Here is a 111,172-nt window from a genome sequence, read left to right as displayed (position 1 = left end):
AGACATTTCCAGGAAATTAGCCTCGCCGGCCGGCGGGGCTTTTTTGTGTCCGCGATTCTATGCCGCCGGTCCGGCGCCATAGGTTTTTGCAGTGAGCCGGTGATGCAGATCACATATTCCCCCGGACATGGCCCTTCCCCGATCAGCTCTGCTGCCCTAGGGTGTTTATTGTCAGAGTGACAATAAATATGGAGGACGACATGAACGCAGTACTGGATTGGATGAACTCCCCGGCAGCAACGCTGCTTGGAGCACCGGTCAGCTGGATCGAAGTCATCGGGTTCGTTACCGGTGCAGCCTGCGTCTACGGCGTTGCCCGGCAAAAGTCCTGGAACTGGCCGGTCGGCATCGTGAACAACGTGGCGTTCATTGTGCTGTTCTTCGGTGCCGGACTGTACGGGGAGACACTGCTGCAGGCTGTGTTCGCCGCTGTATCGGTCTACGGCTGGTACAACTGGGTGCGGGGCGCCAAAAGCACGGACGGAAAGGGTGACCTACCCATCCGTGACGGCCGCAGGGCTGAGATTGCCGGCGGCCTCGGCGCCGTGGTGCTGGCTACCGTGGGCATTGCCCAGATCCTCCTGCACGGCACTGATTCCCAGGTTCCCTGGCCGGACGCCTTCGTCCTGGCAGCTTCGCTGCTGGCTACCTTCTGGCAGGCCAAGAAGATCTTCCAGCACTGGTACGTGTGGATTGTGATCGACCTGGTCAGCATCCCGCTCTACTTCTCCCGCGGACTTAACCTCACCGCCATCCTCTACATCGGCTTTACCGCCCTCTGCGTCTACGGTCTCGCGGGCTGGACGCGTACCCGCAAGGCAGCGGAGACGAGCACCGGCATGGGGAAGGTCGCGGCATGAACCGCTTCGGGCAGGGAGTAGTCATCGGCAAGTTCTATCCGCCGCATGCAGGCCACCGTCACCTCATAGCCGCTGCCGCCGGGCAATGCACCGGTCTCGCCGTCGTTGTCCTGGCCAGCCGGTTCGAAAGCATCAGCATGGAGAACCGGGTGAAGTGGCTGGCGGCGGAGTTCGAGGGTTCAAACGTCACGGTCATCGGCATGCCCGATGACTGCCCCGTGGACTACGGCTCCCGGGCCATCTGGAAGGCGCACAACGAGGTGCTGCGCCTGGCCCTCAAGATGAAGGGCATCACGGCCGTAGACGCCGTGTTCAGTTCCGAGGATTACGGCCGGCAACTGGCAGGGGATTTCGGTGCGGCCCACGTGATGGTGGACCGGGAGCGGATGGACCATCCGGTCAGCGGAACCCTCTGCCGTGATGACCTCCGCGCTGCCTGGGCCGACGTCATCGGGCCTGCCCGGCAGGACCTGGCCGTGCGGATCATCGTGGTTGGCGCCGAGTCCACCGCGACCACCACCCTTGCCGCGGCCCTGACCGGGCACTATCGGAAGAGCTACCCGGATCTGGCCGACGTGCCGGAATACGGCCGCCAGTTCACGTACGACAAGTTCGCTGCGGCGCAGGCGGCGGACCCCGACGCCGTCCTCACCGACATGGTATGGACCGCCGCGGACTTCGCACACATCGGCGAGCGGCAGAACCAAATGGAAAACGATGCAGCCGACCGGTGTCCGCTGGTTATAGCCGACACGGATGTGATCACTACCGCGCTCTTCGAACGGGTATACATCGGCGAACAGAGCTACGGCTCCTACCTTGCCGTTGAGCGTATTCCACGCCGTGACCTCTACCTCATCACCGACCACGAGGGAGTGCCGTTCGAGGACGACGGCTGGCGTGAGGCAGAGCATCCGCGGGCTGAGATGACCGAATGGTTCAAGGAGGAACTCACCGCGGCAGGCGCGTCCTGGATCCTCGTTTCCGGCACCCGGGAAGAGCGCTTGGCCACGGCAACTGAGATCATTGACTTGATCATCGCCCGGCGGAACCACTTCACCTCCCCGCCCTGGGCAACCCGCACCGTACTGGCAGGACGCTGATGGACACTGAAGAAGAACGGTTCCTCAAGGACTACATCCCCCGGGAGTATCCCTCCGTTGCCCTGGCCGTGGACCTGGTGGTCTTCGCCGTCACCGGGGGTACCTTGAATGCCGCCTTCGTGCGCCGCGGCGCACATCCCTTCAAGGGCTCCCTGGCCTTGCCCGGCGGATTTGTTTCACCGGACGAGGACGCCTTGACCGCCGCCTGGCGGGAGCTTCAGGAGGAAACCGGGCTGGAGCTGGGGGCGCACCGCGCCCACGTTGAGCAGCTGGCTACCTTCAGCGCACCGGCGCGTGACCCCCGGATGCGGGTGGTTTCCGTTGCCCATCTGGCGCTGCTGGCAACCGACGGCCGGGCACTGCCGGACCTGGAGACCGGGAGCGACGCCGCATCGGCGCAATGGCTGCCCGTATACGACGTCCTGGCCCGGGAAAGCCTGGCCTTTGACCACCGGGAGATCCTTACCGCCGCGCTGGACCGCCTGGCGGGCAAGATCGAATACACGCTCACTGCCGCCAGGCTCCTGCCGGAGGAATTCACGCTCAACCAGCTCCGCCGCGCTTATCAGGCGGTATGGAACACGAATAAGCTCGACGCCGGGAACTTCACCCGGAAAATGACCGGCGCGCTGCAGGACACCGGCCGAAAAGTCACCCGGGGAAAGGGCGCCCCCGCGTCGGTGTTCACTGTCAAGGACGAGTACTTAAGTCCGCCGCTGATCCGCCCGGCAGCGTAGCCGCACGGCCGGCTGGGCGCAGGCGGTGCAGGACCCCGGCAACAATGAGTCCCTGCCCCGCGCAGTAGGTCAGCATCACCATGGCACTGGTCCAGCCGGGCATGGCATCGGGCATGAAAATCCGGAAGGACAAGATGGTGTCCGATGCCAGGAACAGCACGCCGCCGGCGGCCACCACCGGCCCGCAGCGCGACGCCGTTGCTGCGGTTCCGGCCAGGACAATCCCGTAAGCGGCCACTGCGAGGGACAGCGAACCGAGGACCGGCCACAGCACCACCAGCATCAGCACCCACCACAGCGGATACACCAGCGCCCAGCGCGGGAACCGGCGGCCGGCTGCGTACTGGGCCATGAGCCAGATGTAGCAAAGGTGAGCGATGCCAAAGGAGCCCAGCATGACCGGCAGCTCAGGTGTAAACGGGACGAAGGTGGCGGCGCCGTCGCCCAGCCAGGAAAACAGCAGCGCCCCGAACAGCAAGGCTGCGGGCAACAGGGCGGGGCGCGCAGCTTCGGCGGGGCGCGCAGTTTCGGCGGGGCGCGCAGTTTCGGCGGGGCGCGCAGTTTCGGCGGATGGCTCGCCGGTCTGCTGCTGCTCGGAGGTGCCGGCACTGCGCAAAGCCCATACTGCGGCGACCGCGAGCAGCGGCATCAGGGCCAGCTTGGTGGGGCCGGCGAGATCGTCGGCACCCGCGGCGCGGGCTCCGACATGGATCGCCGAGAGCACGGCAAACGGTACAAACCCCCACCACCGGGAGGGGGACAGGGCTCTCTTCTGATGTTCCGGCGCGGTGGGCACGGCACTCCTTCGGGTCGTCTGGGGCCCATGCTACGGGGTGTGCGCCGTCTTTTCCGGCAGGCCGGTGCGTTCTCTTACGGACCCAGCACCCGCTCCAGATAAGCGTTCCCGAAGACCCGGTCCGGGTCCAACTGGTCCCGGACGGCAAGGAAATCAGCAAAACGCGGATACCGCTCCGCCAGGGCAGATGCGTCCAGCGAATGCATCTTGCCCCAGTGCGGACGGCCCCCGTGGGCGAGCATCACTGCCTCCACTGCCGCGAAATACTCCCGGCAGTCCTCACGGTAATAGCGGTGCACTGCCAGGTAGGCGGTGTCCCGGCCGTAAGCCGTGGACAACCAGCGGTCATCCGCTGCCGCCCAGCGCACCTCCACTGGAAAGGAAATCCGCCACCGGTGCCGGTCAATTACCTGCCGCAGGGCATCGAATACCGCAGGCAGCCGGTCTGCGGGCACCGCATACTCCATTTCCCGGAACCGGACGGTGCGCCGCTGGGTAAAGACCCGGGGCGAGGCATCGGAGTACTCACGCCCGCCAAGGAGCCGTGCAGCGGTTTTATTCACGGCGGGTATCACTGCCGGCACCGCCACACCGGCAGCACAGGCGGCACGGAAAACGGTGTTGGAAAGCAGTGTTTCGTTGATCCAGCGGCCGGCGGGGCCCAGCGGCCTGCGCTGCGCGGTGCCCGGCAGCCGGGTGTTGGTTTTCGTAGCCGCGCGGTCCGTGTGGGGAAACCAGTAGAACTCGAAATGGTCCGCCGCCTTCACCCGGTCCGGCAGCCCCTGAAGTACCTCGGCCAGCGGCTCGGAGCGTTCCTCGGCATGCAGGACAAACGCGGGCACGCACTGCAGGGAGATGTCGGCGATGACGCCAAGTGCCCCCAGCCCGAGGGCAGCGGCGGGCAGCAGGGGATCGCCGTCGGCAAGGGTGAGCACGCCGCCGTCGGGCTGGATCAGCGTCAGCCCCGCCACTTGGGTGCTGAGACCGCCGAAACCGGCCCCCGTCCCGTGCGTACCCGTGGACACCGCACCGGCAATGGACTGCCGGTCAATGTCGCCCAGGTTCGGCATGGCCAGCCCGTAGGGCGCCAGCAGGTCCGGTATCCGGTGCAGCCGGGTGCCCGCGTGCAGCCGCACGCGCCCAGTTCCCGGCTCCACCCCGATCAGTCCCTGCAGGCGCTTCAGGTCCAGCAGGACTCCATCCGTGGCGGCAATAGCGGTAAAGCTGTGCCCTGCCCCCACTGCCTTGACCCGGCTACCCGCGGCTGCGGCCGCGGCGACCGACCGCTGCAGGGCGGCGGCGCTGTCCGGCTGCTCCATCCGCAGGGGAACGGCCGATACGCTGCGGCCCCAGTTCCGCCACGGGCGGGCAGTCTTTCCTCCGGAGATGCTCACAGGAACGCCTTTCCCTCGCCGCGGTAAGTAGGCAATTCGGCGACGATGCGCCTGGCTTCACCACGTGGTATCTCGTGACGTGTTCGGCGGGTTCGCCGCTTTTTGCGTGCCGGAACCAGACGCGGTCCCCGGCGCGCAGGGCGGCAGCGCCGGCTCCGCGCAGGGGAGTCTGGACTTCTCCGGCGCCTTCGCGGGGCAGCAGGCGCAGGCCCTGCGGCCACACCGGCTGCGGACTGCGGCCCGGCCCCGGCGGACCGGAGGCAATCCAGCCCCCGCCGAGGACCGTGGCGATCTGCGGTGCGGGGCGCCGTACGACGTCGAACGCATAGGCCGCCGCGGGAGCGGGAGTAAAGGCGCGGTAACCGTCAAAGAGACGGCCGGCGAACAGGCCGGATCCGGCGGTCATCTCGGTGACCACAGGGTCGGCACGGGTAGCCTCGAGCGAACCGGTGCCGCCGCCGTTGACGAATTCAAGATCCGCGACGCCGTGCAGCCCGGCCGTAATCCGGCCGCGGCGTTCGCGGAGCTCGGTCATGAACCGGGGCTGGATCCGGCGCATCATGGCATTCATGGGACCGGCACCCGGAACCGCGTCTCCGATCCCGGCTATTTGGGCTTCGTACATCATCAGCGCGCCAGCCGGAATCCGGGGCGGTCGGCAATACGGGCACCCATCCGCACTGCGTCGGCAGGGCGGTGCAGGGGAGAGCGGCGGGTGCCGATGAAGCCCAGGACCGGCGCACGCCATGAGGCGTCCGCATCCAAGCAGATCCGCAGTTCGGGACGCCGGGAGGGCGGGAGCACGGCGTCCACCAGGTCAAGCTGGGCCTCGTCGTCAACCATTAGCGTGACCCGGGAAGCAAGGAGTTCGTCCGCCAGCAGGCGTTCCAGCGCGGGGCGGTCGGTGCTCGGATAGCCCACCAATACATCATCACAGCGCTCGGCCAGCCATAAGGCTTCTGCCAGGGTGTAGGCGAAAACCCCGCGGAAACCCGGATGCTGCAGCAGCTCCTCCATGACTGAGCGGACCCGCAGCGACTTGCTGGCGACCCGCAGCGGTATCCCGGCGGCCCGCCGCAGCAGGTCCGCCGCATTCCAGCGCAGCGCCTCCAGGCCCAGAACCGCCACGGGCGCCGGCAGTGCCGCCGTCGCTCAGGAAAGGCCCGGCCAGTACTCCCCGGTGTCCAGCCATGGCTGCGGAAGGGCGGTGCCGTACGCCGTCGTCCCGTCCGGGCCGGCATGCGGGACCAGCCGCAGTCCGGCGTCCCGAGGCCCGCCGTCGACGTGCTCTGCCATGGTGTGCTCCTTTGTTTGGCAACACCATAGGCGGGATTCCGCAGCCGGAGAGCCTAGGCGCGCAGGCGAACGACAGTCAACCGCGGCCACGGTAACGGTACGGTCACAGACAAACACCAGCCTTCCGGGTTAGGCTAGTCACATCTGTAGAGCGAATCCGCTCGTTAGGGCGGCTGGGAAGTCGTAGAGACCACCAGAAGGCCGCATGAGCACAACCGCACCCTCCACCGCATCCTCCGCCGCAGTTCCGGCTGGGACCCCGGGGGAAAAGAAGCCCCGCCGCAACATCACCAGCACCTACTCCGGACTCCTCAAAGCGGTCCGTGACGAGGGGCTGCTGAAACGCCGGCGGTCCTTCTACATCAGCACCTTCATTTTCCTGTGCGCCGGCCTGGTGGCTGCTGCGACAGGCTCCTTCTTCATCGGGGAAAGCTGGTTCCAGCTGCTTATCGCGGCCGCGCTGGGCATCCTCCTGACCCAGCTGGCCTTCATTGCGCACGAGGCCTCGCACCGCCAGGTCTTCGAATCAGGACCCGCGAATGACCGTGCCGGAAAGTTCGTAGCGAACGCCGTCGTCGGCATCAGCTACCAGTGGTGGATGAACAAGCACAGCCGGCACCACGCCAACCCCAACACGGTGGGCAAGGACCCGGACATTGATATGGACACCATCTCCTTCCTGCCGGAACAGGCGGCACGCCAAAAGGGGTTCATGGCGTGGTTCGCCCGCCGCCAGGGCTGGCTGTTCTTCCCCCTGCTGATGCTCGAGGGCATCAATCTGCACGCGACCTCCATCAAGCACCTCTTTGCAAACAAGGAGGTCAAGGGCCGTATCTCCGAACTGGTGATGGTGTTCACGCGCCTGGGCCTGTACTTGGCTGCCGTGTTCTTCTTCCTGCCGGTGGGAATGGCCTTCGCCTTTATCGGCGTACAGCTTGCGGTGTTCGGCGTCTACATGGGCGCATCCTTTGCGCCGAACCACAAGGGCATGCCGATCCTCCCGAGGGACTCCAAAGTCGACTTCCTGGGCCGTCAGGTACTGACCTCCCGCAATATCGTGGGCCGCGGGATGAACACCCTGATGGGCGGACTGAACTACCAAGTGGAACACCACCTGTTCCCGAGCATGCCCCGGCCGCACCTGGCCCGGGCCAGCCAACTGGTGAAAGAACACTGCGCCAAGCATTCCATTCCCTACACAGAGACCACCCTGGTGCAGTCCTACGCCATAGTGGTTCGGTACCTCAACGAAGTGGGCCTCTCCGCCCGGGACCCGTTCGATTGCCCGATGCGGTCCAAGTACCGCATCTAGCCGGGCCGCAGCGAATAGCCGCGTTCAAAGCTTCTGACAGACTGGGAACATGACAAAAAACCCCGCAGCCCGCCCGGCGGACACAACGCAGGTGGCACACCTCGGCATGCGCATGGAGGATTCCATCCATGCCTGGCGCGATGAACGCGCCCGCAAACGGGGCGACGTGCAGACCGTCCTGCCGTTCACCGGCTACGGCTCCACCGAATGGGTACGGGTCCTGGGCCGGGTCATCCTGGCCAAGCCCGGTTACTTTGACGGTGCAGAAAAGTCGATGGCGTCCAAGGCGATCGCCGACGGCATCCGCGGCTGGCGGAACTTCATGAGCCCGCCCGTCAACAAGGCGACGGTCACCGTCATTGTGGGCGGCCAGAAGCATGTGGTCACCGCAGACCGCGGGGGAGTGGTGGATGCCATCCTTCCGGCGGATCTTGCGCCCGGCTGGACCACCGTCCTGCTTCGTTCCGAAGACGGCGAAGAAACCACGGCACCGATCTACGTGGTGGACCCTGCCGCTGAGCTGGGCGTGGTCTCCGACATTGACGACACCATCATGGTCACTGCCCTGCCCCGTCCAATGCTGGCGGCGTGGAACACCTTTGTCCTCGACGAGCATGCCCGCACGCCCACCCCCGGAATGGCCGTGATGATGGACCGGCTGGCCAGGGAAAACCCCGTGGGCCCGGTGCTTTATCTTTCGACCGGTGCCTGGAACGTGGCCGCCACCCTGACGCGGTTCATCACCCGCAACCTGTATCCGGCCGGTCCGCTGCTGCTCACCGACTGGGGCCCCACCACTGACCGCTGGTTCCGCAGCGGGCAGGCGCACAAACGCACCCAGCTGGAGCGGCTGGCGCAGGAATTCCCGGACATCAAGTGGCTGCTGATCGGCGATAACGGCCAGCACGACGAAGAGATCTATGCAGACTTCGCCCAGCGCCACCCGGAGAACGTCCGGGCCATCGCGATCCGCCAGCTCTCGGCAGGCGAAGCGGTGCTCGCCGGCGGCCGGACCGGCAAGCCGGGGGAAACCCCGGTGGAGGTGCCGTGGATCTATGCTCCGGACGGCGCCGGGATGTCCCGGCAGCTAGCCGAACTGGGCCTGCTGCCCGACGCAGGCTAGGGAAGCAGATTGCTTGGGCGTCTTCCCTCGCAACTGCCCCTTGGCTTTGGCGACGGCCATACCCTCGCAGGTCCTCATGCCAATGAGATCGGCCCCAAATTCAGCGACCATGCCGAGGACGTAGAAGAAAAGGCGCCCAACGGGATCCGTGGGACCGTAGACGCTGGGAGCCAGGCTCAGCGATACGCCCTTGCGTGTGCCACTCTGGATATGAAGCTTTGCTGGAGTGCATAAGTGCACGGTGAGTGACCGGCCTACTCGTGGGGTGCCCTAGTTCAGCCTGATCCGGTCCAACGTGAAAATGCAGGACTGCGGTCACTGACCATCGAGGAGTGTTTCGATAAACGCCTTGTCGATATCGTGCAGCCGGGTCAGCGTGGGACTCAGCGTTGAATTCGGCTCTGTAAGCTGCCAGCGGTCGTCGACGTCATCGTCAGTGATGATTGCCTCAACATGAACGTCCAGGACATTCATGTGAAGGCCGTGCAGAACAGTCTGCAGCTGCTTGGCGCCCTTGCCTCCGCCCCGGGTGCCATACGTGAAAACGCTGGCCGGTTTGTCCCACCACTCGACATACAGATAGTCCAGAGCATTCTTTAGGGCTGCAGGGTAGCCCCAGTTATATTGCGGAAAGACGAACAGGAACCCGTCCAAACCGGTTATCCGTCGGCTCCACTGGTGGGTGTGTTCGTGCTGGTACTGCTGCAGGGCGGGCTTCAACGGTTCATCAAGAAGAGGAAGGCCGACCTCAGCAAGGTCAAGCAGCTCATACTGAAGCGGACTTCCGTCTTGCAGCGAGTCTCGAACCCAGGATGCGACAACACCGCAGATCCGGTTCGGTCGTGTGCTGCCGACCACCACGGCGATCCGGCTGACTTGTTCCATTAGTGACCCATCTCAGAATCCGCGCCCGCCTTGTCAATGACACTTCAACCGTACGTTCGCGCAAAAGAGGACGCACGGCCCGCAGCGCGGTTCCCCTGTTCATCCGGCCAATCTGGGCGCTTACAACACGACCGCAGTCCCAGACACATGAAGGGCAGCAGAGAAGGTTTGCCCGTCCGCCTGCACGGGGTGGCGGGGTTGTTAGCCGAGTTCGACGAGCATATCGGCGTCGTCGTAGGAGCCTGTTGGTGTTTTCGTTCGTGCCGCGTTGGCAGGACCAGCGCTGCGGACTCCAGGACTCCGCCTCTGAGGGTTTGGCCCGGGCTCGCGGGGCCGTTAAAAGATGGATGCGGGAATAACACCACGTGGTTCCCGCTTGCTTTACAGTCCTCCGCGATCACGAAGGAAATCTATGGGGCGCGGTGCGTCTCTTCGAGTGTGCGTTTGCCCGGGCGCAGTGCGCTAGCCCGAACCGGGGCCTGTACGAGGATCTGTTTCGGCTCATGGACGCAATGCGTGCTGTCCCTGCCCCGTTCGGGCAAGTCAGGCGTCGTCCGTCTCCGCGGTGATGATCCGCAGGATGCGGCGCAGGTCCATGGCCAGCGCCGCTGTCGAGTCCACTGGGCTATCGGCTGAGGCAGTGGTGTTGACCAGGCGTACCAGGTCCACCAGAGCCTCCGTTGCCGCCGAGTGCTCCTCGCTCTGCGGATCCCAGACCTCCACCGCCTCGCCGCACGCATTCACGGCGTCGGCCAAAGGCGCGATCAGGGATGCCGGGACGGCGACATGCTCCGGGTTGCGCCAGATCGCGTCGGTGAGCACTTCGGTCATGTCCTTCACATGCCTGGTGGCACGTTCCATGGCCCGCAGGGCACGGTAGTCAGCGCTGATGTCACGCCGGTATTTGCGGCGGCGGATATTCCCGTGCCTGCTGTTGTCGGCGAGCTCCACGGCCTCACGGACCTCCCGGGTCAGGGCATCGAGCTCGTTTTCCCGCTGGGCCCAGTCATCATGTTCGGGCGGCCAGGTTTCCTCCAGCGCCCGGCCCATGTCCCGAAGCTGGCGCGCCAGCGATTTTCTTAGGGTCACCAGCCCGTTAACGGCGCCGTTCAGGTGCAGCGGCGGGAAAATCAGGGCGTTGACCGCCAGTCCAACCACCACCCCCACCAGCATCTGCACGCCGTAGCCGAAGGAGTACCCGTCGGGATCATCACCGCCCAGGACCAGGACAAACAGTGCGGCCATCGGCACGTATTCGCGCCCGGAGGCACCGAGGAACGACAATCCGCCAAGGAGCACGCCGATGCCGACAATCACGGAGATGGTCCACACGTTCGGTGTGCCGATCAATAGGGCTCCGAGTGCCAGGAGCATTCCGGTCACCAGACCCGCCAGCGTCTCCATGCCGGTGCGGAATGACCCGGACACGGTGGGGTACATGCTGATGATGGCGCCGAGGGGCGCGTAGTACGGGTACTGCGAAGCTACCCCTGGGACGTGGGGGGCAATAGTCCAGGCAATGCCGACAGCGAGCGTCGCCTTGAAGGCAAGCTGGAAGCGGGTGTAGCGCAGGACTCCGGTCACACGGTTGGTAACGGCAGTCAGTGACCGTTTGGGGAGGATTTTTTCACCGGTGGTCATTCCGCCAGTATTGCGCGGGCACGGCCCGGACGACGATTTTTCAGGCCTGCTGCGGCCCGGATGTGGGCATCGGCACAATGCTCCGCCGGCCCAGTATGTCCGCCAGCCGGTCCAGGAAAAGCCGGACCTGGACGTTCTGCTCGTGGATCAGCAGCGCGAAGATGCTGCGTGCAAGGCGGATTTCGGGAACGTCCAGCACCACCGTGCCGGCCGGCCGGTTCAGCATGGCCAGCTCCGGCACCAGCGCCGCGCCCAGGCCCGCGGCGGCCATGGCCAGGCTCGCGTTGAAGTCATCGCACCAGGCCGCCACCTGCGGGTGCAGGCTGCAGCTGGCAAAGAGCCGCTCGATCACCAGCGCATCCGGGGTGCCCGGGTGGTGCATGATCCACGGCATGCCGGCCAGCTGCTCCGCGGTGACCTCCGAACCGCTGCGGATGCCCCAGGATTCGGGCAGCACCACCCGGAAGTCGTCGTCGCCCAGCCAGCGCCGGCTGACGGTGGTGGGCCAGGCCAGCCCGCCCTGGCCCACCTGGTAAACCAGCGCGACGTCGAGGTCCCCGCCGCTGCGCAGCCCCTGGATGGTCTGTGCGGGTTCCGCCACGGACAGTTTCAGGTCGATGCCCAGGTTCTGCCATTCGGGCGAGGCCATCATCTCGGGCAGGGCGAACGTGGCCAGGCTGGGGAAGATACCCAAGCGCAGTTCGTGCCCCCGGGTGCTGCCGGTCCGTGCCGCGGCGGCAATGAGGGCGTCCATGTCCGTCAGCACCTTCACGGCATGGCGGGCCATAACGACGGCGGCTTCCGTGGGGGAGGCGGTCCGCGCCGAACGCTCGAAGAGCAGTGCGCCGGTGTCCTTTTCGAGAGCGGACATCTGCTGCGATACCGCAGATGCCGTGTATCCCAGCCGCAGAGCGGCGGCAGCGAAGGACCCGGTGCGGATGACCTCCAGCAGGGTCTTCAAATGGACCGGATTCACCATCTCAGCGTCCTCCTTCTCAGCCCGGCGGCGTCGACCACAATATCTAGTGTCCGGGGGTACTAGGCTCGACACGCCCACGGTACGCGACACGCATGAATCTTGCCTGTCTCGTCACACGCCCGGGCAGGTTCTGCACAGGCTGTGGAGAACCGGCTCCCGGGCGCGGAAATCCCCGGAATTACTGCGCTGTTCCCTGTGCAAAAACTGTGGACGGAGACCCTCTGTAATGACATACTTGTAATACATCATGTAGGGGTTCCCCCTCTGGGGGCGCACTAGATGTAGTGTCTGGGCATGTGACTGGATGTAGTATCTAGGAACAGACTTCGAGCTTCACCAAAGCTTCAACACAGCTTCACAGCAAGCTTTCGCAGAGCCTGCAAACACGCTTCAGTAAACAGACTTCACGCTTCACTAGGGGAGACCACGCCATGACCGTTACGGTTTACACCAAGCCCGCCTGCGTACAGTGCAACGCCACTTACCGTGCCTTGGACAAGAAAGGCATTGTGTACCAGAGCGTGGACATGTCGCAGGACCCCGAGGCCCTCGAGCGCGTCCGTGCCATGGGCTACATGCAGGCACCCGTTGTCGTCACCGAGCAGGACTCCTGGTCCGGCTTCCGGCCCGACAAGATCGAAGAGCTGGCCCAGGCGCAGGTTTCCTCCGTCGCCTAGGACTGCCCCCCGGGCAGGACAGGGGTGCGGTTTTCGCGCACCGCTTCCGGCCACGCACCACCCGCGCAGAACCGTCAGGAGCGCAGCAACCATGACACTGGGGATGGCAGACCAGGCCGGCTATCCGGCATCGGCATCCGCAGGGGAGAGGCAACCGGAAACGGATGCGTCCCTGATCTATTTCTCTTCGGCTTCCGGGTACACCCGCCGCTTTGTGCAAAAGCTCGGGATCCCTGCGGCCCAGCTCCCGCTCCACACCGGCCAGCCCACCCTGCTGGCCCGCCGTCCCTATGTGCTGCTGCTCCCCACTTACGGAGGAACCGCAGCCCAGCCCGGGGCCGCGGCAAAGGGTGCGGTTCCCAAACAGGTCATCAAGTTCTTGAACAACGAAGACAACCGGTCCCTGATTCGGGGCGTGATCGGGGCCGGCAACACCAACTTCGGGGACTCCTACTGCCTCGCGGCGGACATCATCGCCGTGAAGTGCAAGGTCCCTGTGCTGTATCGATTTGAACTCATGGGCACGTCCGAGGACGTTGCCAAGGTTAACGAAGGATTGGAAAAGTTTTGGACACATCAGTCGCAGAAGCCGGCATGACGGACTCCAAGGAGCTCCCGGAGGCTTATAAGGGGTTGGGCTATCACGAGCTCAACGCCATGCTGAACCTGTACGGCAAGAACGGCGAGATCCAGTTCGACGCCGACCGCGCTGCTGCGCGCCAGTACTTCCTTGAACACGTTAACAACAACACGGTGTTCTTCCATGACCTGGAAGAGAAGCTCGAATACCTGGTGAAGAACGACTACTACGAGCGGGAAACCCTCGACCAGTACTCCATGAACTTCATCAAGGACCTGTACCAGCGGGCCTACAAGAAGAAGTTCCGCTTCGAGACCTTCCTTGGCGCCTTCAAGTTCTACACCTCGTACACGCTGAAGACCTTCGACGGCAAGCGGTACCTGGAGCGCTACGAAGACCGCGTGTGCATGGTTGCCCTGCACCTGGCCCGCGGCGACGAGCAGCTGGCCATCCAGATGGTGGATGAAATCATCGAGGGCCGCTTCCAGCCGGCCACCCCCACCTTCCTCAACGCCGGCAAGGCCCAGCGCGGCGAGTTGGTCTCCTGCTTCCTGCTGCGCATCGAAGACAACATGGAGTCGATCGGCCGGTCCATCAACTCCGCACTCCAGCTCTCCAAGCGCGGCGGCGGCGTAGCCTTCGCACTGACCAACATCCGCGAGGTCGGCGCGCCGATCAAGCAGATCGAGAACCAGTCCTCCGGCGTCATCCCCGTAATGAAGCTCCTCGAAGACAGCTTCTCCTACGCGAACCAGCTCGGCGCCCGCCAGGGCGCCGGCGCCGTGTACCTGCACGCCCACCACCCGGACATCAACAAGTTCCTGGACACCAAGCGTGAAAACGCGGACGAGAAGATCCGCATCAAGACCCTCTCGCTCGGCGTCGTGGTTCCGGACATCACCTTCGACCTGGCCAAGCGCGACGAGGACATGTACCTGTTCTCCCCGTACGACGTCGAGAAGGTTTACGGCATGCCCTTCTCCGACATCTCGGTCACCGAGAAGTACTACGAGATGGTGGACGACGCCCGGATCAAGAAGACCAAGATCCGTGCCCGCGAGTTCTTCCAGACCCTCGCCGAGATCCAGTTCGAGTCCGGCTACCCGTACATCATGTTCGAAGACACGGTGAACCGGGCCAACCCGATCGACGGCAAGATCATCATGTCCAACCTGTGCTCCGAGATCCTCCAGGTCTCCCAGCCCACCACGTATAACGATGACCTCTCCTATGACGAGACCGGCAAGGACATTTCCTGCAACCTCGGCTCGCTGAACATTGCCAAGACCATGGATTCCCCCGACTTCGGCCGGACCATCGAAACGTCCATCCGCGCCCTGACCGCTGTGTCGGACATGAGCCACATCGGTTCCGTGCCGTCCATCGCCAAGGGCAATGACCAGTCGCACGCCATCGGCCTGGGCCAGATGAACCTGCACGGCTACCTGGCGCGCGAACGGGTCCACTACGGCTCTGAAGAGGGCATCGACTTCACGAACATCTACTTCTACACGGTGGTTTACCACGCCGTGCGGGCGTCGAACCTGCTGGCCATTGAAACCGGCCGCAAGTTCGCCGGCTTCGAGCGTTCCAAGTACGCCTCGGGGGAGTACTTCGACAAGTACGTCAACCAGGAATGGCTGCCGCAGACCGAGCGTGTGCGTGAACTGTTTGCGAACGTGCACATCCCCACCCAGGCCGACTGGGCGGCGCTGAAGGCGTCGGTGATGGAGCACGGCATCTACAACCAGAACCTGCAGGCTGTCCCGCCCACCGGCTCGATCTCCTACATCAACAACTCCACCTCCTCGATCCACCCGGTGGCCGCGAAGATTGAGATCCGCAAGGAAGGCAAGCTCGGGCGCGTCTACTACCCGGCTCCGTACCTGACCAACGACAACCTGGAGTACTACCAGGATGCGTACGAAATCGGCTACGAGAAGATCATCGACACCTACGCCGCTGCCACGCAGCACGTGGACCAGGGCCTGTCCCTGACGCTGTTCTTCAAGGACACTGCCACCACCCGTGACATCAACAAGGCGCAGATCTACGCCTGGCGCAAGGGCATCAAGACCATCTACTACATCCGCCTGCGCCAGCTCGCGCTGGAAGGCACCGAGGTTGAGGGCTGCGTTTCCTGCATGCTGTAAGGCTCTGCCCGCTGCACACCCTCCCCGGAACTTTGAAGACAAGGATTAATTCATGACCGAGAAGCTGAAGCTGATCGACCACGTGCAGGCGATCAACTGGAACCGCATCCAGGACGAAAAGGACGTAGAAGTCTGGAACCGCCTGGTCAACAACTTCTGGCTGCCGGAGAAGGTGCCGCTGTCCAACGACGTCCAGTCCTGGGCCACGCTCACACCCGAAGAGCAGCAGCTGACCATGCGCGTCTTCACGGGCCTGACCCTGCTGGACACCATGCAGGCCACCGTTGGTGCCGTCTCGCTGATCCCCGATGCGCTAACCCCGCACGAGGAAGCGGTCTACACGAACATTGCGTTCATGGAGTCCGTGCACGCCAAGAGCTACTCCTCGATTTTCTCCACCCTGGCTTCCACCAAGGAGATTGACGAGGCGTTCCGCTGGTCCACGGAGAACGAGAACCTGCAGCGGAAGGCGCAGATTGTCACCCAGTACTACCGCGGCGATGATCCCCTGAAGCGCAAGATCGCCTCCACCCTGCTGGAGTCCTTCCTGTTCTACTCCGGCTTCTACCTGCCGATGTACTGGTCCTCCCGGGCCAAGCTGACAAACACGGCCGACCTGATCCGCCTGATCATCCGCGATGAGGCAGTGCACGGCTACTACATCGGCTACAAGTTCCAGCGCGGACTGGAGACCCTGCCGGAGGAACGCCGCCAGGAGCTGAAGGACTACACGTACGAGCTGCTCTTTGAGCTGTACGAAAACGAAGTCCAGTACACGCACGACCTGTACGACGGCGTCGGCCTGGCCGAGGACGTCAAGAAGTTCCTGCACTACAACGCCAACAAGGCGCTGATGAACCTGGGCTACGAAGCCATGTTCCCGTCCACCCTGACGGACGTGAACCCGGCAATCCTCTCGGCCCTGTCCCCGAACGCGGACGAGAACCACGACTTCTTCTCCGGGTCCGGTTCCTCCTACGTGATCGGCAAGGCCGTGAACACGGAAGACGACGACTGGGACTTCTAGTTCCTTAGCTGAACCAGCACTGCCGCCGCGGCGGACCTACACGGTCCGTTGCGGCGGCTTTGGTTTAACGGCAGTGCAGCGCCGATTACGGATCCTGTTTTCCCCGTACGGCAATGTAGTGGATGCCTCGGGCCACGTCCTTGGGGAGAGCTGCCCATGCAGGGGGGATCAGGGGAGGCGGCCGGGGCGCAGCAGCGTGGGGTGCCCGGCCCGGGCTGGATCCAGCGGGACCGGACTGATCAGCACGGCGGGTCCGCGCTGCAGTACGCCGTTGGTCAGGGGCCGGCAGCGCAGGCCGCCGCGGCCGCGCATGGCCTTGTGCGCCCCGGGTGCCAGGACGGTGTCCATCCAGGCGCAGGGGTGGGCGTGCCGGCCTCCGTGGAATTCCACGCTGCCGCCGGCGGTCTGAAGAGTGAAATCCTGGCCGATGAGGGGCACCAGCTCCGCACCGCGCAGCACCACGTTGCGCCGTGTCAGCAGCGGATCGAAGGGCCCGGCCCCAAGGTCCGCAGCGATGGCCTCCAGCGACTCGGCGGCGAAGAACGTCACAGCGGCGTCCATGTGGGCGGCCTTGCCGAAAAACCGGTCTCCCACGATTCCCTTCCCGGCCACCACTTCCACCTGCCCGGCGTCGGAGGTGGCGACGTCGGCGGGCCCGTCCTTGGCGCGGCCGAAGTAGGCGTGGCTGCCGGAGACCAGCAGGTGCAGGATCTCGACGTCGTACTCGTAGGTCATGCCTCCACGCTAACCCGCCCCGGACACAGCCCTGGTACTAAGCTGTGCCTCCGGAGACCGGTCAGCCGAGGGAGAAAGCAATGTCCGATGCCGTGCGCACCTTTAAACTCCATGTGCCCGATGAAGCCCTGGCGGACCTTCGGGACAGGTGGGGCGTACACGGTGGCCGGAGCCGGAGGCAGCGGGTAAGTCCGTCGGGCACACCGGCTGGCCGCAAGGACTGCCGCTGGACTACGTCCGTGCGCTGGCGTCGGCGTGGCCGGACCACGACTGGCGGCAACTGGAGGACCGGCTCAACGCTCACGGGCAGTCACTGGCAGTCGTCGGAGGACTGGATATCCACTTTCTGCACATACGCTCGTCCCGTCCCGACGCCCGTCCGCTGGTGCTCACGCACGGATGGCCCGGATCACTGGTTGAGCCGCTGGAGGTGATGGATGTACTGGCAAACCCGCCGGACCCGGCCATGCCGGCGTTCCACGTCGTGGCGCCGTCGCTGCCCGGCTATGGTTTCGGCGGCAAGCCAGCGTCTTCGGGGTGGAACGTTGACCGGACAGCAGATGCCTGGGTGGAACTGATGAGCCGCCTGGGTTATTTCCGGTTCCTGGCTGCCGGGGGAGACTGGGGCGGCCGGGTAACCGCATCGCTGGGCCGGCGTTATCCGGACCTGGTTGCCGGGCTGCACACTTTTACCCCCTATGTGGTGGACCCGCCGGAACCGGATGGCTACGGACGGCTCAGTCCGCTGGAACGGCAGTGGGTGGCCGAACTGCAGGAGTTCCGCCGTACCGGCAGCGGCTACTCCCTCCAGCAATCCACCCGCCCGCAGGCCTTGGCTTACGCACTGACCGACTCCCCGGTGGGACAGCTGGCCTGGCTGCTCGACAAATTCTGGGCCTGGACGGATCACGGCGGCGACCCGGCAGCCGCCATCAGCCGGAACCGGATGCTGGATACCGTCAGCTTTTATTGGTTATCGGCAACGGCGGGGTCCTCGGCCAGGTTCTATTGGGAGAATTTTCCTCCGGACGATTCAGGGCCGGTCAACGTTCCCTCTGCCGTGACGGTTTTCCCTGCCGATATCGAAAAGATACCGCACCCCTGGGCGGCACACCGTTTCACCGACCTGCGGTCTTACCGGATGGCCGGACACGGCGGGCATTTCCCCATGCTCGAAGTGCCTGCCCTTTACGTGGAGGAGCTGCGGCACGGCTTCAGCCTGATATAGCGCCCGGGGGGAGGGGGGCGGCGTGCCGCTTCCGGCCCCTGCCCGTTCTGTTTCCCGGCCTTCCGGCCGCGCCGGGCTACTGGCCGGGAAACTCCGTTGTGTGCAGCCGGTCCGTGGGCAGCGGGAGGTCAACGGACCTCCGCAGGTCCGCTGACTTCGCAATGGCTCCTTCCGTGGTTGGGGCCACCTGCACCGAGCCGCGCCGCACTTCCTGGATGAGGACGGGCATCCGGCCGCCGTCGACGTCGAGCCACCAGTCCTCCGTGAACATCCGCAGGCCCAGTTCATCCAGCAAATTCTCTGCCTCGTCCAGTTCCATGGCTTCCCCGCACTGGCGGTGCAGCAGGTCGAACGGGACGAAGCCGCCGTCGTCGGCCAGATGGATGTATCCAACGTGCTCGCCGTCGTGCGAGCGGCGGTGGTCAAAGGTGTTCTCGGGAGGCAAGGGGCCGGTCATGGCAGGAAGCCTACAACCGAATCCGTCGCCGGGGCCTGTGTCGCGTCCGTGAAAGGATTCCTGCAGGCATTACGATGGCGGCGGATAAATACCCTAGTGAAAGCCCGAGCCGCATGCCTTTTGAAAATATGTCCGCATTGGCCGAAAACAACAATGACAACGGCGGATTGCTGGTTATCGGCGGAGCACTGATTGCCGCACTGCTGATTTTTGTGCTGACAAGGGTATTCAAGTCGAAAGGCACGCGACCCGGTGCGCCCGGGAAAACCGGGACACCCGGCGGAATTGCTGTGTCCGGAACGATTCCCGCACCTGGACCAAACGGTGCCCCGGTAATGCTCAAGACAGTCTCAACGGAGAATTCCGTCCTCACCGCAGAAGACGTTGTGCTCAAGCGGTTCCGGCCCACGAAATTCGTGGCCGGGTATGACCAGACCCAGGTGGATGTGTTCCTGGACCGGGCCGTCCAGGAACTCAGGCGGCTTGAAGGTGACCCCCTTCAGCTTCAGCAGCTCGGAGCTGCCGGGGTTGCCGGACCGCTGCTGACTCCGGAGCAGGTGGTGAATCAGAAGTTCGCCCCAACGCAGTTCCGTGAGGGCTATTCACAGAACGAGGTGGACGACTTCCTGGACAAGCTGGTGGTGCGTCTGCGGCAGGCGGGATAGGCGCGGGACACGCGGCCTAGGGCACCTCCCGGCCCGGGAAGCGGTCCCACAGGTTCATGGTGGTGCTCCAGCTGCGGATGGTCATGGACTTGTACAACGGGGAGGCCATGATCGCGCTTAGCCGGCTCTTGGTGCGCTCGGCACTGAGCCGCTGCGAGTAGATGACACCCTGGCCCGGCCACACCGTGTCCACGCCCTCCCGGGGGCGGAACACCGGCAGGGCCGTTTCCGCGTCTATGCCCATAAGGAAGATCGCGTCGGAGTGGTACGTGTCCGGCTGCTCCCCGAAGCTTTCCGGTTTTTGCTCGATGACGTCCTGCAGCTGGCCGCGGCTCAGGACCAGGACCCGGACCAGCTCATCGTCGAGGTCGAAATTCTCCACGAGGACGGCTTCAATCTCCGGGCCGATCCTCTGCGGTGGAGCATCGGAGCGCAGCAGGACGTTCCCGCTGGCAATGTACGTGGAGACGTCCTGGTATCCCCGGTCCGTCAGATGCTCACGCAGTGCCTTCATGGGCACCTTGTTGCGGCCGCCCACGTTGATGCCGCGCAGCAGGACCAAGTACGGCTCCACGGCCCGTCAGCCAGCCACGCGGCTGCGGGTACCGGTGTCGACGGCGGCCACCACGCCGCCGTCGACCAGCAGGTCCGTGCCGGTGATGAAACTGGAGTCGCTGCCCAGCAGGAACGCGGCGGCGTTGGCGATGTCCGCCGGTGTGCCCACCCGCTTGGTGCCCGAACCCTCAATCATCGCCCGCATCTGCGTGCCGGATTCCCCGGCCAGTTCCTGCTGGCCCATGGGCGTGGAAATCACCCCGGGGCTGATGCTGTTGACCCGGGCGCCGCGGGCACCCCAGCGCAGGCTGGCTGACTGCACCCGGACCTGGTTGGCGCGCTTGGCCACACTGTAGGCGGCTCCGGGATGGTCGATCCCGGCCACGTAGGGAATCAGCAGGAGGTCATCGGCCGGTACGGCGGCCAGGCTGGCCAGCACATCGGCGGGAATGCCGCCGCCGCCCAGGAAGGCGGCCATGCTGGCGATAACGACGCCGGCCCCGCCCGGGGCTATGACTTTTTCGAATTCCTCCAGCACCACGGCCACCCCGAACAGGTCCACCTTCCAGATGGCCTCAACCGGGGCCTGGACGGGGGAGAGGCCGGCGGTGTGCACCACACCGGTGACGTTGCCCAGCTCCCGTGCGGTGGCGGCCAGTGCCTGGACCGACTCGCGGGACGAGACATCCACCTGTGCGGATACGACGTCGTATCCGTCGCCGACGGCGCTGATCATCACGCTTTCGAGCAGGTCCTCGTTGAAGTCGGCCAGCAGCACCTTCTTTCCGGCGCCGACCCGCCGCAGCACGGCCTGTCCCATGCCGCCCATGCCGATGACTACCAGTACGTCCGCTGCCATGATGCTCCTCTGCCTGCAACCGCTGCTGTTGAGGGCGGGATCCCCCGTTGCCTAGCGTAGACCCTGTCCGTCCGCACCCCTAGGGCGTGCGTTCTGCCATGCCGGGATGGCTGGAGCAGGCACTGTGCACGTCTATGGAGCTCTTGTCCGTGCCGGCCTCGTAAACAATTGTGGTGCCGTCTGGATGGCTCAGCGTCTGGATGACGTAGCGTTCCCTATCAATCCGATCATCGAACTTGTTGGTCTCGGCGAAGCCCTGCGCTGAGAGGTGTTTAGCGGCGGCTGCGGTGGCGTCCTCCGGGCTGGGGACGCCGGGGCCGAAGATCAGGACGCTGAACCGGCGGCTGTTGTCATCACCGCAGGAGAGCGTGCCCCGGTAGCCGGTGGTGCGGGCAGGGTCAAAAACCACGCCGTTCTCGTAGGTCCAATCGCCGCCTTGGAGCCGGGCAAGCTCGTCCGTGAGGCCGAGCATCTGGTTGAGGAGATCCAGGGGAGCGGTCTGGGGTGCCGGACCGTCGGCCGGAGTGGAAATCATCGGTTTCTCCTGAGGAGTAGCGGCACAGGCCGACAGAGTCGGCACCGATAGGCACAGGACTAAAAGTCCGCACCGAGCGGTGAGGCGAGCATGGGGGACCCTTCGCAGCATCGGATCAGGGGATGGTTTCTGCCATGCCGGGATGGCTGGAGCAGGCACTGTGCACGTCTATGGAACTACGTTTGGTGCCTGCCTGGTACACCACGGAGTTGCCCTCGCTATCGGTGAGGGTCTGCATCAGGTACCGGTTGCCCTTGGCTGAGCTCTCGAACTTGTTGGTCTCGGTAAAGCCTTGCTCTGCAAAGTGCTCCGCCGCCGCCGTCGTTGCGTCCTCCGGGCTGGATACGCCGGGGCCGAAGATCAGGACGCTGAACCGGCGGCTGTTGTCGCCGCAGGACATCATGCCCCGGAACCCGGACGTGTCGGTAGGGTCGAAGAGCGTATCGTTCCCGTAGGTCCACTGGCCGCCGTGGAGTCGGGCAAGCTCATCAGTGAGGCCAAGCATCTGGTTGAGCAGATCCATGGGAGCGGCCTGGGGTGCCGGACCGCCGGACGGAGTGGAAATCATTGGTTTTTCCTGGGGTGTGGTCACGGCACATGCTGAAAGAGCCGGCAGCGAAAGGCACAGGACTAACAGCCCGCACCGAGCGGTTAAGTGCGCATGAGGGACCCTTCGCAGCATCGGATCAGGGTGTGCGTTCTGCCATACCGGGATGGCTGGAGCAGGCACTCTCGACGTCTATGGAGCTGTGTTTGGTGCCCGGATGATAGATCACCGACGTGCCGTCCGGGTGGGTAAGGGTCTGGACGAAGTAACGGTTGTCTTTGGCAGTGCTCTCGAAATTATTCGCCTCGCTGAAGCCTTGATCAGCAAAGTGCTCGGCTGCTGCCCTGGTGGCCGCCTCCGGGTCGGATACTCCCGGGCCGAAGATGTGGACAGTAAAATGCCTGCTGCTGTCGTCGCCGCAGGACAGTACGCCCCGGTACCCGGCGGTGCTGGCGGGGTCAAAAACCACGCCGTTCTCGTGGGTCCACTGGCCGCCGTGGAACCGGGCAAGCTCGTCCGTGAGCCCGAGCATCTGGCGGAGGAGATCCAAGGGAGCGGTCTGGGGTGCCGGACCACCGGTCGGGGTAGAAATCATTGGTTGCTCCTTGGGAGTAGCGGCACAGGCTGACAGCGCCATAAGGATGGCCACTAAGGCGGATGCCGCGGCAGTGCGGAAATGGCGGCTCAAGTTGGACCTTTCAGCAATTCTCACAGACGGGGCCCGTACAGCTGCGGATGCGTTAACTTGTGATGTTCAAGCGGTTCGAGGGGCATTGGGTCTATCACGTCTACCTGCTCGCCTAGCCCCAGGGAGATCCTGGCAAGGCTATCGAGGGCCTGCGTACCCTTGTCGAGATATCCTTGGCTGTCTTGCCGGTTATCCCGCCCGGTGTAAGCACTGTGCTCGTCGGTGGGCGCCAGCAGCTCGTTGCCGTCGGCACTGAAGACCTTCGCGCCAAAGAGCGGATTGGTCGCACCGAGCCGGCCGTCGCCCGTCAACTGGCTGCCCAAGATGCCCCCGCCAGCGACGTAGTCTCCGCGCGCCTGCGTGGCAAAGACTTGCGGGTTTCCGTTCTGATCGTGCGCCACCTGCATTCTGGTGGCATCACGGGTGACGTCAGTGTCCATGCCCGCAGAACCGTAGAGAACCACCGCGTCCACTTGGAAGTCGATTTTTGCAAGTCCGTCACCGGTTGTTGGCGTGCCATAGGAGTGTGCGGCGACGGTTAGGAAGGCATTGTCACCCAGAACGGTATGGATACCGGTTAGGTTGGCAGCAAGGCGTTCCCCGCCGGACCTCGCCAGGTCTGACTGCAGGACCTCAGCGGAAGAAGGAAAGAGGTCCGGGGTGGTGTAGTTCATCCACGCAATAACTGCGTGGCTTGACCCAGGATCCAAATCGTTCTGCGCGTCATAAATGCTCTGGGCAGCGTTGGTCCAGTCCGTCATCCGCTCGGTGGTGGCGTCCATGCCGGGAACATTCACGGTCACATAATCGGCCTCATCCACGTTGCCGATGGCAACCATTGCCAGCGGCGGTATGGCCAATGGGTCAAACGCGAGAAGGTAGCGCTGGCCGTTGGTTTTAGGCTGCGATACGCCGAGTGACTCAGCGATGTTCTTAAACGTGTTTTCCTGCTCCGGCGTCAGGCCGTCTTGCGCGGCAGCTGCCTGCAATGCCAACTGGTTGCCTTTAGCCCTGTCCGAATAGGGGACGCCCTCCAAATTGCCTGCCAACAGGGGTAAAGCGGCGATCACAATTTCCGGGTGCCTAAGGGACGCCCACAGGTCCTTATTTGCCGAAGGGTCCAGGCCCACCGGGGCGGCGACCAGTGCCCAGCCGGGATTGTCTGCTTTGAAAGCGGCAATCTCTTCGGGCGTCATGAGGTCCATGCTGCGCAAGAGCCGGGTCAGATCCCGCTGAGGGTCAGTGCTTCTGCCTTGGGTCAGCGTGTTGTAAACAGCGGTCGCTGCGTTAACCGCGGCATCAGGATCCGGTGGGCCGTAGGAGGCGAAGGTGCTTGTGGTGTTTCGGTGAAGGGCGTTGAGCGCGTTGACGCAGCGGTCATCGAGTGCCCTGTAGTCGTCTGCCAGGATGTTGGCCCGGTGCTGGAATAACGGCCGGTCGGTGTTCGGGTCGAACGCCAGCCCGTCGATTTGTCCGTAGCTCTCCAACTCGGCAACCAGCGCGGCCCTCCGGGCAACGATATCCAGGGCACCTTCTGCGAAGGACTTGAGTGCCTGGGCCGCCGACGCCGTGCTGTCCTGCAGCGCTTTGGCCGTGTCTTTCGGGTGTCCCAACAGGGTGCAGACCTGTTCCTGTTCAGGCGCTTTGTAATACTGGGCCATGCCTCCGGACCAGCCGCCATGGATATCCTCCACTCCGGCGGCAAAGGTGTCCCCGGCGCCGGCCAATCCAGATGCTGCGGCCATCACAGCCTCCGGATCGGGAAGCCCCTCGGTGCCGCTCAAATCCACGTCAAGAATCATTGTGCAACCAGCCGTCCCGGCTTGGCATGCTGAACCGCGCCCCGCATCGGCAGGCCCACGACTGCCCGCCGGGCCTGATCCGTCATGGTGTTGTCGGCTGAGACGTATTCGGCCATGGCAGCGTCCACACCGCCGACGGCGTTGCGGATGCGCGTCAGGGTTGCCTCGGAATCTCCAACCAACACTTCATCGGCATACCGGGTGAAGGCTGACAGGGTTTTGCTGGCACCAAGACTATTTTCCACCGCGTTAGCAGCTGCACGAATATCCGCAACGGAGATATCCGCCAACTGGCCCTGCACCACGCGGAGCGTGCCGCGGACGCCCGCAACATCTATGTCATATTCAATTGCGTCACTCATTCTGTCCCCCACAGAACTAAACGTTAAAAGCGCGCCGCAATGATTACCTCCGGCACACTCAGTGAGAATAGGGATATACCGCCCTGATGGCAAGAGGCCGCATTATTCGAGCCATGGAGATCCATACCCGCGGGATATCTACTGCTGGCGGCAATCAGCTCCCACGCGCATAATTCCGGTATGGCCGCCTCTGTAGAAATTCCCGTCCCGCCCTTGGTCCAAAGCCTTTGTCCGTTGCTGGCCGAAAACGTGGGGCCCGCTCCCTGGACCGGCCCGCGCTGGTGGTGGGCAGGGCCACTGGATGTTGAAGGGCTGGCACTGGGCTCCATGCAGATGCTGGCCACAGCAGTCGCCTCCTACTCGGAATCCACCGGGCGCCGGGACGGGATCGGCTTCACCTCCGACGGCGTCGCGGCGGCCTTTGCCTCGTTTGCGCATCTGCGGATCAACGACAAGCCGATCCAGGGGTTCGCGCCGCTGTCCGGGTTCCGCCGAACCGCTGACGGCTGGGTGCGCCTGCACGCCAACTATCCCCACCACGAGGCCGCCCTGCTCGCCGCCCTGGACGTGCAGGGCCCGGAGCAGGTGGACGATGCCGTACGGCAGCGTTCCTCGGCGGAGGTGGAGGAAGCCGTGACGGCCCGCGGCGGGCTGGCGACGGCGGTGCGGACGCCGGAGCAATGGGGTGCGTCCGCGGCCGGCCAGGCCGTGGCAGCTGAACCATGGCTACGGTTGGAGTTGCGCGATGCCCGTCCCGGATCCGCCCCGAAGCCTGCCGGCGACGGGTTGTTGTCGGGCCTCCGGGTGCTGGATCTGACCCGGGTCATCGCCGGCCCTTCCGGCAGCCGCATCCTGGGCGCCCTCGGTGCCGACGTGCTGCGCGTGGATCCTCCGGCGCTCCCGGAGTTGGAGGACCAGTACGTGGACACCGGGTTCGCCAAGCGCAGCGCGGTGGCCGACCTCGCCGACCCGGACGTCCAGCCGCGGCTGCGCGCCCTGCTCGCGGAGGCCGACGTCGTGCTCACCGCCTACCGCGGCGGCTCTTTGGCCCGGCTGGGCCTGGACCCGGTCTCGCTGCGGACGGACTATCCGCACCTGGCCGTAGTTTCCCTGGATGCCTGGGGCGACCGGTAGCCCGTGGACGGAGCGGCGTGGCTTCGACAGCATTGTGCAGGCGGCCACCGGCATTGCGCACCTATACAGCAGCACGGGGAACGACGGCGCGTGGCGGCCCGGCGCGCTGCCGGTCCAGGCGCTGGACTACGCCACCGGGCTGGGAATGTCCGCCGCCGCCGTCGCCCTGGTCGCGGGACGGCCGCGCGGCATTGCCGGTGCGGCGCACCTGTCTCTGGCCCGGACCGCCCAGGAACTGCTGCGCCTGCCCGGCCCGCCGCCCGGGACCAAAGCGTCGGCGCTGCCCGAACCGGCCCTGCGCCGCGGAGCCAGCTCATACGGTGAGTTGACCTATGTTCCGCCGCCGCTGCTGATCCGCGGTGTCCAGCTCGAGTATCCCTGGGTCCCGCCGCCCTACGGCAGCGCGGACCTGTCCTGGGACCAGCCGTTGCGTTAGTCCCGCGGCGGGCGCTGCCGCTGCTGCTTGGTGGCTGACCGCTGTTTCTTGGCATCCAGGCGCCGGTAATTCGAGCCCCGGGTGGGCTTGGTCTTGCGGCGCGTGGGCGGTGCGGGTGCCAAACCGTCTGCGACGAGGGCGGCGAGTTTGGCCAGGGCGGTCTCGCGGTTGCGCAGCTGCGAGCGCTGTTCCGACGCCGTCACGGTCAGTACGCCGGCAACCAGCCGGTTCTTCAGGCGCCGGAGCAGCATCCCGCGCTGCTCTTCTGTCAGCACCGCCGACTCGGCAACATTCCACCACAGCTCAACGCGGCTGTCCGAGGTATTAACGTGCTGGCCCCCGGGCCCGGAGGAACGGGAAAACCGCCAGTTAAGCTCCGCTGCGGGAATCGTCAGCGCGGGCGATACGACCAGGTCCATATAACCAGCGTCCCACGAAAGGACGACGCCGGGCTCACCGGAGTCAGTGGAACAGTCAGCGGAGGAAGGCGGCTGCACCGGCCATAAACGCCATTCCGGTGAGGGTCAGCGCCCAGAGCAGCTTCCGGGAGGGCTTCCGGCCCTTGCGGGTGAACAGGTAGACGGCCGCCGCTAAGCCGAACCCGGCTCCGGTGAGTGCCATGAGCACAAAGCCCGGCGGCGGAGGGGGGTTCTCCGTGCTGTCTATCTCAAGGACCCCCGTGAGCGAGAGGACAAAGAACGCAGCCCCCATGACGGTGCCGCCAATGAGGGGCGCCAGCAGCAGGGCTGGCCGCGTCTTGGGATCGCCCATGGACCGGTTGGCCCACTTTGTCCCGTAGAGCGCTTCCTGGCCGGAAAACATGGCCTCGGCGAGCGCCTCCCGCTTACGTATACCGACCAGGCACAGTACAACGAGAACCGGGCCGATGACGGCGCCGGGCCAGAAAACATCCATGCGAACCCCCGGGATGGCTATGAGACAAGTGACTACGAGACAGGTGATTGCGGGACAGACAATTGCAGGATAGAGCGTAAACCGGCGGGGGAGCGTGCGTCAGCGGCGGAGACTACCTGTTGCTGCCTGCGGTTCCGGGTATCCGCTCATAGTGCCCGAACCACCGGCAGTTCGCTCCACTCGGTGGTGTACCGCGGGGAGGAGTACTTGCGGGACATGGTCCACTCGGGTTTCGCCGTCGCCATCCCGGCCAGGCCCAGGCCGATGCTCGCAGCCCCGTATTTGTCCGTAACCCGGCCCAGCAGGTCACCCAGGTTGCGGCGCTCCTGGTCGGAGACGAACTCATCGAACAGCGGCTGTGCCCCGGCGGCCTCGAGCCCGCTGAGCATCACGCCGGCCTTGGTGTAGGAGACGCCTTCAATGACCTGGGCCTCCAGGGCACCTACCGCCGCCCGGCTCAGGATCACCGGATCCGCCGTCGGCGCCGGCAGCCGCACGGTGGCCGAGGGGAACGACGACGCGCGCTCGCTGAAGTGGGACGTGCCCGCATACGCAGTGAGCACGCGGGCCTGCTGGCCTTCCCGCGCCAGCCGGGCTGCGGCCTGCTGGGCGTAGATGCTCATAACCTGCCGCATCTCGGTATGTGTGGTGACGGGAGTGGAGAAGCTGCGGGAATAGATCAGCTGTTTGCGGTCGGCGCGCTCGTCGTCGAGCGGAATGCAGGAGGTGCCGTTGAGCTCCAGCACCGTGCGCTGCAGGATGACCGAGAACTTCCGCCGGATCATCGCCGGGTCCGCCGCCCGCAGATCCGCCACGGACTCGATGCCCAGCGCCGCCAGCCGGGTCCCCAGCCGCGATCCCACACCCCACAGCCCGGTCACCGGCACCCGGGACATGATGGTGTCCACCACCGCAGGGTCCATGGTGTCCAGATTGCAGACCCCCTGCAGGTGCCGGTTCTGCTTGGCGATCCGGTTGGCGAACTTCGCCAGGGTCTTGGTGCTGCCGATGCCTACGCAGACGGGCAGGCCGGTGTGCCGGGCGACGGCGGTGCGGATGGTCGCGCCCTGGGCGTTGAGTTCGGCCGGGGTGCCGGCCAGGCCCAGGAAGGACTCGTCAATGGAGTAGACCTCCTGCCACAGTGCATAGCGGCCCAGCAGTTCCATCACCCGTGAGCTGAGGTCCCCGTACAGCTCGTAGTTGCTGGAGCGCTGGATCAGGCCCACCTGCTGGGCGGACTCGGCTAGCTTGAACCACGGGGTGCCGGTCTTGATGCCCAGTGCCTTCGCCTCATCCGAGCGGGCCACTACGCAGCCGTCGTTGTTGGACAGCACCACTACGGGCACTCCGGCCAGCTTCGGGTCGAAGGCGCGCTCGCAGGAAACGTAGAAGCTGTTGACGTCCACCAGGGCAATCCGGGTGCCCGAGCCGGCAGGAGTTGGCCGGCCCGCCGCGGCTGGTAGATCAGACATGGTGCAGGCACCGGGTCACAACGCCCCACACCGAAAGCTCCGACGGCTCCGACACTTCAATATCGGGGTAACCCGGCGTTTCGGCCCGCAGGAGGATTTTGTCCCCGTCCAGCAGCAGGCGCCGCACGGCCAGTTCTCCGTTGACCACGGCCACCACGACGGCGCCGTCCCGCGGGGTGAGCGAGCGGTCCACGATCAATTCGTCGCCGTTGCAGATGCCGGTGCCGGCCATGGAGTCGCCCTCGACCCGCACCACATAGGTGGAGGTGGGATCGCGGATCAGGTGCCGGTTGAGGTCAATGCGGCCGTCGAAGTAGTCACGGGCCGGGCTCGGAAAGCCGGAGGCAGCGGCAGCGTCGGCCTCCGCCGGCGGGGCTGTCCTGCGGGAACGGTCTGCTGAAAACACCGCCATGCCTGCGCCCCTCTGAGGTGATCAACTAGAACAAACTTTCGAATCCCAGCCTAGCACCGCAGGAAGCCGCAATACCTACGGCCGAAGGGCAGGTGACGTATCCGACGGGCCGCGCGTCAGAAGAGGCGCCGGAGCCGCTATACGATTTAAGCCATGATCATTGAGCTGCAGATCCCGAAAAAGCTGGGACGGGAACTGGAGGAACTGGCCGAGGAACAGGGGGTTCCGGTGGAAACGCTCGTGGTCAACGGAGCGCGCCTGCTGCTGGAACACCGGTACCGCCGCAATATGCAGCCCGAGGTGCCCCAGCAGCAGCTCCCGCCTACTCCTTAAGCGGTACGCCCTTGGCATCCGTGCGGAACGACGCGGCATTGCAGAGGATCATGATGCCCTCGATGAAGCCCCACAGGCTGCCGAATCCGAAGGTGACGAGGGTTACGGCGATCTGCGCTACGCCAAGCCCGGTGTGGCCCAGGTAGAAACGGTGGATGCCCAGGCTGCCCAGGAAAATGCCCAGCAGGCCGGCCACCAGGCGTGACTTCCGCTCGTCGTAGCCCTGGGGGTACTGGCCCTGCGGGTACTGCTGTGCCTGCGGGTACTGTCCCTGGGGATACTGCTGTGCCTGCGGGTACTGTCCCTGGGGATACTGTTGGGCCTGCGGGTACTGGCCCTGCGGGTACTGTGCCTGCCCGTACTGTGCCTGCGGATACTGGCCCTGCGGGTAGCTTGAAGCCTGCCCGAACTGGTCCTGCCCGTTGCCCTGCTGGGCGTACGGCGGGTACTGCTGGGCGCTGGGCTCTCCGGCCGGGGCGGGAGTGGACTGCTGTCCGGATGCCTGGGGCTGCTGAGCCGGCTCCGGGGCACTCTGCGGGTAGCTGTACTGCCCGTCCGCTGCCGGTGCCCCCGTCTCGGCTCCCTGATCGTTACCGGGATACTGCTTATTTTCCGACATGCTGCCCTTTCAAAAAGTTCCCCCCAGACCTGTCCGAAGGATGACTGGAATCTTCCGTCACGACACCGGGTCCGGTGCTGTGACGATGGTCGCACTCTAACAGCCCGCTGCGGCGGAGACGGGGCGCCACACGCGCCGAACCCCGCAGTTACGCGAGCGCCCAGGCAGCCAAGCGGTCGCTGAGTTCCATCCAGCCGGGGTCCGGTTCCTGTTCCCGGGGGCGGGCGTCGTACCAGCGGACAATTTCGCGGGCCCCCTCGGAGAAGGGAATCTCCGCCCGGTAGCCGGGCACCAGGGACTTGATCTTGCTGTTGTCGAAGACGGCCGAATGGCTCTTGTCTCCCAGCAGCCCGGGTCCGCGGACCGGATCATGGGCGGCAATGGTCTCGGAGGCCACGTGCACCAGGACCGGTTCGGGAACCCCCGCTGCCGCCCCGAGCGTCCGGTATACGGCGTCCCAGGGGAGGAATTCGTCCGAGGTGACCGTGTAGCTTTCCCCCAGCGCGGCCGGTCGCCCAAGCAGTCCCACGAAGGCCAGGGCAAAGTCCCTGCTGTGCGTCAGGGTCCAGAGGGCCGTCCCGTCTCCGTGCACCAGCACCGGCAGTCCGGCCCGCATCCGGTGAATGTCGGTCCAGCGCCCCAGCAGCGGCACTTTGGTGGCGTCATAGGTATGCGACGGACGCACAATCGTGGCCGGGAAAGCTTCGCTGCGATAGGCCTGGACCAGCACGTCCTCGGCGGCGATCTTGTCCCGGGAATACTGCCAGAACGGATTGCGCAGCGGCGTGGATTCCAGCACCGGGAGCCGGGCCGGCGGCTTCTGGTAGGCCGAAGCGGAACTGATGAAGACGTACTGGCCGGTCCGCCCGCGGTACAGTTCCACGGCATCGCGCACATGCCCGGCGGTGAAAGACAGAAAGTCCGCCACGGCGTCGAACTCCCGGCTTCCCAGCGCCTGCCGGACCGCGGAAATGTCGCGGACGTCGGCCGGGAGCACCTCGACGCCGGCCGGGACCGGCCGCGCCGCGGAAACGCCGCGGTTCAGCACGCTCACCCGGTGCCCGAGGGCCGCGGCGCGGGTGACGGCGGCCGAACTGATCACGCCGGTACCGCCAATGAACAGCAGATTCAGTGCCACGGGATGGTTCACTTCCTGTCCGGATTTTCCTTGACTGGGGGAGGGTGCCGGGCTTAGGTGGAGGTGCCCGGCCCGCAACTGCACCCCAGCGTAGGGCAATTCAGCCCCGGGGACGGCATCAAGGAGAGGTACCACCATGACCGAGAGCCCGCGTTCGAGCGTTCCCGAGCTGACCCTGAGCAACTCAGTGCGGATTCCGCAGCTGGGATTCGGCGTATTCCAGGTTCCGCCGGAACAGACGCAGGAAATTGTGGAAGACGCCCTGGCTGCCGGGTACCGCCACATCGACACCGCGGCGGCCTACGGCAACGAGGCAGGGGTGGGGGCGGCCATCGCGGCTTCCGGCATCCCGCGTGCCGAGATCTTCGTAACCACCAAGCTGCGCAACGGGGACCAGGGCAGGGCGCGGGCTGCGTTCATGGACAGCCGGCGGGCCCTGAAGCTGGACACCGTGGATCTGTACCTGATCCACTGGCCGGTGCCCTCGCAGGGGATGTTCGTGCAGGCGTGGAAGGAGCTGGAAGGGCTCTACCGTGACGGCTACATGCGGGCGATCGGCGTCTCCAACTTCCTGCCCGAGCATCTGGACGCCCTGGCAGACCAGAGCCAGGTGCTGCCTGCCGTCAACCAGATTGAACTGCATCCGGGGTTCCGGCAGGCTGCGCTCGCCGCCGACACGGTTGCGCGCGGCATTGCGGTGGAAGCCTACAGCCCGCTGGGACAGGGTGCTGCCCTGGCGGATGCCGAGGTGGCGGCGCTCGCAGACAAATACGGCACGACGCCGGCGCAGGTGGTGCTCGCCTGGCACCTCGGCTCGGGGCGGATCGTCATCCCGAAATCGGCGAATCCCGGCCGGCTGCGGGAAAACCTGGCCGCAGTGGACCTGGACCTGACGCAGGAGGAACTGGACACGCTGGACGGACTGGATGCCGGCAGCCGGATCGGCGCGGACCCGGCCACCGCCTCGTTCAGCCAGCTCTAGGGCGCTGTGCCGCGTTCAAGGCAACCGGGTCACCCGTTCCGGTCCGGGGCCGTGCGCTCACCCAGGGCTTCCTTGCGGCTGTTGTTCTTCCGCCGGGTCACCGCCGAGGCCCAGACCCAGGTGGAGCGGCGCACCCCGGCATCCTCCCACAGCACCTGCACGGCCCTGGCGGACCAGCTGCAGGCCTCACCCTTGACCTGCTCCGCCGCTCCCGGAAAGCGGATCCAGGCCCACACGGGTACACCGGGCACTGACGTGGTGACCGGATTGTGCTCGAAGTCCAGCTCTTCCGGGGTCAGGCCGATCGGCTCCGCCCGCCGGGCATACCTTGCGGCGAGCCGCAGCACGGCATCTTGGTTCATGCTTTTAAAAATAGAACATACGTTCGAGTAGGGATAACCGGCGCCGCCCGGGAAACGGCGGCACGAATGGTGCACAATGGGTGCCATGTGTGGACGCTACGTAATGGCAAGGGCGACGTCGGACCTGGTCTCGGCCTTCGCCGTCGAACAGACAGTGGGCCCTGACGTACAGCCGTCCTGGAACGTGGCGCCCACCGACGACGTGCGCATTGTCACGGAGCGTTTCGCCAGCGAGGAGCCCGTGCGGCGGCTGGCCACCGCCAAGTGGGGCCTGGTGCCGGTCTGGGCGAAGGACCCGAAGATAGGCTCCCGGATGATCAACGCCCGCAGGGAAACCATTCTGGAAAAGCCGGCCTTCCGCAAGGCCGCGGTCAAGCGGCGGGCCCTGGTGCCGGCGGACGGCTATTACGAGTGGGAGAAGTCCGCCGAGGGGAAAATCCCCACCTACCTGTATTCGGAGAAGCGGGATCCGCTGGCTTTCGCCGGCCTCTACGAATTCTGGCCTGACCCGGCGCTGCCTGAAGACCATGAGCACAAGTGGCTGCTCAGCGTCACCATCATCACCACTAAAGCCGCCGATGCGCTGGGCCACATCCATGACCGCACACCCCTGATCATTCCGCCGGACCTGTACGCGGACTGGCTGGACCCGCGCCTGACCGAGGGCGCCGACGTCGCACAGCTGCTCGACGCCGTCCCCGAGCCGACTCTGACACCGCGCGTGGTGTCCACGGATGTGAACTCCGTGCGCAACGACGGACCGGCCCTGATCGAGCCCGCGAGCGCCTGAAAGGCGGGTGCGGCTTCGGCGGCGGGATTGCCAGCGAATGAAAGGCCTCGACATGCCGGTGCCTGCCGAGGCGTAGGGTGTGCGCATGGTGAAGATGACGCGGAGAAACCTGCTTATTGCCTCCGTCGGGGGAATCGCGGCTGCCGGTCTGGGCGCGTGTATGGCGCCGGCTTCCCCGCCACCTGCGTCAACTGCAGCCTCACCGTCCGGGACCGCATCCCCGGCGGGCCCGCCGGATTGGGAAGGCCTGCGTTCACGCCTGCAGGGACAACTGTCCATGCCGGGTGACGAAGCGTTTACATCGGCGCGGCAGGTGGAAAATCCGCGGTTTGACGGTGCGGAGCCGCTGGCGGTGCTTTCGGCGGCGTCGGCAGACGATGTGGCCGAGGGCGTCATGTTCGCCAATGCCTCCGGGGTGCCGCTGGCCCTGCGGTCCGGAGGACACAGTTATGCCGGTCATTCAAGCGGTGATTCAGCCCTCGTCATCGATGTGCGGGCGCTGTCGGCCATTAGCGTCGCCGCGGACGGGTCCGCAACCATCGGTGCGGGTGCCCGGCTTATCCAGGTGTATGAGGCCCTGGGGCAGCAGGGCCGTGCGCTGGCCGCCGGGTCCTGCGCAACGGTGGGGATAACGGGACTGACTCTCGGCGGCGGCGTGGGGGTCCTGACGCGGGCCTTCGGGTTGACATCAGATGCCTTACGGTCCGTTGAAATGGTCTCGGCCGAGGGTATGCGGATGACGGCGAGCGCCGATGAGAACCCGGACATCCTCTGGGCCTGCCGCGGCGGGGGCGGGCAGGTTGGCGTCCTCACGTCCCTGACCTTCGACACTGTTCCGGCACCGACAATTACCACCGCCTTCCTTGAATGGTCCTTCGCTGACGCGGTTCCCGTAATCCTCGCGTGGCAGGCGTGGGCGCCCGACGCCGACCCGCGGCTGTGGTCCACGCTGAAACTCCTCAGCGGTGGCCGCCATGCCGGCCCGGCCATCCAGCTGACGGCAACATGGATTGGCCCGTCGTCCGAGCTGGATGCGAATATGGCGGGGCTGCATCAGGGATCCGGCGTCCTGCCGACGGTGAACTCAGTCCAACCGGACCGGACGTACCAGGATGTGATGTTCTCCTTCGCAGGGTGTGCCGGTGGTGTGTCAGCCGAGCAATGCACCACAGGTGCCGGCGGTCTGTTGCAGCGGGAAGCGTTCAGTGCGACCTCCCATGTCCCCACCGACCTGCTCGACCGGAACGGTGCCGCTGCGCTGGTGGAGAGGTGCATGCTTGGCCAGCAGCTGGCCGGGGCGAGGGAGGTCTCAGTGTCCCTCGACGCGCTCGGTGGAGCCGTGCGGGACCTGCACGAGGAGACAGGGTTTGCCCACCGGGATGCCTACGCCACGGTGCAATACACTGCCACGTTCGAGGACTCAGCGGACCCGGCCCCCTATGACGTGTTCGTCCGGGAATCCCGGGCCGCGATGGAGCCGTGGTGGGGCACCGGGGCCTATGTCAACTATCTCGATCCCTCGATTACTGACCCCGGCGCCGCGTATTTCGGCAGCAACGCGGCCCGCCTCGCCGATATCCGTTCGTCAGCAGATCCGAGCGCCCGCTTCGCGCTGCCCGGGTTCGCAGCAGTGTAGCCGGACCGCGGCTACCAGGCGTAGTCCTCCGGCGCGGTGCGGTGGCCCGGGAAGATCCCGTCCAACCGGTCAAGGGCGTGCTGATCCAAAGTGACGTCCAGGGCAACCAGTGCTTCATCGAGCTGTTCCTGGGTGCGCGGGCCCACCAGCGGTGCGGTGACGGCCGGCTGGTGCAGCAGCCAGGCCAGGGCCAGCACACCGGGTGCAGTTTCCAGCTCCGCCGCGAAGTCTTCGTACTGCTGGATTTGGTCCCGGTGTTTTTCCAGCAGGTCCCGCACCCTGCCCTCGGCCCGCCGCCCGCCGCCGTCGGCCTCCTTCCGCAGGATCCCGCCGAGCAGGCCGCCCTGCAGGGGGGACCAAGGGAGCAGGCCCAGCCCGTACTGTTGTGCGGCGGGGATGACTTCCAGCTCCACTGACCGGTTAATCAGGTTGTAGATGGACTGTTCGCTGACCAGCCCGGTGAAGTTCCGCCGCCGGGCGTTCTCCTGGGCGCGGGCGATGTGCCACCCGGCGAAGTTGCTGCTGCCGTTGTAAATGATCTTGCCCTGCGCCACAGCCACTTCCATGGCCTGCCAGATCTCGTCCCAGGGCGTGTTCCGGTCAATGTGGTGGAACTGGTAGAGGTCAACGTAGTCCGTCTGCAGCCGCTTCAAACTGGCATCCAGGGCCCGTCGTATGTTCAGCGCCGAAAGGAACGTGTCATTGGGCCGCTCGCTCATGGACCCGTAGAGCTTGGTAGCGATGACCGTGTCCTCGCGCCGGCCGCCGCCCTTGGCGAACCAGCGGCCAATGATCTCCTCCGTCCACCCCTTGCGCTCCCAGCCGTAGACGTTGGCCGTGTCGAAGAAATTGATGCCGGTGTCACGGGCGGAGTCCATGATGGCGTGCGCGTCCGCCTCTTCGGTTTTGGGACCGAAGTTCATGGTGCCCAGGCACAGGCGGGAAACGGACAGGCCGGACCGGCCAAGATGGGTGTATTCCATCCGGCCATTGTGTCCCCGGACACGCGGCGGGACCAGACACGCCGGGGTGCTGATGTAGCCTGAAGGCCAAATAAGGACCGGCAGGGAGAAGCAAAGCACGTGGCTGAATCGTATTACCGCTCACTGGGCAACGGGGTCTATGAGGCCACCATCCACACGCAGGGCGCGTGGAACCCGCACGAGCAGCACATGGCACCCATCTCGGGCCTGCTGGCGCACTGCCTGGAGGAATTCCAGCCGCGGCCCGAGCTCCGGATGGCGCGCATCAGCTACGACATCCTGGGACTGATTCCGCGCACGACCTTCGAAGTGAAAACCACCGTCCTGCGGCCCGGACGTACCATTGAACTCCTGCAGGCCGAGATGGTTGCGGACGGGCGCACCGCGGTACGCGCCACCGCATGGCGGCTGGCCCGGGGAACCACGCCGGAAGTGGCCGCCGTCGAAGATGAGACCATGCCCGGCCCCGCAGAGGCAGGGTCCCGCGAAAGCCTGACGGCGTGGCCCGGGGCGTTCATCGAATCCCTGGAAATGCGGGCCCTGCCCGGCATTCGGCCCGGCCGCGGACGGGGCTGGCTGCGCACCCCGCACGAAATGGTGGAAGGCACTCCTACGTCGGACCTGGTGAAGATGATCGGCATGGCTGACACCGCCAACGGCATCTCCACCCGCGTGCCCCCGGGCGGGGACAGCTACATGTTCCCGAACGTGGACCTGCAGCTGCACCTGCACCGTGAACCGCGCGGCGAATGGCTGGGACTGGATACCCGGGTCACGTTTGGGGCGGACGGCATCGGACTGACCTCGGCGGTCCTGCATGACCTGCAGGGTCCGTTCGGGCGCAGCGAGCAGATCCTCACGGTCCGGCCCCTCGGCGGGGCCTAGGACGTGCAGCCCGCCCTGACGGTGGTCCGGCAGCAGCGGTCCCTCGGAGCTGCAGAGGACCTGGACTTCGCGCTGGCGATGCTCGATGCCGTCCGGCGCGGGGAGCTGGGCCCCACCCTGCGCATCTACCGCCCGGTTCCCACTGTGGCGCTGGGGCAGCGTGATGCCAAACTCCCCGGTTTCGCCGCCGCGGAGGCTGCTTCCCGCCGGCACGGATTCGCACCCCTGGTCCGCAAGGCCGGCGGCCGGGCTGCCGCCTACCACCGGGACTGCCTGATCCTGGACCATGTGGAGCCGGAGGCTGATGCCCTGTCCGGGTCCCGGAAACGCTTCGCCCGGTTCGCTGACCTCCTGGCCGGGGCGCTGGCCAAAACCGGGCTGACCGCCGGCGTCGGACCGATCCCGGGTGAGTATTGCCCGGGCGAGTTCAGCGTCTACGGCGAAGGAGCCCCGGGGGAGCGGATCAAGCTGGCCGGCACGGCCCAGCGCGTGGTTTCCGGGGCCTGGCTGTTTTCCACGGTGCTGGTGGTCGGCAACGGTACGCCGCTGCGCCGGGTGCTGACCGACTGCTATGCCGAGCTGGGGCTCGGGTGGGATCCCCGTACCGCGGGCGCGGCCGCCGACCTGGTCCCGCAGCTGACCACGGACCGGGTGGAGGACGCCGTGCGGGCCGCGTACGCAGGTTATGCCGCCCTGAATGAGGGCGATTTCACTGCCCTCACGGACCTGGCCGGGCGACACTAGGGGCTCGGTGCTTCCTGCGTCCGGCGCCCCCGGCTAAGGTGGATGACTGTCAGCAGGCTTATCGGCACATACGTTACGAAGGAATTCCATTGGGTTCAGACACCGTTGAAAATACTGCCCTCCGGCTGCGCGCGGTCCTCGAAATCCTCGCCGCGGAGGAGCCCTCCGCCGCCGGGAAGATCAGCCGGGGCAAGGTTCTCGGCGCCGCCCTGGCCCGGGTTCCGCTGACGGGCAGCGAGGCCGAAACCCTGGCCAGCGGCACCGCCCGCGGTGAACGGGCCCTGGTCAATGCCACCACCAAGCTGGTTAAAGCGGGCTGGATCCTCAAGGAAGCCCGCTCCGGCTGGAGCATTACCAACGCCGGCCGGCAGGCGCTGAAGGATTTCCCGGAGCCCGCCCACCTGGCCGCGGCCCTGAACGGTAAGCCCGTTCCTGCTGCCGCCGCCCCCGACCAGGCGTCGCCGGCGGAAGAAGTCGTGGAGGAAGTGGTGGAGGAAGCGCTGCGCGACGCCGTTTCCGTCCCGGAAGTTCCGGCCGAGCAGCACGGCGCGCATCCCGAATCCGTCCCCGAACCGTCCTTCCCGCAGCCGGAGTCCGTGGTCCTGGCCGGCGGCTTCTGGTCCGCCCTGGGCATCGATGACTGGGATCCGGCCGGAACGGACCTGCGCTTCGCCTTCGACCGGCACGATGAACTGTGGAAGCTCACGGTGGAACTGCCCGAGGGAACGTATGAGTACAAGGTTGCCCTCAACGGTTCCTGGGACGAGAACTATGGACACGACGCACACCGCGACGGCGGCAACATCGAAATGCAGCACGCCGGCGGACCGTTGACGTTCCTTTATGACCACGCGACCCACTCGGTCATCACCAAGCCCGAGGTCAGCGCCTAAGACCCGGGACGGGGTGCGCCGGCCGGGCCGGGTCCCTCAACCGGATCCACCAGGGTCCCGGCCGGCTCCCGGACCCACCAGACCCCCTCCGCGCGCAGTTCAGCCGGGGTGGAATAGCGGTACCGGTATACCTGGGCACGGATCCAGCGCGGCGGCACTCCGTTGAACGGGTCCCGCCGCAGCAGGCGCAGGGTCCGGCGGTCACCGGCGAGCAGCTTCCGCAGCAGCTCCGGGAACCAGGCACCGTAGGAGCCCAGGGCCAGAAACCACATCAGCCAGTCCAGCCGCAAATGGTAGGGCGCGAACTGGCGCGGCATCCGCCGCGGGTCCCCGGGTTTTCCCCGAAATCCGTACTCACGCCAGCGGGCACCGGGCCCCGGCGGGTCATTGGTCCCCTCGATCACCACCTCGTTCCGGTGCCGGGTGATGCTGCCGAACGCGCCGTAAGCGTTGGAGAGGTGCCAGCGGTTGAAGCTGGCGTTCATCAGCTGGTTGCGGCTGAACAAATTCTTCAGCGGCGCCCAGGCCCAGTAGAGCATCGCGGCGGTTGCCGCCAGGACGACGACGGCGTAGGCCACCGGCACAGCAGTCGGGTCCTCCGCGAACCGGATGCCCGGCAGCACCGCCTGCACGGCCGAGTCGCTGACCGCAGTGAACGCGAGCAGGACAGTCAGGGCGTTCAGCCACGCGAAGTTGCCGGAGAGGATCAGCCACAGCTGGGTGATGATGATGACCGCGGCGGCAACCGAGGCCACCGGTTGCGGGAAAAACAGGAAGAACGGCACCACCAGCTGGGCGAAGTGGTTGCCCAGCACCTCCACCTTGTGCAGGGGCCGGGGCAGGTGGTGGAAGAACCAGCTGGCCGGATTCGGCATGGGCTGGGTCTCGTGGTGGTAATACAGGGCCGTGAGGTCCCGCCACACCTTGTCTCCGCGCATCTTGATCAGGCCCGCACCGAACTCCAGCCGGAACACCAGCCAGCGGAAGAGCCAGAGCACGGTCACCGGGGGAGCGACGTCGTCGGAGCCCAGGAACGCGGCCAGGAACCCCGCTTCCAGCAGCAGCGACTCCCAGCCGAAACCGTAAAAGGTCTGCCCGATGTTCACTATGGACAGGTACAGGCCCCAGATCAGCAGGAAAGCCGCCAGGGGCAGCCACCACGGGCCGGACTGCGGCACTCCGGCCACCAGCAGTGCCGAGACCGCCGCACCCGTCCAGGCCACTATGAGCAGGAACCGGTCCGAGTAGTGCCAGCGGAACAGCGTGGGGATGCCGCGGCCCTTGATTCGGGCCAGGAACCGCGGCGCCGGCAGCAGCCCGTTTTCGCCCAGCAGCGCCGGGAACTGCGCGGCGGCGTTGAGGAACCCGATCAGGAAGACGGCGGCGATGCCGCGCTGCAGCACCTGGCGGGCGAACTCGTATCCTTCGGCGCTGAAGAGCTCCATGGCCATCCAGCCTAGCTGCCGCTGCCGGACGCAGCGGCACTACCCTCCCGCATTTTCCGGCTGCCCCCGATACTGGCGGTGCGCCGACGGCAGATCCGTACGGAGGCACCGAGCAGACAGGGGATCAGCCATGAGGATTGTGGTGACGAGTATTTTTGTGGACGACCAGGACAAGGCACTGGATTTTTACACGCGCGTGCTGGGATTCGAGCCGCGGCAGGATGTGCCGGCGGGCGGGGCACGCTGGCTGACGGTGGGCGTGCCGGGGGAGGAGGGCGGCGTGGAGTTGCTGCTGGAACCGGCCGGGCATCCCGCCGTCGCTCCGTTCACCCAGGCGCTGGTGGCGGACGGGATTCCGTTCACGTCCTTCGCCGTGGACAGCGTGCAGGATGAATATGAGCGCCTGCTGAACCTCGGCGTGGAGTTCACGCAGCCGCCGACTCAGATGGGACCAATGACGACGGCGGTGTTCTCGGACACGGTGGGCAACCTCATCCAGATCGCCGACAGCAACGGCTGACCTTCCTCCGCCGCTGACACGAATGCCTACCCATCGAGGTCCCGACGGCGAAAACCAGCGAAACCGATCAGTAGGAACACAGCGGTGACGGCGGAGATTCCTGCCAACCCGGCCCACCCGGCCTCGTCGACGGAAACGTTGGGAACGTGCCAGAACGGACTGATAGCAAGCACCCAGTCCCAGAGCCTGAACGTCGGGCCCAGCAACGTGAGCGCAAAGGAAATGAACACGCCCGCCCAAGACGCGATCACCAGCCGGGGGCGGGCGCCGACGACCGCTGCGGATACGGAGGTGGCCGTGCACACGGCCGGAACCGTCACCACGGCCTGCAGCAGAACCCTGCCGGCGTCGATGCCCAGTTCTCCGGAGGCCAGCACCGCGATGATGGCTCCGGCCAGGAGCAGGTAGATGGTTGGTGCGGCCAATGCGAGGATGACGTTCGCCGTGAAGTAACGGGAGCGCGGAACGGCGGCGGCCAGAACCGGCTCCAGCCTGCCCGCCAGCTCCTCGGTCCGCACCTTCTGCACGATCTGCACGCCCGGAATGGCGGCGAGAATACCGACCAGACTCAGGATCGTCGTCAGGAAGGCCGGCGCGAGAGCATCCGGCGTGGCGGCACCGGAGGCGAGAACCGAGGCGGCTGCGCTGTCACCGCTCAGGATGTCCTTCAAGGAGCGGGCAAAAAACCCGAAGACCACCCCGATAACCATGAATGCAACGGTCCATGTCAGGAGCGGGGCGCGGTTCAGCCGGACCGCCAGGCTCCACGGAGTCCCACCCCTGCCCCGGGCGGGGCCCGGTCCGGGGACGATGGCCCCCTGCCCGAAGTCGCGCCGGGACTGCAGCAGGAAGGCTATACCGAGCAGGACCAGAGTAACGGCCATTGCGGGGAGCAGCGGCCACCAGTGGTTGCCGCTGGCCGGCCGGGTTTCCGTCATCCAACTCAACGGATTTATCCAGGACGTCCAGTCCGGTGCCTCCACCGAATACAGGAAGCCGCGCAGCAGGAACAGCGCGCCGAAGGTACCCACAGCCAGCGAGTTGGCCGTCCGCGCATCGGATCCTAGCTGCGCCGTCACAGCGGCGACCGCAGCGAACATCCAACCGGTGGCAGTGAACGTTGCTCCCAGCAGCAGGGACGCATTCCAGCTGCCGCCGCACCAGGAAGTGACGACTCCGGCGACGCCTCCCAGAGCCACCGAGCCGATCAGGGCCAGGCTCACTCCCGCCAGCAGACGGCTGTTCCGGCCCAGTACACCGGATGCCAGAAGCTCCGCCTGTCCGGAGTCCTCCTGACCCCGGCTGGACCGGGTGACGGTGAAAATCGATCCGAGTGCGGCGAGGAATCCGCCCAGGGCGAGGCTGCGCCAAGCGTTGAAACCGTCGTCGGTGCTCAGATCATAGGCCGGCCCGAAGATCAGGCCCAGTGCCGGGTTGGAGCCAATGGCAAGGGCTAGCCCGAGGCGGTCCTGCTGGGTGGGAAAGACCCATGGGTAGACGAGCACGGAGGACGCAGAGAGCGCCGTCGCGATCAGGATCCACGGTACAAAGCTACGTCCGTCGAACCGGACAGTAGCGCGCAGCAGGGGTCCGGTACCCGTCAGGGCGTTACTCATGGGCGCGCCCGTGTGGAGGGGGTGTCATCGTCGTACAGCCGCAGGAAGAGGCTCTCCAGCGAGGGCGGTTCAACGGTCAGCGATGTGATGCCGAACGGGGTGAGTGCTGCCATTGCCTCACCCACCCGTGCGGACTCCACCACGGCCGTGAGTTTGCCGCCGTCCAGGTGCACGTCCCCGAATGCGGTCAGCTGGCCGGGCTGTGGGTCACGTTCCAGAGTGGCGCGGACGGCGGCGGTGGTATGCCCGCGAAGCTGGGCCAGCGTGCCTTCCTCCACGATCCGTCCGTCCCGGATAATGCTCACCCGGTCCGCGAGGGTTTCGACTTCGGCGAGGATATGGCTGCTGAGCAGCACCGTGGTGCCGCGTTGCTTTGCCTCACCGATCACTTCCTGGAAGACGTTCTCCATCAGCGGGTCCAGGCCGCTGGTTGGCTCGTCGAGGATTAGGAGCTCGACGTCGGAGGCCAGGGCGGCGACGATGGCTACCTTTTGCCGGTTCCCCTTGGAGTACTGCCGGCCCCGCTTCGCGGGATCCAGCTCAAACCGCTGGATCAGTTCCGCCCGCCGCCCCTCGTCCAGCCCGCCGCGGAGCGATCCCAGCAGGTCGATGGCTTCGCCGCCGGTCATGCCCGGCCATAACGCGACATCGCCCGGTACATAGGCAAGCCGCCGATGCAGCGGCACGGCCTCCCGCCACGGATCCTTACCCAGGACATGCAGGTCTCCGGCGTCGGCCTTCAACAGCCCCAAGAGCACACGGATAGTTGTTGACTTCCCGGCGCCGTTTGGCCCCAGAAAACCGTGCACCTGCCCACGCTCAACCTGGAGGTTCAGCCCGTTCAGAGCCTGGAATCTCCCGAAAGACTTTTCCAGCCCCTGAACACTGATGACTAACTCCGCGCTCATAGCCTCCCCGTTCTCTAGCCATCCCTACAGCTAGTGTGCTGGCAAATCCGCCATGTGTTCATGGGTGTCGGCCAAATCCTCGTCCATGCAGTCATCTCGAACATCCGGCTGAAGTGGTTCTAGAACCCGGAATGCCTTGATTCAGCTCCTACCGGTCGACCATGGCGGCGATAGAGGAAATGAGCACGCCGGGGTCGAGTCCTGGATCGAGGGCGATCCGGACCACGTAGCCTTGGGCCGCAGACAGGACAGCATGGGCAGCCGCAGTGGCGGCCTCCCCAACATCCTGCTCGGCAGGAGTGGTGTGAGCACGCACCCAATCCAGGAGGCTCGCTTCAGCCGCCGATTGAATGGCCCGCAGCTGGTCCTGCACCATGGAGGCCGTTTCCGGATCCCGTGCAGCCTCGGCCCACACCTGAAGCAGAAGCCTTGCGCGTTCGCGATCGATGGAGGCAAGGATGGTTCGCACCACATCGCCGGGGGTGGCTGCAGCGCCCAGACCGGCGGTCCGCTCCTCCAACAATTCTGCGGCAACGCTCCGCATCAGGTCGGCCTTGCTGTCGTAGTGGGAGTAGATCGAGCCAGCGGAAAGCCCCGACTCCTTGATGATCTCCGCCATCGACGTCTCACTGAATCCGTTGGCTATGAAACAACGCATGGCAGCGGCCGCGATCTGCTCGCGGCGGGCGGCGCGACGGGAATCCGTAAGACGAGGCATCCAAACAGAATACCCGTTCTGTTACGCTGGGATGCAAACAGTATGGTTGTTCTTTTTGACTCTGGAGATTCCCATGTCTACCCAGCTCCATTCCCCTCCCACCAAGTGGTCCAAGGCTGCCGGCCTCGGTGTCGCCGGCTCACTTATTGCCCTGCTCGTGGTCTTGGCATTCCTCTGGCCTTCGAAGGTCACGACGGCGCAGCACCTGCCCGTCAGCATCGCCGGCCCGGCCGCGGCAGTGACTGCTGTCCAGGACATCATCGGCGCACAGTCGCCCGAGACATTCGATTTTGTGGATGCAGCGGACCGCGATGAAGCTGTACTGCAGATCGAATCCCGCGAATCCTACGGCGCCATCATCCTGGGAGAGGGCACGACGGCGCCCGAGGTGCTGACTGCCCCTGCCGCCAGTGCCGCAGCCACCCAGTTGCTGAACGGTGCCGCTGCTCAATTGCAGGCCCAGCGGACCCAGCAGGCTCTTGCCACCGGGGGCGATCCCGCAGCAGCCACGGTCACCGTCACTCCGGTCGTGCCGCTCTCTGATTCCGACCCGTCCGGCAGCGGGCTGGCCGCTGCCTCATTCCCAATGACGATGGGCGGCATGATTGGCGGCGTCGTAATCTCGCTGTTGGTTGCCGGAGCCGCCCGAAGGCTGGCCGCCCTTGCCGGATTCGCCGTCGCAGCGGGTCTCGGCCTCACCCTTGTCCTGCAGCCGTGGTTCGAATACCTCCAGGGGCATTTTTGGATCAATGCCGCCGCGATGGGACTGTCGGTTCTCGCAACCGCTTCGTTCATCGTGGGCTGCAAATCGCTGCTTGGGGCCAAGGGTATCGGCGTCGGTGCGGTACTCACTATGTTCATCGGGAACCCGATCTCCTCTGCGGCGACACCGTGGCAATTCCTAGCGGAGCCTTGGGGCCAGATCGGGCAGTTCTTCGTTCCGGGAGCGTCGAACTGGCTCGTTCGATCCCTGAGCTATTTCCCCCATGCGAACCTCGCCCCGCAGTGGTGGATCCTCATCGGATGGACCGCCGTCGGCGTCGTCCTCACGCTCACCGCCCATGCCCGGGCATCCGCAGCGACGTCCGCGCCGCACGGCCAGCGTGATGACGAGACCCGTGAAGTAGTGTCTGCGTAGGCGGTACGCAGAGGGTTTGGTTGCCCATCGCCTCAGCCACCAGCACCCTAGTCGTATCTGCGGACACCAGAAACAACACAGCTATCTACAGTCGGGCCTTGAGAGAAAGCACGCTGTAGACGTACCACCTGAGGAACGGCTTATTACATACGTAGAGTCGCGAAGTTTTAGGTGTAGGTCAGCGGAAGCCGCCAACCTGCCTCTCGACCGGAACGGTGCCCTCCACGACGACGCCGCCGGTGTGCGCGGTAGTGACGGTTTCAATCAGGACAATCTCAACCTCCTCGTCCGCGATCGGATTGTGCTGCACCCCGCGGGGAACGACGTAGAACTGGCCAGGCATGAGTACGACCTCCTCAGCATCGGGCAGCTGGATGCGTAACCGACCTGAGACGACGAGGAACATTTCATCCTCCGCGTCATGGGCGTGCCAGACCAGCTCACCGAGCAGCTTCGCGACCTTCACGTACTGATCGTTCACGCGCCCAATGACCCGTGGGGTCCAATGAGAGTGGACCTGCCGGAGCTCAGCGGCGACATCGATTCCGTGGAGAGAAGTCTTGGGGCCATCATCGGCCCCAAGACGCGCGTACGACGAATCGACCCCACCGACGATAGAAGATCTCCGTCATCATCCGGGCTTGCAAGATCGGACTGTCCCGCAAGGGATTCCTTGCGGGGCTCGGGATGAGGGGTTTTCACCCGTAGAGGCGGGCAGGGTCTCCCGAGAGGGAGGCCTTGACGAAACGACTCGGTTCATCGACGAGGACTTCGATTGCCCCGGCCTCGACCCCGGCGAGGCTTCCTTTGGCCACGTTTGCCGGATCGATCTTGGGGCCGTCGACGCCGGCCATCATGTCCGTATCAGCTCCTGCAAGGTGCACACCCTGCACGAGGATGTTCCGGCCGGTCAGTTCCACGCGCACCCCATTAGTCATGTTCCACTCCGCAGCTTTAGCCACAGAGTAGGACCCGGACCCCTCAGTGGTCGCAACCCAGGACAGGACGGACAGGACATTCACTATCGCCCCTGTCCCCTGAGCCTCGATCACGGGTGCGAATGCTCGAATAACCCGCAGAGTTCCAAACAAGTGCGTTTCCAGGTCCGCCCTTATCTCACCCATGGGTGAGGTCAGAAGGTCAGCGCCCGTTGTGATGCCGGCATTGTTGATCAACAGATCCACGTCCGATGCGCCGACAGCAGCTTCCTTAATCGACACCTCATCCAATAGATCAAGGCGCAGCGGTATGACTCGGGAATCACGGATGTCGATCGTCTCCACGTCACGGGCCGTGGCGTACACCTTCCGGGCTCCGCCTTTGAGGAGCTGATCCACGAAACTCTTTCCAATGCCACGATTCGCTCCGGTCACGAGGGCTGTAGCCCCATTGATGTGCATAGCTCTTCCTTCTGCTCGTTGATGAGGGCTCGTTCGCCCGCTAGCGCTACGTTAGAAGTTCACGTCGACGTGAAGTGCAAATCGCCAACATCGAACTAGTGACTGGGAGCTTTTGAGGATGAGAATCGGAGAGCTGGCAAGACGGGCAGGAGTCAGCACACGGGCACTGCGCTACTACGAGGAACAGGGTCTTCTCACACCGGCCAGGACCACGGCCGGGCACCGGATCTACACTGAAGCCTCGCTAGCGCGGGTCCAGCTCATCCAACTGCTTTTCACAGCCGGCCTGAGCAGCCGCCTCCTCGTCCGGCTTCTGCCCGCGATCGATGCCAAATACCTTGAACTCGACCTGGTAGCCCGTTTGGAGGCCGAGCGCGCGCGTCTCGCCGCTGATATTTTCGAGCTCCAGGCAGCTCACCGCCGGCTTGGCGTCCTCCTCGACATCAGCGCCGACCCGGACGACAGGGAATGCGCTACAACCCTCGACTAGACCACGGACGAGCATCTGGCGTGCCGGAATTGCCACCGCCATTGAGCCATCACAACCATGGATGCGGAGCCCGCGGGGTCGATGCCCATTGCATACGGCCCGCCCCTCGCCTTCCATCTGGACGTGCTGCCCTGACTGGCTAGAGTGCTCGGCATGAATGAACTTGTTCAAGCACAGCTTTCTGCCATCACGGAGGTTCTACACGCAGCAAAAACATTGGGGATCGAGATCTGGTTGCGTGGAGGTTGGGCGATGGACTTTTACCTCGGCCAGGTGACTCGTGACCACGAAGACATAGATTGGTTCGTCTGGCAGAAGGACTTGCCCGGGGTTTCTGGGCTGCTTATCTCCCGAGACTGGGTTGATCTCGCCAGGCACCCACTCGATCAGCAACGCGATCTTTTTCGCGATGGGGTTGAACTCGGCTTTGCGCCACTGGCTCGGACTGATTGCGGTGATGTGGTCGTGGGTGGGGGCCCGTTCATGGGTGAACCATGGCCTAAAAACATGATCGGCAATTAGGGGCAGGAGCGCGCATCTCAGAACCGGAACAGTGAGTTGATGTCCTGTTTGGCGTCATCCACGTACACGTCGGTGCGTTCATCAAAGAGGCTAACCAGGTCCTTCAGTTGGGCCGAATCGGGCAGTACAGCCTCATAGGACCACGCCAGGTCAGTGCCTTCGGGCCGGTCGGTGACGGACCAGTAGGAAGCGGTGCCTTTGTAAGGGCAGACCGACTGCTTGAGGGACGGATGCAGGGCGTCCCAGTCGACGTCGCCGCGCGGGAAATAGGTGCGGACCGGCAGCATGGTCTCGTACACGAAAACCGGTTCGCGGGTTTCGGCCAGGAGCTGCCCACCCAAGTGCACCCGCACGTTCCGTGAGGACTGCCGGGCATCCACCCGGTGGAAGGGATCGCGCGGGTGGCCTTTGATCTCCTGGTCCTCTTCCATCCAGCGGTCGAACGCGTCAAAGTCCAGCAGAACGTAGCCGCCAAGGTCCGGATCGTCCGGACGGAAACCCGCGCCCGGCAGGACATGGGATCCGGCATGCAGGTCCAGTCGCTGCCCCGGTGCCGTGTGCGCGGCGAAGGGGTAGCGGGGATCCATTAGTGCCTCCGGCGGCACATCAGCGAGCGGATCCCGGCCGGGGGGATCAGCGGGGATCAGCTCCGCAGCAATGTCCCGCGCCGGGACGGCGTACAGCGGCGTGACCCGCCGCGGCTCGTACGCCAGCACCGCACTGGTGGAATCCACAACCGTGTTGTCCCCGAGCTGTGCCCGGATGCGCCGCGGAGTCGGCTCGTACCGCAGCTCGGGCAGGAGTTTCCACATGGAGGGGCTTATTTGCAGTGCCATGTGCCCAGTGTCTTGCGGGAGGAAACCCGATTCAAGGGGCTGCGGATCGGGATGTTCCGGCGACGCCGGAAGGCCGGCCCCGAGGGGACCGGCCTTCCCGCAGCGGGATCCCGCTAGTTGCTATGGCCAACGGTCCCTCGCCGAAGAACGCCCGCAGGGGTGGTTCTCCGCGTGCCGGTGCGGAGCACCGCCGGCGGCGGTGCGGAGAAGTGCGAGGTTGGGGGACAGCGCCGGGAGCAAGACGACAAAAGGCGGCGTGTGGGTTAGTTGTTTCGCCGCATCCGGGCCAATTCGGCCTCGATACGGCTATCCGATATGGCCGGACGGCGTGAGTAGGTGGGGATCCCCGCGACGACCGCGGCGATGAGAGTCCCCAGAATGGGCCAGATCGGCCAGAAGTAGCCACCCGGCGTCGTGAAGTACCAGATCGCGACCTGAAATACTGCGAGCAGCAGCCAGAGGCCGACCACTCCCTTGTAGACCGTCTTCGCGATGACGTGCCGCCGGGCAAGCTCGTACGATTCATTCGGTGTCGACATGGTATTGCCTTCCGTTGTGATGGGATATTCGAGGTGGTTCATGCTGCGCCGGACGGTGGAGGACCATGTCGCCGGAGGAATCTCGGGATTGGATAGTTGACTATCTAATGTGTACGATAGTCCAACTATCCAATGGAGGCAAGATGCAGATATCCCAACTGGTCCAGCAGGCCGACGTACCGTTGGCGACGGTCAAGTACTACATTCGGGAGGGCCTGCTCCCTGCCGGGCGTGCAACCAGTGCAACCCGTGCCGACTACGATGAGAATCACCTGGAGCGGTTGCGGCTGATCCGCTCACTCACGGTCGTGGCCGGCTTGCCCCTGAACCGGGTGAAGAAGATTCTCGACGTGATCGATCACCCTGAAGGCAGTGTCTACGAGATGCTGGGGACGGCCATCGACGCTCTCGCGGGCTACCTGCCGGGCGAAGACGGCCCCGACCGCAGTTGCCCGCGCGCTGAAGCAGCCCTCGCTTCGCTGGGGAGTGCCTACAACGCCTCGGATGATCGGATGGCTGCCTTCGCGCAGCTCGAAAGCGCGCTCCGTGCTGTCGAGGAGGTCGGAATGCCGGCCGACACGGAGAGGTTACGGCTTTACGGCGACCATCTCATGGCGATCGCGCGCGCTGAAATAGAAGCGATGCCGACAGCCGACCCGGATGCAGCTGTTCAGTACGCCGTCCTGGGTACCGCGCTGTATGAACCTGTTCTCGCAGCGATCCGCCGCCTCGCCCATCAAAACCTCGCCATAGGGGCTAAGTGAAGCGGGTGTGCCCGTACCGCCCGCGAAGAGTCCGCGGCCTCGACCCGGTGGTGCTAAAGGTGGCGGTGGACATAGGCCCAGCGACCGCCGAGATCCGTCCGCAGTGCCTCCATCAGCGGGTCGGCGAGATTCGACCAGGTGTGGTCAATGATGACTGCGAGGTGTGCCACGGCCATGCATGAGGAAATCTTCCAGTCTCCGAGCAGAGCAGTCCAGGAGCATCCCGTGCAGGTGAGGAGCGGTTCGGTCCCGCCCTGGTCCCAGTCACTTATCCGGGAGAAGACTGACATCAGCAGGCGTCCGGGTCCGCCTTGGTCCAGCCGTTGGCTTAGCCAGTTTCGGACTTCCTGCAGGCGATCTTCCGCGCCGGCCCCATCCACCGACAGATCCAGCAGCTGTTCCCAGTGATCTCCCATGCCCTGACCCTAATACGGGGTGACTTCCGATGCTGAGGAGGTCGTACTCACGCCTGGCCAGTTCTACGTCGTTCCCCGCGGGGTTCAGCACAATCCGATCGCGGACGAGGAGGTCGAGATCGTCCTGATTGAAACCGTCACCACCGCGCACACCGGCGACGTCGTCGTGGAGGGCACCGTTCCGGTCGAGAGACAGGTTGGCGGCTTCCGCTGAGCTACACCTAAAACTTCGCGACTCAACCGAGGATCCACCCAGCAGTCGCCCACGCCGGAAGGCCGGCCCCGAGGGACCGGCCTTCCGCCAGCGGAATCCCGCTAGTTGCTGCCACCGTGGGCTTCGAGTGCCACCGGCTGCCACTCTTCCCAGGACGCCAGCCGGGACTCATAGTCGGCCTTGGCGATGGCCAACGGGCCCTCGCCGAAGAACGCCCGCAGGGGCGGGTTCTCGGCGTCGACGATCTTGAGGATCGGCCCGCGGGTGGCACGCGGATCACCGGGCGTCCCCCGGCGGCTGGGGCGGTTCGCAGCCTGCTCCCGGACGACGTCGTAGGCGGCAATGGGCTGCGCATGCTTCGCGGAGCTGCCGCCCCAGTCGGTGGAGAACCCGCCGGGCTCGATCAGGGTGACCTTGATCCCGAAGCCGGCAACCTCCTGCGCCAGCGCCTGGCTCAGTCCTTCCAGGGCCCACTTCGAGGCGTGGTAAATGCCCACGGACGGGAAGGCGGAAATGCCGCCGATGGAGGAGACCTGGATGATGTGGCCGCTGCCCTGCTCACGCAGGTACGGCAGGGCGGCCTGGGTCACCCAAAGCGCTCCGAACAGATTGGTCTCGATCTGATCGCGAGCTTCGGCCTCGGAAAGTTCCTCGACCATGCCGAACTGCCCGTACCCGGCATTGTTGATGACGACGTCGAGCCGGCCGAAGTGCTCCTGTGCACGCTGGACGGCGGCGAAGACCGCGGCGCGGTCCGTGACGTCGAGCGAGAGGGGCAGCACCCGGTCACCGTAGGTGTCCACCAGTGCGGTGAGGCTGTCCGTGCTGCGGGCGGTGGCGGCAACGGAATCTCCGCGTTCCAGGGCCGCTTCCGCCCATTCGCGGCCGAAGCCGCGCGATGTTCCCGTGATGAACCAGACCTTGCTCATGTTGTGCTCCCTGCTAAGTGTCGTGGATATGGGTTCCAGCGGAAGGTGTCCCTGCCGCCGTGCAGTCATGGTGGAGGGAACCCGTTAGGCCGCCGAATAATTCCGGGGCATGCCCGGCGAGGCCGGACACGCGAAAAAGGGCATGCCCGGCCTTCCAGCCGGGGCATGCCCTTTTCCTTGGCGCAGGGTTTTCCCTGGCGCACTCAGGGGTCTGTCTTAGTGCCCCCGGGCGATCCACTCGTCCAGGTGCGGGCCTTCGGCGGCGATGGACGTTGCATCCCCGTGCCCGGTCAGCACCTTGGTTTCGGCCGGCAGGGTCAGCAGGCGTTCCTTGATGGACTCGATGATGGTGGGGAAATCGCTGTAGGAGCGGCCGGTGGCACCGGGCCCTCCGTTGAAGAGCGTGTCCCCGCTGAACACCACCGGTTCGGGAACATCTTCACCGGCAGCCAGCGAGAAGCACACCGACCCGGGGGAGTGCCCCGGGGTGTGCAGGGCACGCAGGGTGTGGCCTGCCACCTCGAAGGTGTCCCCGTCCTCAATCTCGTCGTCCGGTCCCTCGTCCGGGAACACTGCGTCCCAGAGCATCCGGTCTGCCGCGTGCAGGAACACGGGGGCGCTGAAACGGTCCCGGGCCTGCTCGACGGCGCGGATGTGGTCATCATGGCCGTGCGTGAGCAGGATGGCCATCACTTCGCGGTCCCCGACGGCCTCGGCGACGGCGTCGATGTTGTGCGCCGGGTCGATCACGATCACCTCGGCGTCGTCCCCGACAATCCAGACGTTGTTGTCCACGTCCCAAGTGCCGCCGTCCAGCGAGAAGGTCCCCGAGGTGACGACGTTGTCGATGCGGAACGTCACAGTTCCACCACCGAGCGCAGGACCTTGCCGTCGTGCATCTTGGTGAAGGCTTCTTCGATGTCGCCCAGGCCGATGCGCTCGGTGACGAACGCATCCAGGTCCAGCCGGCCGAGCTTGTACTGCTCCACCAGCATGGGGAAGTCCCGGGACGGCAGGCAGTCGCCGTACCAGGAGGACTTCAGGGACCCGCCGTGGCCGAAGACGTCAGCCAGCGGCAGTTCGATCTTCATATCCGGGTTCGGTACGCCCACCAGCACTACCCGGCCGGCGAGGTCGCGGGAGTAGAAGGCCTGCCGATAGGTTTCCGGGCGGCCCACGGCGTCAATCACGACGTCGGCACCGAAGCCGCCGGTGAGGGCGCGGATGGCCTCGACCGGGTCCTGCTCCTTGGAGTTGATCCCGTGGGTGGCACCCTGGGCCTTGGCCAGCTCGATCTTGGCGGAGTCGATGTCCACCGCGATGATGGTGGTGGCGCCGGCCAGCTTGGCACCGGCAACAGCGGCAATGCCCACGCCGCCGCAGCCGATCACGGCGACGGATTCGCCGCGCTGCACGGCGCCGGTGTTAATGGCTGCACCGATGCCGGCCATCACGCCGCAGCCGAGCAGGCCCACTGCGGCGGGATCGACGTCGTCGTCCACCTTGGTGCACTGGCCGGCAGCCACGAGCGTCTTTTCAGCGAATGCGCCGATGCCCAGGGCCGGCGTCAGTTCGGTGCCGTCCTCAAGGGTCATCTTCTGGGTGGCGTTGGCGGTGTTGAAGCAGTACTGCGGCTCGCCCTTGCGGCAGGCGCGGCATTCGCCGCACACCGCGCGCCAGTTCAGCACCACGCGGTCGCCGGGAGCCACTTCGGTGACGCCGGGGCCGACGGCGGAGACCACGCCGGTGGCTTCGTGGCCGAGCAGGAACGGATAGTCATCATTGATGGCGCCCTGCTTGTAATGCAGGTCGGTGTGGCAGACGCCGCACGTGAGGATGTCTACCAGGGCCTCTCCGGGCCCCGGATCCGGAACCAGGATGGTTTCCAGCGAAACGGGTGCGTTCTTTTCCTTGACGACTACGGCCTGAACCTTATGGACCATGGGGTGCTGCCTCCTGCGATGTTCGGGCGGGGCGCCGATGTCCGGCGTCCCGCCTTCCATCCTATGAAGCGTTTCGGCCGGGAGCGAAGCCGGGAATTACCCTTCCGCTTCCGGCGCAACCGTGCCTGGGCCTGCCGCCGGCGCCGATCCCGCCCTACGATGGGAGGCGGAAAAGGTCCGCAGCGAGCGCGGCATCGCGCCGGCGGAACCGCCTACCCCCCCAAGGACGGCCCATGAACGCCTCAGCGTCCGGCAGCAGCGTACCCGCGTCCCCCGAAGGTCCGAAGAAGCGTTCCGGGACGGGGAGCCGGACCGGCCGGCTCATCTTCCTGCTGCCGGTGCTGCTGGTGCTGGCCTGGCTGGCGGTGGGCGGGATTGGCGGCCCGTACTTCGGCAAAATCAGCGAAGTGGCGGACAACAACCAGACCTCGTATCTGCCCGCCAGCTCGGCATCCACGCAGGTGGCCGCGCTGCAGGAGAAGTTCACGGACAGCGATGCCATTCCCGCCGTCGTCGTTTATGTGAACAATGACGGCCTGACCGAGGCGGACCGGACCTTCGTCACCGGCCGGGCCTCCGCGCTTTCGGGGGTCAGCGGCGTGGCGGGACAGGTATCCCCGCCGCAGTTCTCCACTGACGGCAAGGCGGCGGAAATCTTTGTGCCGGTGCAGGACAATGATGCCGCCGCGACCACGGTGGAGGATCTGGGCGGGGTTGCCGGCGACGGCATCCCCTCGGGCCTGGACAGCTACGTCACCGGCCCGGCCGGACAGCTGGCGGACATCACCGAGGCCTTCGGCGGCATCGATACCTCGCTGGTGCTGGTGGCGGCACTGGCCGTGCTGGTGATCCTGGTGGTGGTCTACCGGTCACCGCTGCTGCCGTTCCTGGTGCTCCTGACGTCCATCCTCGCCCTGTCGGCGGCCATCCTGGTGGTCTTTTACCTGGCCAAGGCCGGAGCGCTGACACTGAACGGCCAGGTGCAGGGGATCCTGTTCATCCTGGGCATCGGCGCAGCAACCGATTATTCGCTGCTCTATGTTTCCCGGTACCGGGAATCCCTGCGGGACCACGAGGGGCGCTGGGATGCCACCAAGGCAGCCCTCAAGGGAACGATCGAGCCGGTGCTTGCCTCCGCCGCCACCGTGGTGGCCGGGCTGCTGTGCCTGTTGCTCAGCGACCTCAATTCCAACAAGGCGCTGGGCCCGGTGGCAGCCATTGGCATCGGATTTTCTTTCCTGGCCGCGATGACGCTGCTGCCGGCGCTGTTGATGCTGACCGGCCGGGCGGCGTTCTGGCCGCGCCGGCCCGCTTTCGGCTCCCCGCATCCGGACCGGGACGGCAACGCAGGCAAGGGGTTCTGGCCCCGGGTGGCAAGGAGTATCAAGGCGCACCCGCGCCGGCTGTGGGTGGTTCCCGCCGTCGTGCTGCTGGTGGCGTGCGCGTGCCTGCTGCAGCTGCGCGCCTCCGGAGTGCCGCAAAGCGACTTTGTGCTGGGGGAGACTTCCGCCAAGGAGGGGCAGCAGGTTTTGGGGGAGCATTTCCCCTCCGGCTCGGGCAGTCCGGCGCTGATTGTGGCCCCGGAAAGTGAACTGGGCACCGTTGCCCGGGCGGTCCTGTCCACTCCCGGTGTTGACGCGCTGGTGGTGGATGCAACCGGCACACCGGAGGGAACGCTGCCAGTGACGGCCGACGGCGTGCAGGCCTCACCCATACCGGGAACTTCGGGTACGCCGAAGGTGGTGGAGGGAAAAGTGCTGCTGGAGGCCACGCTCAAGGAGGCAGCCGAATCGGACGCCGCCGAGCAAACGGTTAGCGCCATGCGCGGGAATGTGGCCGGGATCGGGGACGTGCTGATCGGCGGGGTAACGGCTACGACCATCGACACCAATGCTGCAGCCGCCCATGACCGGGACCTCATCATTCCGGTAGTGCTGGTGGTGATCCTGTTCCTGCTGATGCTGCTGCTGCGGGCTCTGCTGGCCCCGTTCCTGCTGATCCTGACGGTGCTGCTGTCCTTCGGGGCCACCATGGGCGTTTCCGCCCTGGTCTTCAACCATGTGTTCCGCTTCCCGGGCGCGGATCCGGCCGTCCCGCTGTTCGGCTTTATTTTCCTGGTGGCCCTGGGTGTGGACTACAACATCTTCCTGATGACCCGGGTGCGTGAGGAAAGCATTGGGCACGGCACGCGGGAGGGAGTGGTCCGCGGGCTCATGATCACCGGCAGCGTCATTACCAGTGCGGGCATTGTGCTGGCGGCAACCTTCGCCGCCCTGGGCGTTATCCCGGTGCTTTTCCTGGCGCAGCTGGCCTTCATTGTCGCCTTTGGCGTGCTGCTGGACACCTTGGTAGTGCGCTCGCTGCTGGTCCCGGCGCTGTCCTACGACATCGGAGACCGGATCTGGTGGCCCTCGCGGCTGGCCCGGAGATCCGGGCCGGCCGCGGAGGCGCGGCGCTAGAGTCCGAGCCGGGACTTGACCTCGGAAGCGGAGGGGTTGGTGGCGGAGGAGCCGTCCGGGAAGATCACGGTGGGAACCGTCTGGTTGCCGCCGTTCAGCGCCTCAACCAGGTCAGCGGTGCCTTCCACGTCTTCAATGTTGACCTCGGTGTAGCCGATGCCCTCGCGGTCCAGCTGCGACTTCAGCCGGCGGCAGTAGCCGCACCAGCTGGTGGAGAACATGGTGATGGTCCCGGTTTCCGGGGTGAAGGCTTCGGCTGTGGCGGCCACGGCGGTGCTCCTTTTGTCGATCGATTTAACTGGTTGCCTGTCTTTAACAGTAGTCGCGAGCGTCAACAGTATTCCGGCCGGCGGCATTCCCGCTGGCACACTGGAAGCATGTGCGGACGATACGTGATGGCCCGGGCCGCTGCGGACCTGGTGGCCGAAGCAGAAGCAGAGGCGGATGCCAACCTTGAGCTGCGCGCCTCCTGGAACGTGGCGCCGACGTCGGACGTCCCGGTAGTGCTCGAACGCCTGGTGGACGGGCGGCGGGCCCGGCAGGTGCACGTGGCCCGGTGGGGCCTGGTGCCGGGCTGGGCGAAGGATGCCTCGGTGGGGGTGCGGGCGTTCAACGCGCGCAGCGAAACGGTGCTGGAGAAGCCGACGTTCCGTGACGCCGTCGCCGCCCGGCGCTGCGCCGTTCCCGTGGACGGCTACTACGAGTGGATGGCCGGTCCCGGCAAGGTCCGGCAACCGTTTTACGTTTCCCGGACCGACGGCCGGCCCATTTATTTCGCCGGGCTCTATGAATGGTGGCGGGATCCGGCGAAGGACCCGGGGGATCCGGACAGGTGGCTGCTCTCGACCTCCATCCTGACCGTCGCCGCACCGCCGGCGGACAGTGCCGAACCGGTGCTGCGGGAACTCGCGGGCCTGCATGACCGGCTGCCGCTGCCCCTGTCTCCGGAGGCAATGACCGCCTGGCTCGACCCTGCAGCGCTCGCCGGGACGGACACCGCCGCGCTGCTGGCTGCGGCAACCGGTCAGGCGTATGCGGCGGCGTCGGACTGGCACCTGCGCAAGGCACACCACGGTGTGGGGAATGTCCGCAACGACGGCGCGTACCTGCTGCAGCCGGACCCGGCCGCGGCACGCGAGGACGTACTCTTCTAGCCCCGCGGCCCGTTCGCTGCGGACGCCTCCAAGGCAGCCTCGACCGCCGCCTCCGGGTCCGGGTCCGGTCCGGCGGGATCGAGGGTTTCCCGGTCCAGGACCGCAGGATTCTGGGTCACCAAGGTGACCCGGCCGTCGTCGTCCACGGATAGCCCGGGGTTGTGGCAGGCCTCCCAGCGCACGCCGTCGGGGTCGGTGAAGTAACCGGAATACCCGCCCCAGCTCATCTGCGTACCCGGGGCGGTGATTGTCCCGCCGGCAGCTGCGGCCTGGTGCAGCACCGCGTCCACTTCCGCGGGAGAGTCCAGGTTATGGCCCAGGGTGAAGGGCGCCTCACGGATGTCACCCATTGGCCCGGCTTCGGCCGCGAGGTGGTCGGCACGGAAGAAGGAGAGCACCAGGCCGTGGTTGACCTGGAAAAACAGCACCTCTTCCGGAACATACTGCAGCGGAGTCCAGCCCAGCCGGGACACATAGAACGCGTAAGTCACTTCGAGGTCCCGTACGCCTACGGTCACCACGGATACATGGGGGTTCACGTCTTGATCCTCCCATCCAGAGGTCAAGAATGCCGATTATGGCGCGAATCAGTGCCGGGCCCGCCGCGCAGCGGCAATTGCACACCGGTTGTCCCGGTGCTGGATATTCTTTAAGCATGGAAGCAGCTGAGCAGAAATCCGTTTCGGGACAGCTTGACGATGTCCGGGCAGCAATCGACGAGATCGACGAGGAAATCGTTGCGCTGATCTGGCGCCGGGAGCGGCTGGTACGCCTCGCCGGGGGACTGAAGGACAGCGACGCCGCCGTCCGCTCACCCAAGCGCATGGAAGAAGTAATTGCCCACGTCCGGCACGCCGCCGAGGAGCAGGACAGCGACTGCAACGTGGTGGAACGGACCTACAAGGCAATGATCGAAGCCTTCATCGACTACGAACTCAAGGTCCGGCACCAAACGGAAACCCAGCGCAAGCTGGACGCCTTCAGCAACAGCTAGGTGCCGCCGTCCGCGGCACACATCCGGTAGGTTGGGCCGCATGACCTCGACCGTGGCAAACGCGTGAGCCGGCCAACTCCGGCACCCGGTGACAACCGCTGGCGTCCCGTGGCCGCCGCGCTCGCTGACCCGCGCCGCCTGCGCTTGTATGCGCGCGCCGTCCTCGCAGCCGACGACGGCGCCCCGCTGGACCCCGCGGACCTCGCTGCGGACGAAGCCAAGTCGCTGGCGGTGCTGCAGCAGGCAGGCCTGCTGCAGGTGGACGGAAACCGGACCAAACCCGCACCGTCAGTGTTCCGGGACCTGCTGGCAGCCGGTGTGCGGCCGCCGGAGTCCTCGGCCCGCCGGTTCCTGGTCCGGGGCCGGATCGAGGCCTTCCCGCGCAAACGGGCAGACCGGCTCGAGCTGCTGCAGTTGATTGCCGGCGAAGTCTTCGAACACGCGGTGCCGCCGGAGCCGGGGCTCCAGCCGGTCCTTACCGAGAAGGACCTGACACAGCGTCTGGCCGCCTACACCTCCGACCCCGCCGCTATCCGCCGCTACCTCATCGACGAGGGCATTGTTGCCCGGGATCCCGCCGGTACCCAGTACTGGCTCACCCGGCCCCGCCCGGCAGAAGGAATGGAATTTGCCTGACTCTCCCGCCCGCACCTGGAGGCCTCTGCTACTCCGACGTTCCCGCTTCGAGGATCGACACGATTGAGAAGAGCGTAAAGCAGACAGCTCCGAGTCCAACCAGCACGTGAGCGGGGACAAGGAACGCCGGGTCAGTGCCTGCGGCCTCAAAGAGGAACGCGGCGAAGAACAGGCAGGTGAGTGCTGTTCCGATGGGCCTGAGCGGGATGCGGTTGGCCAGGGCAAACGTGCGGCGCCAGACGAGGGCGAGCAGCAGCACCTTCGACAGGATGCTGAAGCAGATCAGCCCGAGACCGATCTCCGCGCACCAGTAAGCCCGTTGCCAGGGAAAAACCGGCGATGGCGGCGGCAGCCGGAACGGCGATCAGGACTGCGCCGACGGTGCGGGAGTGGGCACCCTCCGGCGGGCCGCCCAGGGGATCGAGCAACTTTGCTGACTGGATCAGCGTGAATTTGGTGGATGCAGCGGCCACGGTGCTGACACACGCGGCAACGAACCCCACACCCATCACCACGAAGCCCGCCGTGAGATTCGCCGTGGTGTTGTCCCGGTTAGCCAGAACGATGCCCCAGATGATGGCGGCGGCGGCCGCCACGTAACCGGAGAGCGGCAGGATGATCCCCCACACGCGCCCGTAGCGGTTGATGAGCTGCCGGATAATGGTGGCCGCCGTAGTGAACAGTGCATAACAAATGGCGGTCAGCCCGATGTTGACGTGTCCGGCGACAAAGTGACTGGCATCGTCAGGTCCGGCCAGGATGTAGAGGCCATAGGTCAGGCAGACGGCGCCCATCAGCAGCGGTATGGCACGGAAAATGACACTGATCGTAGCGTTCATGGCGTACCCCGAAAGAAACCGTGGACCCGTGCGGCGTCGGCATCATGGCCGATCCGCGTTTGGGCCAGTTTGCGCTTGTCGCACGCGCGGAACAACGTCGGAGCCGGAGAGCTGCGCCTTGCACGGGCGACTTCGCGCTCTCCGCAACTGCGACGCACGGGCGGAGGCCCCCGCGAACCGTTGACTTGGCAGGACGGCGGGAGTCGAATGGAAAGGGCAACCCGGACTGCCACCATCCGGCGGAGATTTCCAAGGAGATGCGCATGGCAGAGAGGTTTACCGCCCGCGGAACAGCAGCAGCCCACCCCGCCGCGGGCATGACCGGCGCCATGGGTGCCCCGGTCAGCACCGTATCGCTGGCGGCCCACTCCAGTGCGACGCTGGCCGCTCCGGGAACGGCTCCGGACGCCGCCCCTCCGGGAACGGCTCCGGCGGGTGCAGCCCCGGCAGACCCGGGCGGCGCAACGGCCGCAGGCGCGGGCGCCCCGGACCCGCACTCCGGCCGGCAGCCGTCCCCTGAACATTCCGGGCGCCGCATTGCCGTCATTTTCACGGGCCTGATGCTCGCGGTGCTGCTCGCTGCCCTGGACCAGACCATCGTTTCCACGGCACTGCCCACCATTGTGGGGGACCTGCACGGGCTGGACCACCTGTCCTGGGTGATCACCGCTTACCTGCTGACCTCCACCATCGGGCTGCCCATCTACGGCAAGCTCGGTGACCTGCTGGGACGCAAGAACATTTTCATTTTCGCCATTGTGGTTTTCCTGGCGGGCTCAGCGCTGTCCGGGCAGTCGCACAGCATGGCCGAACTGATCACCTACCGGGCCATCCAGGGTGTGGGCGGCGGCGGGCTGATCATCGGTGCGCAGGCCATCATCGGCGACATTGTGCCCGCCCGCGAGCGCGGCAAGTACATGGGCCTGATTGGGGCTGCCTTCGGCATCGCATCGGTCAGCGGACCGCTGCTGGGCGGATACCTGACGGACTCCTGGTCCTGGCGGTGGGTGTTCTACATCAACCTGCCCATCGGGGTCATTGCGCTCGCCGTCATCATCGGCGCGCTGCACCTGCCGCGGAACAGCGCCAAGGGTATTGCCCTGGACTACGCCGGCGCGGGGCTGCTGGCCATCGGCAGCGCCGCTCTGGTGCTGTTGACCAGCTGGGGCGGCAACAACTACGCGTGGACTTCTCCAACCATCCTGACACTTGGCGCGGTTTTTCTGGCTGCCGTCGCGGTGTTCATCCCTGTGGAACTGCGGGCGAAGGATCCGATGCTGCCACTGCGGCTCTTCTCCATCCGCAACTTCCTGATCTGCACGCTGGTGGGGCTGGCCGTGGGCCTGGCGATGTTCGGGTCCATCGCCTACCTGCCCACCTTCCTCCAGATTGTCAACGGCGCGTCCCCGACCATGTCCGGGCTGATGATGCTGCCCATGACGGCGGGCCTGCTGATCACCTCCGTCGGCACCGGACAGCTGATTTCCCGCACCGGCAAGTACAAGATCTACCCGATCCTCGGATCGGCTGTCATGGTTCTCGGACTGCTGCTGCTCTCCCGGATTTCCAGTACGACGCCGTACGGGTTCACTGCCTTGGGCATGTTCGTGCTGGGGCTGGGCATCGGAGCGCTGATGCAGAACACAGTGCTGATTGTGCAGAACAGCGTCCCGCCCACGGACATGGGCACCGGGGTGTCCACGGCCAACTATTTCCGGCAGCTGGGCGCGTCACTGGGTATTGCGGTGTTTGGGTCGCTGTTTATCCAGCGGCTCAATGACCAGCTGGCCTCGGCGCCTCGCGGAGCCGGGGATCCGGCGTCCGGCGGAGCGAACTCGATCAGCCCGGAAACCATCAAAGCCCTTCCTGCCGCCGCCCAGGACTTCATCAAGTCCGCCTTCGGTGAAGCGCTGCCGCCCATCTTCCTGCTGGGAGTGCCCTTCCTGGCCGCGGCATTCATCTTGACGTTCTTCATTGTGCAGCAGCCGCTGTCCAAAACCGCCCGTGTGGAAGCGGACGTGGAATAAGAAGCCAACCAGGAGTTGCCCCCTATGTCCCACAGAGCCCTCACGCCGCGGATCGCGGCAGTACCGCCCCGTCCTGTGCCCGCAGTGCCCAGGCACCGCGGGCAGGCCGTCCAGGAGGAGGTGGAGCCCGGACGGAACCTCGGCCTGGTCCTCACGGGCCTGCTGCTCTCGGTGCTGCTGGCCGCGCTGGACCAGACCATTGTGGCTACTGCGCTGCCAACCATTGTGGGCGACCTCAACGGGCTGGAACATCTGTCCTGGGTGGTGACCGCGTACATCCTTGCCGCCACCATCGGCCTGCCGATCTACGGGAAGCTCGGAGACCTGTTCGGGCGCAAAAGCATCTTCATTTTCGCCATAGCGGTTTTCCTGGCCGGTTCGGTCTTGTCCGGGCTGTCCCAGAACATGGGCCAGCTGATCGCTTTCCGTGCCCTGCAGGGTATCGGCGGCGGCGGGCTGATGATCGGGGCGCAGGCCATCCTGGGGGATCTGGTCTCGCCCCGGGAACGCGGCAAGTACATGGGCTTGATTGGGGCGGCGTTCGGGCTGGCCTCCGTGGGTGGCCCGCTGCTGGGCGGCTGGATCACCGATGCCTGGTCCTGGCGGTGGGTGTTCTACATCAACCTGCCCATCGGGGCGCTGGCGCTCGCCGTCGTGATCGCCTCACTGCACCTGCCCAAACCCGAGGGCAGGCGTCCGAAGCTGGACTATGCCGGCGCGGGACTGCTGGCACTGGCCAGCGCTGCCCTGATCATGCTGACCACCTGGGCCGGGACCACATATGCCTGGTCCAGCCCGCAGATCCTTGCCCTGGCAGCCGTGACCCTGGCCGCGGCCGGGGCGTTCATCCCGGTGGAGCGCCGCGCCCCCGAACCCATCCTTCCGCTGGGGCTGTTCCGCAACCGGAATTTCCTGCTCCCCGTGCTGGTGGGCATCTCCGTCGGGATCGCGATGTTTTCCACCATTTCCTACCTCCCGACCTTCCTGCAGATGGTCAACCGCGCCACCGCCACCCAGTCGGGCCTGATGATGCTGCCCATGATGGGCGGGCTGCTGCTCACCTCCATCGGCACCGGCCAGCTGATCTCACGCACGGGACGGTACAAGGTCTATCCGGTGGCCGGCTGTGCCGTGATCATTGCCGGACTGGTCCTGCTGTCCCGGATCTCGGATACGACGCCGTACGGGTTCACGGCCCTGGGGATGCTGGTGATGGGCATGGGGATCGGGATGCTGATGCAGAACCTGGTGCTGATTGTGCAGAACAGCGTGCCGGGCAGGGACATGGGGGCAGCGATCTCCGGGGCGAACTATTTCCGGCAGATCGGTGCCTCGTTCGGCATTGCACTGTTTGGCTCCATCTTCATCCACCGGCTGGGCAACGAAATGGCGGCGGCGCCGCCCGGGGCAGGGGCCGCCGCGGGCGGAGACATCAACTCGCTCAGCCCGGCCATGCTGCGCAGCCTGCCCGCACCGGCGCAGGACTTTATCGCCGCCGCGTTTGGGCACGCGCTGCCGCCCATCTTCCTGCTGAGCGTGCCCATTGTGGCGGCAGCCCTGGTGCTGTGCCTGTTCATCAAGGAGATTCCGCTGTCCACAACAGTGCGGGTGGAGGCGAAGGAAGAGGCCTAGGAGATGCCGTAAGTGAACAGCATGTACAAGAGCCACAGGATCAGTGCCACCACAGCGCTCTGCCACACCAGGGAGGGAATGATGTACAGCCGGGCCGCGAGCTTCTTGTTGCCGTTCCGGAGCGCTGCAATAAAACCGCCTACGGATGCGACCAGGGTGAGGATGCCGAGGATGGCAATGAGGTCAACAAGGCCGCCCCAGCCGGAACCATAGGCGTAGTCGCCCATACTGCCGGCCCAGACAATGAGGGGCATCAAGGCCAGGGCCCAGCCGAGGGTAACGATGACGATGCCGGCGATTGCCCCGCCGCCGAAGCGCTCCCGGGGTGCTTGGGGGAATTGCTGGTACGGGTTTCCAGCCGTTGGTGCCCCCGGGTACGGGTTTCCAGCCATGGACGCCCCGGGGTACGGGTTTCCCTGCATTGGGGCACCGTTATACGGGTTCTGGTAGGCCCCGGCGTACCCCGGCGGCGGACCGGGTTGCTGCTGCGCCTGCTGCTGCGCCTGTTGCTGGGAGGCCTGCGGGTCCTGGAGGGGAGGCTGTCCGGCGGGCGGCATGCCGGTGTGCATGGCAGGGTCCATGGTTGGCTCCATCGGTTGGGGACGGGAATCTGGAACCAGTGTGCACCAGGCGGGCGTGTTTAGCCCGTAACCCCTTGCCCGGGTGTGGATGAACGGTCCGTTAGCGGGGACCAAAATACCGGATCCGGCACCTCGTGGTGCCTATTGTCCGCCGCTGGTCGTACACTGAAGATGACGCTGTTCGAATATATGTTCGAATTAGTTGCCGGCTGTTAACCAACAGGGAAACCACCAAGGAAACCAACAGGGAAACTGCCACCGGCAACCAGTGCAGCCAGTAAAAACCAGCGGGGATGGCGGCGTGCGGTGTGCACGTGCCGGGCGGGGAGGGAAGCTGAATGGGTGTCTTCAGCGAAGCAATAGAGGTGGTGTGCTCGCCCGCGGGCAAGCCCCTGCGGCTGGTGTGGGGCGGGCACACCTACAAGGTGGGCGCTGATCCGGTGCGCTGGTATGAACGCCGCAACTGGTGGGAAGAGGAAACCCGGGCCGAACGCGGCCACGGCGCCGGACTGGTGGATACCGAGATCTGGCGGGTTCAGGCCCGTGTCAGTGAACACTCCGAGCTGCGCACCCTGGACCTCTCGCACCACGTGAACACCGACCGCTGGCGCCTGATACGGATCCATGACGCACTGAGACCCAGTGCCTGAGGGGACAGCACCAACCCCATGAGCTTTATCCACCTGCACGCAGCCACTGCCTTCAGCGCCCACTACGGAGTGTCCTGGCCCGAGGAGATGGCCGCTGCCGCTGCTGCCGACGGCGCCGATGCCCTCGCCTGCACCGACAGGGACGGGTTGTACGGCACCGTCAAGCATCTGCGCGCCTGCATGGAGGCAGGAATCGACCCCATTGTGGGAGTGGACCTCGCCATCCTGGACGAACACAACACCGTCACGGGCCGGGTGGTTCTCCTGGCCCGCGGATACAACGGCGGCGCCGGCTACCGTGCCCTGTGCCGGCTGATCTCCGCAGCCCACGCCGGCACCTCGGCTTCCCGGGCACGCACCGGCAAACCCGTAGGCGTCACCATGGAGCAGCTGGCCGCCCATGCCCGGGGAACACTGGCAGAAGACGGAACTCCCATAGGGGAGGCCGGGCAGCCGGTGCTGACTGTGCTGGTAGGCCCGCAGTCCGACGTCGGCGTTGCCATGCGCAGCCGCAGCTATGCCGTGGCGCGTACCCTCTTCGCCCGCTGGCGCTCGCTGATCCCTGCGGGGGCGCTCGCCGTCGAGGTGGTGACGCACCTGGCCCCGCCGGGGGAGAACCTCAGCCTCGCCCACGCGGTGCGGATGTTCCGGCTGGCCGATGAGATGCGCGTACCCGCCATCCTCACCAACGCCGTGCGGTACGTGGATGAGGACGGCGCCGCCACCGCTGACGTGCTCGACGCCGCGCGCTCGCTGACCTCGCTGTCCCGGCTCCCTGACCTGCAGCCCAACGGGCAGGGCTGGCTCAAGGGCACACGCCAGATGACGGCACTTGCCCGGGAGATCAGCTCGGAAGCGGGCTACGGCTCCGGGGGAGCGGCACGGATGCTGGCTGACACTGCGGCGCTCGCCGATGACTGCCGGATTGACCCGGTGGCGGACATGGGCTGGAAACAGCCAGTGGTTCCGGAAGCATCGGTGATCGGCATCAACGCCGAACCCATGACGGAACTGCGCCAACGCTGCGAAGCGGGGATCACCCGCCGGCTGCGCGTGCAGGACTCCATCGCCGAGGTCCAGATGCGCAACCGGCTCGAACACGAACTGGGCATCATAGAACGGCTCGGCTTCGCCTCCTACTTCCTCACGGTCGCCGAAGTCTCGGCCATGATCACGGGAATGGGGGTACGCGCCGCGGCCCGCGGCTCGGGCGCCTCCTCGCTGGTGAACTACCTGCTGGGAGTCAGCCATGTGAACCCGCTGGACCACGACCTGATCTTTGAACGCTTCCTCTCCCGGGACCGCTCCACGCTGCCGGACATCGACATCGACGTCGAAAGCGCCGAGCGGCACAATGTGTACCACCGCATCTTCGAACGCTTCGGCTCCGAACGGGTCACGCTGATGAGCATGCAGAACGGTTACCGGGCCCGCGGGGCGGTGCGCGACGCCGGACTGGCCCTGGGTATGGATGAAGCCGACATCGGAGCCGTGGCCAAGCAGCTGTGGCGCTTCTCGGCGCGCAACTTCCGTGAGGCGCTCGCCGAAAAACCGGAACTGCGCGAAATCTCCGGCCAGGTGGAAAACAACAAGCAGTTGGACCTGCTGGTAGATCTCACCGAACGGCTGGACCGCCTGCCCCGGCACATCTCCATGCATCCGTGCGGGGTGATCCTGGGGGACAAGTCCCTGCTGGACCGCACCCCGGTGCAGCCCAGCGGACTGGGCTTGCCCATGTCCCAGTTCGACAAGCACGACATGGACCCCATGGGCATGCTCAAGCTGGACGTGCTGGGTGTGCGGATGCAAAGCGCCATGGCCTTTGCCGTGCGCGAGGTGGTGCGCGTGCATTCCTCGCGTGAGGAAGTGATTGCCGCCGGCGGTCACCGGGAGGCACCGGATGCCCCGGATCCGGAGTTCATCGAACCCAGCGGCCGAATCAACCTGGATGCCGTGCCGTTCGACGACGAACCAACCTACGAGCTGATCCGCAGCACCCACACCCTGGGCTGCTTCCAGATTGAATCCCCGGGCCAGCGCGAACTGGTGGGCAAACTCGCTCCGCGGGAGTTCAATGACCTGATTATCGATATCTCCCTGTTCCGCCCCGGTCCCATGAAATCCGACATGGTCCGCCCGTTCCTGGAACACCGGCACGGCTTTTCCCCGGAGGTGTACCCGCACGAGGCGCTGCGCCCGGTACTGGCGGAAACCCACGGGGTCACCGTTTTCCACGAACAGGTGCTGCGCACCCTGAACGTCTTTACCGGCTGCGGCCTGGCCAAGGCAGATGAGCTGCGCCGGCTGCTGGGCAATGAAGCGGCAGAACCGGGGGTGGAAGAGTACTTCCGCAGCAAGTCCGCGGCACGCGGCTACACGCAGGAGACCATCGACAAGGTCTGGGACACGCTCAAGGCTTTTGGCAGCTTCGGTTTCTGCAAGGCCCACGGGGCGGCCTTCGCCGTGCCCACCTACCAGTCGGCATGGCTGAAGGCGCACCATCCGGCGGCCTTCCTGGCCGGGATCTTCGAGCATGATCCCGGTATGTATCCCCGCCGGCTGCTGGTGGCTGAAGCCCGGCGGATGGGCATCCCCATCCTGCCCCTGGACATCAACTGGAGCGGGGAGCAGTACCGGGTGGAGCGGACCGAAGAGGGAAAGCTGGGCATCCGGCTGTCCCTGGCCGGGATCTACGGGCTCTCCGCCGTTGAGCTTCGGCGCATTGCCGCCGGGCAGCCCTATGATTCCCTGGCGGACCTGCGGGCCCGGGCGCGGGTCTCCCGGCCCACGCTGCGCCGGCTGGCCCAGCTCGGCGCCTTTGATTCGCTCAGCAGGCAGACCGGCTCGGCCGGCAGCCGGGCGGACCTGATCCAGTACCTGGACGCCGCCCCGGCCAAGTCCGCCTCCCGCAAGCATGATCCGATTCCCGGGCAGCTGGCCCTGCCGCTGGGGGACACCGAGCTGAAGAACCTGCGCCACCAGCTGCCCGAACCGGGGCTGCGTGAGAAGGTCCGCACCGAACTGGACCTGCTGTCCGTGGACGTCAGTGCGCACCTGATGGAAAGCTACGGCCCGCTGCTGAAGCGGCTGGGAGTCACACAGGCGGAGGCTCTGATGGACCTGCGCAACGGCACCGAGGTGCTGGTGGCCGGGATCCGGGTGGCCACACAAACCCCGCCCATGCGCGGCGGCCGCCGTGTGGTCTTCATCAGCATTGACGACGGCACCGGGTGCGTTGACTGCACGTTCTTCCATGAAGCCCAGGAGAAAGCCGGCCCGCTGCTGTTCGGCACGGAACTGCTGCTGATCCGCGGCCTGACCCGCCGCACGGGTGCCCGCGGCATCAGCCTGCAGGCGCTGGAAGCATGGAATCTGGCGGACACAGGCTCGCTTCCGCTGCCGGTTCCCCAGCGCGGCATGTTGGTGGGGCACAAGCGCAGCGGATAACATCGGTACGGGCGTAGAAGGAGCCGGCCGAGTCCAGGCCGTGCCGCAGACCCCGTACAAACAAATCTAGGAGACAACGTGTCAGTGCCAGAGAAGTTCACCCTCATCGTCGACGGCGAAGAGACCACGGTGGATACTGGCACCACCGGTGCGCAGCTCTTCTTCGAACGCCGCGACGTCGTCGTTATGCGCGTGAACTCGGTCCTCAAGGACCTGGACACCCCGCTGGAACAGGGTGACGTGGTGGAATCAGCCACGATCGAGTCCGAAGACGGACTGAACGTCCTGCGCCACTCCACCGCCCACGTGATGGCCCAGGCCGTGCAGCAGCTGCGCCCGGACGCCAAGCTGGGCATTGGCCCGTACATCAAGGACGGCTTCTACTTCGACTTCGACGTCGCCGAGCCGTTCACCCCCGAAGACCTGAAGACGCTCGAGAAGATGATGCAGAAGATCATCAACTCGAACCAAAAATTCGTGCGCCGCGTGGTCAGCGAAGACGAAGCCCGCGAAGCCATGGCCAACGAGCCGTACAAGCTGGAGCTGCTCGGCAAGAAGGACGGCGCCGAGGAAGCAGGCGAGGGCGCGAACATCGAGGTGGGCGCCGGCGAGATCACCATTTACGACAACGTGGACCGCAAGTCCGGCGAGACCGTCTGGTGTGATCTGTGCCGCGGCCCGCACCTCCCCAACACGAAGCTCATCTCCAACGCCTTCGCGCTGACCCGCTCCGCCGCCGCCTACTGGCTGGGCAACCAGAAGAACCAGCAGCTGCAGCGCATCTACGGCACCGCCTGGCCCACCAAGGACGCCCTGAAGGCCTACCAGGAACGCCTGGCCGAGGCCGAGCGCCGCGACCACCGCAAGCTGGGCACCGAACTGGACCTGTTCTCCTTCCCGGATGAGCTGGGCTCCGGCCTGCCGGTGTTCCACCCCAAGGGCGGCATCATCCGCAAGGCCATGGAGGACTACTCCCGCCAGCGCCACACCGAGGCCGGCTACGAGTTCGTCTACACCCCGCATATCACCAAGGGCCACCTCTATGAGGTCTCCGGCCACCTGGACTGGTACCGGGACGGAATGTTCCCTCCCATGCACGTGGACGAGGTCACCGACCCGGAGACCGGCGAGGTCACCAAGCCCGGCCAGGACTACTACCTGAAGCCGATGAACTGCCCCATGCACAACCTGATCTTCCGCTCCCGCGGACGGTCCTACCGTGAACTGCCGCTGCGGCTGTTCGAATTCGGCTCCGTGTACCGCTACGAGAAGTCCGGCGTCATTCACGGCCTGACGCGCGTGCGCGGCATGACCCAGGACGACGCCCACATCTACTGCACCCGCGAGCAGATGAAGGACGAACTGACCAGCACGCTGAAGTTCGTGCTGGACCTGCTTCGGGACTACGGCCTGGACGACTTCTACCTGGAGCTCTCCACCAAGGACCCCGAGAAATACGTAGGTTCAGATGAGGTGTGGGAAGAAGCCACCCGCACCCTCGCCGAGGTAGCCGAAGCCTCCGGACTGGACCTGGTGCCGGATCCGGGCGGAGCAGCGTTCTACGGCCCGAAGATTTCCGTGCAGGCCCGCGACGCCATCGGCCGCACCTGGCAGATGTCCACCATCCAGCTGGACTTCAACCTGCCCGAGCGCTTCGAGCTCGAATACCAGGCCGCCGACGGCAGCCGCCAGCGTCCGGTCATGATCCACCGTGCCCTGTTCGGCTCCGTGGAACGCTTTATGGGCCTGCTGACCGAGCACTACGCCGGTGCGTTCCCGGCCTGGCTGTCTCCGGTCCAGGTGGTCGGCATCCCCGTTGCCGAAGCGTTCAACGACTACATGTTCGACGTCGTCGACAAGCTCAAGGCCCACGGCATCCGTGCCCAGGTGGACACCGGCACCGACCGCTTCCCGAAGAAGATCCGCACGGCCTCCAAGGACAAGATCCCGTTTGTCCTGATTGCCGGCGGCGACGACGCCGAGGCCGGCGCCGTGTCCTTCCGCTTCCGTGACGGCAGCCAGGACAACGGCGTGCCCGTTGAAGAGGCCGTCAAGCGCATTGTCGAAGCCGTCCGGAACCACGACAAGTAGGGCGGCGGGAACACCATGGCAGAAACAGACGACACGGAAATAACGGACACGTTTGAACTCGCCGGCGTTCCCGACGCGTTCCAGCGGCTCTGGACCCCGCACCGCCTCGCCTACATCAAGGGCGGACAGAAGCAGGTCTCCTCAGAAGAGTCCTGCCCCTTCTGCGCCGCACCGGGGCGGACGGACGAAGAATCGCTGATTGTGCACCGCGGGAAGCATGCCTTCGTCATCCTGAACCTCTTCCCGTACAACGCCGGCCACCTGCTGGTCTGCCCGTACCGGCACGTGCCGGACTACACGGACATTGACCCGGAGGAAACGGCGGAAATTGCGGCCCTGACGCAGACCGCCATGCGCGTGCTGCGGAAGGTGTCCGGCCCCTCCGGCTTCAACCTGGGCATGAACCAGGGCGAGACCGGCGGCGCCGGCATTGCCGCGCACCTGCACCAGCACATTGTGCCGCGGTGGGGCGGGGACGGAAACTTCCTGCCGATCATCGCGCAAACCAAGGCCATCACCCAGACCCTGGGCGAGGTGCGCCGGCAGGTAGCCGACGCCTGGCCCGCAGACGGCTCCGGCCGGGACAGCGAGGACTGACGCGTGCTCAACAAATACGCACGGGGATTCTTCACTGCTGTTTTCACCCCGCTGGCCACTTGGCTGCTCCGACACCGGGTCACCCCGGACATGGTCACCATTGCCGGAACGCTCGGCGTGATGATCGGCGGCCTGGTCTTCTACCCGCTGGGTGAACTCTTCTGGGGCACCATCTTCATCACTGCGTTCATATTCTCCGACGTCATCGACGGCATCATGGCCCGGCAGCTGGACCGCAAGGGCAGCTGGGGCGGGTTCCTGGACTCCACACTGGACCGCTTCGCCGACGGTGCGTTGTTTGCCGGCGTGGCCATCTGGTTCTTCACCGGCGGCGGCAACGACGCCATCGGCATCATGGCCGTCCTGTGCCTGGTCGCGGGAATGCTCGTCTCCTACATCCGGGCCAAGGCAGAGTCCCTGGGCTTCAACGCCAACGTGGGTATTGCCGAGCGGGCCGAACGGCTGGTCTCCCTGCTGGTGGCCACCGGGCTCGTGGGCCTGGGCGTCCCCGAGGTGCTGCTGCTGGTGGTGCTGGTCCTGCTGACCCTGGCCAGCTGCGTGACCATCGGCCAGCGGATGCACGCCGTCGCCAAGCAGGCACGGACGAACAACCCGGCGGCCTAACCGGGCTGCAGACGTTCAAAGGGCGGAACCGGTGAACCGGTTCCGCCCTTTGCGTCTGCCGGCCCTTGGAACTCCTAGGCCAGTCCGCGGCGGTCCAGCAGCGGCTGGATTTCCGCGTCACGGCCGCGGAAGTGCCGGAAAGCCTGCAGCGGATCGATGCTGTTGCCGCGCGAGAGCAGCTCGGTCCGGAACCGGTCCCCGTTTTCCCGGGTCAGGCCGCCGTTCTCCTTGAACCACTCCACCGTGTCGGCGTCGAGCACTTCACTCCAAATGTAGGCGTAATACGCCGCCGCGTAGCCGCCGGCGAAGATGTGCTTGAAGTAGCCGGTGCGGTAGCGCGGGGGCACCAAATCCAGGTCCACTCCCGCGGCGGCCAGGGCACGTGCCTCGAAGGCTTCGGGGTCTTCCACGGTTTCGCCGGGCGCCAGTTCATGCCAGGCCAGGTCCAGCAGCGTGGCACCGAGGTATTCGGTGGTGGAGAAGCCCTCGCCCCAGGTCGAGGCGGCAAGGACCTTGTCGATGACGTCCTGCGGCAGCGGCTCACCGGTGACGTGGTGCCGGGCGAAGTTGGCCACCACTTCCGGCCACAGCATCCACATCTCGTTCACCTGGGAGGGGTACTCAACAAAGTCCCGCGGCACCGCCGTGCCGGAGAACTGCGGATAGGTCACGTCAGAGAACAGTCCGTGCAGTGCGTGGCCGAATTCGTGGAACGCGGTCACCACCTGGTCGAAGGTCAGCAAGGTGGGTTCGCCCGCGGCCGGCTTGGAGATGTTCAGGTTGTTGATGACCACCGGCGGTTCCTCCAGCAGTCGCGACTGGTGCACCAGGGAATTCATCCAGGCCCCGCCGTTTTTGGTATCGCGGGTGTAGTAGTCGCCCAGGAACAGGCCCAGCCCGGTGCCGTCGGCGTTATGGACTTCCCATACCCGGACATCGGGGTGGTAGCCGGCCAGATCCGTGCGTTCCGTGAAGGTCAGCCCGTACAGGCGGTTGGCGGCATAAAAAACACCGTCGTGCAGGACACGCTCAAGTTCGAAATACGGGCGCAGGGCGGCAAGGTCGACGTCGAACTTCTCCCTGCGGACCTGCTCCGAGTAGAAGGCCCAGTCCCAGGCCGCCAGCTCATGGCCGTCGCGGCGTGCCGCTTCGCGCAGCAGCTCGGCTTCGGCACGGGCATTGCGCACCGCGGCCGGTGCCAGCTTGTCCAGCATCTCGTGGATGGCGTCCAGGGACGGGGCCGTCTGGTTGTCGGTGGCGTACTCCGCGTGGTTCGCGAAACCGAGCAGGGCTGCCTTCTCCGCCCGGAGCGCAGCCATTTCGGCCGCGACGGACAGGGTGTTGCGGTCATTGTCGCGGAAGCCGCGCCGCAGGGAGGCTTCGTGCAGGCGGCGGCGGGTCTCCCGGTTGGTCAGCGAGGACAGGGCGGGCTGCGGCGTGGGCAGCACCAGGGAGAGCAGGTACTTGCCCTCATGCCCTGCCTCGTTGGCTGCCGAGGCCGCTGCAGCTATGTCGTCGTCGGAGAGCCCGGCCAGCTCGGCAGCGGTGTCCACTACCAGGGCAGAATCGTTGGTGTCCTTCAGCAGCCGCTGGGAAAACTCCGTCCCCAGTTCGGAAAGCCGCGCATTCAGTTCCCGCATGCGCGCCTGCCCGGCGTCGTCGAGCTGCGCCCCGGCACGGATGAAGTGGCGACGGTATTCGGAGACCAGCCGCGACTGTTCGGCGTGCAGCCCGTCGACCTGTCCGGCGACGGCCTCTACCCGTTCAAAAAGCTGCCGGTTCAGGTAGATGGCATCCTCGTGGGCGGCCAGCCGGGGTCCGATTTCCTGCTGGATCCGCTGCACGCCCTCGGTGGCGTGGGCGGCGCACAGGGTGAAGAAGACGACGGCGGTGCGCCCGAGCTGCTGCCCGGAAGCTTCCAGCGCGGCGATGGTGTTGGCGAAATCGGAGGCCGCCGGGTTGCCCGCAATGGCCTCGATCTGCGCGGCATGTTCGGCGATTCCGGCCTCAAAGGCGGGCAGGAAGGTGTCCTCGGTAATCTGCGCGAACGGGGGCAGCTGATACGGGAGGGTGCTGGGAGTGAGGAAAGGGGTGTCCATAAGGCCCAAGACTGGCACACCGGCCTATTCCAAACCAATGTGACCCTCCCGTAAGATCGGGCCGATTCCCCGCTGCCCGCAGTCGCAGGCCTGGGGGCATATTCCCTGGGGGATTCATGAAACGCAACGCACGTGTGGGGAGCTCTGGCCTTGGTTCGAGCCGGGTTGCGGCGGCGACGGCGGGAATGCTGCTGGTTGCCCTGGTGCTGGGCGGCTGTATGGCCGCGGAGGACGGGGATGACGGCGAGGGGGAGCGTGTGGTGCCGGCGTCGTCGTCGCCCGCGGCAACCGCTGCTCCCGCCATCCCCGGCAAAGGGCCCGCGTGCCCGGCCGCGGACTGCTTCTCGCTGATGCTGGCCGGGGACCTGCTGGTCCATCCGCAGCTGTGGGACCAGGCCGCGGCCGACGCCGCCGCCACCGGGAAGGGCCCGCTGGACTTCGAACCGCTGCTGGCGGGGCAGGTGGACTACATTGCCGCAGCGGACCTGGCCGTCTGCCACATGGAGACGCCCGTGGCCGAACCCGGCGGCCCGTATTCCGGTTATCCGATGTTCAACGTGCCCCCGCAGATCCTCACTGCAGCGGCCGCTGTCGGCTATCGGGCCTGCACGACGGCCAGCAACCACACAGTTGATGCGGGCACGGCGGGGCTGAACCGCACGCTGGGGGTGCTGGATTCGCTCGGCTTGGCGCACACCGGGTCCTACGCTTCGCAGGAAGAGGCGGGCCGGCCGATGATCCTGTCCGCTCCGGCCGGCAAGGTGGCGGTCATCGAGGCGACGTACGGGTTGAACGGGCTGGCAGCTGAGTATCCGTGGCAGGTGGATCTGCTCGATGCCGAGGCGATGATCGCCAAGGCACGGCTGGCACGCGCCCAGGGGGCCGACGTCGTCGTGGGCGCCATCCATGCCGGTGAGGAATACGCGTCCGCGCCCAACAGCGAGCAGGTGGAAACCGCCCATGCCCTCGCGGACAGCGGGGAGTTCGACTTCGTTTACGGCCACCACACCCACTCGGTGCTGCCCATCGAAAACTACAACGGCACCTGGATTGCCTACGGCCTGGGCAACGCTGTCACGGAACTTTCGCCATGGTACGACGTGAACAACGAGGGCCTGATAGTGCGGGCCCAGTTCGCCCGCGACGACGACGGCGCGTGGTCCGTGAGTGATCTGGCCTGGGCGCCGTCGGTCATTGTCCGGGACCCGTATCGCTGGTGCTCAGTGGCTGCGGACCTGCCGCAGGGGGAGTGCGCGCCGGCCGGGCAGCGCGAAGCCGTCCGGGCTCGGACTGTTTCGGTGGTCGAGTCCCTGGGGGCGGCCGGCGCCGGGGCGCACGAGTGGTTGGTGTCGCGGGAGGGCTCGGGAAAGTAGCGGGGGAAGCGCGGGGCGGGGCGGACGGGGCGGACGGGAGGTACGCGGGAAGGCTGGGAGGCACGCGGGGAGGCTGGAGCGGGGGAGCGCGGGAGGCTCGGAGGGTCTCTACCTCCACAGGACAGTGCGTCTGCGGCGTTGTGAACAAGAAAAAGTATCCGGTTTGGAACGCCTCGCCCGCTCCATAAACTCGAACACATGTTCGAATTATTGACCCCTCGAGGGGCGGCTGCTGAGGTACCGGCCGCGGTGGACCAGCCCAATGCGGCTCCCATCCCGGTTTCCGGGGCGATATCCGGGGTGGGAGCCGTAGAGACCGTTTCCGGCTGGATCCGCAGGTTGTCTAGCCCCGCCTCTTTGTCTGCGGTAGGCGGTGAGGCAGATGCCGGCCTAGTGGATCAGCTTCGCGTTCTGGAGGAACTAAAAGCGGCCGCCAGCGCTGCCCAGGCGAGGGTCGCCGTCGCGCTTGACGGATCAATCCGCCGGGCGCATGCGCGGGCCGGGATCCCCCGCAAGCAGCAAGGCAGGGGAGTGGGTGCCCAGATCGCGCTGGCCCGCAGGGAATCACCGGCCCGGGGCGGGCGGATCCTGGGCTTCGCCAACGCTTTGATTGAGGAAATGCCCTGCACCCTGCAGGCTCTGTCCGAAGGCCGGATCAGCGAGTGGCGGGCCACCCTGCTGGTGCGGGAGACCGCCTGCCTGTCCGTGGAGGACCGGCGGCTGGTGGATAAGGACATCGCGGGGGACCCTGCCGAGTTGGAGGGTCTGGGTGACCGCCGGCTGATCGCCCGGATCCGGAAACTGACCTACCACATCGACCAGCAGGCCATCGTCCGCCGGGCAGCGAAGGCGGAGGCCGACCGGTATGTTTCCTGCCGTCCGGCGCCGGACACCATGACGTACGTGACCGGTCTGCTGCCGGTCGCGCAAGGGGTAGCCGTGTATGCAGCACTGAGCCGGGAAGCGGACTCGCTGCGGGCACACGGCGACACGAGAGGCCGGGGACAGATCATGGCTGACACCATGGTGGAACGCATTACCGGCCTCTCACGGGCTGATCGCGTGCCGCTGGAGGTCCAACTGGTGATGACCGACCGCACGCTGCTGAGCGGATCCGCTGAGCCGGCGCACCTGGACGGATACGGGATCGTTCCTGCCATGTGGGCGCGTCATGCCGTTGGCACGGCCGCTGCAGCAGCAACCGGCCAGGCCCGGCAGGGCGGCGAATTGTCTGCCCGGGGCCGCTCCGACGGCGGGGAACAATCACCGGGGCTTTGGCTCCGGCGGCTGTATACGGCTCCGGCAACAGGTGACTTGATCGGGATGGATTCCAAAGCGCGCTGTGCCCCGGAATCCCTGGCCCGGTTCATCGAAACCCGGGACCAGTTCTGCCGCACCCCGTGGTGCGGCGCACCCATCCGCCACCGCGACCACATTCAGCCTCATCGTGCCGGAGGAAGCACCGATGCCGGCAACTTGCAGGGTCTGTGCGAGTCCTGCAACCAGGCGAAGGAGGCACCGGGATGGAAATCGGTGGTGATAAAGCACGGCGCCGGTCTGCCGGCTACGGCTTCCCCACCACGGCACACCGTCGAGATCACCACCCCCACCCGGCACCGTTACCGTTCCACGGCGCCTCCGCTGCCCAGTGATACGGAATGAGGAAAGCTGCCAGGGCTGTCGTCATGGCTAACACTGCGGGCCGGGGTGACGGTTTACGCTGCAAGAAGTCATGGATCGCCTATCCATTTCCGCATGCTGGAACGAAATCTTTTCAAGGAGTATCTCCATGGTCCAACCCGAAGCACGTGCAGCCTCATCCTCGACTGAACTGGTATTTTCGTTCGGCACCTTGTCGGACGAGCAGCTGCAGCGGTCTCTGTTCGGTCACCGGGTAAACATGGTTGAAGACTCTCTTGTGGGGCACGGAACCACCGAGGTTGTCATCACCGACACAGATGTGATCGCCAAGAGCGGTAAAAAGGTTCACCCCGGCCTTATCCGGCGTGAAGGTGACACCGTACCCGGCTGGCTGCTGGCTTTAAGCCCTGATGAATTGGCCGCTGCCGATGCCTATGAGGTCGACTCCTATGTCCGCCGCCGTGTGTCCACCGGCACCCGTGGGCAGGCATGGTGCTACGTCTCCGCCAACCCCCTGAACGCCGCAGAACGCATCGCCTTGATTGGCGACAGCATCGCCTACGGACGCTGCACCCCGGATGGTGGCTGGGCCGCCCGGGTCGCCGCGCGGCACATCACCCGGGACGAGGTGAACAACCGGTTCTTCAACCTGGCGTGGCCCGGAGCCACCATACTCGAGGCCTTAGACGCGGCAGAGGCCGAGGCGACCGCCCGCCGCGCCGACACCGTGCTAGTAGCGGCTGGCCTCAACGACCTTCTTCACGCCGACGGACGAGACGGGGCGCAAGTGCGCCACGATGTGATCACAGCGTTGGAAGCATTCTGCGAAGCCATGGAGTTGCACGGACGGCGCGTGGTGGTGATGAGCCCCAACTGGGTGGACACCACTGTGATGCCCAGCCTTCGTCTAGACGACATTTTGGACCTGCGGGAGACTTTGAGGTCCTGGTGCGAGCGTACCTTCAGGGATTTCCTCGACACCTGGGACATCCTGGCCGATCAGCCGACCCTATTGAGTGACGGGATCCATCCCACCGCCGAGGGCTACCGGCTGCTAGCCGAGGCCGTCGCTGAACGAAGCCTTGAGGGGGTGTGGTTGTGAAAAGGTTCTATGTTGCGTCCAGCTTCACGAACATCGTCAACGTCCGGTACGTCGCACGCACCTTGGAAAGCAGGGGCTACATCAATACGTACGACTGGACCCGGAACGCCTCGGCGCGCGACGCGGGTACAGTCACCCTCGCCGATCTGCGCTCCATCGGGCAGCGTGAGCGGGATGCGGTGATAGGTGCCGACATGGTTGTAATCCTGCTTCCAGGCGGGAAGGGCACGCATGTTGAGCTTGGCATCGCGATCGCTCAAGGCAAACGGGCCATCCTGCATTCGCCGACCGACGTCATGAACAACCTTGATATCACCAGCACGTTCTACCACCTGCCCGAGTTGGAGAAGAGCCACGGAACCCTGGACGACCTCATAACCATGATCATTGGTCAAGAAGTGACCGTCGCCGCGGTCTGACGCCCGGCCGAGCCTCCAGCTGCATGCCACGCACCCCGCCACGCCAGCGCCGGGTAGGTCCGCCCCAGCAACCATTCCTCGTACCATGAACGGCATGACTGGCACACGGTTAATCGGGAGCACGCGAGAGGCTGCGTGGTTGCCGCCTGGCAGTTCTGCGGAAGTTTGGGTCGGTGGCGACTGCCGGAGCGACGATTCGGTGATCGTCATTCGGTTGCTGCTAGTGCGGCGCAACCAAGACGGCGCATCTGAATTTTTTTGCGTCTCGACAGCTAAGGGACCGAATATCCCGACTCGCTATTTGTATTCCGGTCTTGATCATGAGTCCGTGTCCCAGGGGCTTAAACGACTCTTGCAGGACATTTTCGGGACGACGGAAATTGCCACTCGTTGTATCGGCTTTATCCGGAATGTCGTCCCCACACCTGACGAAACCTATGGATACCCGGCCCCCTGGGCTCATGTCCCGGTGTTTCTGGTCACTGATACCGCTCAGCCCGTCATAGACGGCGAATGGTATGGAGCTGGCCGAGCGCGGATCGAGCTGGCGCACCAGCATTGGTGGCCGATTGTTGAGGAGTACTTAACGAGGTAACCCGGCGTTCCATCCGGTGGCGATCACAGTGCCGTTCGCGCGCAGTCCCACGGTGTGGGACCTACCGGTATTGGAAGCGGTGTGGACGTTTCCGGCGGCAACTGAACCGACGTCGGTCCACTTGCCGACGCGGCACTCCTCGGCATGAGGAATTCCCGCGGACACCACTGAGCCGTGGAAATTCACGCCGAATGAATGGCGCCGCCCTGCGGCGATAACCCCAACCTTAGGAATAAACGTGTTCACAGGGTGCACCCTATCTGGCAGAGACTGCAGGCGCCGTTTCAGGCGCCGTTTGCCCGCCCGAGGACACCCATGAGCGGGCAAGGGGCCTAATGCAGGAGTATCTGGTAGAGATTGTGGTCTTGCCATTTTCCGGCAATCTGCAGGTATCGCGGCGCCATTCCGATTTGCTGGAATCCCGCTTTCAGCAGCACCCGCTGCGAGCCAGTGTTGTGCAGAAGAGTGCTCGCTTCGATGCGGTGCAGCCCGAGTTCGTCGCGGGCCGTTTCGACGATCACCTGGACGGCAGCCGATGCCAGTCCTCGGCCGGCGTATGTGCCGTCCACCCAGTAGCCAAGACCGGCACTCTGGAAGGGTCCACGCACGATTCCTGCGAGGTTGAATCTGCCCACGACGGTGTCGCCGGCAAACAGGCCAAAGGGATACTGCGCGCCGGCTTCATTCGCAGCCAGGCGACCGGATATGTCATCGGCCTGCCAAACCTCGGTGTAGTAGTCCTCGGGGCGAACCGGTTCCCAGTGTGAAAGGTAGTCCCGGTTGCGCACGTACGCTGCGGTAAGTGCTTTCGCATCCGTCAGGCGTAAAACGCGCATGCTGACATCTTCACTAAGCTGATGCGTCCTAAACATCAGTCCACAGTAATACTCACGGCCGTCGGACCTGGACGACATTGAGCATTCAGGTGCGGGCCGACAGATAGGACGGGAGACGGGAAACGCCGAAGTCAGAACGCGTGGGAGTCGGATTCCTCAATTGGTGCAGATTCATCGCTCATTTCCGCATGGCGGATAACCAGGGACGCGGTGATCAGCGCGGCCCCGAACAGCACGCACAGCCCCAGCAAGACTAGGTACATCAGCGATACCAGCACTGCAGCGGGCGCTGATTCCACGATGGAGGGAAGCAAGAGGTTCGCGGCGTCTCCGACGCCGAAGTTCCTGTTGATGAATGGACCAAGAACTATCAGGACGACGGCAGCGATACCGAACCTGGTTCCAAACCTCATCGTTGACCTGGCCAGTGCTGTACCCGACATCTCACTCCTTGGTTGAACGGTTTTCCCACATGTTTGGGACTGAGTATGGGCGCAGGCTGCGGCGGTATCAATGCCGCGCCGGACGGAGACGGAGACCCACCTACATGGAACAGGTAGCCGTGAGGAATCCGGCAAAATGTGGGTATGCCCCTTGATGATCTGCGTACCAGCCTCCAAGCACTTCCCGCATCACAACGGAGAGATGGGTATCTCGGGTTCCTGAACACGGCAGGGGATGCCTCACTGCGCAGGGACGGCGGCCCGGAGCATGTCACGGGGTCATGTTTCGTGTTTTCCCCCGCATTCGATCACGTTCTCCTGTGTTTTCATCGCAAGGGGCAGTTCTGGGTGCAGTTCGGCGGTCACATTGAACCGGAGGATGCTTCAGTTGCGGACGCGGCGCAGCGGGAGGCCCGCGAGGAGTCCGGGATTAGCGACCTTGTACTGTTTACCCGGGAGATCATGGATCTTGACCACCACGATCTGCAGGCGGGTTTCTCTTGTTCGGCTCATTGGGATGTGGGGTTTGCCGCGGTCGTGAGCCCGGAGGCGGTGACTTCAGTGAGTGAGGAGAGCGAGGCCGTCCGCTGGTTCCCGGCCAACGAATTACCGGCCCAAGTGCCGGAAGGATTCAGCACGCGCCTGGAACTCGTGCGGGATACGGCTAGGTCTTTGCCGGGGGCCCAGGTCAGCTAAGCGCTCAATCGCTCCTCGTGCTTGCGTCGGGCCCGGGCCGCGAGGAACAACAAGGACCCGATCGCTACGTAGACGGCGGCACTGAGCCAGATGGTCCCGCTTTGTTGGGTGAGGAGTGCGATGCTCGCAATGATCGCGAGGACCGGCATGAACCGGGGGGCGCTGAAGTGGTCATGATCCACTTTGTCCTTTTTGAGGACGAGGACGCTGACGTTGGCAGACAGGAACACCAGGAGCAGCAGCAGCACGGTGGTTTCGGCCAACGAGGCGACATTTCCGGTGAGGGTCAGGACAATCGTTAGTCCGGCCACGACCACAATGGAGACCCACGGGGTGCGGCGGCCCGGCAGCACGCGGCTGAAGGCACGAGGGAGCAGTTCTGCTTCGGCCAATCCGTAGCCGACGCGGCTGGCCATAACCATAAACAGCAGTGCGCCATTGGCGATGGCGATCAGCGCGATGATGCTGAAGAGTCCGGGCGGGATTGCCACGCCGCTGGCGGCGACGACGGCGAGAAGGGGTCCGGTGGAATCGGCCAGCTCCGTCGGGTCCATAACAATGACGGCGCCGAGAGCGATCAGGAGATACACCACCCCGGCGGTGCAGATGGCGCCGAACAATGCGCGGGGGTAGGCCTTGGAGGGGTTACGTACTTCCTCGGCCATGTTTGCCGCCGCCTCAAAACCGAGGAAGGAGAAAAAGGCGACGATGGATGCGGCGAAGGCGCCCTGGAGGGGAGGGACGTCCGGCGCGAATTCCAGGAGCCGGGATGGTTCCCCGTTGCCGGAGCCGAAAACGATGGCGCAGACGACGATGACGATGACGAGGCCGGATACCTCGATGACGGAAGCTACGAGGTTCGCGGTGAGGGACTCTTTGACGCCGCGAAGATTGATCAAAGTCAGCAGGATGATGAACACCACCGCTGCGGGCGCTTCCGGCACGTCGATGAGCGCCGTGAGGTAGTCGCCTGCGAAGGCGTTCGCGAGGGCAGCGGCTGTGGTGATTCCTGAGGCCATCATGAGGAAACCGACGAGGAATGACACGTAGGGGATGCCGAAAGCCCGGTCGGCGTAGCGGGCGGCTCCTCCAGCATGCGGGTACTTGGTGATCAGTTCCGCGTAGGTTGTGGCAGTGAGCAGCGCGACGACCAGGGCGATCAGCAGGGGTATCCAGATCGCGCCACCGACGTCGGCGGCCATGGTACCCACGAGGGTGTAGATACCGGCGCCGAGGGTGTCGCCCACGATAAACGCGAACAGCAGCGGTGCACCGATTGCCCGCTTCAGTCCGGTTTGTGGTTTTGATGTGGCTGTGCCGGTATCGTCCGTCATTGGACTATTGGATGGTGTTTGCCGTCCCAGCGCAACTACTTGGATGGAATCTTCAACACCTGAATTAACGAAGCACTTCCCTTGGGCTGGAACTCGGGAAGCGTAGCTTTGCCTTCCGTGCGACACACTTGGGCCCATGGGGGACATGTATGGGTATGGATGATCTTTCAGCGCCCGCTGATCGGGCGGACTCTTTCCGGGCTATGTACACAGCGGTGTACCCGGATGTGCTCCGGTTCGTGCAACGGCGCACAGGCGCGGCTTTGGCCGAAGACGTGGTGTCGGATGCGTTCCTCGTTGTATGGCGCCGCTTTGCCGAGGTTCCCCGGAACCACGACGACGCGCGGGCCTGGACGTTCGGAATCGCCCGGAACGTCATGTTGAACGCCGAGCGCAGCGAGCAGCGCCGGCAGGCCCTCGGCGTCCGGCTCAGTGACATTGGCGGTGAGCCTTACAGCAGCTCGCACGAGGATGCGGTGATGAGCCGGGTCGACCTCAGCCGCGCGTGGCATCTCCTGTCCGCAGTGCACCAGGAAGCACTAGGCCTGTCAGTCTTCGAGGACCTTTCCGCTCCGCAGGCGGCCGTGGTGCTCGGCATATCCCCGGTGGCCTACCGGCTCCGGCTAAGCCGCGCACGCCGCGCCCTGCGCCTGCTCATTGATCATCTTCCGGACCCTTCCAGCAGGTCAGCAGCAGCACCCGAAAGGACGGCAATGCCATGAAACGCCTTCAGGACATAGACACAATGCTGCGCAGCATGGACGCAGCGAATGAAGCCCCGGACGCCCGTCCGCAACGGGTGCAGGCCGACCTCGAGCACATCCTCGCTGGCAGCACTGCACGGAGGACGACGGCGACGGCGCCCGCGACGGTTCCGGCCAAGGTCGGGGTTGGGGAGCCGGCCAGGGCTGGAAGGAATGACCCATTCCGGGGGCAGAAGCACGGGGCGCCCGTCCGACGTCGGCGCGCCGTCGTCCTCGGCGGGTTGGCCGCAGCCGCCACGGCCGGGCTGCTCGTCCTCCCTTCGCTTTCCGGCGGTGATGCAGCATTCGCTACGTGGACAGCGAACCCGGTAACCCTTTCCGGAGCCGACCTCGATGAGGCCGCGGCGGACTGCATGGCATCGAACAAAAACACGGGGGACGGGATGTATGCACAGGACCTTGCCGCCGCGGAGGTGGCTATCGCGGAGCGCCGCGGTGAGTGGATGACCGTGGTCCTTACCGGCGCCGACGGTTTCGAAGCGACCTGCATCACCGATGGTTCCGCGCCCCTGTTCGACGGGGGCATGATCGGCTCCATCGGCAGGCTCGGCGCCGAAACCGATCCCGCTGCTCGATCCCTCGCGCCCACCCAGCTGGGAACCGGGATGATCAGGAACAAACCAATCTCGATAGCTTCAGGGCGAGCCGGCGACGACGTCGTGGGAGTGACGTACACGAGTATCGCGGGTGAGGAAGTGGCTGCGACCGTGTTCAAAGGACACTTCGCCCTGTGGCTGCCCGGCGCCGAACTCCAGGACGCATCCGGTGGTGGCACAACCGTTAATGTCACCTACCGCGACGGAACCACCGGGACCCAGGAACTCAGCTTCTAGGCCCTGCGCCCCGCGCGCGAACTACCGCGGCCGCTGCCCGGCGTGCTGCCGGGCCATTTCGGAGAGCTTGGACAGCTCGGCCAGGTCCTCTTCGGAGCGCGGCGTCGGCTCAAAGCTGCCGAATTTCCGGATGGCGGCCTGCTGGATCAGGAAGTCGGCAATGGCCGGGTTCTTGGGCAGCAGGGAGCCGTGCAAGTAGCTGGCCACCACGTTCTTATACCGGGCGCCCTCGGTGTTGTCCTTGGTGTTGTTGCCTTCACCCTTGCGCACCTCGGCCAACGGCTCGACGCCGGGGCCCAGGAAGGTCTGGCCGCTGTGGTTCTCGTAACCGTGGATCTCGCCGAACTCGCTGCTGACGGAGAGCACGTTGCCGATCAGCCGCACATCGCCGCCGTGCGTTTCCAGGTCCAGGATGCCGATCCCCGGGATCAGCGTGCCCTCGTGCGTCTTGAAGAACTTCCCGAACAGCTGGTACAGGCCGCAGATCACCAGCATCGGCAGGCCGTCGTCGGCCAATGCCCGCAGCGTGGGCGCGAGTTCCTGGAGGTCCTGCTGGATCACCACCTGCCCGCTGTCCTGGCCGCCGCCGCCCACAATGATGTCCACGCCCTCGGGGAAGGTGTCCCCGGCGTTGTATTCCTCCACAACGGGGATATAGCCGTACCATTTCAGGCGCTGCTTCAGCACCAGGACGTTGCCCCAGTCGCCGTAAATGTTCATTTCCCGCGGGTACAGCTGCAGGATTTTGATGGTGCGGTCCTCGGTCATGAGACCACCTCTACCTTCGTGATCTTGGAGAGTTCCCGGCGCACGGCCAACATGGCGGTGTACGTGCAGAAGATCCGCATGGGAACCCCGGGGGAGTCCTTGATGAAACGCTTCAGGCCGTCCGTGATGTCCGGTTCTACGGTGCGTACGGGCACGTCGTCGTACTTCAGGCGCAGCGCCATGTCATAGGCGCGCACACCGCTGACCACGTCCACGCCGCCGTCGGCGAGGGATTCGAAGTCCACGTCCCATAGCCAGGACATGTCCCGGCCGTCGGCGTAATTGTCATTGATGGCAATCATGGTCGAGTAGCCGTGAGCCGCAAAAGATTTCAGCCCGAGGCGGAAACCGCTGGGGTTCTTCACCAGCACCAGTTCCAGCGGCTGCCCGTTGACCGTCAGTGATTCGCCGCGCCCGAAGGCCGGCTCGACGTTGGACAGCGCGGTGAACAGTGCCTCGGCGTCGGTGTCCTTGCCGGTGATGGTCCTGGCGAAGGCCAGCGCAGCAGCGGCATTGAAGATGTTGTAGACGCCTCGGAGCTTGAGGCCGGAGGTGCGGGTTGCGCCGTCGACCAGGAAATCGGCATCCGCCTCGCCAACACGGGTCAGGACGACGTCGGCTTCCTGCGTGGCTGCCAGGGCCTCGGCCAGGCTGCCGCGCATCTCGTCGTCATTGGGGAAGGTGCTGCGCAGCGAGGCATCCAGGCCGAAGTACACGGCGCGCTGGGTAGTCAGGGACTCGGCAATGCCGGCGACCCGGGGGTCCTCCCGGTTCAACACCACGGTCTCAGTGGTGGCACGGGCAATCTGCTCCAGCAGCCGAGTGGTCTTGTCGATCTCGCCGAACCGGTCCAGTTGGTCCCGCAGCACGTTCAGCAGCAGGCTGTAGCGCGGCTGGATCAGCTTCACGAAGTGCACCGCGTGCGCCTCGTCCAGTTCCAGGACGGCGATGTCGGCATCCAGCCGGCCGCGCATATTCACCTCGCCCAGCAGGGACGCGGCCACACCGCGGGTGAAGTTGCTGCCCGTGCGGTTGGTGAAGACCTTCAGGCCCTGGCTCTCGAGCAGCTCCACCACCATCTTGGTTGTGGTGGTTTTGCCATTGGTGCCGGAGACGACGGCGACGCCGAGCGGCAGGTCCGCGAGGGTGCGGCGGATGAAGTCGGGGTCGATTTTCTCCACCACCAGGCCCGGCAGGGCGGAGCCGCCGCCACGCAGTTTGGAGGCACTGCGGACCAGTTTTCCGACCAGGATGGAGAAAGAACTCATGGTTACTGAATATAGCGCACCGCCCTGTCCGCAGGCGGGCCGGGGCGGCGTGAGGCTGCACGCAAAGCGGGACGGGAACCGGTGTTTTTGACCCGGGCCGGAGCGGCAGCAGGGGCCGCAGGGGAAAGTGCGGCAGCGTTTCCGCCGCCGGAACGGGATTCGGTCGCTAGAATTATGGCAGTGCGTTCGGGAAGCCAGCCGGTGTCCCTGTCTGGGCGGGTATTCCCGCGGTCCAAGGCAGGCGGTGGGCGGCCGGACTTTTTATCCACAGGATCTTTAGGAGAAGCGTAGAGCATGTCGGGCCACTCTAAATGGGCAACCACCAAGCACAAGAAGGCCGTAATTGATGCCAAGCGCGCCAAGTCCTTCGCCAAGCTGATCAAGAACATCGAAGTTGCAGCACGTGCCGGCGGCGCCGACATGGCGGGCAATCCGGCCCTTGAACTGGCCGTTTCAAAGGCCAAGAAGACCTCTGTGCCCATCGACAACATCAACCGTGCCGTCAAGCGCGGTGCCGGCCTGCTGGGCGAGGCCGTCGACTACCAGACCATCATGTATGAAGGCTATGGTCCCCAGGGCTCGGCCCTGCTGATCGAGTGCCTCACGGACAACAAGAACCGTGCAGCATCCGAGGTGCGCCTGGCGGTAACGCGCAACGGCGGCAACATGGGCGATCCGGGCTCGGTGGCCTACATGTTCACCCGCAAGGGCGTCGTGAACCTGCCCAAGAACGGCCTCACCGAAGATGACCTGCTGATGGCCGTGCTGGATGCCGGCGCAGATGAGGTCAAGGAGTCCGGCGAGAACTTCGAGATCATCTCGGAGCCGCAGGACCTGCGCGCCGTTGTTGGTGCCCTGGAAGAAGCCGGCATCGAGTACGAAACCGACGAAGCCGAATTCGTACCCTCCATGCATGTGGAACTGGATGCCGATGCTTCCCGCAAGTTCCTCAAGCTCGTGGACGCCCTCGAAGAGCTCGACGACGTGCAGAACGTCTACTCCAACGCTGACATCCCGGCCGCAGTCATGGCCGAGCTTGAAGAAGACGACTAAGCGCCGATTCAGTGTCTTTACGCGTCCTGGGGGTGGACCCCGGCCTGACCCGCTGCGGCCTCGGGGTAGTTGAGGTCGAAGGGAACCGCCGGGCCACCCTCGTGGCCGTCGGTGTTGTAGGCACCGTGGCCGGAACCGCCCTGGATGCCCGGCTGCTGGTGATCTCCGAAGCCATCGAACTGTGGCTGGATACCCACCGGCCGGACGTCCTGGCGGTGGAGCGGGTCTTCAGCCAGCTCAACGTCAGCACCGTGATGGGCACCGCCCAAGCCTCCGGCGTCGTCATTGCCGCCGCGGCCCGGCGCGGCATTCCCGTGGCCCTGCACACACCCACCGAGGTCAAGGCGGCGGTCACCGGATCCGGTTCGGCCAACAAGGACGCGGTGGGGAAGATGGTCACCAAGATCCTGCGGCTGGACGAAATGCCCAAGCCCGCCGACGCCGCCGACGCCCTGGCCCTGGCCATCACGCACGCCTGGCGGCGCGGCGTAGCCGGCCCCGGACCCACTGCCGGTTCGGCATCCCGGGGCACCGCACCGAACACCGGCATGACGGCGGCGCAGCGGCTGTGGGCGGAAGCGGAAGCACGCGCAAAACGCGGAAGCTACTGAACAGCAGGGGAATGCGGGCACCAGCAAGTAGGGTATTCGTAGATATGTTCTATACAGCCTCTGGAGTTCCTTCATGATCAGTTCCCTCCGCGGGGTCGTTTCACACGTGGGCCTCAATTCGGCAGTCATCGATGTCCATGGACTCGGGATGCTCGTCCAGGCCACGCCCCAGACCCTCGCCACCCTGCGCACGGGAAGTGAAGCGTCCGTCCACACGGCCATGATTGTCCGCGAGGACTCCATGACCCTTTACGGCTTCTCCGACGCCGACCAGCGCGAGGTATTTGAAATCCTCCTCGGCGTCAGTGGTGTCGGGCCGCGGATCGCGCTGGCCGTCCTGGCCGTGCACACCCCCGAAGCCATCCGCGTGGCCGCCTCCACCGGAGACGACAAGGCCTTCAGCAAGGTCTCCGGCATAGGCCCCAAGGGTGCCCGGCGCATCGTCCTGGAACTGGCGGACAAGCTGGTGCCGCACGGAACAACGGAAAACCCTGCCGCCCCGCGCTGGCAGGAGCAGGTGCTGGCAGCCATGACCGGGCTGGGCTGGTCCGAAAAGGATGCCACGACGGCCATCGAGGACACCGCTGCCGAACACCCCGACGTCGCCGCAACCGGCAACGTGGGCGAGATCCTGAAGCTGACCCTGCGACGCCTGGGCACCGACGGCGCCCGCGCATCCTCACGCCGGAAGGCCGGCTGACATGTCCGCTGAATCACTGGTCGCCCCGGGCCCGGACCCGGACGACAAAGCCATAGAAGCCGCCCTGCGGCCCAAGAACCTGGATGACTTCGTGGGGCAGAAACGCGTCCGCGAACAGCTGTCCCTGGTCCTGGAAGCGTCCCGGCTGCGCGGCCGCAGCGCAGACCATGTGCTGCTTTCCGGTCCGCCCGGCCTTGGCAAGACCACCCTCTCGATGATCATCGCCGCGGAAATGAACGCGCCGCTGCGGATCAGCTCCGGACCGGCCATCCAGCACGCCGGCGACCTGGCCGCCATCCTGTCCTCCCTGACCGAGGGCGAGGTGCTGTTCCTGGACGAAATCCACCGGATGTCCCGGCCGGCCGAGGAAATGCTCTACATGGCCATGGAAGATTTCCGGGTAGACATTGTGGTGGGAAAGGGAGCCGGCGCCACGGCCATTCCCCTGGAGCTGCCGCCCTTCACCCTGGTGGGTGCCACTACCCGTGCCGGCCTGCTGCCGGGCCCGCTCCGGGACCGTTTCGGCTTCACCGGGCACCTGGAGTTCTATTCCACGGACGAGCTGGAACTGGTGCTGCGCCGCTCAGCCATGCTGATGGATATGAAGGTCAACTCGGCCGGGTTCGCCGAGGTGGCCGGCCGCTCCCGCGGCACGCCCCGTATTGCCAACCGGCTGCTGCGGCGGGTCCGCGACTGGGCCCTGGTCCACGGCATCGAACAGATTGACGCCCGTTCGGCCGGCGCGGCCCTGGATATGTACGAAGTGGATGTGCTTGGCCTGGACCGGCTGGACCGGGCAGTGCTGACCGCCCTGATCACCAAATTCAACGGCGGCCCGGTGGGCCTGTCCACCCTGGCCATCGCCGTCGGTGAGGAACCGGAAACGGTTGAAACAGTGGCTGAGCCTTACTTGGTCCGCGAGGGGCTGCTGGGCCGGACCCCGCGGGGCCGGATTGCCACCCGCGCGGCCTGGGAGCACCTGGGGCTGCAAATGCCCGAACACGTGGCCGCGGCCATGCCCGCGAACATGTTCTCCGGACCCGGCACGGCCACCGCGGCCGGAGCCGGTGACTGGACGCCTCTGGAAACTTAACAGGTTCCTTCCACGTTTTCCCCTTAGACTGGCCCTACGGCACGGTCCCGGCGCGATGCCCGGAAATGCCTGAACCTTCCCCAACAGAAATGGAACTCCCCACGTGAATCCCACTGATCTCCTTCTTCCCCTGCTCCTGGTGGTCTTCGTGATCATGATGTTCCGCAAGCAGAAGAAGACGACGCAGTCGGTGGCCCAGCAGCGCTCCCAGATGGTTCCGGGCACCGAGGTCATGACCCAGTTCGGGCTTTTCGGCCGGATCGTTTCCGTGGACCAGGAAGAGAACAAGGCCGTCCTGGAGCTTTCCCCGGGCAACACGGCTACCGTCCACCTGCAGGCGCTGACCAAGGTAGTCACTGTCCCGGCCGCTGAGGAAGACGCGGAAACAGAAGGCACCGTTGTTCCCGACGACGCTTCTTCGCTGACCCTCGGCAAGGACCCCCACGGCAGCACGGACGCCACTGTCGCCCGCGACGCAGCCGCCCCGCAGGACGAGACTCCCGAAGAAACACTCAAGCGCCTGAACCGCGACGAGAAAAAAGAGAACTAGACTCTCCACGAGCCAAGCGGGGCATTGCGGTCCCGCTTGCCTCACCGGAGCCCGAACGGTTCCGGTGATCTTCGCCCTTAAGGAATATTCCCTATGCCCCGTACCGGCCCCGGCTCGGCCGCCAAAAAGACGCTCATCTGGTTGGGCGTCATTTTTGCGGCCCTTGCCCTTCTGCTTGGCGGAGGCTCCATGTGGAGCAACGCCAGCTGGACCCCGAAGCTTGCCCTCGACCTTGAGGGCGGCACCCAGATGATCCTGGCACCCGAGGTGCAGGGCGGTGACAATGAAATCACTGCCGAGCAGCTGGACCAGGCCGTGGAGATCATCCGCCAGCGCGTGGACGGCAGCGGCGTCTCCGAAGCGGAGATCAGCACGCAGTCCAACCGCAACGTCGTGGTCTCGCTGCCGGGTGTCCCGGATGCCGAAACCCGCGAACTCATCCAGGCCTCAGCCCAGATGGAGTTCCGCCCGGTCCTGGCCGGCGGCGGGGGACAGGGAGCAGCGGTCACCGACCCGACTCCCGCTGAGCAGCTGCCGACGCCGTCAGCCGAGCCGACGGACAAGTCGGACACCAACTGGATTACCCCGGAACTGCAGACCGAGTTCGAAACCACCGACTGCTTGAACCCGGACACCATCGCCAACGCGGAGCAGGCGCCGGCGGACCAGCCCATGGTCGCGTGCGAACCCGGCACGGCCGGAAAGTACATCCTGGGTCCGGTGGAAGTTCCCGGTGCGGATATCTCCACCGCCAGCTTCGGAATGGCACAGAGCAGCAACGGTGTTTCCACCGGGCAGTGGGCCGTCAACATCGACTTCAACGATGAGGGCACTGACGCGTTCCGTGGAGTCACCGAGCGGCTGATCACCTTCAAGGGCGATCCGCGGAACCAGTTCGCGATTGTCCTGGACGGACAGATCATCTCTGCACCCACGGTTAACAACGTGATCACCGACGGCAACGCACAGATCACCGGCACCTTCACCCAGGAGAGCGCGAAGGCGCTGTCCGAGCAGCTGAAGTACGGTGCCCTGCCGATCAGCTTCGACATCCAGAGCGAACAGCAGGTGTCCGCCACCCTCGGTGCCGACCAGCTGCGGATGGGCATTATCGCCGGCCTGATCGGCCTCATCCTGGTGGCCGTCTACTCGCTCTTCCAGTACCGCGCACTGGGCTTCGTCACTATCGCGTCCCTGGTGGTTGCCGGTGTGCTGACCTACCTGGCCATCGCCATCCTGGGCTGGAGCCAGAACTACCGGCTGTCGCTGGCCGGTGTGGCGGGCCTAATTGTCGCCATCGGCCAGACAGCGGACTCGTTCATCGTCTACTTTGAACGCATCCGCGACGAACTGCGCGACGGACGCGGACTGGTCTCCGCTGTGGACACCGGCTGGAAGCGGGCCAAGCGCACCGTACTGGCCTCCAAGGCAGTGAACATCCTGGCCGCCGTCGTGCTCTACTTCGTTGCCGTTGGCAACGTGCGCGGCTTCGCGTTCACCCTCGGACTGACCGCCGTCGCCGACCTGATCGTGGTCTTTATGTTCACGCACCCGACCATGGTGTTGCTGGCCCGCACCAAGTTCTTCGGTGAAGGACACCGGTTCTCCGGTCTGGATGCCAGCAGGCTGGGCGCGGTGCCGCTGTACCGCGGTGCCGGCCGGATGCGCGAGCCCGGCGATGCCCCGGCCCTGCGCGGCAAGAACAAGGCCGCTGCCAAGGAAGCCGAGCGCCGGATGACAATTGCCGAGCGCCGGCTTGCCGAAAAGCACGACTCCATGGCCGGCAGCGGCCGCAGCTCCGAGAAGGACGGCGAGTAATGAGCAAGCTCCCCAGTTTCGCCGCATTCGGCAATGACCTCTACACCGGAAAGCGGTCCTACAACTTCGTTGGCAAAGCGAAGCTGTGGTTCCTGATCGCGGGGGTTGCCGTAGTCATTTCCATCCTCATCCCGGTGGCCAAGGGTGGCTTCAACCTCGGTATCGAGTTCCGCGGCGGTTCCGAGTTCACGGTCTCCAACGTGGCCAACACCGATGTCGGCCGCGGTGAGGAAGCCGTAGCCGAGGTGGCCGGCACCGCAGACCCGAAGGTCACCAACATTGCCCCGGGCACCATGCGGATCCAGACGGAGAAGCTCAGCGACGACCAGACCATCCAGGTCAAGGAGTCACTGGCCGATACCTACGGCGTGAGCCAGGACGAGGTCACCTCCACGTTCATCGGTCCTACGTGGGGCAGCGACGTCAGCCGGCAGGCATTGGTGGGCCTGATCGTGTTCGTGGCGCTGGCCGCGGTGCTGATGGCTCTGTACTTCCGGACCTGGAAGATGTCGCTGGCTGCCGTCACCGGACTGCTGGTAGTCATGGTGGTGACCGCCGGTGTGTACGCGCTGAGCGGTTTCGAGGTGACGCCGTCTGCCATCATCGGGTTCCTGACCGTGCTCAGCTATTCGCTGTATGACACCGTGGTGGTCTTCGACAAGGTCCGCGAAAACACCAAGGACCTGGATAAGCGCACCAAGCGGACCTTCGCCGAGGAAGTGAACCTGGCCGTCAACCAGACCCTGGTCCGGTCCATCAACACTTCCGTGGTGGCAGTGCTTCCGGTGGCCTCCATCCTGTTCATTGGTGCCCTGCTGCTGGGTGCAGGCACCCTGAAGGACCTGTCCCTGGCATTGTTTGTCGGGATCATCCTGGGCACCATCGCCACCATCTTCATCGCAGCGCCCATGTACGCATGGCTGCGCCGCAACGAGGCCGGGATCCGCAAGCAGGCCAAACGCGTCGAAGAACGCCGCGCCGGCAAGACGCCGGCCGTCGCCGACGCCTAGTACCTCCGGGAGTCCGGTCCCGCACCGGAACTGCTCACGGATAAACCCCACGGTTCCGTACTCCCTGCCGGGAGTGCGGAACCTGCGGTTTAAGCGGTGCGGGCAGGCTTAGACTGGTTGACAGGGCACTTGTACTGAATTTTTCGAAGAAAGGTCGGCAGTGGGCAACAGCGCAACACCTGCCAATGGGGCAGGGAACAGCCGCGCCGCCGGGATCGATCCGGGGCCCGAGGCCGCCGCGGCTCCTGACGCCGCGGCGCCGGACACGGCTGTTCCCACCCCGGCTGACTCCGTGCAGGCTCCGGCCCGTGCAGCCGTGGCTCCCGTAGCGGCTCCCGCTCCTGCAGCCGCCGCGGCCAAGCCCGGCGCCGGACGGACACCCCCAACAGGCCGCCGCGGCTCCACGCGCGCCCGGCTTGCCCGCCTCGCCGGACGCGGCAACCCCGGGTATTCACCCATGCTCGAACCGCTGCTGCGCACCGTCCGGGTGAACAACCCCAAGGAAGACCTGGACCTGATCCAGCGGGCCTACGTGGTGGCCGAACGCAGCCACGAAGGGCAGAAGCGCAAGAGCGGCGATCCCTACATCACGCACCCTGTGGCCGTGGCCACCATCCTCGCCGAGCTCGGGATGACCGGAACCACGCTGGCGGCGGCCCTGCTGCACGACACCGTGGAAGACACCAGCTACACGCTGGAGGAGCTGCGCCGTGAGTTCGGCCCGGAAGTGGCCATGCTCGTGGACGGCGTCACCAAGCTGGACAAGGTCACCTTCGGTGACGCAGCCCAGTCCGAGACGGTCCGCAAAATGGTCGTCGCCATGGCCAAGGACATCCGCGTGCTGGTCATCAAGCTCGCGGATCGGCTGCACAACGCGCGGACCTGGCGGTTTGTCTCGCCGGAGTCCTCCGCCAAGAAAGCCCGCGAAACCCTGGAGATCTTCGCACCGCTGGCGCACCGCCTCGGCATGAACACCATCAAGTGGGAGCTGGAAGACCTTTCCTTCGCCGCACTGCACCCGAAGGTCTACGACGAAATTGTGCGGATGGTGGGGGACCGGACGCCCGAGCGTGAAAAGTACCTGGGCACCGTCCGCTCCCAGATTGCCGATGACCTCCATGCGGTGAAGATCAAGGCGACCATCACCGGCCGGCCCAAGCACTACTACTCCATCTACCAGAAGATGATCGTGCGGGGGAAAGACTTCGACGACATCCATGACCTGATGGGTGTACGGGTCCTGGTCGACTCCGTACGGGACTGCTATGCGACGCTAGGCGCCCTGCACGCCCGGTGGAATCCTTTGCCGGGACGGTTCAAGGACTACATCGCGATGCCGAAGTTCAACATGTACCAGTCGCTGCACACCACGGTGATCGGTCCCGGCGGCAAACCGGTGGAGATCCAGATCCGCACCCATGACATGCACCGCCGGGCCGAGTACGGCGTGGCTGCGCACTGGAAGTACAAAGACGGCAGCAAGTCGCCCGAAACCGCCGATGACATGGGCTGGCTCCGCAGTCTGGTGGACTGGCAGCAGGAAACTTCGGATCCGGATGAGTTCCTGGACTCGCTGCGGTTCGAGATCAATGCCCGCGAAGTGTTTGTCTTCACCCCCAAGGGCGAGGTCATGGCCCTGCCGGCCGGGTCGACGCCGGTTGACTTTGCGTACGCGGTGCACACCGAGGTGGGGCACCGGACCATCGGTGCCCGCGTCAACGGCAAACTCGTTCCGCTGAACAGCGAGCTGCAGCACGGTGACTGGGTGGAGATCTTCACCTCCAAGGCCGAAGGCGCCGGTCCCAGCCAGGACTGGCAGGGCTTCGTGAAGAGCCCGCGGGCCCGGAACAAGATCCGCCAGTGGTTCACCAAGGAACGCCGCGAAGAAGCCATTGAAAAGGGCAAGGACCTGCTGACGCGCGGAATGCGCAAGCAGAACCTTCCGCTGCAGCGGCTGATGACCCACGACGCGCTGGTGGCAGTGGCCGAGGAGCTGCACCATCAGGACATCTCGGCACTCTATGCGGCCGTGGGCGACGGGCACACCTCGGCGCAGAACGTCATTGAGCACCTGGTCGGCCTGATGGGCGGCCATGAAGGTGCCGAGGAGGATCTGGCCGAAACCCCGGTGGCCACGGCCGCCCGGCGCCCGAAGTTCACCGACTCCGGTGTCACCGTGCGCGGCACCGGCGACGTGTGGGTGAAGCTCGCGCGCTGCTGCACCCCCGTGCCGCCGGATCCGATCATCGGGTTTGTCACCCGGGGCTCCGGGGTGTCCGTGCACCGCAGCGACTGCCGCAACGTGCAGGAACTGCGGGCCACACCGGACCGCATTGTGCCGGTGGAATGGGCGCCCACTCAGTCCAGCGTCTTCCTGGTGGAAATCCAGGTGGAGGCCCTGGACCGCAAGAGCCTGCTGTCCGACGTCACCCGGGTGCTGTCGGAAAACCACGTGAACATCCTCTCCGCCAGCGTCAACACCTCCAGCGACCGCGTGGCCATGTCGAAGTTCGTCTTCGAGATGGGGGACCCGAAGTACCTCAGCCACATCCTCAGCGCCGTACGCAAGATCGACGGCGTCTTCGATGTGTACCGGACCACAGGGTCCCAGCGGCGGGTATAGCACCGGCCCCCGGGCACGCACTAGGCCGAGGCGGCCGCCAGCTTTTCCAGGGCGGCCGCCTTGCCCGGGACGCGTGACCCGGCTTCCATGGCGCGGCGCACCAGATCGAGCCGGCAGCCCAGGCCGGGATGCGCGGCGAGCCGCTGCAGCGCGGGCACGGCCTCCTGTCCCTGGACATGGAGTGCGACGTCGACGGCGGTCCGCAGCGGCGAGGTCACCGACACCGTTCCCACGTCCACCCGGTCGGCCGGCCCCAGGAGCACTTCGTGGAGGACCGCCGTGCTGAACGGCGGCAACGCTCCGGTCCGCCGTCTCCTGTCAGCCAGGATGTCCAGCCGCAGCGGGCGCGGTGCGCAGCCGTAGATCCAGGCCGCAGTGAGCCAGCCCAGCGACACCCGCTGCCGCAGGCCCGCGGGCAGTTCCCGGGATGCAGCCAAGGCGCGGACCACCGGGTCCGGTTGGACGTCCCAGCGCACGAAGGTCCCCGCGTAGACGTGCCTGAGCAACCCGTCCATCGCCATGGCCTGCAGCTCCTCGTGCCGGAAGGCGTCCCCGGCGGTGAACAGGGCTCCGCCGGTGGAAGTGATCCGGGGGAGGGCTCCCGGATAGGGAAACAAGGGCGCAGGCGCAGGCATGGACACCAGCGTGGCTGCTGCCGGGGCAACGCAAAAGCCCCGCCGGCACGTTGTGGATAACGTGCCGGCGGGGCTTTAGCTGCGCGGGAAGGCCCGCGCGGGCGTATTGTGCCTAGGCGAACCGTGTGCCTAGGCGAAGTCCTGTGCGGACTTCTGCAGCATGGCCAGCCACTGCTGGCGTGCCTCCAGGGCTTCCCGGGCATCGGCGATCTTCTTGGCGTTTCCTGCCTTCTCGGCGTCGGCCAGGTCCTGCTCAAGGGACGCGATGGTCGCTTCGAGCTGGGACAGGGCCGAAGTCGTGCGGGCCTTCGTTTCCGGATTGCTGCGCTGCCAGTGCTCGTCTTCGGCCGCCTTGACGGCTTCCTCGACCTTGCGGATGCCGGCTTCCATCCGGCCCATGTCCGCACGCGGAACCTTGCCGGCATCTTCCCAACGTTCCCGGATGGACTGCAGCGCCTTCCGGGCAGCGGTGAGGTTGGTCACGGGCAAAAGGGCCTGGGCTTCCTTGAGGAGCTCTTCCTTGACCACCAGGTTGGCGGCGAATTCCTCGTCAATGACCTCGTTGGCTGCCTGGCGTGCGGCGAAGAACTTGTCCTGGGCTGCGCGGAAGCGGGCCCACAGGGCGTCGTCATCCTTGCGGCTGGCCCGCTTGGAAGCCTTCCACTCGTCCATCAGCTGCCGGTATTCGGCGGCCGTGTTGCCCCAGTCAGTGGACGTGGACAGCTCTTCGGCGCGGGCAATCAGGGCTTCCTTGGCGGCCTTCGCGGAGGAATTCTCATTATCCAGCTGGGAGAAGTAGGCGCGGCGGTGGCGGTCAAAAACCGTCCGGGCGGACCGGAACCGCTTCCACAGCGAGTCCTCGGTGCTGCGGCCCAGCCGGGGGCCGTTCTTCTGGGCGCTCTTCCACGCGTCGAAGAGCTCATTCATCCGGTTGCTGCTGGTTTTCCACTGGATGCTGGCCGGGTCCTTGGCGGCAATCTCTTCGGCTTCAGCAACAATGGCCTCGCGGGCGGCCAGCTCACGGGCCTTGGCTGCTTCGGCTTCGGCGCGCTCGGCAGCCTCGGCGTCCTTCAGTGCAGCTTCCAGCGACTCGATGCGGGCGTCCAGTGCCTTGACGTCGCCCACCATCTTGCGCTCGGCAACCTGCTCGGCAAGGTGCTTGAGGGTCTTGTGGATGTCGGCGGCCGGGGCCTTGACCTGCACCCGCTGTTCCAGGAGCAGCAGCTGGCTGGCGACGTCGTCGTACTTGCGCACGAAGTACGCCAGCGCCTCTTCCTTGGACGCGTCCGGGAACTGCCCGACGGCGGTTTCCTCACCGTCCACAATCAGGAAGACGTGGCCGTCCTCCTCCACCCGGGCAAAGCGGGCCGCCTCCTCCAGCGGGGTGGAGTGGGCTGCGGGCACGGCAACAACCGGGGCAGCCGCGGCGTCACGGGGGCCTACGGCTGCGGGGGAGGGCCGGCGCGATGCGAGGGCCGCGGGGCTGGGAGCGGCAGGACGGGACGTGTCCGGGGTGTCCTGGCCTGCTGTTTCGTCGGATTTCTGACTGTCTGTCACCGCTAAAAGTCTTTCACTCGATGGATGGCAGTGTGCGAAGCCCGCGCCGCCACTTAGTTCAGGGTGAACGAGTTAATCGTCACCGGGTCATTCGGAGTGCCATCGCTTGCCCCGGAGGCAACTCCGCGGGAAGCAATGGACTCCAGTACGTCAAGACCTGACGTTACCTTACCCATTATCGTGTAACCGCCGCTGGCCTGGGTAATGGTCGAATCCTTGTAAACGATGAAGAACTGTGTGCCGTTGCTGGTTACGCTGTCTCCGCGGGCCACCGCAATGCTTCCGGCGGGGTAGAAACCGTCGGCGGGCGTGTTCTCCACCGGACCCCACAGGAAGTCCTGGTCCGCTGCGCCGTCGCCGTTCGGTGAACCGCACTGCAGTACGCCCATCTCGGGCAGGGTGGTCAGGCGGTGGCAGCTCTTGCCGTTCAACCATCCGTTGTCGGCCAGGGTCTTGAAGACCGCGGAGGCCTGCGGGGCCGCATTGCCGTCCAGTTCCACGCCTACGTCGCCCTGCCCCAGGGAAAGGGTGCCGGTGAACGTCTTGCCGGCCGCCAGGGACGGATCCGGGACCTCCAGGCCAACGCCCGCCTGCTCCTTGAGCAGGGCCAGCTCATCCGCAGTGGGGTTGGAGCTGAACCAGGCGATCTGCAGGGCAACGGCCAGTGCCAGCACCACCAGTGCAGCTGCTCCGGCAAATAGGTTGTCCCGCTTCCGCCGGCGGGCACGGGCGGCGGCAAAGGCACGCCGGGCCTCCATGCGGGCCACGCGGCGCCTGTTCTCGCGGCTGGTGCTGTTTGCTGCCACCGCTGCCTCCTCTGCTGCTGTATTGGCCCTGGGCGGGCCCGCGGGTTACCGGACGCGGCCGGCCCGCGGGTGCGGAACGCGGCGGTGTCCAGGAAAAGCTAAAATGAGTGCCGCACATAGTTTATGCACGTCAGCACCCGCATTCCTGCTTCCTCAAGGGGCGCCGGTGTCTTCTTTCCACCCACCGAAGGAGTTTGCCCCCATGGCACGCAAGGCCTCACTGTCCGGTTTCCCTGAATGGCTACCGCAGGAGCGCCTGGTTGAACTCCATGTCCTGGACGTGCTGCGCCGCTCCTTCGAGCTGCACGGCTTCTCCAACATTGAGACCCGTGCGGTGGAAACCGTGGGGCAGCTGCTGCGCAAGGGCGAAATCGACAAGGAAGTCTACGCACTGAGCCGGCTGCAGGCCGAAGAGGGGGAGGCCGCCGGCAAAGAGGATCCCAACTCCCTGGCCCTGCACTTTGACCTGACCGTGCCGTTTGCCCGCTACGTAGTGGAAAACGCCGGCCACCTTTCCTTCCCGTTCCGCCGCTACCAGATCCAGAAGGTCTGGCGCGGAGAACGGCCGCAGGAAGGCCGTGCCCGGGAGTTCACCCAGGCGGACATCGACGTGGTGGGCGACGGCGCCCTTCCGTTCCGGTACGACGTCGAGCTGGCGCTGGTGATTGCCGAAGCCCTGGGCGCCCTGCCGATCCCGGAATTCCAGATCCGGGTGAACAACCGCAAGCTGGCCGAAGGCTTCTACCGCGGCATCGGGCTGGAAGATACGGCCGGGGTGCTGCGCAGCATCGACAAGCTGGAGAAGATCGGCGCCGCGCGGGTTGCTGAACTGCTGCAGGAAGAACTCGGGGCCACTGCCGAGCAGGCCGCTGCTGCCCTGAAGCTGGCCTCCATCCGGTCCGGGGACACCTCCTTTGTGGAGCAGGTCCGCGCCCTGGGCGTCACCAATGACCTGCTGGAGGAAGGCTTGGGCGAGCTGGCAGAGGTCATCAGCGAAGCTTCCCGGCGGGCACCCGGCCGGGTCCTGGCGGACCTGAGCATTGCCCGCGGACTGGACTACTACACCGGCACCGTTTACGAAACGGTGCTGGTGGGCCACGAAGCGCTGGGATCCATCTGCTCCGGCGGCCGGTACGACGCATTGGCCAGCAAGGGCAGCCGGACCTTCCCCGGCGTCGGGCTCTCCATTGGCGTTACCCGCCTGGTGATGCGCATCCTCAGCCAGGAGTTCGCGCAGGCCTCCCGCAGCGTGCCCACCGCCGTGCTGATGACCCTGGCCACCGACGATTCCTGGTCCGCTGCCCAGGACACGGCATCGCAGCTGCGCAGCCGCGGAATCTCCGTGGAGGTGGCACCCAAGGCGGAGAAGTTCGGCAAGCAGATCAAGTATGCGGACCGCCGCGGCATCCCCTTCGTATGGTTCACCGCCGAGGACGGCACGCACGAAGTGAAGGACATACGCTCGGGCGAGCAGGTGCCGGCCGATCCGGAACTGTGGACGCCGCCGGCCGAGGACCTCGTCGTTACGGTTGCCCCGGCTCAGGGATAACAGCCGGAAGGGCAGGCGGCCGTTCGCGGTAGGCGATGGCCGCCTGCACCCGGGAAGACACCCCGAGCTTGGCCAGGACCCGGGATGTTTCGTCCGGACGGGTTTAGCTGACGCTTCCGGTGGAGCCTAGGCTTAACGGATGCCTATTAGCTCCGCACTTTTCCCCACGCCGCCCTGCGCGGAACTTCACCTGCACATTGAGGGCACGCTTGAGCCGGAACTGATTTTTGAACTGGCCGGCCGCAACGGCATTGAGCTGCCGTACGCCTCCCTGGACGAGTTGCGTGCACGTTACCGGTTCACGGACCTGCAGTCCTTCCTGGACCTCTACTACGCCAACATGGACGTGCTGCGCACCGAGGCCGACTTCACGGACATGACCCGGGCGTATCTGCGCCGGGCGGCCGCCGCGGGGGTGCGTCACGTGGAGATGATGATGGATCCGCAGGCTCACCTGGTCCGCGGTGTTCCGCTGGAAACCTCCGTGGGGGGCGTATGCGCTGCGCTGGCCGGCAGCGAGGAGGAGTTTGGCATCTCCGCCGTCCTGATCGCCGCGTTCCTCCGTGACCGTCCTGCCGCCGAGGCGCTGGAGGTCCTCGAGGAGCTCCTCGCCATGGATGCGCCCATCATCGGTATCGGCCTGGACTCCGCAGAGGTGGGGAACCCGCCGGAAGCTTTTATCGACCTGTACCGCCGTGCCCGCGAAGCCGGTCTGCGGACGGTGGCCCATGCGGGAGAAGAGGGCCCCTCGCATTACATCGAGCAGGCGCTGGACCTATTGCTGGTGGACCGGATCGACCACGGCATCCGGTGCCTGGACGACCCGGTGCTGGTGGAACGCCTGGTGCATGAAAAGATCCCGCTGACCGTCTGCCCGCTGTCCAATGTCCGGTTGAACGCCGTCGACAGCCTCGCGGCCCACCCGTTGCCGCAAATGCTCGAGCACGGACTGAACATCTCCGTGAACTCCGATGACCCCGCCTACTTCGGCGGCTACGCGGACGATAATTTCCGCACCGTGCAGGAAGCCTTCGGGCTGAGCCGTGCCCAAATGACCCTGCTGGCCGCCAATTCCATTGAGGCGTCCTTCGCTTCTCCCCAGCGCCGGGCGGAGCTTCTGCTGGAAGTACGTCGCTGGGAGGCCGCCGGTTAAAGTGTCGGGTGCGGCTTGGTGGACCGGGGCCGGCGGAAGCTGAGCCGCACCACCAGGCCCGCCACCAGGATCATGAGGGTCAGGCTGATGTACAGCGGCGGCAGTGCCAGGGCCAGCAGCAGGGCTCCTACCGTTCCGGCCAGGTTCAGTGCCCGGGGGGCGTACCGTGTGCGGTCCTTCAACGAGAACGCACACACCGTGCTGATCGCAGCGTAGAAGAGCAGCGCGAAGGATGCCATGCCGATCAGCGCATCCAGGTCGGCAAACAGGACGAGCAGGATCACGATTCCGCCTGCTGCGGCCACGGCAACCCACGGGGTACGTCCGGAGCCGGCCCGGCCGGGCCAGGTGCGGGAGAACACGGACGGCAGGTCCCGGTCCGCAGCCATGGCCGCAGCCGTGCGGCCGGCCGAGTCCAGCAGGGACCACAGACCGCCCAGGGCTGCGGCGGACACGGCCAGGACCACGGCTCCCGTCCCCACGTTCGCACCGACGCTCTGCATCGGATCCAGCAGGGGAGCGGGCTCCGCAGACAGTGCCGCGGCACCGTAGTACGCCAGCATCGACTGCCCCATCAGCAGGTACAGGACAAACGACACGGCAATGGCTGCCGGAACCGCTATGGGCAGATTGCGTGAGGGATTGCGCACACCGGCACCCATGGTCGCCAGCCGGGTATAGCCGGAGAAAAGAAAGAACAGCAGGCCGGCCCCCTGCAGCACGCCTGACGCCGTCGGCTCGATATCCGCGCCCACCCGCACCGGCTGGTTTGGTGCCTCGTTGTAGAGCACCACCACCGTGAAGGCCAGGATGCTGAAGACAAACGCCAGGATGAACCGGGTAGCCCACGGCCCCCGGTTCACGCCCAGCAGGTTGACCGCCGCCATCACCGCAACCGCGCCCACCGCTCCTGCCGCGGGATGGTCCGGAAACACGTAGGTCCCGAACGCCGCGGCCAACACGGCGGAGGACAGCAGCAGCCCCCACACCAGCGTCCAGCCGGACAGGAAGCCGCTGTAGGGACCCAGGAGGATCCGGGCGGCGGTACGGGCCGTCGCGTCCCCGCCCTGGTCCTCCGGAAGCCGGCGGGTTACCGCGCGGCTGAGCTGGAAGGTGGACAGGGCGCACAGGATGGCCACGACCGCGGATATGCCAAGGGCCGCCGCGAGGGCGGGGCCCGCTGCTGCGGCCGCCGGGGCGAAGGCTACGAATGCACCCGCACCAACAATGGATCCAATGCCGGCAGTAGTGGCATCAAAGCCGCCAAGGGGAACGCGCGGCTGGGTAATGCCGGACAAATGACCTTCCAATCGGTAGGGACTTGGCAGGGTGGGGGTCGGTTCACCGGTAAACTCTCAAGAAGACCGTGTATTCACAATGAGCGGAAACAGTGGTTTCCGCAAGTTTCTCGAAAGGACAGCTGTGCTGCGCACTCATGCCCTTGGTTCCCTGAGGGCCGAGCATATTGGACAGACCGTTACTCTCGCAGGCTGGGTCGCCCGACGGCGCGACCACGGCGGCGTTGCCTTCCTCGACCTCCGCGACGCCTCAGGCGTGGCGCAGGTAGTGGTGCGTGAAGAGGATGTCTTCCACGGCCTGCGCAATGAGTACGTCCTGCAGATCACCGGCACCGTCCAGAAGCGGCCCGAAGGCAACGAGAACCCGGCGCTGGCCACCGGCGAGATCGAGGTCATTGCGGACAAGACCGTCATCCTGAACACCTCGGACCCGCTGCCGTTCCAGATTGACGAGCACGTGGAGGTAGGCGAGGAAGCCCGCCTGCGTCACCGCTACCTGGACCTGCGCCGTCCGGCACCGGCTGCGGCCATGCGCCTGCGCTCCGAAGCGAACCGTGTGGCCCGCGAGCTGCTGCACGACGAAGGCTTCGTGGAAATTGAAACTCCCACGCTGACCCGTTCCACCCCGGAAGGCGCCCGCGACTTCGTGGTCCCGGCACGTCTTGCCCCGGGCTCCTGGTACGCGCTGCCGCAGTCCCCGCAGCTGTTCAAGCAGCTGCTGCAGGTTGGCGGATTCGAGAAGTACTACCAGATTGCCCGCTGCTACCGTGATGAGGACTTCCGCGCGGACCGCCAGCCGGAGTTCACGCAGCTGGACATCGAGGCCAGCTTCGTTGAGGAAGACGACATCATTGCCCTCGGCGAGCAGATCGTGAAGTCGCTGTGGAAGCTGATCGGCGTCGAGATCACCACCCCCATCCCGCGCATGACCTACGCGGACGCCATGGCCCGCTACGGCTCCGACAAGCCGGACCTGCGTTTCGGCCTGGAGCTCACCGAACTCACCGAGTTCTTCAAGGACACCACCTTCCGCGTCTTCCAGGCCCCGTACGTCGGCGCCGTGGTGATGCCGGGCGGCGCCTCCCAGGCCCGCCGCACCCTTGATGCCTGGCAGGAATGGGCCAAGCAGCGCGGCGCGAAGGGCCTCGCCTACGTCCTGATCCAGGAAGACGGCACCCTGACCGGTCCCGTGGCCAAGAATCTGACCGACTTCGAGCGGGAGAACCTCGCCGACAAGGTCGGCGCCAAGCCCGGCGACTGCATCTTCTTCGGTGCCGGCGAAAAGAGCGAGGCCCGTGCCCTGCTCGGCGCGGCCCGCGTGGAGATCGGCCACCGCACCGGCCTGATCGACCCGAAGGACTGGGCCTTCGTCTGGGTTGTGGACGCCCCCATGTTCGAGCCGGCCTCCGCAGCTGTCGCCGCCGGCGACGTTGCAGTGGGCGGCGGCGCCTGGACGGCCGTGCACCACGCCTTCACCTCGCCCAAGCCTGAGTTCATGGACACCTTCGACACCGATCCCGAGTCGGCCCTGGCCTACGCCTACGACATTGTGTGCAACGGCAACGAAATCGGCGGCGGTTCCATCCGTATCCACCAGCGCGACGTGCAGGAACGCGTCTTCAAGGTGATGGGCCTGAGCCAGGAAGAGGCACAGGAGAAGTTCGGCTTCCTGCTGGAGGGCTTCAAGTACGGCGCCCCGCCGCACGGCGGCATCGCCTTCGGCTGGGACCGCGTGGTGGCCCTGCTGGCCGGCACCGACTCCATCCGCGACGTGATCGCCTTCCCGAAGTCCGGCGGCGGCTACGATCCGCTGACCGCGGCCCCGGCGCCGATCACACCGCAGCAGCGCAAGGAGGCCGGCGTCGACTTCAAGCCCGAGGCCAAGAAGGACCCCGAGGCCAAGAAGGACAAGGAAGCACCCGTGAAGGACGCCTAACTTCGCACCGCACTGACGGTACCCGGTCGCAGCGCGCGGCCGGGTACCGTGCTTTAACCCGGCAGACATATCCAGCCCCGCTGGACACTCCGGCACCGGCACCCGATAGTGTTTGGGCATGAGAGATCGCTGGTTCAAGCAAGTGGACGTCTTCGGCACCAAGCCCTATCTGGGCAACCCCGTGGCGGTGGTGCTGGACGCGGACGGCCTGTCCGACACCGCGATGGCTTCCTTCGCCCGGTGGACGAACCTCTCCGAGACCACGTTCGTGCTGCCGCCCACACAGGACGGCGCCGACTACCGGGTCCGCATCTTCACGCCCGGGGGAGAGATCCCCTTCGCAGGCCACCCCACGCTGGGCACGTGCCACGCCTGGCTCGAAGCCGGCAACATTCCGCACTATCCCGGCGTCGTCATTCAGGAATGCGGAGTAGGCCTGGTGACGCTGCACGCCTCGGCGGGAATGGCCGCCTTCGGCGCTCCGCCGCTGATCCGCTCGGGCGAGCTGGAGGACGCCGTGCTGCAGCAGACGGTGGACGCTCTCGGCATCACCCGGGAGCAGGTATCCGCCTCGAACTGGATAGACAACGGCCCGGGCTGGCTGGGGCTGCTCCTGAAGGATGCGGAAACCGTCCTGTCCCTGACGCCGGATCCTGCGGCGCTTGGGTCCCTGGCAGTGGGCGTGATCGGTCCGCAGCCCGACGGCGGCGACACGGACTACGAAGTCCGCGCCTTCGCCCCCGGCCACGGCGTCTTGGAAGATCCCGTCACCGGGAGCCTCAACGCAGGCTTGGCCCAGTGGCTGATCGGCTCGGGCCTTGCGCCGGAACGCTACACAGTCACTCAGGGCACGGTGCTGGAACGGTCGGGACTGGTGCGGATCTTTACCCGGGACCGCAGGATCTGGGTGGGCGGGGAAACTGCCACCTGCATTGACGGCACGGTAAAGCTGTAGCCATCGCCGTGTTTACGCTGGCATCCCTGCCCCGCGCCGTCGTCGGAGCCCCGATGGCGGGCGGGCCGTCCACGCCCGCGCTGGCTGCCGCCGTCAGCAACGCCGGCGGGCTGGGATTCCTGGCGGCCGGCTACAAGGACGCCGGGGCTGTGGCCGCGGAAATCGCCCGGGTGAGGCAGCTGACCCCACGTCCGTTCGGCGTGAACCTTTTTGTGCCGGACCAGGCCAATACCGGCGGCACGGGCACCTCCGGCCGGGTCGCTGCCGCCCTGGCCTACCGGGAGCAGCTGGCCCGGGAGTATCCGCAGTATCCACCGGACCTGCTGCCGCTGCCGGATCCGGCGGACGATGACGGCTGGGACGCCAAGCTCGAACTGGTCCACCGGCTGCAGGTGCCGGTGGTGTCGTTCACTTTCGGCCTGCCCGGCCAAGACGTTATGGCCGCACTGACGGCGGCCGGCAGCGCCGTGGCCGTTACCGTCACCACGGTTGAAGAAGCCGCACTGGCTGTTTCCGCCGGTGCCCGGATGCTGTGCCTGCAGGGCCCGGAGGCGGGCGGGCACCGGGGGACCTTCAATGCGGCGGGGGAGCCGCCGGCGCAGCCGCTGGCCGAACTCGTGCGTGCCGTGCGCGCCGCCGCGGGCCCCGGCGTCGAACTTATTGCCGCTGGTGGAATCGGCGCCGCTGCGGATGCGCAGGCCCTGCGCGGGGCGGGGGCCGACGCCGTGCAGATCGGCACCGCGCTGCTCCTGAGCCCGGAAGCCGGAACCAGTCCCGTGCACCGGGCCGCCCTGCAGGATCCGCAGTTCAACACCACAGCACTGACCCGTGCCTTCTCCGGCCGGACCGCCCGGGGACTGGCCAACAGGTTCATGGCCGAACATCCGGACGCGCCGGCCGCCTATCCGCTGGTCAACCAGGTGACGAAAACACTCCGCGCCAAGGCAGCAGCAGCAGGGGATCCGCACGGGATGAGTCTCTGGGCGGGAACCGGCTGGCGTTCGGCTGTGCCCCAACCTGCTGCTGAGACGGTGGAACGGATCAGTGCAGGTTGGCCGCCGCGCCCGGCTGGGGCAGGATAATCCGCACCAGCACGGAGGACGCGTCCCGGGCCGCCTGCGCCAGCACGGCAGCCTTCGGGTCAGGCACATCCAGCGGGCGAAGCCGGGGCAGGGCGGACCAGCACGAAAACTCCCGCCGTGCGGCCACCTGTTCGGCGAGCATCCGGTCGCCGCCCAAAACCAGGTACTCCGGAGCCGCCGCCGTGAATACTGCCGCCGCCTGCTCCGCGGCCAGGGCCGTAAGGGCATCGGCTGCATTGGCGCGGCGGCTGTTGGGGGAACCGGTCTTCGACGCCAACAGCCGGCCTTCGCGCGCTGCCCCGACGGCGTACCCGCCGCGCCGGACCAGCACCAGGCCCACGGTCCGGGCCTGCCCGGCGAGGGAGGCGAGGCGTTCGACGTCGTCCGCGCCCCGCCCGGGACGGCCGTCCGCCGGCCACGGCGCGAGCAGTTCCGCCTGCGCCCCGGACTCGGCACGCAGCAGCAGCCCGTCATCGCCGGGCTGTACCGCGAGCGTGCCCTGCGCCGCCTCGAACCTTTCCACCCAACCCGGCAGGCGCTCGGCGGAAACAAAGGTGGTGCGCGGGCCGGGCATGGCGGAGCCTGCTTTCAAGCCGAAGGGGTGGACCAGCTCAGGTTACGGCACGAGTAGCCTTGAAGCGTGAATGCTTTGTCGGGGAATGATTTGTTCAGTGCGGGCGGCGACGACGACGACGATGACTACGCCGACGGCTCCGCCGCACGGGTAAGGCCGCGCAGCCCGCTGGCCGTACGGATGCGGCCGCGGACCGTGGACGAGGTGGTGGGCCAGCAGCACCTGCTCGGTCCCGGCTCGCCGCTGCGTACCCTGGCGCAGTCCGCTGACGAGCACAACCCGGCCGGACCGTCCTCGGTGATGCTCTGGGGTCCTCCCGGAACCGGCAAAACCACGCTGGCGCACGTGGTGGCCCGCGGCGCCGGACGCAAGTTCGTGGAGCTCTCGGCCATCACCGCCGGGGTCAAGGACGTCCGCCGCGTCATGGAGCAGGCGCTGACGGACCGTGACCTGCACGGCGTCACCACCATCCTCTTCCTGGATGAGATCCACCGCTTCAACAAGGCCCAGCAGGACGCGCTGCTGCCCGGGGTCGAAAACCGCTGGGTGGTCCTGATGGCAGCCACCACGGAGAACCCCTCCTTCTCCGTGGTGTCCCCGCTGCTTTCCCGGTCCCTGCTCCTGACCCTGAAGTCGCTGACCGAAGCCGACATTGCAGCCCTGCTCCAGCGGGCGGTGGAGGATGAGCGCGGGCTGGCCGGGCGGGTAACCCTGAGCGAAGAGGCACTGGAGCACCTGGTCCGGCTCGCTGCCGGTGACGCCCGGCGCGGGTTGACCGCGCTGGAGGCCGCAGCCGGCGTCGCATACTCCGAGAAGGCCGACGGCGACGAGGTTCCGGAAGTGACGCTGAAGCACGCCGAGGAAGCCCTTGACGTAGCGGCGCTGCGGTACGACCGCGCGGGGGACCAGCACTACGACATCACCAGTGCCTTCATCAAGTCGCTGCGCGGATCCGACGTCGATGCAGCCCTGCACTATCTGGCCCGCATGCTGGAGTCGGGGGAGGACCCGCGGTTCATTTCCCGCCGCCTGATTATTTCCGCCTCCGAGGACGTGGGCATGGCCGATCCGACGGCACTGCAGACCGCTGTTGCCGCCGCGCAGGCCGTGCAGCTGATCGGAATGCCTGAAGGCCGGATCATCCTGGCCGAGGCGGTGGTCCACATTGCCACCGCGCCCAAGTCCAACGCCGCGTACAACGGCATCAACTCCGCCATTGCCGATGTCCGGGCCGGACGCGGGCAGGGCGTGCCCGCTCACCTGCGCGACGCCCACTATCCCGGTGCCAAGCAGCTGGGCCACGGCAAGGGCTACATCTACTCCCACGATTCACCGCACGGCGTGGCCCGCCAGCAGTATGCTCCGGACGACCTGGTGGGGCGGAACTACTACGAGCCCACCGGGAACGGAGTGGAACGGGACATTTCGGCACGGCTGGACCGGCTGCGCGGAATCATCCGCGGCGAGAAGTCCTGATCCGGACTGCCCAATGCGCAAGTGTGCGCGGGCGCACGCGCTGCCGTGTTAGCATTGATGGTTGACTGGCAAGCCCAGGTACTGGTTTCCGCTTCCCCGTATTGAAAAGTATGGACGGCAGTGGTGTGTCCGGAGCCCGGGTCTGTAGCAGACGGCAGCGGTTGGCCGGAGCTCTCCCTCATGGAGGCCAGCATATTTCGCAGCAGTCACAGCAGGGATTTATTTCTGCCGTGGCCAAACCGCCAAACAGTGAAAGGTGAACGTGGCTAACAACACACGTGCACGCCGGCAGGCACGCGCATCGCGCGCCCTCGGCATTGCTTTGACCCCCAAGGCAGCTAAATACTTCGAGCGTCGGCCTTACCCCCCGGGTGAGCACGGCCGCGCCCGTCGCAAGCAGGACAGCGACTACGCCGTACGTCTGCGCGAAAAGCAGCGTCTGCGTGCTCAGTACGGCATCCGCGAAGCACAGATGACCCGTGTCTTCGAAGAAGCCCGCCGCACCGCCGGCCTGACCGGTGAAAACCTGATCGAACTGCTCGAAATGCGTCTCGACGCACTCGTGCTGCGTGCCGGCTTCGCCCGCACGATCGCCCAGGCCCGCCAGCTGGTTGTGCACCGCCACATCCTGGTTGACGGTGCCCGCGTGGATCGCCCGTCCTTCCGTGTTTCCGAAGGCCAGCTCATCCACGTGCACCAGCGCAGCGAGACCATGACGCCGTTCCAGGTTGCCGCAGCCGGCGCCCACCGCGACGTCCTGCCCGCCGTCCCGGGTTACCTTGATGTTTCCCTGGACAAGCTGCAGGCACGCCTCGTGCGTCGCCCCAAGCGTTCCGAAATCCCCGTGACCTGCGAAGAGCAGCTCGTGGTGGAATACTACGCACGCTAAATAACGGGATTACCCCGTTTACAGTCCAGCCCGCGGCCCCGTGCCGCGGGCTGTTCCGTTATCCGGGCACCCCCGCTTTCGTGGCGCAGGCGGCAAAAGTAAGTGCCTCAGCGCTGCAGTAGGTAAGGTACATATGGCAGAACCGGCGACGGTTGTGCCAGCCACTATGATTTTCTGCGCTAAAGGAGTCCCATGTCGGGTGGAGATATTGCCGGTCTGATAGCGGCCGGTGTGTTTGCGGTGCTGGTTGCACTGCTGGCCGTTCCCGTCTGGAAACTGGGGAAGGTTTTCGACGAGATGCGTTCGGCCATCCGGACCCTCAGCGACGAGACCACGCCGTTGATTGACGAGGTGACCACCACTGTGTCCACCACCAACCTGCAGCTGCAGAAGGTGGACGGAATTTCCTCGAACGTCTCCGACGCATCAGCGAACCTGTCCGCCCTGTCTTCGCTGGTCGCAGCCACCGTCGGTTCACCGCTGATCAAGGTCTCGGCCTTCACCTACGGCGTCCGCTCCGCCCTGGCATCCCGCCGCAGCGGACAGGCCGGCGAAGCGGTGCAGGGAACCCGCCGCGGCCGGCGCAGCCGCTAGTACCGCAGCCGTAACCAACCCCAAAGCACAGGAGCCAGTCATGATTAAGCGCGTATTTTGGATGTCAATCGGTGTCGCGATCGGCGTCATCGCCGTCCGCCGGGCCAACGAAGCCAAGTCCAGCCTCAAGCAGGCCGGCATCAACCGCGCTGTCGACTCCGCGGCAGGAGCGGTCCAGAGCTTTGCCGAGGCCCTCCGCGAGGGCATGAGCCAGCGCGAGGGCGACCTGCGCGCAGCACTGGGACTGGACAACACGGATAACGCCGCCGAGGCCATGAGGTCGGCCCGCCGCTAAGGCTGCCGCCAAGGCACCGAGGCACAGCACCACCGCATGCACCTGTTCCTGCATGCTGAAACCGAATTACCGGAAGGGTAAAGAAGCACCATGAAGTCCCACGAGATTGCTCGCCGCTGGCTGGACTACTTCAGCGATAAGGGCCATACGGTGGTGCCCTCGGCGTCACTCGTCTCCAACGATCCCTCGCTGCTGTTCACAGTGGCCGGCATGGTGCCGTTTATCCCTTACCTGACCGCACGCGAGAAGGCCCCGTACAGCCGGGCCACCAGCGTGCAGAAGTGCATCCGCACCGCGGACATTGAGGAAGTGGGCAAGACCGCCCGGCACGGCACTTTCTTCCAGATGGCCGGCAACTTCTCCTTCGGTGACTACTTCAAGGAAGAAGCCATCACCTACGCGTGGGAGCTGCTGACGTCCGACGTCGAGAAGGGCGGCTTCGGCCTGGATCCCGAACGCCTCTGGGTCACGGTCTATGAAGACGGCGACGAGCGCGACGACGAGGCCCGTGCCATCTGGCGCGACAAGATCGGCATCCCCAATGAGCGGATCGTCGGCACCGGCAAGGCGGACAACTACTGGAACACCGGCCAGGCCGGACCCGGCGGCCCCTGCTCCGAAATCTATTACGACCGCGGACCGGCGTACGGGCAGGAAGGCGGCCCCGCCGTCGACGAGACCCGCTACATCGAGATCTGGAACCTGGTGTTCATGCAGTACCAGCTCTCCGCCGTGCGCTCCAAGACCGACTTCGACGTTGCCGGCGAACTGCCGCAGAAGAACATCGACACCGGCCTCGGCCTCGAGCGCCTCGCCATGATCCTGCAGGGCGTGGAGAACATGTACGAGACGGACCAGGTCCGCCCCGTCCTGGACAAGGCCGCCGAGCTCTCGGGCAAGGCCTACACCAGCGCGGAGGACGCCTCCGACCCGCACCACACCGACGACGTGCGCATGCGGGTGGTGGCCGACCACATCCGTTCGGCCCTGATGCTGATCTCCGACGGCGTGAGCCCCTCCAACGAAGGCCGCGGCTACGTGCTGCGCCGCCTGATCCGCCGGGCCGTGCGCGCCATGCGCCTGCTCGGCGTCGAAACGGCCGTGCTGCCGGAACTGCTGCCGGTATCCCGGGACGCCATGAAGGGCACCTACCCCGAGGTTGAGGCCGATTTCGCCCGCATCAGCCGAATTGCCTACGCCGAGGAAAAGGCGTTCCTGCGCACCATTGCCTCCGGCACCGAGCGACTGGAAGAAGCCGTCAAGGTCTCCAAGGCCGCCGGCACCCCGCTGTCCGGCGAGGAAGCCTTCGCGCTGCATGACACCTACGGTTTCCCCATCGACCTCACTCTGGAAATGGCTGAGGAAGCGGGCCTGAAGGTGGACGAAGCAGGCTTCCGTTCGCTGATGTCCGAACAGCGCAAGCGTGCCCAGGCTGACGCCCGCGGCAAGAAGCACGGCCACGCGGACCTCTCGGTCTTCAACGAGCTCCTCGCTGCAGGCAACACGGTCTTCACCGGCTATGACGAGCTGAGCACCGAATCCAAGGTACGCGGCATCATTTCCGGCGGCTCCCGGGTGGACTTCGCCCCGCAGGGCTCGGAAATCTCCCTGGTCCTGGATGAGACCCCGTTCTACGCCGAGGCAGGCGGCCAGGCGGCCGATACCGGCCTGATCACCGGTGACGGCTTCGTCCTGGAAGTGTCGGACGTCCAGCGTCCGGTCAAGGGCCTGAGCGTGCACAAGGCGATCGTCCGTGAAGGCGAAATTGCCGCCGGCGCCAACGTGCTGGCCGCCGTCGACGCCCAGCGCCGCCACGAAGCCGAGCAGGCGCACTCCGGCACGCACATTGTGCACGCCGCCCTGCACCAGATCCTCGGCCCGGAAG

At 65.8% G+C, this 111,172-nt stretch carries 112 protein-coding genes and 4 pseudogenes (1 of these 116 only partly in view); 62 read left to right on the top strand and 54 right to left on the bottom strand.

Features of this window, described 5'->3' with window-relative positions:
- Positions 1–200: 200 nt before the first annotated feature.
- Genes pnuC through QNN98_RS10165 form a run of 3 tightly spaced genes read left to right on the top strand, consistent with a single transcriptional unit; the run spans position 201 to position 2,700 of the window.
- The gene (pnuC, locus tag QNN98_RS10175) at positions 201–860 is read left to right on the top strand and encodes a nicotinamide riboside transporter PnuC (RefSeq protein ID WP_227911612.1); all 660 of its coding nucleotides are present in this window, start codon (positions 201–203) and stop codon (positions 858–860) included.
- Positions 857–1,963 (top strand): AAA family ATPase, encoded by a 1,107-nt coding sequence (locus QNN98_RS10170; RefSeq protein WP_283996967.1) that lies wholly within the window; start codon positions 857–859, stop codon positions 1,961–1,963. Before pnuC ends, QNN98_RS10170 begins: the two co-directional genes overlap by 4 nt.
- The gene (locus QNN98_RS10165) at positions 1,963–2,700 is read left to right on the top strand and encodes an NUDIX hydrolase (protein ID WP_227926141.1); all 738 of its coding nucleotides are present in this window, start codon (positions 1,963–1,965) and stop codon (positions 2,698–2,700) included. Before QNN98_RS10170 ends, QNN98_RS10165 begins: the two co-directional genes overlap by 1 nt.
- On the opposite strand, the gene QNN98_RS10160 is transcribed toward QNN98_RS10165, so the two are convergent.
- From QNN98_RS10160 to QNN98_RS10145, 5 genes are all read right to left on the bottom strand, one after another.
- The gene (locus QNN98_RS10160; protein WP_283996966.1) at positions 2,654–3,496 is read right to left on the bottom strand and encodes a lysoplasmalogenase; all 843 of its coding nucleotides are present in this window, start codon (positions 3,494–3,496) and stop codon (positions 2,654–2,656) included. The two genes, QNN98_RS10165 and QNN98_RS10160, sit on opposite strands and share 47 nt — an antisense overlap.
- 74 nt (positions 3,497–3,570) lie before the next feature.
- On the bottom strand, positions 3,571–4,815 hold the full coding sequence (locus QNN98_RS10155; RefSeq protein ID WP_283996985.1) for a D-arabinono-1,4-lactone oxidase: 1,245 nt from the start codon (positions 4,813–4,815) through the stop codon (positions 3,571–3,573).
- On the bottom strand, positions 4,751–5,518 hold the full coding sequence (locus QNN98_RS16475; protein WP_349643219.1) for a type III PLP-dependent enzyme domain-containing protein: 768 nt from the start codon (positions 5,516–5,518) through the stop codon (positions 4,751–4,753). Before QNN98_RS16475 ends, QNN98_RS10155 begins: the two co-directional genes overlap by 65 nt.
- The gene (locus tag QNN98_RS16470) at positions 5,518–6,018 is read right to left on the bottom strand and encodes a type III PLP-dependent enzyme domain-containing protein (RefSeq protein ID WP_349643218.1); all 501 of its coding nucleotides are present in this window, start codon (positions 6,016–6,018) and stop codon (positions 5,518–5,520) included. The genes QNN98_RS16475 and QNN98_RS16470 overlap by 1 nt, the downstream gene beginning before the upstream one ends.
- A 24-nt stretch (positions 6,019–6,042) precedes the next feature.
- Positions 6,043–6,186, bottom strand: a complete 144-nt coding sequence (locus QNN98_RS10145; protein ID WP_283996965.1) for a hypothetical protein — start codon at positions 6,184–6,186, stop codon at positions 6,043–6,045.
- Between the two features lie 205 nt (positions 6,187–6,391).
- Between QNN98_RS10145 and QNN98_RS10140 the strand changes: the two genes are divergently transcribed.
- Both QNN98_RS10140 and QNN98_RS10135 read left to right on the top strand, forming a co-directional pair.
- The gene (locus QNN98_RS10140) at positions 6,392–7,498 is read left to right on the top strand and encodes a fatty acid desaturase family protein (protein WP_227926145.1); all 1,107 of its coding nucleotides are present in this window, start codon (positions 6,392–6,394) and stop codon (positions 7,496–7,498) included.
- A 49-nt stretch (positions 7,499–7,547) separates the two neighbouring features.
- Positions 7,548–8,621: an App1 family protein phosphatidate phosphatase gene (locus tag QNN98_RS10135; RefSeq protein WP_227911605.1), complete on the top strand. Its 1,074-nt coding sequence runs from the start codon at positions 7,548–7,550 to the stop codon at positions 8,619–8,621.
- Here the strand turns inward: QNN98_RS10135 and QNN98_RS10130 are convergent.
- From QNN98_RS10130 to QNN98_RS10115, 4 genes and pseudogenes are all read right to left on the bottom strand, one after another.
- A pseudogene (locus QNN98_RS10130) lies at positions 8,622–8,819 on the bottom strand (recombinase family protein); the annotation flags it as partial.
- Positions 8,820–8,936: 117 nt separating this feature from the next.
- Positions 8,937–9,506 carry an NADPH-dependent FMN reductase gene (locus tag QNN98_RS10125; protein ID WP_227926146.1) on the bottom strand — a complete coding sequence of 190 codons (570 nt, stop codon included), beginning with the start codon at positions 9,504–9,506 and terminating at the stop codon, positions 8,937–8,939.
- Between the two features lie 543 nt (positions 9,507–10,049).
- Positions 10,050–11,147, bottom strand: coding sequence for an FUSC family protein (locus QNN98_RS10120; RefSeq protein WP_227911602.1), 1,098 nt, complete (start codon positions 11,145–11,147; stop codon positions 10,050–10,052).
- A gap of 40 nt (positions 11,148–11,187) precedes the next feature.
- Complete coding sequence (locus QNN98_RS10115; protein WP_283996964.1) at positions 11,188–12,126, bottom strand: LysR family transcriptional regulator; 939 nt, start codon at positions 12,124–12,126, stop codon at positions 11,188–11,190.
- Positions 12,127–12,557: 431 nt separating this feature from the next.
- Here QNN98_RS10115 and nrdH point away from each other — a divergent pair, with 431 nt between their 5' ends.
- From nrdH to nrdF, 4 genes are all read left to right on the top strand, one after another.
- Positions 12,558–12,803 (top strand): glutaredoxin-like protein NrdH, encoded by a 246-nt coding sequence (gene nrdH / locus QNN98_RS10110; RefSeq protein WP_146361766.1) that lies wholly within the window; start codon positions 12,558–12,560, stop codon positions 12,801–12,803.
- Positions 12,804–12,906: 103 nt separating this feature from the next.
- Positions 12,907–13,401: a class Ib ribonucleoside-diphosphate reductase assembly flavoprotein NrdI gene (nrdI, locus tag QNN98_RS10105; RefSeq protein WP_227911636.1), complete on the top strand. Its 495-nt coding sequence runs from the start codon at positions 12,907–12,909 to the stop codon at positions 13,399–13,401.
- Positions 13,398–15,536, top strand: coding sequence for a class 1b ribonucleoside-diphosphate reductase subunit alpha (gene nrdE / locus QNN98_RS10100; protein WP_227911635.1), 2,139 nt, complete (start codon positions 13,398–13,400; stop codon positions 15,534–15,536). The genes nrdI and nrdE overlap by 4 nt, the downstream gene beginning before the upstream one ends.
- A gap of 52 nt (positions 15,537–15,588) precedes the next feature.
- The gene (nrdF, locus tag QNN98_RS10095) at positions 15,589–16,563 is read left to right on the top strand and encodes a class 1b ribonucleoside-diphosphate reductase subunit beta (protein WP_227911600.1); all 975 of its coding nucleotides are present in this window, start codon (positions 15,589–15,591) and stop codon (positions 16,561–16,563) included.
- Between the two features lie 168 nt (positions 16,564–16,731).
- Here the strand turns inward: nrdF and QNN98_RS10090 are convergent, their stop codons facing one another.
- Entirely contained in the window at positions 16,732–17,298 is a 567-nt protein-coding gene (locus tag QNN98_RS10090; protein WP_283996963.1) for an MOSC domain-containing protein, read from the bottom strand.
- A gap of 148 nt (positions 17,299–17,446) precedes the next feature.
- Here QNN98_RS10090 and QNN98_RS10085 point away from each other — a divergent pair, with 148 nt between their 5' ends.
- Entirely contained in the window at positions 17,447–18,526 is a 1,080-nt protein-coding gene (locus tag QNN98_RS10085; RefSeq protein ID WP_283996962.1) for an epoxide hydrolase family protein, read from the top strand.
- A gap of 76 nt (positions 18,527–18,602) precedes the next feature.
- Here QNN98_RS10085 and QNN98_RS10080 read toward each other — a convergent pair whose 3' ends face one another.
- On the bottom strand, positions 18,603–18,983 hold the full coding sequence (locus QNN98_RS10080) for a serine/threonine protein phosphatase (protein WP_283996961.1): 381 nt from the start codon (positions 18,981–18,983) through the stop codon (positions 18,603–18,605).
- Between the two features lie 74 nt (positions 18,984–19,057).
- Between QNN98_RS10080 and QNN98_RS16465 the strand changes: the two are divergent.
- Both QNN98_RS16465 and QNN98_RS10070 read left to right on the top strand, forming a co-directional pair.
- A pseudogene (locus QNN98_RS16465) lies at positions 19,058–19,447 on the top strand (DivIVA domain-containing protein); the annotation flags it as partial.
- 75 nt (positions 19,448–19,522) lie between these two features.
- Positions 19,523–19,639, top strand: a pseudogene (locus QNN98_RS10070) (DivIVA domain-containing protein); the annotation flags it as partial.
- 25 nt (positions 19,640–19,664) lie between these two features.
- On the opposite strand, the gene QNN98_RS10065 reads toward QNN98_RS10070, so the two are convergent.
- The 7 genes from QNN98_RS10065 to QNN98_RS10035 form a co-directional block, all read right to left on the bottom strand.
- Positions 19,665–20,222: a DUF1697 domain-containing protein gene (locus QNN98_RS10065; protein WP_283996960.1), complete on the bottom strand. Its 558-nt coding sequence runs from the start codon at positions 20,220–20,222 to the stop codon at positions 19,665–19,667.
- 6 nt (positions 20,223–20,228) lie between these two features.
- Positions 20,229–21,062, bottom strand: a complete 834-nt coding sequence (locus tag QNN98_RS10060) for an SDR family oxidoreductase (protein ID WP_283996959.1) — start codon at positions 21,060–21,062, stop codon at positions 20,229–20,231.
- Between the two features lie 79 nt (positions 21,063–21,141).
- Positions 21,142–21,597, bottom strand: coding sequence for a hypothetical protein (locus QNN98_RS10055; protein ID WP_283996958.1), 456 nt, complete (start codon positions 21,595–21,597; stop codon positions 21,142–21,144).
- 115 nt (positions 21,598–21,712) lie between these two features.
- Positions 21,713–22,165, bottom strand: coding sequence for a hypothetical protein (locus tag QNN98_RS10050; RefSeq protein ID WP_227926155.1), 453 nt, complete (start codon positions 22,163–22,165; stop codon positions 21,713–21,715).
- A 118-nt stretch (positions 22,166–22,283) separates the two neighbouring features.
- Positions 22,284–22,739, bottom strand: a complete 456-nt coding sequence (locus tag QNN98_RS10045; RefSeq protein ID WP_283996957.1) for a hypothetical protein — start codon at positions 22,737–22,739, stop codon at positions 22,284–22,286.
- 113 nt (positions 22,740–22,852) lie between these two features.
- A complete protein-coding gene (locus QNN98_RS10040) occupies positions 22,853–24,634 on the bottom strand; it encodes an alpha/beta hydrolase (RefSeq protein WP_283996956.1) in 1,782 nt (593 codons plus the stop codon).
- On the bottom strand, positions 24,631–24,996 hold the full coding sequence (locus QNN98_RS10035) for a DUF6507 family protein (RefSeq protein ID WP_283996955.1): 366 nt from the start codon (positions 24,994–24,996) through the stop codon (positions 24,631–24,633). Before QNN98_RS10035 ends, QNN98_RS10040 begins: the two co-directional genes overlap by 4 nt.
- Before the next feature lie 180 nt (positions 24,997–25,176).
- Here QNN98_RS10035 and QNN98_RS10030 point away from each other — a divergent pair.
- Positions 25,177–26,566, top strand: a pseudogene (locus tag QNN98_RS10030) (CoA transferase).
- Here QNN98_RS10030 and arfB read toward each other — a convergent pair.
- The 4 genes from arfB to QNN98_RS10005 form a co-directional block, all read right to left on the bottom strand.
- Entirely contained in the window at positions 26,563–26,985 is a 423-nt protein-coding gene (arfB, locus tag QNN98_RS10020; protein WP_227911567.1) for an alternative ribosome rescue aminoacyl-tRNA hydrolase ArfB, read from the bottom strand. The pseudogene QNN98_RS10030 and the gene arfB overlap by 4 nt on opposite strands.
- Before the next feature lie 55 nt (positions 26,986–27,040).
- On the bottom strand, positions 27,041–27,481 hold the full coding sequence (locus tag QNN98_RS10015) for a hypothetical protein (RefSeq protein WP_283996952.1): 441 nt from the start codon (positions 27,479–27,481) through the stop codon (positions 27,041–27,043).
- 146 nt (positions 27,482–27,627) lie between these two features.
- Positions 27,628–28,953, bottom strand: coding sequence for a Y-family DNA polymerase (locus QNN98_RS10010; RefSeq protein WP_283996951.1), 1,326 nt, complete (start codon positions 28,951–28,953; stop codon positions 27,628–27,630).
- On the bottom strand, positions 28,946–29,365 hold the full coding sequence (locus tag QNN98_RS10005) for a LexA family protein (RefSeq protein WP_229958909.1): 420 nt from the start codon (positions 29,363–29,365) through the stop codon (positions 28,946–28,948). The genes QNN98_RS10010 and QNN98_RS10005 overlap by 8 nt, the downstream gene beginning before the upstream one ends.
- Before the next feature lie 153 nt (positions 29,366–29,518).
- Between QNN98_RS10005 and QNN98_RS10000 the strand changes: the two genes are divergently transcribed.
- A complete protein-coding gene (locus tag QNN98_RS10000) occupies positions 29,519–29,698 on the top strand; it encodes a hypothetical protein (RefSeq protein WP_227911563.1) in 180 nt (59 codons plus the stop codon).
- Here QNN98_RS10000 and QNN98_RS09995 read toward each other — a convergent pair.
- Complete coding sequence (locus QNN98_RS09995) at positions 29,688–30,317, bottom strand: TM2 domain-containing protein (RefSeq protein ID WP_283996950.1); 630 nt, start codon at positions 30,315–30,317, stop codon at positions 29,688–29,690. The two genes, QNN98_RS10000 and QNN98_RS09995, sit on opposite strands and share 11 nt — an antisense overlap.
- A 148-nt stretch (positions 30,318–30,465) precedes the next feature.
- Positions 30,466–31,455 (bottom strand): NAD-dependent epimerase/dehydratase family protein, encoded by a 990-nt coding sequence (locus tag QNN98_RS09990; RefSeq protein WP_283996949.1) that lies wholly within the window; start codon positions 31,453–31,455, stop codon positions 30,466–30,468.
- A 136-nt stretch (positions 31,456–31,591) separates the two neighbouring features.
- Between QNN98_RS09990 and QNN98_RS09985 the strand changes: the two genes are divergently transcribed.
- A complete protein-coding gene (locus QNN98_RS09985; RefSeq protein WP_229958914.1) occupies positions 31,592–32,437 on the top strand; it encodes an aldo/keto reductase in 846 nt (281 codons plus the stop codon).
- A gap of 29 nt (positions 32,438–32,466) precedes the next feature.
- Here the strand turns inward: QNN98_RS09985 and QNN98_RS09980 are convergent, their stop codons facing one another.
- Positions 32,467–32,799 (bottom strand): hypothetical protein, encoded by a 333-nt coding sequence (locus tag QNN98_RS09980; RefSeq protein WP_227926167.1) that lies wholly within the window; start codon positions 32,797–32,799, stop codon positions 32,467–32,469.
- Positions 32,800–32,884: 85 nt separating this feature from the next.
- Here QNN98_RS09980 and QNN98_RS09975 point away from each other — a divergent pair, with 85 nt between their 5' ends.
- Complete coding sequence (locus tag QNN98_RS09975; protein WP_227926168.1) at positions 32,885–33,589, top strand: SOS response-associated peptidase; 705 nt, start codon at positions 32,885–32,887, stop codon at positions 33,587–33,589.
- Positions 33,590–33,866: 277 nt separating this feature from the next.
- Positions 33,867–35,225, top strand: a complete 1,359-nt coding sequence (locus QNN98_RS09970; protein WP_227911557.1) for an FAD-binding oxidoreductase — start codon at positions 33,867–33,869, stop codon at positions 35,223–35,225.
- 11 nt (positions 35,226–35,236) lie between these two features.
- On the opposite strand, the gene QNN98_RS09965 is transcribed toward QNN98_RS09970, so the two are convergent.
- Complete coding sequence (locus QNN98_RS09965; protein ID WP_227911556.1) at positions 35,237–36,208, bottom strand: aldo/keto reductase; 972 nt, start codon at positions 36,206–36,208, stop codon at positions 35,237–35,239.
- A gap of 99 nt (positions 36,209–36,307) precedes the next feature.
- Here QNN98_RS09965 and QNN98_RS09960 point away from each other — a divergent pair, with 99 nt between their 5' ends.
- The 3 genes from QNN98_RS09960 (at position 36,308) to QNN98_RS09950 (ending at position 38,730) form a co-directional block, all read left to right on the top strand.
- A complete protein-coding gene (locus tag QNN98_RS09960; RefSeq protein WP_283996948.1) occupies positions 36,308–37,093 on the top strand; it encodes a thioesterase family protein in 786 nt (261 codons plus the stop codon).
- A gap of 3 nt (positions 37,094–37,096) precedes the next feature.
- The gene (locus tag QNN98_RS09955) at positions 37,097–37,837 is read left to right on the top strand and encodes a lipoate--protein ligase family protein (protein WP_283996947.1); all 741 of its coding nucleotides are present in this window, start codon (positions 37,097–37,099) and stop codon (positions 37,835–37,837) included.
- A gap of 89 nt (positions 37,838–37,926) precedes the next feature.
- Positions 37,927–38,730, top strand: a complete 804-nt coding sequence (locus QNN98_RS09950) for a pullulanase X25 domain-containing protein (RefSeq protein ID WP_283996946.1) — start codon at positions 37,927–37,929, stop codon at positions 38,728–38,730.
- Here the strand turns inward: QNN98_RS09950 and QNN98_RS09945 are convergent.
- Positions 38,727–40,175 (bottom strand): lipase maturation factor family protein, encoded by a 1,449-nt coding sequence (locus QNN98_RS09945; protein WP_283996945.1) that lies wholly within the window; start codon positions 40,173–40,175, stop codon positions 38,727–38,729. The genes QNN98_RS09950 and QNN98_RS09945 overlap by 4 nt on opposite strands.
- A gap of 130 nt (positions 40,176–40,305) precedes the next feature.
- Here QNN98_RS09945 and QNN98_RS09940 point away from each other — a divergent pair, with 130 nt between their 5' ends.
- Positions 40,306–40,695, top strand: coding sequence for a VOC family protein (locus QNN98_RS09940; RefSeq protein WP_283996944.1), 390 nt, complete (start codon positions 40,306–40,308; stop codon positions 40,693–40,695).
- Positions 40,696–40,721: 26 nt separating this feature from the next.
- On the opposite strand, the gene QNN98_RS09935 is transcribed toward QNN98_RS09940, so the two are convergent.
- The 3 genes from QNN98_RS09935 to QNN98_RS09925 all read right to left on the bottom strand — a co-directional run bounded on the left by QNN98_RS09935 (position 40,722) and on the right by QNN98_RS09925 (position 43,937).
- Positions 40,722–42,311 (bottom strand): ABC transporter permease, encoded by a 1,590-nt coding sequence (locus QNN98_RS09935; RefSeq protein WP_227911550.1) that lies wholly within the window; start codon positions 42,309–42,311, stop codon positions 40,722–40,724.
- Positions 42,308–43,219: an ABC transporter ATP-binding protein gene (locus QNN98_RS09930; RefSeq protein ID WP_227911549.1), complete on the bottom strand. Its 912-nt coding sequence runs from the start codon at positions 43,217–43,219 to the stop codon at positions 42,308–42,310. Before QNN98_RS09930 ends, QNN98_RS09935 begins: the two co-directional genes overlap by 4 nt.
- 148 nt (positions 43,220–43,367) lie before the next feature.
- The gene (locus tag QNN98_RS09925) at positions 43,368–43,937 is read right to left on the bottom strand and encodes a TetR/AcrR family transcriptional regulator (RefSeq protein WP_227926177.1); all 570 of its coding nucleotides are present in this window, start codon (positions 43,935–43,937) and stop codon (positions 43,368–43,370) included.
- Between the two features lie 73 nt (positions 43,938–44,010).
- Between QNN98_RS09925 and QNN98_RS09920 the strand changes: the two genes are divergently transcribed.
- Entirely contained in the window at positions 44,011–45,075 is a 1,065-nt protein-coding gene (locus QNN98_RS09920; protein ID WP_283996943.1) for a hypothetical protein, read from the top strand.
- Positions 45,076–45,253: 178 nt separating this feature from the next.
- Here the strand turns inward: QNN98_RS09920 and QNN98_RS09915 are convergent, their stop codons facing one another.
- Both QNN98_RS09915 and QNN98_RS09910 read right to left on the bottom strand, forming a co-directional pair.
- Positions 45,254–45,556: a cupin domain-containing protein gene (locus QNN98_RS09915; protein ID WP_283996942.1), complete on the bottom strand. Its 303-nt coding sequence runs from the start codon at positions 45,554–45,556 to the stop codon at positions 45,254–45,256.
- Positions 45,557–45,773: 217 nt separating this feature from the next.
- Positions 45,774–46,475: an SDR family oxidoreductase gene (locus QNN98_RS09910; protein ID WP_283996941.1), complete on the bottom strand. Its 702-nt coding sequence runs from the start codon at positions 46,473–46,475 to the stop codon at positions 45,774–45,776.
- Between the two features lie 118 nt (positions 46,476–46,593).
- On the opposite strand from QNN98_RS09910, the gene QNN98_RS16460 reads away from it, so the two are divergent.
- Together QNN98_RS16460 and QNN98_RS16530 are read left to right on the top strand one after the other, a co-directional pair.
- On the top strand, positions 46,594–46,965 hold the full coding sequence (locus QNN98_RS16460; protein ID WP_349643217.1) for a MerR family transcriptional regulator: 372 nt from the start codon (positions 46,594–46,596) through the stop codon (positions 46,963–46,965).
- Between the two features lie 153 nt (positions 46,966–47,118).
- Complete coding sequence (locus tag QNN98_RS16530; RefSeq protein ID WP_502864680.1) at positions 47,119–47,487, top strand: nucleotidyltransferase domain-containing protein; 369 nt, start codon at positions 47,119–47,121, stop codon at positions 47,485–47,487.
- Between the two features lie 17 nt (positions 47,488–47,504).
- Here the strand turns inward: QNN98_RS16530 and QNN98_RS09890 are convergent, their stop codons facing one another.
- Entirely contained in the window at positions 47,505–48,323 is an 819-nt protein-coding gene (locus tag QNN98_RS09890) for a DUF427 domain-containing protein (RefSeq protein WP_227926183.1), read from the bottom strand.
- A gap of 263 nt (positions 48,324–48,586) precedes the next feature.
- Positions 48,587–48,904, bottom strand: a complete 318-nt coding sequence (locus QNN98_RS09885) for a hypothetical protein (RefSeq protein ID WP_227911543.1) — start codon at positions 48,902–48,904, stop codon at positions 48,587–48,589.
- A gap of 101 nt (positions 48,905–49,005) precedes the next feature.
- Between QNN98_RS09885 and QNN98_RS09880 the strand changes: the two genes are divergently transcribed.
- Positions 49,006–49,626 carry a MerR family transcriptional regulator gene (locus tag QNN98_RS09880; protein WP_227911542.1) on the top strand — a complete coding sequence of 207 codons (621 nt, stop codon included), beginning with the start codon at positions 49,006–49,008 and terminating at the stop codon, positions 49,624–49,626.
- Between the two features lie 53 nt (positions 49,627–49,679).
- On the opposite strand, the gene QNN98_RS09875 is transcribed toward QNN98_RS09880, so the two are convergent.
- Positions 49,680–50,042: a hypothetical protein gene (locus QNN98_RS09875; protein WP_227911541.1), complete on the bottom strand. Its 363-nt coding sequence runs from the start codon at positions 50,040–50,042 to the stop codon at positions 49,680–49,682.
- A gap of 19 nt (positions 50,043–50,061) precedes the next feature.
- Here QNN98_RS09875 and QNN98_RS09870 point away from each other — a divergent pair, with 19 nt between their 5' ends.
- Positions 50,062–50,256, top strand: a complete 195-nt coding sequence (locus tag QNN98_RS09870) for a cupin domain-containing protein (RefSeq protein ID WP_229958970.1) — start codon at positions 50,062–50,064, stop codon at positions 50,254–50,256.
- A 101-nt stretch (positions 50,257–50,357) separates the two neighbouring features.
- Here QNN98_RS09870 and QNN98_RS09865 read toward each other — a convergent pair whose 3' ends face one another.
- The 3 genes from QNN98_RS09865 to QNN98_RS09855 form a co-directional block, all read right to left on the bottom strand.
- Positions 50,358–51,185, bottom strand: coding sequence for an SDR family oxidoreductase (locus tag QNN98_RS09865; RefSeq protein ID WP_283996940.1), 828 nt, complete (start codon positions 51,183–51,185; stop codon positions 50,358–50,360).
- Positions 51,186–51,401: 216 nt separating this feature from the next.
- Positions 51,402–52,046 carry an MBL fold metallo-hydrolase gene (locus QNN98_RS09860; RefSeq protein ID WP_283996939.1) on the bottom strand — a complete coding sequence of 215 codons (645 nt, stop codon included), beginning with the start codon at positions 52,044–52,046 and terminating at the stop codon, positions 51,402–51,404.
- On the bottom strand, positions 52,043–53,128 hold the full coding sequence (locus tag QNN98_RS09855; protein WP_227911537.1) for an S-(hydroxymethyl)mycothiol dehydrogenase: 1,086 nt from the start codon (positions 53,126–53,128) through the stop codon (positions 52,043–52,045). Before QNN98_RS09855 ends, QNN98_RS09860 begins: the two co-directional genes overlap by 4 nt.
- Before the next feature lie 233 nt (positions 53,129–53,361).
- Here QNN98_RS09855 and QNN98_RS09850 point away from each other — a divergent pair, with 233 nt between their 5' ends.
- Positions 53,362–55,587 (top strand): MMPL family transporter, encoded by a 2,226-nt coding sequence (locus tag QNN98_RS09850; protein WP_283996938.1) that lies wholly within the window; start codon positions 53,362–53,364, stop codon positions 55,585–55,587.
- On the opposite strand, the gene QNN98_RS09845 is transcribed toward QNN98_RS09850, so the two are convergent.
- On the bottom strand, positions 55,584–55,808 hold the full coding sequence (locus tag QNN98_RS09845; protein ID WP_227911595.1) for a mycoredoxin: 225 nt from the start codon (positions 55,806–55,808) through the stop codon (positions 55,584–55,586). The genes QNN98_RS09850 and QNN98_RS09845 overlap by 4 nt on opposite strands.
- Positions 55,809–55,964: 156 nt before the next feature.
- Here QNN98_RS09845 and QNN98_RS09840 point away from each other — a divergent pair, with 156 nt between their 5' ends.
- Positions 55,965–56,741, top strand: coding sequence for an SOS response-associated peptidase (locus tag QNN98_RS09840; RefSeq protein ID WP_227926190.1), 777 nt, complete (start codon positions 55,965–55,967; stop codon positions 56,739–56,741).
- Here the strand turns inward: QNN98_RS09840 and QNN98_RS09835 are convergent.
- Positions 56,738–57,280 carry a VOC family protein gene (locus tag QNN98_RS09835; RefSeq protein ID WP_227911534.1) on the bottom strand — a complete coding sequence of 181 codons (543 nt, stop codon included), beginning with the start codon at positions 57,278–57,280 and terminating at the stop codon, positions 56,738–56,740. The two genes, QNN98_RS09840 and QNN98_RS09835, sit on opposite strands and share 4 nt — an antisense overlap.
- A gap of 116 nt (positions 57,281–57,396) precedes the next feature.
- On the opposite strand from QNN98_RS09835, the gene QNN98_RS09830 reads away from it, so the two are divergent.
- Together QNN98_RS09830 and QNN98_RS09825 are read left to right on the top strand one after the other, a co-directional pair.
- Positions 57,397–57,735, top strand: coding sequence for a chorismate mutase (locus QNN98_RS09830; RefSeq protein WP_227911533.1), 339 nt, complete (start codon positions 57,397–57,399; stop codon positions 57,733–57,735).
- A 63-nt stretch (positions 57,736–57,798) separates the two neighbouring features.
- A complete protein-coding gene (locus QNN98_RS09825) occupies positions 57,799–58,371 on the top strand; it encodes a DUF2087 domain-containing protein (protein ID WP_283996937.1) in 573 nt (190 codons plus the stop codon).
- A gap of 28 nt (positions 58,372–58,399) precedes the next feature.
- Here QNN98_RS09825 and QNN98_RS16525 read toward each other — a convergent pair whose 3' ends face one another.
- Both QNN98_RS16525 and QNN98_RS09820 read right to left on the bottom strand, forming a co-directional pair.
- Positions 58,400–58,630 (bottom strand): DUF2776 family protein, encoded by a 231-nt coding sequence (locus QNN98_RS16525; RefSeq protein ID WP_502864678.1) that lies wholly within the window; start codon positions 58,628–58,630, stop codon positions 58,400–58,402.
- Positions 58,518–59,210: a DUF2776 family protein gene (locus tag QNN98_RS09820; RefSeq protein WP_283996936.1), complete on the bottom strand. Its 693-nt coding sequence runs from the start codon at positions 59,208–59,210 to the stop codon at positions 58,518–58,520. Before QNN98_RS09820 ends, QNN98_RS16525 begins: the two co-directional genes overlap by 113 nt.
- 263 nt (positions 59,211–59,473) lie before the next feature.
- Here QNN98_RS09820 and QNN98_RS09815 point away from each other — a divergent pair, with 263 nt between their 5' ends.
- Positions 59,474–61,237: an MDR family MFS transporter gene (locus QNN98_RS09815; protein WP_283996935.1), complete on the top strand. Its 1,764-nt coding sequence runs from the start codon at positions 59,474–59,476 to the stop codon at positions 61,235–61,237.
- A gap of 24 nt (positions 61,238–61,261) precedes the next feature.
- On the top strand, positions 61,262–62,869 hold the full coding sequence (locus tag QNN98_RS09810; protein WP_227926193.1) for an MDR family MFS transporter: 1,608 nt from the start codon (positions 61,262–61,264) through the stop codon (positions 62,867–62,869).
- Here the strand turns inward: QNN98_RS09810 and QNN98_RS09805 are convergent.
- Entirely contained in the window at positions 62,866–63,450 is a 585-nt protein-coding gene (locus QNN98_RS09805; RefSeq protein WP_283996934.1) for a hypothetical protein, read from the bottom strand. The genes QNN98_RS09810 and QNN98_RS09805 overlap by 4 nt on opposite strands.
- Before the next feature lie 338 nt (positions 63,451–63,788).
- On the opposite strand from QNN98_RS09805, the gene QNN98_RS09800 reads away from it, so the two are divergent.
- From QNN98_RS09800 to pgsA, 5 genes are all read left to right on the top strand, one after another.
- Complete coding sequence (locus tag QNN98_RS09800; RefSeq protein WP_227911528.1) at positions 63,789–64,100, top strand: DUF6504 family protein; 312 nt, start codon at positions 63,789–63,791, stop codon at positions 64,098–64,100.
- Positions 64,101–64,118: 18 nt separating this feature from the next.
- Positions 64,119–67,547, top strand: a complete 3,429-nt coding sequence (locus QNN98_RS09795) for a DNA polymerase III subunit alpha (RefSeq protein WP_283996933.1) — start codon at positions 64,119–64,121, stop codon at positions 67,545–67,547.
- Positions 67,548–67,625: 78 nt separating this feature from the next.
- Entirely contained in the window at positions 67,626–69,638 is a 2,013-nt protein-coding gene (gene thrS, locus QNN98_RS09790; RefSeq protein ID WP_227911526.1) for a threonine--tRNA ligase, read from the top strand.
- A gap of 15 nt (positions 69,639–69,653) precedes the next feature.
- A complete protein-coding gene (locus QNN98_RS09785; RefSeq protein ID WP_227926196.1) occupies positions 69,654–70,235 on the top strand; it encodes an HIT family protein in 582 nt (193 codons plus the stop codon).
- A gap of 3 nt (positions 70,236–70,238) precedes the next feature.
- Complete coding sequence (gene pgsA / locus QNN98_RS09780) at positions 70,239–70,859, top strand: phosphatidylinositol phosphate synthase (RefSeq protein WP_283996932.1); 621 nt, start codon at positions 70,239–70,241, stop codon at positions 70,857–70,859.
- 74 nt (positions 70,860–70,933) lie between these two features.
- Here pgsA and QNN98_RS09775 read toward each other — a convergent pair whose 3' ends face one another.
- Positions 70,934–72,958 carry a M3 family metallopeptidase gene (locus tag QNN98_RS09775; protein WP_283996931.1) on the bottom strand — a complete coding sequence of 675 codons (2,025 nt, stop codon included), beginning with the start codon at positions 72,956–72,958 and terminating at the stop codon, positions 70,934–70,936.
- Between the two features lie 116 nt (positions 72,959–73,074).
- Between QNN98_RS09775 and QNN98_RS09770 the strand changes: the two genes are divergently transcribed.
- The 4 genes from QNN98_RS09770 to QNN98_RS09755 all read left to right on the top strand — a co-directional run bounded on the left by QNN98_RS09770 (position 73,075) and on the right by QNN98_RS09755 (position 77,493).
- Complete coding sequence (locus QNN98_RS09770) at positions 73,075–74,331, top strand: CapA family protein (RefSeq protein WP_283996930.1); 1,257 nt, start codon at positions 73,075–73,077, stop codon at positions 74,329–74,331.
- A 393-nt stretch (positions 74,332–74,724) separates the two neighbouring features.
- Positions 74,725–75,993: an HNH endonuclease gene (locus QNN98_RS09765; protein WP_283996929.1), complete on the top strand. Its 1,269-nt coding sequence runs from the start codon at positions 74,725–74,727 to the stop codon at positions 75,991–75,993.
- A gap of 127 nt (positions 75,994–76,120) precedes the next feature.
- Complete coding sequence (locus QNN98_RS09760) at positions 76,121–77,074, top strand: GDSL-type esterase/lipase family protein (protein ID WP_283996928.1); 954 nt, start codon at positions 76,121–76,123, stop codon at positions 77,072–77,074.
- Positions 77,071–77,493, top strand: coding sequence for a hypothetical protein (locus QNN98_RS09755; RefSeq protein ID WP_283996927.1), 423 nt, complete (start codon positions 77,071–77,073; stop codon positions 77,491–77,493). The genes QNN98_RS09760 and QNN98_RS09755 overlap by 4 nt, the downstream gene beginning before the upstream one ends.
- A gap of 927 nt (positions 77,494–78,420) precedes the next feature.
- On the opposite strand, the gene QNN98_RS09750 is transcribed toward QNN98_RS09755, so the two are convergent.
- Together QNN98_RS09750 and QNN98_RS09745 are read right to left on the bottom strand one after the other, a co-directional pair.
- Complete coding sequence (locus tag QNN98_RS09750; RefSeq protein ID WP_283996926.1) at positions 78,421–78,960, bottom strand: GNAT family N-acetyltransferase; 540 nt, start codon at positions 78,958–78,960, stop codon at positions 78,421–78,423.
- A gap of 95 nt (positions 78,961–79,055) precedes the next feature.
- A complete protein-coding gene (locus QNN98_RS09745; protein ID WP_283996925.1) occupies positions 79,056–79,367 on the bottom strand; it encodes a hypothetical protein in 312 nt (103 codons plus the stop codon).
- Positions 79,368–79,511: 144 nt separating this feature from the next.
- Between QNN98_RS09745 and QNN98_RS09740 the strand changes: the two genes are divergently transcribed.
- Entirely contained in the window at positions 79,512–80,063 is a 552-nt protein-coding gene (locus QNN98_RS09740; RefSeq protein ID WP_283996924.1) for an NUDIX hydrolase, read from the top strand.
- On the opposite strand, the gene QNN98_RS09735 is transcribed toward QNN98_RS09740, so the two are convergent.
- The gene (locus tag QNN98_RS09735; protein WP_227911516.1) at positions 80,060–81,397 is read right to left on the bottom strand and encodes an APC family permease; all 1,338 of its coding nucleotides are present in this window, start codon (positions 81,395–81,397) and stop codon (positions 80,060–80,062) included. The two genes, QNN98_RS09740 and QNN98_RS09735, sit on opposite strands and share 4 nt — an antisense overlap.
- Positions 81,398–81,546: 149 nt before the next feature.
- On the opposite strand from QNN98_RS09735, the gene QNN98_RS09730 reads away from it, so the two are divergent.
- Both QNN98_RS09730 and QNN98_RS09725 read left to right on the top strand, forming a co-directional pair.
- Positions 81,547–82,119 carry an RNA polymerase sigma factor gene (locus QNN98_RS09730; RefSeq protein WP_283996923.1) on the top strand — a complete coding sequence of 191 codons (573 nt, stop codon included), beginning with the start codon at positions 81,547–81,549 and terminating at the stop codon, positions 82,117–82,119.
- A complete protein-coding gene (locus QNN98_RS09725; protein WP_283996922.1) occupies positions 82,116–82,994 on the top strand; it encodes a hypothetical protein in 879 nt (292 codons plus the stop codon). The genes QNN98_RS09730 and QNN98_RS09725 overlap by 4 nt, the downstream gene beginning before the upstream one ends.
- A 21-nt stretch (positions 82,995–83,015) precedes the next feature.
- Here the strand turns inward: QNN98_RS09725 and QNN98_RS09720 are convergent, their stop codons facing one another.
- Together QNN98_RS09720 and QNN98_RS09715 are read right to left on the bottom strand one after the other, a co-directional pair.
- Positions 83,016–83,762 carry a type 1 glutamine amidotransferase gene (locus QNN98_RS09720; RefSeq protein ID WP_283996921.1) on the bottom strand — a complete coding sequence of 249 codons (747 nt, stop codon included), beginning with the start codon at positions 83,760–83,762 and terminating at the stop codon, positions 83,016–83,018.
- Entirely contained in the window at positions 83,759–85,030 is a 1,272-nt protein-coding gene (locus QNN98_RS09715; protein ID WP_283996920.1) for a Mur ligase family protein, read from the bottom strand. The genes QNN98_RS09720 and QNN98_RS09715 overlap by 4 nt, the downstream gene beginning before the upstream one ends.
- Before the next feature lie 294 nt (positions 85,031–85,324).
- Between QNN98_RS09715 and QNN98_RS09710 the strand changes: the two genes are divergently transcribed.
- The 8 genes from QNN98_RS09710 to QNN98_RS09675 all read left to right on the top strand — a co-directional run bounded on the left by QNN98_RS09710 (position 85,325) and on the right by QNN98_RS09675 (position 94,488).
- On the top strand, positions 85,325–86,083 hold the full coding sequence (locus QNN98_RS09710) for a YebC/PmpR family DNA-binding transcriptional regulator (RefSeq protein WP_227926209.1): 759 nt from the start codon (positions 85,325–85,327) through the stop codon (positions 86,081–86,083).
- An 11-nt stretch (positions 86,084–86,094) separates the two neighbouring features.
- The gene (gene ruvC, locus QNN98_RS09705) at positions 86,095–86,694 is read left to right on the top strand and encodes a crossover junction endodeoxyribonuclease RuvC (RefSeq protein WP_227911510.1); all 600 of its coding nucleotides are present in this window, start codon (positions 86,095–86,097) and stop codon (positions 86,692–86,694) included.
- Between the two features lie 73 nt (positions 86,695–86,767).
- Positions 86,768–87,394 carry a Holliday junction branch migration protein RuvA gene (gene ruvA / locus QNN98_RS09700; RefSeq protein ID WP_283996919.1) on the top strand — a complete coding sequence of 209 codons (627 nt, stop codon included), beginning with the start codon at positions 86,768–86,770 and terminating at the stop codon, positions 87,392–87,394.
- Between the two features lies 1 nt (position 87,395).
- Entirely contained in the window at positions 87,396–88,487 is a 1,092-nt protein-coding gene (ruvB, locus tag QNN98_RS09695; protein ID WP_227911508.1) for a Holliday junction branch migration DNA helicase RuvB, read from the top strand.
- A gap of 103 nt (positions 88,488–88,590) precedes the next feature.
- Positions 88,591–89,037, top strand: coding sequence for a preprotein translocase subunit YajC (locus tag QNN98_RS09690; RefSeq protein ID WP_227911507.1), 447 nt, complete (start codon positions 88,591–88,593; stop codon positions 89,035–89,037).
- 93 nt (positions 89,038–89,130) lie between these two features.
- On the top strand, positions 89,131–90,855 hold the full coding sequence (gene secD, locus QNN98_RS09685; RefSeq protein ID WP_227911506.1) for a protein translocase subunit SecD: 1,725 nt from the start codon (positions 89,131–89,133) through the stop codon (positions 90,853–90,855).
- Positions 90,855–91,865: a protein translocase subunit SecF gene (gene secF, locus QNN98_RS09680; protein WP_227911505.1), complete on the top strand. Its 1,011-nt coding sequence runs from the start codon at positions 90,855–90,857 to the stop codon at positions 91,863–91,865. Before secD ends, secF begins: the two co-directional genes overlap by 1 nt.
- A gap of 160 nt (positions 91,866–92,025) precedes the next feature.
- Positions 92,026–94,488, top strand: a complete 2,463-nt coding sequence (locus tag QNN98_RS09675) for a RelA/SpoT family protein (protein WP_502864676.1) — start codon at positions 92,026–92,028, stop codon at positions 94,486–94,488.
- A gap of 20 nt (positions 94,489–94,508) precedes the next feature.
- On the opposite strand, the gene QNN98_RS09670 is transcribed toward QNN98_RS09675, so the two are convergent.
- The 3 genes from QNN98_RS09670 to QNN98_RS09660 all read right to left on the bottom strand — a co-directional run bounded on the left by QNN98_RS09670 (position 94,509) and on the right by QNN98_RS09660 (position 97,486).
- Positions 94,509–95,123 (bottom strand): type IV toxin-antitoxin system AbiEi family antitoxin, encoded by a 615-nt coding sequence (locus QNN98_RS09670; protein WP_227926214.1) that lies wholly within the window; start codon positions 95,121–95,123, stop codon positions 94,509–94,511.
- A 129-nt stretch (positions 95,124–95,252) separates the two neighbouring features.
- A complete protein-coding gene (locus tag QNN98_RS09665; RefSeq protein ID WP_283996918.1) occupies positions 95,253–96,680 on the bottom strand; it encodes a DUF349 domain-containing protein in 1,428 nt (475 codons plus the stop codon).
- Positions 96,681–96,733: 53 nt separating this feature from the next.
- Entirely contained in the window at positions 96,734–97,486 is a 753-nt protein-coding gene (locus QNN98_RS09660; protein WP_229959009.1) for a peptidylprolyl isomerase, read from the bottom strand.
- Positions 97,487–97,688: 202 nt separating this feature from the next.
- On the opposite strand from QNN98_RS09660, the gene hisS reads away from it, so the two are divergent.
- Both hisS and QNN98_RS09650 read left to right on the top strand, forming a co-directional pair.
- Complete coding sequence (gene hisS / locus QNN98_RS09655; RefSeq protein ID WP_283996917.1) at positions 97,689–99,035, top strand: histidine--tRNA ligase; 1,347 nt, start codon at positions 97,689–97,691, stop codon at positions 99,033–99,035.
- A 139-nt stretch (positions 99,036–99,174) separates the two neighbouring features.
- A complete protein-coding gene (locus QNN98_RS09650) occupies positions 99,175–100,188 on the top strand; it encodes an adenosine deaminase (protein ID WP_283996916.1) in 1,014 nt (337 codons plus the stop codon).
- Here QNN98_RS09650 and QNN98_RS09645 read toward each other — a convergent pair.
- Positions 100,185–101,486, bottom strand: coding sequence for an APC family permease (locus QNN98_RS09645; RefSeq protein WP_283996915.1), 1,302 nt, complete (start codon positions 101,484–101,486; stop codon positions 100,185–100,187). The two genes, QNN98_RS09650 and QNN98_RS09645, sit on opposite strands and share 4 nt — an antisense overlap.
- 124 nt (positions 101,487–101,610) lie before the next feature.
- Between QNN98_RS09645 and aspS the strand changes: the two genes are divergently transcribed.
- The 3 genes from aspS to QNN98_RS09630 all read left to right on the top strand — a co-directional run bounded on the left by aspS (position 101,611) and on the right by QNN98_RS09630 (position 105,459).
- A complete protein-coding gene (gene aspS / locus QNN98_RS09640) occupies positions 101,611–103,422 on the top strand; it encodes an aspartate--tRNA ligase (RefSeq protein WP_227911498.1) in 1,812 nt (603 codons plus the stop codon).
- 118 nt (positions 103,423–103,540) lie between these two features.
- Entirely contained in the window at positions 103,541–104,377 is an 837-nt protein-coding gene (locus QNN98_RS09635) for a PhzF family phenazine biosynthesis protein (protein WP_227911497.1), read from the top strand.
- A gap of 8 nt (positions 104,378–104,385) precedes the next feature.
- On the top strand, positions 104,386–105,459 hold the full coding sequence (locus QNN98_RS09630) for a nitronate monooxygenase (protein ID WP_283996914.1): 1,074 nt from the start codon (positions 104,386–104,388) through the stop codon (positions 105,457–105,459).
- On the opposite strand, the gene QNN98_RS09625 is transcribed toward QNN98_RS09630, so the two are convergent.
- On the bottom strand, positions 105,419–106,051 hold the full coding sequence (locus QNN98_RS09625) for a Vms1/Ankzf1 family peptidyl-tRNA hydrolase (protein ID WP_349643216.1): 633 nt from the start codon (positions 106,049–106,051) through the stop codon (positions 105,419–105,421). The two genes, QNN98_RS09630 and QNN98_RS09625, sit on opposite strands and share 41 nt — an antisense overlap.
- 48 nt (positions 106,052–106,099) lie before the next feature.
- Between QNN98_RS09625 and QNN98_RS09620 the strand changes: the two genes are divergently transcribed.
- From QNN98_RS09620 to alaS, 5 genes are all read left to right on the top strand, one after another.
- Positions 106,100–107,509, top strand: a complete 1,410-nt coding sequence (locus tag QNN98_RS09620) for a replication-associated recombination protein A (RefSeq protein WP_283996913.1) — start codon at positions 106,100–106,102, stop codon at positions 107,507–107,509.
- Positions 107,510–107,771: 262 nt separating this feature from the next.
- The gene (gene rpsD / locus QNN98_RS09615; protein ID WP_227911493.1) at positions 107,772–108,398 is read left to right on the top strand and encodes a 30S ribosomal protein S4; all 627 of its coding nucleotides are present in this window, start codon (positions 107,772–107,774) and stop codon (positions 108,396–108,398) included.
- Between the two features lie 192 nt (positions 108,399–108,590).
- Positions 108,591–108,992: a DUF948 domain-containing protein gene (locus QNN98_RS09610; protein ID WP_227911492.1), complete on the top strand. Its 402-nt coding sequence runs from the start codon at positions 108,591–108,593 to the stop codon at positions 108,990–108,992.
- 40 nt (positions 108,993–109,032) lie between these two features.
- Positions 109,033–109,287, top strand: coding sequence for a hypothetical protein (locus tag QNN98_RS09605; protein ID WP_231700628.1), 255 nt, complete (start codon positions 109,033–109,035; stop codon positions 109,285–109,287).
- Positions 109,288–109,377: 90 nt separating this feature from the next.
- Positions 109,378–111,172, top strand: partial view of an alanine--tRNA ligase gene (gene alaS / locus QNN98_RS09600; RefSeq protein WP_227911491.1) — the 5' portion only. Its footprint extends 899 nt past the window's final position; 1,795 of the gene's 2,694 nt are visible here — the first part of the coding sequence; its start codon is at positions 109,378–109,380; the stop codon falls past the right edge of the window.

Source organism: Arthrobacter sp. zg-Y1143 (assembly GCF_030125565.1).
GTDB lineage: Bacteria > Actinomycetota > Actinomycetes > Actinomycetales > Micrococcaceae > Arthrobacter_B.
Note: the sequence above shows the minus strand (reverse complement) of the source record. Positions and strands in the feature narration are given on the sequence as shown.

What these genes read in the sequence shown, in the direction of transcription:
- QNN98_RS10170 (WP_283996967.1), top strand. Translation starts at nt 857, where the DNA reads ATGAACCGCTTCGGGCAGGGAGTAGTCATCGGCAAGTTCTATCCGCCG.
- QNN98_RS09820 (WP_283996936.1), bottom strand. Translation starts at nt 59,210, where the DNA reads ATGAACGCTACGATCAGTGTCATTTTCCGTGCCATACCGCTGCTGATG.
- QNN98_RS09910 (WP_283996941.1), bottom strand. Translation starts at nt 46,475, where the DNA reads ATGCACATCAATGGGGCTACAGCCCTCGTGACCGGAGCGAATCGTGGC.
- QNN98_RS10125 (WP_227926146.1), bottom strand. Translation starts at nt 9,506, where the DNA reads ATGGAACAAGTCAGCCGGATCGCCGTGGTGGTCGGCAGCACACGACCG.
- QNN98_RS09985 (WP_229958914.1), top strand. Translation starts at nt 31,592, where the DNA reads ATGACCGAGAGCCCGCGTTCGAGCGTTCCCGAGCTGACCCTGAGCAAC.
- QNN98_RS09805 (WP_283996934.1), bottom strand. Translation starts at nt 63,450, where the DNA reads ATGGACCCTGCCATGCACACCGGCATGCCGCCCGCCGGACAGCCTCCC.
- QNN98_RS10000 (WP_227911563.1), top strand. Translation starts at nt 29,519, where the DNA reads ATGATCATTGAGCTGCAGATCCCGAAAAAGCTGGGACGGGAACTGGAG.
- QNN98_RS09740 (WP_283996924.1), top strand. Translation starts at nt 79,512, where the DNA reads ATGCCCCTTGATGATCTGCGTACCAGCCTCCAAGCACTTCCCGCATCA.
- QNN98_RS09605 (WP_231700628.1), top strand. Translation starts at nt 109,033, where the DNA reads ATGATTAAGCGCGTATTTTGGATGTCAATCGGTGTCGCGATCGGCGTC.
- QNN98_RS10145 (WP_283996965.1), bottom strand. Translation starts at nt 6,186, where the DNA reads ATGGCAGAGCACGTCGACGGCGGGCCTCGGGACGCCGGACTGCGGCTG.
- QNN98_RS10080 (WP_283996961.1), bottom strand. Translation starts at nt 18,983, where the DNA reads ATGACCGGCCCCTTGCCTCCCGAGAACACCTTTGACCACCGCCGCTCG.
- QNN98_RS10040 (WP_283996956.1), bottom strand. Translation starts at nt 24,634, where the DNA reads ATGATTCTTGACGTGGATTTGAGCGGCACCGAGGGGCTTCCCGATCCG.
- QNN98_RS09890 (WP_227926183.1), bottom strand. Translation starts at nt 48,323, where the DNA reads ATGGCACTGCAAATAAGCCCCTCCATGTGGAAACTCCTGCCCGAGCTG.
- QNN98_RS09920 (WP_283996943.1), top strand. Translation starts at nt 44,011, where the DNA reads ATGTCTACCCAGCTCCATTCCCCTCCCACCAAGTGGTCCAAGGCTGCC.
- QNN98_RS09610 (WP_227911492.1), top strand. Translation starts at nt 108,591, where the DNA reads ATGTCGGGTGGAGATATTGCCGGTCTGATAGCGGCCGGTGTGTTTGCG.
- QNN98_RS10140 (WP_227926145.1), top strand. Translation starts at nt 6,392, where the DNA reads ATGAGCACAACCGCACCCTCCACCGCATCCTCCGCCGCAGTTCCGGCT.
- QNN98_RS09885 (WP_227911543.1), bottom strand. Translation starts at nt 48,904, where the DNA reads ATGAACCACCTCGAATATCCCATCACAACGGAAGGCAATACCATGTCG.
- QNN98_RS09880 (WP_227911542.1), top strand. Translation starts at nt 49,006, where the DNA reads ATGCAGATATCCCAACTGGTCCAGCAGGCCGACGTACCGTTGGCGACG.
- QNN98_RS10055 (WP_283996958.1), bottom strand. Translation starts at nt 21,597, where the DNA reads ATGATTTCCACTCCGGCCGACGGTCCGGCACCCCAGACCGCTCCCCTG.
- QNN98_RS09975 (WP_227926168.1), top strand. Translation starts at nt 32,885, where the DNA reads ATGTGTGGACGCTACGTAATGGCAAGGGCGACGTCGGACCTGGTCTCG.
- QNN98_RS16530 (WP_502864680.1), top strand. Translation starts at nt 47,119, where the DNA reads ATGAATGAACTTGTTCAAGCACAGCTTTCTGCCATCACGGAGGTTCTA.
- QNN98_RS09810 (WP_227926193.1), top strand. Translation starts at nt 61,262, where the DNA reads ATGTCCCACAGAGCCCTCACGCCGCGGATCGCGGCAGTACCGCCCCGT.
- QNN98_RS09775 (WP_283996931.1), bottom strand. Translation starts at nt 72,958, where the DNA reads ATGGACACCCCTTTCCTCACTCCCAGCACCCTCCCGTATCAGCTGCCC.
- QNN98_RS10120 (WP_227911602.1), bottom strand. Translation starts at nt 11,147, where the DNA reads ATGACCACCGGTGAAAAAATCCTCCCCAAACGGTCACTGACTGCCGTT.
- QNN98_RS10010 (WP_283996951.1), bottom strand. Translation starts at nt 28,953, where the DNA reads ATGTCTGATCTACCAGCCGCGGCGGGCCGGCCAACTCCTGCCGGCTCG.
- QNN98_RS09770 (WP_283996930.1), top strand. Translation starts at nt 73,075, where the DNA reads ATGAAACGCAACGCACGTGTGGGGAGCTCTGGCCTTGGTTCGAGCCGG.
- QNN98_RS09750 (WP_283996926.1), bottom strand. Translation starts at nt 78,960, where the DNA reads ATGTTTAGGACGCATCAGCTTAGTGAAGATGTCAGCATGCGCGTTTTA.
- QNN98_RS10015 (WP_283996952.1), bottom strand. Translation starts at nt 27,481, where the DNA reads ATGGATGTTTTCTGGCCCGGCGCCGTCATCGGCCCGGTTCTCGTTGTA.
- QNN98_RS09995 (WP_283996950.1), bottom strand. Translation starts at nt 30,317, where the DNA reads ATGTCGGAAAATAAGCAGTATCCCGGTAACGATCAGGGAGCCGAGACG.
- QNN98_RS09970 (WP_227911557.1), top strand. Translation starts at nt 33,867, where the DNA reads ATGCCGGGTGACGAAGCGTTTACATCGGCGCGGCAGGTGGAAAATCCG.
- QNN98_RS09945 (WP_283996945.1), bottom strand. Translation starts at nt 40,175, where the DNA reads ATGGAGCTCTTCAGCGCCGAAGGATACGAGTTCGCCCGCCAGGTGCTG.
- QNN98_RS10090 (WP_283996963.1), bottom strand. Translation starts at nt 17,298, where the DNA reads ATGACCTACGAGTACGACGTCGAGATCCTGCACCTGCTGGTCTCCGGC.
- QNN98_RS09930 (WP_227911549.1), bottom strand. Translation starts at nt 43,219, where the DNA reads ATGAGCGCGGAGTTAGTCATCAGTGTTCAGGGGCTGGAAAAGTCTTTC.
- QNN98_RS09935 (WP_227911550.1), bottom strand. Translation starts at nt 42,311, where the DNA reads ATGAGTAACGCCCTGACGGGTACCGGACCCCTGCTGCGCGCTACTGTC.
- QNN98_RS16460 (WP_349643217.1), top strand. Translation starts at nt 46,594, where the DNA reads ATGAGAATCGGAGAGCTGGCAAGACGGGCAGGAGTCAGCACACGGGCA.
- nrdF (WP_227911600.1), top strand. Translation starts at nt 15,589, where the DNA reads ATGACCGAGAAGCTGAAGCTGATCGACCACGTGCAGGCGATCAACTGG.
- QNN98_RS09980 (WP_227926167.1), bottom strand. Translation starts at nt 32,799, where the DNA reads ATGAACCAAGATGCCGTGCTGCGGCTCGCCGCAAGGTATGCCCGGCGG.
- QNN98_RS09760 (WP_283996928.1), top strand. Translation starts at nt 76,121, where the DNA reads ATGGTCCAACCCGAAGCACGTGCAGCCTCATCCTCGACTGAACTGGTA.
- QNN98_RS09720 (WP_283996921.1), bottom strand. Translation starts at nt 83,762, where the DNA reads ATGACCGAGGACCGCACCATCAAAATCCTGCAGCTGTACCCGCGGGAA.
- QNN98_RS10005 (WP_229958909.1), bottom strand. Translation starts at nt 29,365, where the DNA reads ATGGCGGTGTTTTCAGCAGACCGTTCCCGCAGGACAGCCCCGCCGGCG.
- QNN98_RS09925 (WP_227926177.1), bottom strand. Translation starts at nt 43,937, where the DNA reads ATGCCTCGTCTTACGGATTCCCGTCGCGCCGCCCGCCGCGAGCAGATC.
- nrdH (WP_146361766.1), top strand. Translation starts at nt 12,558, where the DNA reads ATGACCGTTACGGTTTACACCAAGCCCGCCTGCGTACAGTGCAACGCC.
- QNN98_RS09715 (WP_283996920.1), bottom strand. Translation starts at nt 85,030, where the DNA reads ATGAGTTCTTTCTCCATCCTGGTCGGAAAACTGGTCCGCAGTGCCTCC.
- QNN98_RS09730 (WP_283996923.1), top strand. Translation starts at nt 81,547, where the DNA reads ATGGGTATGGATGATCTTTCAGCGCCCGCTGATCGGGCGGACTCTTTC.
- QNN98_RS10115 (WP_283996964.1), bottom strand. Translation starts at nt 12,126, where the DNA reads ATGGTGAATCCGGTCCATTTGAAGACCCTGCTGGAGGTCATCCGCACC.
- QNN98_RS09800 (WP_227911528.1), top strand. Translation starts at nt 63,789, where the DNA reads ATGGGTGTCTTCAGCGAAGCAATAGAGGTGGTGTGCTCGCCCGCGGGC.
- QNN98_RS09965 (WP_227911556.1), bottom strand. Translation starts at nt 36,208, where the DNA reads ATGGAATACACCCATCTTGGCCGGTCCGGCCTGTCCGTTTCCCGCCTG.
- nrdI (WP_227911636.1), top strand. Translation starts at nt 12,907, where the DNA reads ATGGCAGACCAGGCCGGCTATCCGGCATCGGCATCCGCAGGGGAGAGG.
- QNN98_RS09845 (WP_227911595.1), bottom strand. Translation starts at nt 55,808, where the DNA reads ATGTTCTCCACCAGCTGGTGCGGCTACTGCCGCCGGCTGAAGTCGCAG.
- QNN98_RS09940 (WP_283996944.1), top strand. Translation starts at nt 40,306, where the DNA reads ATGAGGATTGTGGTGACGAGTATTTTTGTGGACGACCAGGACAAGGCA.
- QNN98_RS09840 (WP_227926190.1), top strand. Translation starts at nt 55,965, where the DNA reads ATGTGCGGACGATACGTGATGGCCCGGGCCGCTGCGGACCTGGTGGCC.
- hisS (WP_283996917.1), top strand. Translation starts at nt 97,689, where the DNA reads ATGGCACGCAAGGCCTCACTGTCCGGTTTCCCTGAATGGCTACCGCAG.
- QNN98_RS09785 (WP_227926196.1), top strand. Translation starts at nt 69,654, where the DNA reads ATGGCAGAAACAGACGACACGGAAATAACGGACACGTTTGAACTCGCC.
- QNN98_RS09735 (WP_227911516.1), bottom strand. Translation starts at nt 81,397, where the DNA reads ATGACGGACGATACCGGCACAGCCACATCAAAACCACAAACCGGACTG.
- QNN98_RS09670 (WP_227926214.1), bottom strand. Translation starts at nt 95,123, where the DNA reads ATGCCTGCGCCTGCGCCCTTGTTTCCCTATCCGGGAGCCCTCCCCCGG.
- secF (WP_227911505.1), top strand. Translation starts at nt 90,855, where the DNA reads ATGAGCAAGCTCCCCAGTTTCGCCGCATTCGGCAATGACCTCTACACC.
- QNN98_RS10060 (WP_283996959.1), bottom strand. Translation starts at nt 21,062, where the DNA reads ATGGCAGCGGACGTACTGGTAGTCATCGGCATGGGCGGCATGGGACAG.
- QNN98_RS09830 (WP_227911533.1), top strand. Translation starts at nt 57,397, where the DNA reads ATGGAAGCAGCTGAGCAGAAATCCGTTTCGGGACAGCTTGACGATGTC.
- QNN98_RS10035 (WP_283996955.1), bottom strand. Translation starts at nt 24,996, where the DNA reads ATGAGTGACGCAATTGAATATGACATAGATGTTGCGGGCGTCCGCGGC.
- QNN98_RS10135 (WP_227911605.1), top strand. Translation starts at nt 7,548, where the DNA reads ATGACAAAAAACCCCGCAGCCCGCCCGGCGGACACAACGCAGGTGGCA.
- QNN98_RS09815 (WP_283996935.1), top strand. Translation starts at nt 59,474, where the DNA reads ATGGCAGAGAGGTTTACCGCCCGCGGAACAGCAGCAGCCCACCCCGCC.
- QNN98_RS09710 (WP_227926209.1), top strand. Translation starts at nt 85,325, where the DNA reads ATGTCGGGCCACTCTAAATGGGCAACCACCAAGCACAAGAAGGCCGTA.
- QNN98_RS09650 (WP_283996916.1), top strand. Translation starts at nt 99,175, where the DNA reads ATGCCTATTAGCTCCGCACTTTTCCCCACGCCGCCCTGCGCGGAACTT.
- arfB (WP_227911567.1), bottom strand. Translation starts at nt 26,985, where the DNA reads ATGGACCTGGTCGTATCGCCCGCGCTGACGATTCCCGCAGCGGAGCTT.
- QNN98_RS09795 (WP_283996933.1), top strand. Translation starts at nt 64,119, where the DNA reads ATGAGCTTTATCCACCTGCACGCAGCCACTGCCTTCAGCGCCCACTAC.
- QNN98_RS09855 (WP_227911537.1), bottom strand. Translation starts at nt 53,128, where the DNA reads ATGGTCCATAAGGTTCAGGCCGTAGTCGTCAAGGAAAAGAACGCACCC.
- QNN98_RS16475 (WP_349643219.1), bottom strand. Translation starts at nt 5,518, where the DNA reads ATGATGTACGAAGCCCAAATAGCCGGGATCGGAGACGCGGTTCCGGGT.
- secD (WP_227911506.1), top strand. Translation starts at nt 89,131, where the DNA reads ATGCCCCGTACCGGCCCCGGCTCGGCCGCCAAAAAGACGCTCATCTGG.
- QNN98_RS09865 (WP_283996940.1), bottom strand. Translation starts at nt 51,185, where the DNA reads ATGAGCAAGGTCTGGTTCATCACGGGAACATCGCGCGGCTTCGGCCGC.
- QNN98_RS09635 (WP_227911497.1), top strand. Translation starts at nt 103,541, where the DNA reads ATGAGAGATCGCTGGTTCAAGCAAGTGGACGTCTTCGGCACCAAGCCC.
- QNN98_RS09875 (WP_227911541.1), bottom strand. Translation starts at nt 50,042, where the DNA reads ATGGGAGATCACTGGGAACAGCTGCTGGATCTGTCGGTGGATGGGGCC.
- ruvA (WP_283996919.1), top strand. Translation starts at nt 86,768, where the DNA reads ATGATCAGTTCCCTCCGCGGGGTCGTTTCACACGTGGGCCTCAATTCG.
- nrdE (WP_227911635.1), top strand. Translation starts at nt 13,398, where the DNA reads ATGACGGACTCCAAGGAGCTCCCGGAGGCTTATAAGGGGTTGGGCTAT.
- QNN98_RS09725 (WP_283996922.1), top strand. Translation starts at nt 82,116, where the DNA reads ATGAAACGCCTTCAGGACATAGACACAATGCTGCGCAGCATGGACGCA.
- QNN98_RS09745 (WP_283996925.1), bottom strand. Translation starts at nt 79,367, where the DNA reads ATGTCGGGTACAGCACTGGCCAGGTCAACGATGAGGTTTGGAACCAGG.
- QNN98_RS09850 (WP_283996938.1), top strand. Translation starts at nt 53,362, where the DNA reads ATGAACGCCTCAGCGTCCGGCAGCAGCGTACCCGCGTCCCCCGAAGGT.
- QNN98_RS10045 (WP_283996957.1), bottom strand. Translation starts at nt 22,739, where the DNA reads ATGATTTCTACCCCGACCGGTGGTCCGGCACCCCAGACCGCTCCCTTG.
- QNN98_RS10155 (WP_283996985.1), bottom strand. Translation starts at nt 4,815, where the DNA reads ATGGAGCAGCCGGACAGCGCCGCCGCCCTGCAGCGGTCGGTCGCCGCG.
- pnuC (WP_227911612.1), top strand. Translation starts at nt 201, where the DNA reads ATGAACGCAGTACTGGATTGGATGAACTCCCCGGCAGCAACGCTGCTT.
- QNN98_RS10165 (WP_227926141.1), top strand. Translation starts at nt 1,963, where the DNA reads ATGGACACTGAAGAAGAACGGTTCCTCAAGGACTACATCCCCCGGGAG.
- QNN98_RS10050 (WP_227926155.1), bottom strand. Translation starts at nt 22,165, where the DNA reads ATGATTTCCACTCCGTCCGGCGGTCCGGCACCCCAGGCCGCTCCCATG.
- ruvB (WP_227911508.1), top strand. Translation starts at nt 87,396, where the DNA reads ATGTCCGCTGAATCACTGGTCGCCCCGGGCCCGGACCCGGACGACAAA.